General features: G+C 53.7%; 93 protein-coding genes, 1 pseudogene and 2 riboswitches (1 of these 96 running past the window's edge). Of the genes and pseudogenes, 74 read left to right on the top strand and 20 right to left on the bottom strand.

Annotation, left to right across the window (positions count from 1 at the left end):
- The 3 genes from ACFPPD_RS05370 to ACFPPD_RS05360 all read left to right on the top strand — a co-directional run.
- A protein-coding gene (locus ACFPPD_RS05370; RefSeq protein ID WP_209746535.1) for a hypothetical protein crosses the window boundary here: on the top strand, positions 1–3,224 show its 3' portion. It extends 703 nt beyond the left edge of the window; only the last 3,224 of its 3,927 coding nucleotides appear in the window; its start codon lies beyond the left edge, outside the window; it ends in the stop codon at positions 3,222–3,224.
- Positions 3,225–3,417: 193 nt separating this feature from the next.
- Positions 3,418–3,738 carry a MazG nucleotide pyrophosphohydrolase domain-containing protein gene (locus ACFPPD_RS05365; protein ID WP_209746533.1) on the top strand — a complete coding sequence of 107 codons (321 nt, stop codon included), beginning with the start codon at positions 3,418–3,420 and terminating at the stop codon, positions 3,736–3,738.
- A 12-nt stretch (positions 3,739–3,750) separates the two neighbouring features.
- On the top strand, positions 3,751–4,329 hold the full coding sequence (locus ACFPPD_RS05360) for an LOG family protein (RefSeq protein WP_209746531.1): 579 nt from the start codon (positions 3,751–3,753) through the stop codon (positions 4,327–4,329).
- A 91-nt stretch (positions 4,330–4,420) separates the two neighbouring features.
- Here ACFPPD_RS05360 and ACFPPD_RS05355 read toward each other — a convergent pair whose 3' ends face one another.
- Both ACFPPD_RS05355 and ACFPPD_RS05350 read right to left on the bottom strand, forming a co-directional pair.
- A complete protein-coding gene (locus ACFPPD_RS05355) occupies positions 4,421–4,522 on the bottom strand; it encodes a hypothetical protein (RefSeq protein WP_378081487.1) in 102 nt (33 codons plus the stop codon).
- Complete coding sequence (locus tag ACFPPD_RS05350) at positions 4,497–5,006, bottom strand: aldo/keto reductase (RefSeq protein ID WP_209746529.1); 510 nt, start codon at positions 5,004–5,006, stop codon at positions 4,497–4,499. Before ACFPPD_RS05350 ends, ACFPPD_RS05355 begins: the two co-directional genes overlap by 26 nt.
- Positions 5,007–5,190: 184 nt before the next feature.
- Here ACFPPD_RS05350 and ACFPPD_RS05345 point away from each other — a divergent pair, with 184 nt between their 5' ends.
- Positions 5,191–5,994 carry a phosphotransferase family protein gene (locus ACFPPD_RS05345; protein WP_209746527.1) on the top strand — a complete coding sequence of 268 codons (804 nt, stop codon included), beginning with the start codon at positions 5,191–5,193 and terminating at the stop codon, positions 5,992–5,994.
- Positions 5,995–6,138: 144 nt separating this feature from the next.
- Here the strand turns inward: ACFPPD_RS05345 and ACFPPD_RS05340 are convergent, their stop codons facing one another.
- Positions 6,139–7,320, bottom strand: coding sequence for a helix-turn-helix domain-containing protein (locus ACFPPD_RS05340; protein ID WP_209746525.1), 1,182 nt, complete (start codon positions 7,318–7,320; stop codon positions 6,139–6,141).
- Between the two features lie 166 nt (positions 7,321–7,486).
- Here ACFPPD_RS05340 and ACFPPD_RS05335 point away from each other — a divergent pair, with 166 nt between their 5' ends.
- The 5 genes from ACFPPD_RS05335 to ACFPPD_RS05315 are packed head-to-tail and all read left to right on the top strand — an operon-like array spanning position 7,487 to position 12,228.
- The gene (locus ACFPPD_RS05335) at positions 7,487–9,043 is read left to right on the top strand and encodes an FAD-dependent oxidoreductase (protein ID WP_209746523.1); all 1,557 of its coding nucleotides are present in this window, start codon (positions 7,487–7,489) and stop codon (positions 9,041–9,043) included.
- A gap of 26 nt (positions 9,044–9,069) precedes the next feature.
- Positions 9,070–9,405 carry a 4Fe-4S binding protein gene (locus tag ACFPPD_RS05330; RefSeq protein WP_209746521.1) on the top strand — a complete coding sequence of 112 codons (336 nt, stop codon included), beginning with the start codon at positions 9,070–9,072 and terminating at the stop codon, positions 9,403–9,405.
- 44 nt (positions 9,406–9,449) lie between these two features.
- On the top strand, positions 9,450–10,505 hold the full coding sequence (locus tag ACFPPD_RS05325; RefSeq protein ID WP_209746519.1) for an ABC transporter substrate-binding protein: 1,056 nt from the start codon (positions 9,450–9,452) through the stop codon (positions 10,503–10,505).
- A gap of 12 nt (positions 10,506–10,517) precedes the next feature.
- Positions 10,518–11,396 (top strand): ABC transporter ATP-binding protein, encoded by an 879-nt coding sequence (locus ACFPPD_RS05320; RefSeq protein WP_209746517.1) that lies wholly within the window; start codon positions 10,518–10,520, stop codon positions 11,394–11,396.
- Positions 11,389–12,228 carry an ABC transporter permease gene (locus ACFPPD_RS05315; protein WP_209746514.1) on the top strand — a complete coding sequence of 280 codons (840 nt, stop codon included), beginning with the start codon at positions 11,389–11,391 and terminating at the stop codon, positions 12,226–12,228. Before ACFPPD_RS05320 ends, ACFPPD_RS05315 begins: the two co-directional genes overlap by 8 nt.
- 245 nt (positions 12,229–12,473) lie before the next feature.
- Here the strand turns inward: ACFPPD_RS05315 and ACFPPD_RS05310 are convergent, their stop codons facing one another.
- Positions 12,474–12,935 carry an Lrp/AsnC family transcriptional regulator gene (locus ACFPPD_RS05310; protein WP_209746511.1) on the bottom strand — a complete coding sequence of 154 codons (462 nt, stop codon included), beginning with the start codon at positions 12,933–12,935 and terminating at the stop codon, positions 12,474–12,476.
- A gap of 172 nt (positions 12,936–13,107) precedes the next feature.
- On the opposite strand from ACFPPD_RS05310, the gene ACFPPD_RS05305 reads away from it, so the two are divergent.
- The 3 genes from ACFPPD_RS05305 to ACFPPD_RS05295 all read left to right on the top strand — a co-directional run bounded on the left by ACFPPD_RS05305 (position 13,108) and on the right by ACFPPD_RS05295 (position 16,519).
- Complete coding sequence (locus tag ACFPPD_RS05305) at positions 13,108–14,256, top strand: serine hydrolase domain-containing protein (protein WP_209746509.1); 1,149 nt, start codon at positions 13,108–13,110, stop codon at positions 14,254–14,256.
- Between the two features lie 68 nt (positions 14,257–14,324).
- Positions 14,325–15,542 (top strand): MFS transporter, encoded by a 1,218-nt coding sequence (locus tag ACFPPD_RS05300; RefSeq protein ID WP_209746507.1) that lies wholly within the window; start codon positions 14,325–14,327, stop codon positions 15,540–15,542.
- A gap of 191 nt (positions 15,543–15,733) precedes the next feature.
- Positions 15,734–16,519: a GNAT family N-acetyltransferase gene (locus ACFPPD_RS05295; RefSeq protein WP_209746505.1), complete on the top strand. Its 786-nt coding sequence runs from the start codon at positions 15,734–15,736 to the stop codon at positions 16,517–16,519.
- Positions 16,520–16,625: 106 nt separating this feature from the next.
- On the opposite strand, the gene ACFPPD_RS05290 is transcribed toward ACFPPD_RS05295, so the two are convergent.
- Positions 16,626–18,941, bottom strand: a complete 2,316-nt coding sequence (locus tag ACFPPD_RS05290; RefSeq protein WP_209746502.1) for a glycoside hydrolase family 95 protein — start codon at positions 18,939–18,941, stop codon at positions 16,626–16,628.
- Between the two features lie 266 nt (positions 18,942–19,207).
- Here ACFPPD_RS05290 and ACFPPD_RS05285 point away from each other — a divergent pair, with 266 nt between their 5' ends.
- The 11 genes from ACFPPD_RS05285 to ACFPPD_RS05235 all read left to right on the top strand — a co-directional run bounded on the left by ACFPPD_RS05285 (position 19,208) and on the right by ACFPPD_RS05235 (position 31,205).
- Positions 19,208–19,900, top strand: a complete 693-nt coding sequence (locus tag ACFPPD_RS05285; protein ID WP_209746500.1) for a response regulator transcription factor — start codon at positions 19,208–19,210, stop codon at positions 19,898–19,900.
- Positions 19,897–21,216, top strand: a complete 1,320-nt coding sequence (locus ACFPPD_RS05280; RefSeq protein ID WP_209746498.1) for a sensor histidine kinase — start codon at positions 19,897–19,899, stop codon at positions 21,214–21,216. Before ACFPPD_RS05285 ends, ACFPPD_RS05280 begins: the two co-directional genes overlap by 4 nt.
- A 93-nt stretch (positions 21,217–21,309) precedes the next feature.
- Positions 21,310–23,571 (top strand): MMPL family transporter, encoded by a 2,262-nt coding sequence (locus tag ACFPPD_RS05275; RefSeq protein WP_209746496.1) that lies wholly within the window; start codon positions 21,310–21,312, stop codon positions 23,569–23,571.
- 320 nt (positions 23,572–23,891) lie between these two features.
- On the top strand, positions 23,892–25,223 hold the full coding sequence (locus ACFPPD_RS05270; RefSeq protein ID WP_209746494.1) for a UDP-glucose dehydrogenase family protein: 1,332 nt from the start codon (positions 23,892–23,894) through the stop codon (positions 25,221–25,223).
- 10 nt (positions 25,224–25,233) lie between these two features.
- Positions 25,234–26,295, top strand: coding sequence for a GDP-mannose 4,6-dehydratase (locus ACFPPD_RS05265; RefSeq protein WP_209746491.1), 1,062 nt, complete (start codon positions 25,234–25,236; stop codon positions 26,293–26,295).
- A complete protein-coding gene (locus ACFPPD_RS05260; RefSeq protein ID WP_209746489.1) occupies positions 26,261–26,998 on the top strand; it encodes a glycosyltransferase family 2 protein in 738 nt (245 codons plus the stop codon). The genes ACFPPD_RS05265 and ACFPPD_RS05260 overlap by 35 nt, the downstream gene beginning before the upstream one ends.
- On the top strand, positions 26,982–27,302 hold the full coding sequence (locus ACFPPD_RS05255) for a lipid-A-disaccharide synthase N-terminal domain-containing protein (protein WP_209746487.1): 321 nt from the start codon (positions 26,982–26,984) through the stop codon (positions 27,300–27,302). Before ACFPPD_RS05260 ends, ACFPPD_RS05255 begins: the two co-directional genes overlap by 17 nt.
- A gap of 87 nt (positions 27,303–27,389) precedes the next feature.
- A complete protein-coding gene (locus tag ACFPPD_RS05250; RefSeq protein WP_209746486.1) occupies positions 27,390–27,752 on the top strand; it encodes a DUF1304 domain-containing protein in 363 nt (120 codons plus the stop codon).
- Between the two features lie 91 nt (positions 27,753–27,843).
- Positions 27,844–28,668, top strand: coding sequence for a DUF6492 family protein (locus ACFPPD_RS05245; RefSeq protein ID WP_209746484.1), 825 nt, complete (start codon positions 27,844–27,846; stop codon positions 28,666–28,668).
- A gap of 329 nt (positions 28,669–28,997) precedes the next feature.
- Positions 28,998–29,783, top strand: coding sequence for a glycosyltransferase (locus ACFPPD_RS05240; protein ID WP_378081422.1), 786 nt, complete (start codon positions 28,998–29,000; stop codon positions 29,781–29,783).
- Between the two features lie 36 nt (positions 29,784–29,819).
- Positions 29,820–31,205: a sugar phosphate nucleotidyltransferase gene (locus ACFPPD_RS05235; RefSeq protein WP_209746480.1), complete on the top strand. Its 1,386-nt coding sequence runs from the start codon at positions 29,820–29,822 to the stop codon at positions 31,203–31,205.
- A 62-nt stretch (positions 31,206–31,267) separates the two neighbouring features.
- Here ACFPPD_RS05235 and tatC read toward each other — a convergent pair whose 3' ends face one another.
- The 3 genes from tatC to ACFPPD_RS05220 are packed head-to-tail and all read right to left on the bottom strand — an operon-like array spanning position 31,268 to position 33,941.
- On the bottom strand, positions 31,268–31,996 hold the full coding sequence (gene tatC, locus ACFPPD_RS05230; RefSeq protein ID WP_209746478.1) for a twin-arginine translocase subunit TatC: 729 nt from the start codon (positions 31,994–31,996) through the stop codon (positions 31,268–31,270).
- A 6-nt stretch (positions 31,997–32,002) separates the two neighbouring features.
- Positions 32,003–32,239: a twin-arginine translocase TatA/TatE family subunit gene (gene tatA / locus ACFPPD_RS05225; protein WP_209746476.1), complete on the bottom strand. Its 237-nt coding sequence runs from the start codon at positions 32,237–32,239 to the stop codon at positions 32,003–32,005.
- 28 nt (positions 32,240–32,267) lie between these two features.
- Entirely contained in the window at positions 32,268–33,941 is a 1,674-nt protein-coding gene (locus ACFPPD_RS05220; protein ID WP_209746474.1) for a PhoX family protein, read from the bottom strand.
- Between the two features lie 417 nt (positions 33,942–34,358).
- Here ACFPPD_RS05220 and ACFPPD_RS05215 point away from each other — a divergent pair, with 417 nt between their 5' ends.
- From ACFPPD_RS05215 to ACFPPD_RS05195, 5 genes are read left to right on the top strand one after another with little or no spacing between them, the layout of a single operon-like run.
- On the top strand, positions 34,359–35,039 hold the full coding sequence (locus ACFPPD_RS05215; protein ID WP_209746472.1) for a Crp/Fnr family transcriptional regulator: 681 nt from the start codon (positions 34,359–34,361) through the stop codon (positions 35,037–35,039).
- Positions 35,040–35,068: 29 nt separating this feature from the next.
- Positions 35,069–35,908, top strand: coding sequence for an ABC transporter ATP-binding protein (locus ACFPPD_RS05210; RefSeq protein ID WP_209746470.1), 840 nt, complete (start codon positions 35,069–35,071; stop codon positions 35,906–35,908).
- Positions 35,841–36,605, top strand: a complete 765-nt coding sequence (locus tag ACFPPD_RS05205; RefSeq protein WP_378081415.1) for an ABC transporter permease — start codon at positions 35,841–35,843, stop codon at positions 36,603–36,605. Before ACFPPD_RS05210 ends, ACFPPD_RS05205 begins: the two co-directional genes overlap by 68 nt.
- 27 nt (positions 36,606–36,632) lie before the next feature.
- Positions 36,633–37,673 (top strand): ABC transporter substrate-binding protein, encoded by a 1,041-nt coding sequence (locus ACFPPD_RS05200; RefSeq protein WP_209746468.1) that lies wholly within the window; start codon positions 36,633–36,635, stop codon positions 37,671–37,673.
- Positions 37,674–37,698: 25 nt separating this feature from the next.
- The gene (locus ACFPPD_RS05195; protein WP_209746467.1) at positions 37,699–38,619 is read left to right on the top strand and encodes an MBL fold metallo-hydrolase; all 921 of its coding nucleotides are present in this window, start codon (positions 37,699–37,701) and stop codon (positions 38,617–38,619) included.
- Positions 38,620–38,907: 288 nt separating this feature from the next.
- Here ACFPPD_RS05195 and ACFPPD_RS05190 read toward each other — a convergent pair whose 3' ends face one another.
- Entirely contained in the window at positions 38,908–39,024 is a 117-nt protein-coding gene (locus ACFPPD_RS05190; protein ID WP_209746465.1) for a LysR family transcriptional regulator, read from the bottom strand.
- Positions 39,025–39,028: 4 nt separating this feature from the next.
- Entirely contained in the window at positions 39,029–39,451 is a 423-nt protein-coding gene (locus tag ACFPPD_RS05185; protein WP_209746463.1) for an Lrp/AsnC family transcriptional regulator, read from the bottom strand.
- A 142-nt stretch (positions 39,452–39,593) separates the two neighbouring features.
- On the opposite strand from ACFPPD_RS05185, the gene ACFPPD_RS05180 reads away from it, so the two are divergent.
- The 7 genes and pseudogenes from ACFPPD_RS05180 to ACFPPD_RS05135 all read left to right on the top strand — a co-directional run bounded on the left by ACFPPD_RS05180 (position 39,594) and on the right by ACFPPD_RS05135 (position 45,391).
- Positions 39,594–40,160: a cysteine hydrolase family protein gene (locus ACFPPD_RS05180; RefSeq protein WP_209746461.1), complete on the top strand. Its 567-nt coding sequence runs from the start codon at positions 39,594–39,596 to the stop codon at positions 40,158–40,160.
- Positions 40,161–40,258: 98 nt separating this feature from the next.
- The gene (locus ACFPPD_RS05175) at positions 40,259–40,414 is read left to right on the top strand and encodes a hypothetical protein (RefSeq protein WP_209746459.1); all 156 of its coding nucleotides are present in this window, start codon (positions 40,259–40,261) and stop codon (positions 40,412–40,414) included.
- A pseudogene (locus ACFPPD_RS26950) lies at positions 40,405–41,550 on the top strand (ATP-binding domain-containing protein); the annotation flags it as partial. The gene ACFPPD_RS05175 and the pseudogene ACFPPD_RS26950, both read left to right, overlap by 10 nt.
- A gap of 151 nt (positions 41,551–41,701) precedes the next feature.
- Positions 41,702–42,043, top strand: coding sequence for a zinc ribbon domain-containing protein YjdM (locus ACFPPD_RS05150; protein WP_209746457.1), 342 nt, complete (start codon positions 41,702–41,704; stop codon positions 42,041–42,043).
- Positions 42,044–42,047: 4 nt separating this feature from the next.
- Positions 42,048–42,785, top strand: a complete 738-nt coding sequence (locus tag ACFPPD_RS05145) for a spermidine synthase (protein WP_209746455.1) — start codon at positions 42,048–42,050, stop codon at positions 42,783–42,785.
- 44 nt (positions 42,786–42,829) lie between these two features.
- Entirely contained in the window at positions 42,830–44,380 is a 1,551-nt protein-coding gene (locus ACFPPD_RS05140) for a tetratricopeptide repeat protein (protein ID WP_209746453.1), read from the top strand.
- Between the two features lie 69 nt (positions 44,381–44,449).
- Positions 44,450–45,391, top strand: a complete 942-nt coding sequence (locus ACFPPD_RS05135; RefSeq protein ID WP_209746451.1) for a LysR family transcriptional regulator — start codon at positions 44,450–44,452, stop codon at positions 45,389–45,391.
- Between the two features lie 222 nt (positions 45,392–45,613).
- Here ACFPPD_RS05135 and metE read toward each other — a convergent pair whose 3' ends face one another.
- Together metE and ACFPPD_RS05125 are read right to left on the bottom strand one after the other, a co-directional pair.
- Entirely contained in the window at positions 45,614–47,884 is a 2,271-nt protein-coding gene (gene metE, locus ACFPPD_RS05130) for a 5-methyltetrahydropteroyltriglutamate--homocysteine S-methyltransferase (RefSeq protein WP_209746449.1), read from the bottom strand.
- Positions 47,885–48,602: 718 nt separating this feature from the next.
- Entirely contained in the window at positions 48,603–49,109 is a 507-nt protein-coding gene (locus ACFPPD_RS05125; protein ID WP_209746447.1) for an SRPBCC domain-containing protein, read from the bottom strand.
- 263 nt (positions 49,110–49,372) lie between these two features.
- Between ACFPPD_RS05125 and ACFPPD_RS05120 the strand changes: the two genes are divergently transcribed.
- Complete coding sequence (locus tag ACFPPD_RS05120) at positions 49,373–50,230, top strand: class II fructose-bisphosphate aldolase (RefSeq protein ID WP_209746445.1); 858 nt, start codon at positions 49,373–49,375, stop codon at positions 50,228–50,230.
- A gap of 79 nt (positions 50,231–50,309) precedes the next feature.
- Here the strand turns inward: ACFPPD_RS05120 and ACFPPD_RS05115 are convergent, their stop codons facing one another.
- Together ACFPPD_RS05115 and ACFPPD_RS05110 are read right to left on the bottom strand one after the other, a co-directional pair.
- On the bottom strand, positions 50,310–52,541 hold the full coding sequence (locus ACFPPD_RS05115) for a M56 family metallopeptidase (protein WP_209746443.1): 2,232 nt from the start codon (positions 52,539–52,541) through the stop codon (positions 50,310–50,312).
- Positions 52,538–52,915 carry a BlaI/MecI/CopY family transcriptional regulator gene (locus ACFPPD_RS05110; protein ID WP_209746441.1) on the bottom strand — a complete coding sequence of 126 codons (378 nt, stop codon included), beginning with the start codon at positions 52,913–52,915 and terminating at the stop codon, positions 52,538–52,540. Before ACFPPD_RS05110 ends, ACFPPD_RS05115 begins: the two co-directional genes overlap by 4 nt.
- Before the next feature lie 247 nt (positions 52,916–53,162).
- Here ACFPPD_RS05110 and ACFPPD_RS05105 point away from each other — a divergent pair, with 247 nt between their 5' ends.
- On the top strand, positions 53,163–53,672 hold the full coding sequence (locus ACFPPD_RS05105; RefSeq protein ID WP_209746439.1) for an SRPBCC domain-containing protein: 510 nt from the start codon (positions 53,163–53,165) through the stop codon (positions 53,670–53,672).
- 100 nt (positions 53,673–53,772) lie between these two features.
- Here the strand turns inward: ACFPPD_RS05105 and bglX are convergent, their stop codons facing one another.
- Positions 53,773–55,905: a beta-glucosidase BglX gene (gene bglX / locus ACFPPD_RS05100; RefSeq protein ID WP_378081484.1), complete on the bottom strand. Its 2,133-nt coding sequence runs from the start codon at positions 55,903–55,905 to the stop codon at positions 53,773–53,775.
- A gap of 305 nt (positions 55,906–56,210) precedes the next feature.
- Here bglX and ACFPPD_RS05095 point away from each other — a divergent pair, with 305 nt between their 5' ends.
- Both ACFPPD_RS05095 and ACFPPD_RS05090 read left to right on the top strand, forming a co-directional pair.
- Positions 56,211–57,191 carry a LacI family DNA-binding transcriptional regulator gene (locus ACFPPD_RS05095; protein ID WP_209746435.1) on the top strand — a complete coding sequence of 327 codons (981 nt, stop codon included), beginning with the start codon at positions 56,211–56,213 and terminating at the stop codon, positions 57,189–57,191.
- 18 nt (positions 57,192–57,209) lie between these two features.
- A complete protein-coding gene (locus ACFPPD_RS05090) occupies positions 57,210–60,002 on the top strand; it encodes a glycoside hydrolase family 3 C-terminal domain-containing protein (RefSeq protein WP_209746433.1) in 2,793 nt (930 codons plus the stop codon).
- 471 nt (positions 60,003–60,473) lie between these two features.
- Here ACFPPD_RS05090 and ACFPPD_RS05085 read toward each other — a convergent pair whose 3' ends face one another.
- Positions 60,474–61,457: a GNAT family N-acetyltransferase gene (locus ACFPPD_RS05085; protein ID WP_209746431.1), complete on the bottom strand. Its 984-nt coding sequence runs from the start codon at positions 61,455–61,457 to the stop codon at positions 60,474–60,476.
- A gap of 310 nt (positions 61,458–61,767) precedes the next feature.
- On the opposite strand from ACFPPD_RS05085, the gene ACFPPD_RS05080 reads away from it, so the two are divergent.
- From ACFPPD_RS05080 to ACFPPD_RS04985, 20 genes are all read left to right on the top strand, one after another.
- Complete coding sequence (locus ACFPPD_RS05080; protein ID WP_209746429.1) at positions 61,768–62,418, top strand: response regulator; 651 nt, start codon at positions 61,768–61,770, stop codon at positions 62,416–62,418.
- 288 nt (positions 62,419–62,706) lie between these two features.
- Complete coding sequence (locus tag ACFPPD_RS05075) at positions 62,707–62,964, top strand: acyl carrier protein (protein ID WP_209746427.1); 258 nt, start codon at positions 62,707–62,709, stop codon at positions 62,962–62,964.
- 12 nt (positions 62,965–62,976) lie between these two features.
- Positions 62,977–63,987 carry an ABC transporter ATP-binding protein gene (locus ACFPPD_RS05070; RefSeq protein WP_209746425.1) on the top strand — a complete coding sequence of 337 codons (1,011 nt, stop codon included), beginning with the start codon at positions 62,977–62,979 and terminating at the stop codon, positions 63,985–63,987.
- A complete protein-coding gene (locus tag ACFPPD_RS05065; RefSeq protein ID WP_209746423.1) occupies positions 63,959–64,750 on the top strand; it encodes an ABC transporter permease in 792 nt (263 codons plus the stop codon). Before ACFPPD_RS05070 ends, ACFPPD_RS05065 begins: the two co-directional genes overlap by 29 nt.
- Before the next feature lie 2 nt (positions 64,751–64,752).
- A complete protein-coding gene (locus tag ACFPPD_RS05060; protein WP_209746421.1) occupies positions 64,753–65,580 on the top strand; it encodes an ABC transporter permease in 828 nt (275 codons plus the stop codon).
- Positions 65,581–65,610: 30 nt separating this feature from the next.
- Positions 65,611–67,215 (top strand): bifunctional metallophosphatase/5'-nucleotidase, encoded by a 1,605-nt coding sequence (locus ACFPPD_RS05055; RefSeq protein WP_209746419.1) that lies wholly within the window; start codon positions 65,611–65,613, stop codon positions 67,213–67,215.
- A gap of 33 nt (positions 67,216–67,248) precedes the next feature.
- The gene (locus ACFPPD_RS05050; RefSeq protein ID WP_209746417.1) at positions 67,249–67,506 is read left to right on the top strand and encodes an acyl carrier protein; all 258 of its coding nucleotides are present in this window, start codon (positions 67,249–67,251) and stop codon (positions 67,504–67,506) included.
- The gene (locus tag ACFPPD_RS05045; protein WP_209746415.1) at positions 67,503–68,687 is read left to right on the top strand and encodes a BtrH N-terminal domain-containing protein; all 1,185 of its coding nucleotides are present in this window, start codon (positions 67,503–67,505) and stop codon (positions 68,685–68,687) included. Before ACFPPD_RS05050 ends, ACFPPD_RS05045 begins: the two co-directional genes overlap by 4 nt.
- 11 nt (positions 68,688–68,698) lie before the next feature.
- Entirely contained in the window at positions 68,699–70,231 is a 1,533-nt protein-coding gene (locus tag ACFPPD_RS05040) for a class I adenylate-forming enzyme family protein (protein ID WP_209746413.1), read from the top strand.
- A complete protein-coding gene (locus ACFPPD_RS05035) occupies positions 70,228–71,373 on the top strand; it encodes a nucleotidyltransferase domain-containing protein (RefSeq protein ID WP_209746410.1) in 1,146 nt (381 codons plus the stop codon). Before ACFPPD_RS05040 ends, ACFPPD_RS05035 begins: the two co-directional genes overlap by 4 nt.
- Before the next feature lie 70 nt (positions 71,374–71,443).
- On the top strand, positions 71,444–72,565 hold the full coding sequence (locus ACFPPD_RS05030) for a UDP-glucuronosyltransferase (RefSeq protein WP_209746408.1): 1,122 nt from the start codon (positions 71,444–71,446) through the stop codon (positions 72,563–72,565).
- Between the two features lie 1,072 nt (positions 72,566–73,637).
- Positions 73,638–74,354: a dTMP kinase gene (locus ACFPPD_RS05025; protein WP_209746406.1), complete on the top strand. Its 717-nt coding sequence runs from the start codon at positions 73,638–73,640 to the stop codon at positions 74,352–74,354.
- A gap of 5 nt (positions 74,355–74,359) precedes the next feature.
- The gene (locus ACFPPD_RS05020) at positions 74,360–75,163 is read left to right on the top strand and encodes a sulfotransferase (RefSeq protein WP_209746404.1); all 804 of its coding nucleotides are present in this window, start codon (positions 74,360–74,362) and stop codon (positions 75,161–75,163) included.
- Positions 75,135–75,764, top strand: coding sequence for an adenylyl-sulfate kinase (gene cysC / locus ACFPPD_RS05015; protein WP_209746402.1), 630 nt, complete (start codon positions 75,135–75,137; stop codon positions 75,762–75,764). The genes ACFPPD_RS05020 and cysC overlap by 29 nt, the downstream gene beginning before the upstream one ends.
- Positions 75,755–78,451, top strand: a complete 2,697-nt coding sequence (locus tag ACFPPD_RS05010; protein WP_209746400.1) for a hypothetical protein — start codon at positions 75,755–75,757, stop codon at positions 78,449–78,451. Before cysC ends, ACFPPD_RS05010 begins: the two co-directional genes overlap by 10 nt.
- Positions 78,451–79,734 (top strand): type III PLP-dependent enzyme, encoded by a 1,284-nt coding sequence (locus tag ACFPPD_RS05005; RefSeq protein ID WP_209746398.1) that lies wholly within the window; start codon positions 78,451–78,453, stop codon positions 79,732–79,734. Before ACFPPD_RS05010 ends, ACFPPD_RS05005 begins: the two co-directional genes overlap by 1 nt.
- 49 nt (positions 79,735–79,783) lie before the next feature.
- A complete protein-coding gene (locus tag ACFPPD_RS05000; protein WP_378081387.1) occupies positions 79,784–81,109 on the top strand; it encodes a preATP grasp domain-containing protein in 1,326 nt (441 codons plus the stop codon).
- A 256-nt stretch (positions 81,110–81,365) separates the two neighbouring features.
- Positions 81,366–82,502 (top strand): hypothetical protein, encoded by a 1,137-nt coding sequence (locus ACFPPD_RS04995; RefSeq protein WP_209746393.1) that lies wholly within the window; start codon positions 81,366–81,368, stop codon positions 82,500–82,502.
- 232 nt (positions 82,503–82,734) lie between these two features.
- Positions 82,735–82,821: riboswitch (cyclic di-GMP riboswitch) on the top strand.
- Between the two features lie 88 nt (positions 82,822–82,909).
- The gene (locus tag ACFPPD_RS04990) at positions 82,910–88,312 is read left to right on the top strand and encodes an OmpL47-type beta-barrel domain-containing protein (protein ID WP_209746391.1); all 5,403 of its coding nucleotides are present in this window, start codon (positions 82,910–82,912) and stop codon (positions 88,310–88,312) included.
- Between the two features lie 116 nt (positions 88,313–88,428).
- A complete protein-coding gene (locus ACFPPD_RS04985) occupies positions 88,429–89,268 on the top strand; it encodes a sugar phosphate isomerase/epimerase family protein (RefSeq protein ID WP_378081385.1) in 840 nt (279 codons plus the stop codon).
- Positions 89,269–89,409: 141 nt separating this feature from the next.
- Here the strand turns inward: ACFPPD_RS04985 and ACFPPD_RS04980 are convergent, their stop codons facing one another.
- A complete protein-coding gene (locus tag ACFPPD_RS04980) occupies positions 89,410–90,879 on the bottom strand; it encodes a S8 family peptidase (protein ID WP_209746389.1) in 1,470 nt (489 codons plus the stop codon).
- A 495-nt stretch (positions 90,880–91,374) separates the two neighbouring features.
- Here ACFPPD_RS04980 and ACFPPD_RS04975 point away from each other — a divergent pair, with 495 nt between their 5' ends.
- Positions 91,375–92,304: an alpha/beta hydrolase gene (locus ACFPPD_RS04975; RefSeq protein ID WP_209746387.1), complete on the top strand. Its 930-nt coding sequence runs from the start codon at positions 91,375–91,377 to the stop codon at positions 92,302–92,304.
- Positions 92,305–92,360: 56 nt separating this feature from the next.
- Here ACFPPD_RS04975 and ACFPPD_RS04970 read toward each other — a convergent pair whose 3' ends face one another.
- A complete protein-coding gene (locus tag ACFPPD_RS04970) occupies positions 92,361–92,480 on the bottom strand; it encodes a GMC oxidoreductase (RefSeq protein WP_378081383.1) in 120 nt (39 codons plus the stop codon).
- 218 nt (positions 92,481–92,698) lie between these two features.
- Positions 92,699–92,786: riboswitch (cyclic di-GMP riboswitch) on the top strand.
- Between the two features lie 148 nt (positions 92,787–92,934).
- Here ACFPPD_RS04970 and ACFPPD_RS04965 point away from each other — a divergent pair.
- The 6 genes from ACFPPD_RS04965 to ACFPPD_RS04940 all read left to right on the top strand — a co-directional run bounded on the left by ACFPPD_RS04965 (position 92,935) and on the right by ACFPPD_RS04940 (position 106,830).
- A complete protein-coding gene (locus tag ACFPPD_RS04965) occupies positions 92,935–101,454 on the top strand; it encodes an RHS repeat-associated core domain-containing protein (protein WP_209746385.1) in 8,520 nt (2,839 codons plus the stop codon).
- 9 nt (positions 101,455–101,463) lie between these two features.
- Positions 101,464–101,886, top strand: coding sequence for a hypothetical protein (locus tag ACFPPD_RS04960; protein WP_209746383.1), 423 nt, complete (start codon positions 101,464–101,466; stop codon positions 101,884–101,886).
- Between the two features lie 672 nt (positions 101,887–102,558).
- Positions 102,559–103,614, top strand: coding sequence for a hypothetical protein (locus ACFPPD_RS04955; protein WP_209746381.1), 1,056 nt, complete (start codon positions 102,559–102,561; stop codon positions 103,612–103,614).
- A gap of 1 nt (position 103,615) precedes the next feature.
- Positions 103,616–103,849: a hypothetical protein gene (locus tag ACFPPD_RS04950; protein WP_209746379.1), complete on the top strand. Its 234-nt coding sequence runs from the start codon at positions 103,616–103,618 to the stop codon at positions 103,847–103,849.
- Between the two features lie 315 nt (positions 103,850–104,164).
- Entirely contained in the window at positions 104,165–106,477 is a 2,313-nt protein-coding gene (locus ACFPPD_RS04945; RefSeq protein ID WP_209746377.1) for an EAL domain-containing protein, read from the top strand.
- A 98-nt stretch (positions 106,478–106,575) separates the two neighbouring features.
- Positions 106,576–106,830 carry a hypothetical protein gene (locus ACFPPD_RS04940; protein ID WP_209746375.1) on the top strand — a complete coding sequence of 85 codons (255 nt, stop codon included), beginning with the start codon at positions 106,576–106,578 and terminating at the stop codon, positions 106,828–106,830.
- 476 nt (positions 106,831–107,306) lie between these two features.
- Here the strand turns inward: ACFPPD_RS04940 and ACFPPD_RS04935 are convergent, their stop codons facing one another.
- Together ACFPPD_RS04935 and ACFPPD_RS04930 are read right to left on the bottom strand one after the other, a co-directional pair.
- Positions 107,307–107,765 carry an MFS transporter gene (locus tag ACFPPD_RS04935; protein WP_378081379.1) on the bottom strand — a complete coding sequence of 153 codons (459 nt, stop codon included), beginning with the start codon at positions 107,763–107,765 and terminating at the stop codon, positions 107,307–107,309.
- On the bottom strand, positions 107,762–107,995 hold the full coding sequence (locus tag ACFPPD_RS04930; RefSeq protein ID WP_378081377.1) for an MFS transporter: 234 nt from the start codon (positions 107,993–107,995) through the stop codon (positions 107,762–107,764). The genes ACFPPD_RS04935 and ACFPPD_RS04930 overlap by 4 nt, the downstream gene beginning before the upstream one ends.
- Positions 107,996–108,105: 110 nt before the next feature.
- On the opposite strand from ACFPPD_RS04930, the gene ACFPPD_RS04925 reads away from it, so the two are divergent.
- The 8 genes from ACFPPD_RS04925 (at position 108,106) to ACFPPD_RS04890 (ending at position 115,187) form a co-directional block, all read left to right on the top strand.
- A complete protein-coding gene (locus ACFPPD_RS04925; protein ID WP_209746373.1) occupies positions 108,106–109,050 on the top strand; it encodes a helix-turn-helix transcriptional regulator in 945 nt (314 codons plus the stop codon).
- A 70-nt stretch (positions 109,051–109,120) separates the two neighbouring features.
- On the top strand, positions 109,121–110,614 hold the full coding sequence (locus ACFPPD_RS04920; protein ID WP_209746371.1) for a protein adenylyltransferase SelO: 1,494 nt from the start codon (positions 109,121–109,123) through the stop codon (positions 110,612–110,614).
- A 62-nt stretch (positions 110,615–110,676) separates the two neighbouring features.
- Positions 110,677–111,426, top strand: a complete 750-nt coding sequence (locus tag ACFPPD_RS04915) for a GTP cyclohydrolase II (protein ID WP_209746369.1) — start codon at positions 110,677–110,679, stop codon at positions 111,424–111,426.
- A complete protein-coding gene (locus tag ACFPPD_RS04910; protein WP_209746367.1) occupies positions 111,419–112,492 on the top strand; it encodes an LLM class flavin-dependent oxidoreductase in 1,074 nt (357 codons plus the stop codon). Before ACFPPD_RS04915 ends, ACFPPD_RS04910 begins: the two co-directional genes overlap by 8 nt.
- A gap of 138 nt (positions 112,493–112,630) precedes the next feature.
- Positions 112,631–113,215 carry a TMEM175 family protein gene (locus tag ACFPPD_RS04905; RefSeq protein ID WP_209746365.1) on the top strand — a complete coding sequence of 195 codons (585 nt, stop codon included), beginning with the start codon at positions 112,631–112,633 and terminating at the stop codon, positions 113,213–113,215.
- 50 nt (positions 113,216–113,265) lie between these two features.
- Complete coding sequence (locus ACFPPD_RS04900) at positions 113,266–113,622, top strand: nucleotide excision repair endonuclease (RefSeq protein ID WP_209746363.1); 357 nt, start codon at positions 113,266–113,268, stop codon at positions 113,620–113,622.
- A 20-nt stretch (positions 113,623–113,642) separates the two neighbouring features.
- Positions 113,643–114,659 carry a glutathione S-transferase family protein gene (locus ACFPPD_RS04895; RefSeq protein WP_378081374.1) on the top strand — a complete coding sequence of 339 codons (1,017 nt, stop codon included), beginning with the start codon at positions 113,643–113,645 and terminating at the stop codon, positions 114,657–114,659.
- 18 nt (positions 114,660–114,677) lie between these two features.
- Complete coding sequence (locus ACFPPD_RS04890; RefSeq protein ID WP_209746361.1) at positions 114,678–115,187, top strand: GNAT family N-acetyltransferase; 510 nt, start codon at positions 114,678–114,680, stop codon at positions 115,185–115,187.
- Positions 115,188–115,343: the final 156 nt, after the last annotated feature.

The raw sequence follows: 115,343 nt of genomic DNA, 5'->3' as shown, positions 1-115,343 counted from the left end.
AGGTGACCAGCCCGGACGGCGCGCAAACCTATTACAGCCATCCGAGCCTGGCGTCGCTTCAAGTGAAGAAAACCGATCCGGCGGCATCCGCCGCCTACGTTACCCGTGCCGTAGCTAGCGCATCGAGCGTAAAAGCCGGCGAAACCGCCGCACTAACCGCGCGAATTACGGCCGACAAAGACGTGTCCGTACTGATCGACGTCGTCGTTAAAGATCCGTACACGAACGCTCCGATCGCGCAAGCGGTGTTCGATCGTCAAACGCTGACCTCCGGCGTCCCGCTAGAGCTTCCCGTGGCTTGGAACGTTCCCGCGAATACCGCCACCGGACGTTATCCGATCGAAATCGGCATTTTCGGAAACAATTGGGAAGGTCCTTACCATTGGAACGCCAGCGCCGGGTCCGTGCAAGTGACGGACGGCTCGTTGCCGCAAATCCAGTTCGTCTCCCAGGCAACCGTCGCCCAGCAGACGATGAAAGCGGGAGCTAGTCAAACCATCACGGTCACGGCCGCAAGCAACGCGGCGACTACCGCTTTCGTCAACGTGAAAGTCGTGAACGCCCAAGGCCAAGCCGTCTTTAGCCGGGACTTCCCGGGCGAGTCGTTCCCGGCGCAGCAGCAGAAGAGCCTGATCGCGGATTGGGCGATTCCTAGCGATGCGGCAGAGGGAGCGTATACGGTCGAAACGACCATTTATAACGCCGACCGATCTCAAATTCTCTTCAGCAATGCTTCCGCCGCGCAGTTCGCCGTGGAAGCCGGCTCTTCGGATCCGGATCAGCCGGACAACGGCGCCATCGCGAATTGGACGACCGGCGCAACGGTAGCGGCATCTGCGGAAGCCGGCTATCCGGTCACCGTTACGGCTAATGTCGTTAGCGACAATTACGCGAAAGCGCTGGTGGACGTTGAGATTTACAACGCGCAAGGCCAAGTCTATCAGTATTTCCTGGACGATCAATATTTCAAGCCGAACGTTCCGAAACAGATTCCGGTGACTTGGAACATCCCGACCTCCCAGCAGCGCGGTCCTTATACGGTGAAGGTCGGGGTTTTCCAAGCGGGTTGGAAAACGGAATGGGGCCATCATCATTGGAACGATAGCGCCGCAACCTTCGAAGTCGACTGGGGAGTCATTCCGGACATTACGCATGCGAGTACCGTAGCCTTCGATTCGATCGAACCGGGCCGGAAACAGACGATCCATACGCAATTGACGAGCAGCGAGACGCTTCCGGCCGCGGTCAAGCTGGAGCTGCTGGATTCGGCGGGCAACGTAGTCGCGGGACAAGAGTTCGCGGATTCGTCGTTCGTCATAGGCGTAACGAACGATTATACGCTGGAATGGACGCCGTCGTCCGAAGCCGTAAACGGCGAGTACAATCTTCGGGTTTCCGTCGCCAAATCGGACGGGGTGCGCGTGTTCTACAGCAATCCGGAAGCCGCGCGATTCGAGCTGACGGGCGGCATCGATCTGGCTTACGCGCTTTCCGCGACGACGGCCCAGAACGAGATCAGCGCGGGACAGACGCTGCGGGTCAATGCCCGCGTAGGCAGCACGGCTCCGTCCGTCGTGTCGATGAAGGTCGACTTTATCGACGTGCTGACCGGCAAGTCGGTCCATAGCGAAACGCTGCGGAACCAGCCCGTGTCCGTAGGCCAAGAAGCGGCGCTGAATATCGATTGGAAGCTGCCGAAATGGATCCGGATGAACGAAGCGAAGGTACGTTCCGGCGAGGAACCGATGATCCAATACGTATTGGACGGCGATTACAAAGTCGACATCGAGCTTTATAACGCCGACATGACCTATAAGATCCTGAACCGGGAAGGCGCGGCTTCCTTTAAGGTCGTATCCCCGGTCGAAGCGGCCGCTCCGCAGCCGGCGGTACCGCCGACGCTGCCGAATACGTTGAAGCTCGGCGTATTCGCGACGAACAACGACGATTACGGTCTGACCGGCTGGATGCCGGAAACGGGACTGCCGTGGGATCTCGCTTACCGCTACCTGAACGGAGGCGTCAACAACAAGGAAGGCTGGACGGCGTGGGATCAGTACAACGTCGGCGACTGGCAAGGCGCTTATGCTTACAGCTACGCGAAAAACGCGACCGATCGCGGCTACACGCCGGTATTGACGTTCTATGAAATGCTGCAAAGCATTTCCGCCGACTGCCTGAACTGCGATAGCGACGAAGCGAAAGACGATATCATCACCTTGAACGACGAATACACGATGCGCTCTTATTTCGAAGAATTCAAGCTGCTCATGCAACTGATCGGCACGGGCAACTACAACGGCAAAGCGGGCATCGGCAAAACGGCGATCGTCCACGTCGATCCCGATCTGGCCGGTTACGCGCAGCAAGCGGTATTGGACAACAACCGCTGCTATGGACAATGCACGGACCAAGGCAACAACCCGGCATTCCTGAAAGCTGCGGTATCCAGCACCCGGATGCCCGAGCTCGCCGATCTGCCCGATACGTTCCAGGGCTACAACTGGGCGCTGCTCCGTCTGCGCGACTTGTACGCGCCGAACGTCATTCTGGCTCCCCACGTCAACAGCTGGGGCACGATGATCGACGTCGGCCGGGACACGAACCCGGATTTGGATGTTGCGGCGTTCGGCAAGCTGGCGGGCGAATTCGCTAATCAGAGCGGCGTGCAGACCGTTCCCGCGGGCATCAAGCCGTACGATTTCATCTTTAACGACATCGACGACGACGATGCGGGCGGACCGAGGGGCTACTGGCTGGACCGCACCAACCTGACGCTGCCGAACTTCCATCGTTGGGAGCAGTTCGTGAAAGCCGCATCCGAAACGACCCGCAAAAAAGTGATGCTGTGGCAAATACCGGTCGGCAACCAGGTGTACCGCGCGATGGACAATACGCCGGGCCACTACCAAGACAATAAGGCGGAGTACTTCTTCGGGCATTTGCAGGAGCTGATCGATATCGGCGTTGTCGGCCTTATGTTCGGTCATGGTCAGCCCGGCTCGACCTCGCATTACAACCGGATGGACGACAACGGCAAAGACGGCGAAGCATCGGAAGACTACTACAATCCCGAGCCGCAGACGTTCTCCTCCGGCTGGGGAGACGGCAGCGTCCATACGAATGACCGGATTGCCGATTCTACCGACGACGACGGCGGATATCTGCGCATGCAAGCCACGGAGTACTATAAGCATCCGATCCCGGTTTCGAATCAGTATTAGTAGACGACAAGAGGCGGTCTCCAAAGGTCTATCAGACCTTGGAGACTGCCCTTTTAATAATCAGTGGCTAATTTGTCTCACCCGTTCGTCCAGCGGGAGAAGTCAGTTAAAGCGTAGAGTGGGAATTCGTATTGAAAAAGGAATGCTATAATAGTAACAACTCTTTAGAAATAGCTAATGGGAGGAAACTTTTATGAAAGAGTCGGAAAATCAAGTTTGGATACAAAATTTTTATGATCAGCGTGGATGGTCCAACTACGGTCCTTTTGAAAGAATTGGATTCCTAATGGAGGAAGTTGGGGAAACGGCAAGAGCAATCAGGGCAATTGAAATCGGAAGAGATCGACCAGATGAACATATCAAATCCAAAGAAAAATTAAAAATGGAATTAATCGAGGAGTTAGGGGATGTCTTGGGGAATGTATTTATCTTGGCAAGCATGTATAATATTGCAATTGACGAAATTTTAGAAGTACATAAAAATAAGCTTAACAAGAGATACATCAAAGAATAGAGAGGAACTTTTATGAAGAGGGTATGTGTATTTGCTGGATCAAACGTTGGATTAAGTTCTGAATATGAACAAAAAGCGATACAATTAGGAGAATTAATTGCTTCAAAAGATTTTGAGTTAGTTTATGGCGGTTCAAAAATAGGTCTTATGGGACGAGTTGCTGATGCGGTATTAACTGCCGGAGGCAAAGTCACTGGCGTAATGCCCCGAAACCTTTTCAAAGGCGAAATGGTCCATTCCGGTTTAACGGAATTACATGAAGTTGGAAATATGCATGAAAGAAAAGCCTTAATGTCGGAACTAGCCGATTCTTATATTGCATTGCCAGGCGGGTTAGGAACATTTGAAGAATTGTTTGAGGTAATCAGTTGGTCGCAATTGGGCATTCATAAAAAACCAGTCGGAGTCTTAAATGTATTAAGCTTCTATCAACCCATCGCCGAAATGCTTAAACAAGCAGTTAAATCGGGGTTCATGCAAGAAACAAACTTGGGGTTGGTCATTTTCGAAGAAGAACCAGAACTTCTAATTAATAAAATCATCAATTATATACCACCAAAACAGGTCAATAAGTGGAATGAACTCACATAGAGATAAAAGTCGCCAATGTGGCGACTTTTATTGCTTTACCATAATTATAAGGCGAACCGTATTACACCATGGCCCGAGCTTGCCGGGATCCTTACGCGATCGCATTCGGACGGTCGAACTCCGCTTGCGTGAGCGTAATGTCCGAAGCCCCGGCACAGTTGACGATGTTAGCGCTGCGGCTTGCACCCGGAATTGGTATGATGACCGGGGAAAGCTGAAGCAGCCACGCAAGCGCGATCTGCTGCGCCGAAGTCGGCAAGAGCGCCTATAGAATCGGCAAACGTCACCTTCGGATCGGGATGGTGAAACTGGTACAAGTCGATCGATTCTGTGCCAAGCGCGCGCAAGCTGGCCTCGCAAGCTTCCTTTAGACGCTCGGGACGCCCGTCGAATGCCCAGCCGCCGTCAGGCCGAAGAAGACCGCCTTTTGTCGTAACGATTACATCAGGATGATCCTTGAGGGCCTTGGCGATAACGCGTTCATTGTGGCCCATCTCGGATGTATTCAAACAATAGGAATCCGCTGTATCGAACAAGGTGATGCCTGCTTCCAGCGCATGATGAATCGTGGCAATCCCGTCTGCTTCCGAGGGCCGGCCCGTAATCGAAAGCGGCATGCATCCCATGCCGGTCTCGCTGACAAGCAATCCGGTTTTACCGATTTCCCTTTTTCTCATCCCTATTATTCCTCCTTAGTGGCGGCCACAACAGATATTGGTTACAATAGTTATACTACTATAATTTGGAAATGCGAACAATTCGTAGTTGGCGTATTTTCTCGCTAACATGCCTCGTTCTTGGAACAGTGGGTTGTCCTCGACAGCCTTGCTCGAACGTTTGGGTTAATAAGGAGGGGCGACATTGGAAAAAGGTGCATTGATAGGAAAAGGTATGAGTGCTGAAGTCTTTGAATGGGGGAATCATCAAGTTTTAAAGCTTTATTACGATTGGTACCAGCCCGATTGGGTTCGTTATGAAGCCGAAATCGGTATGGCAATTAAAGAAGCGGGGGTACCTGCTCCAAGTGTTTACGAGATGTTGGAAGAGGGAGGCCGGAGAGGTCTTCTCTACGAAAGAATCCCAGGGTCGTCCATGTTTACCATGATGCAAGCTTCCCCTTCTAGCATTTTAAAGTATGCAAAAGAAATGGCACGACTTCATCTTAGCATTCATCAATGTTCCACGGCAAAGCTCCCACGCCAAAAAGATAGGTTGGAACAAGCGATTCATGAGGCCAAAGATATATTGGAAGAGAAAAAAGAGATCATTTGTAATTTCCTTCGAACATTACCGGAAGGTAATTGGATATGCCATGGCGATTTTCATCCCGACAATATTTTAATGACGAAAAACAAATCAATTGCGATTGATTGGACTAACGCAAACATTGGGGATCCGCTGTGCGATGTGGCGAGAACTTCCTTAATGTTTCTTTCCCCTTTTAATCCCCCGGGAACACCTTTAGTCATGACTATTCCAATTCGTATAGCTAAAAGAATATTAAACAGAGTCTACTTGAAAGAATACTGTAGGCTAGCAAATATCAGATTCGAAAGCATCAATTCCTGGATGTTGCCTGTAGCGGCTGCTAGGTTACGAGAGAAAATCCCCGGAGAACAAAAGTGGCTTTTAAACCTTATAGATAATCGGCTAAAACAGATTTAGATACGTCGGATTAAAAACGACCTATCGCAACAAATACAGCTAACGCGAAGAAGACGATGTTCACGCCGATTTCTCGATATTCCTTACGTTTAACATGGAGTAATGCGCCGAGGCGCCTTTTGATTTCGCCCTAAAGGCGATTATTTAATAAATGGATTCCTTAATCCAGTCGCCGTCTAATAAAGAACTTCGCATCATCGGAAGATTTAGCTGTTCCACGGCAACGTGCAGAAAGCTATCGTTAATGTAGTGATGATCGTTATTATTCGCTATCGGATAAGGAACAGGATAGTAATGCATTCCGATATTCTTTAATGTCTGCAAGTCGCGGTCATAGATAGCGGCATCCCATCGAATGATAGAGAGTACATGAAAAACAACTTCCAGCGGGAAGTCGGTTACGGATGCTATTAGTTTCGCAACGAATAAAGGGTTGGTTCGGATTAATTGATGAGCTTTCAGGTGAGCCCTCAAATAGGCATTCACGACCTCATTATTATGATTTGCCCAATGATCCTCGGCAACGATCCCCGAAAGATAATCATCGTCTGCCCCTTCGATCGGAACAATTTTCCCTGTTTGATTATATTTGACGAGAGTCGGAAAAGGCTCGCACATGACGCCCGCGTCAATCTGCCGATAATGGATATCCATCATGGTTTCATTTAAGCCTTGGTCTAATAGTTTAATCCCGTCGATTTCAGCGCCTAATGATTTATATAAGCGATACCATGTACTTGAATGTTTGAGCGTTGCGATTGAATAAGAAGAAAGATTCGAAAGGTCATGGATCGAAGAATGATTGGAGACGACCAGCGAAATCCCGTTGTTTTTCTTGCTCTTCCCATCAAAAGCAAGTAACTTGGCTCTGAAATTCGGAAGAAACATATTTATTTTATATAAGTTTGTTAAAGGATAATCTCCAATGGATGCGATTTGTATTCTTCCCGCGATCATTTCCTCTATTAGCTTGGGGCCGTTTGAGGCTTCATACCAATGAACGGGGACTGGAGAAGGGGAGTTCGACAGTTCGGATTCCAGCCACTTTAATTCTTTGATGATCAGGGAACTCCATAAATGGGCATTGAATTTCTGATAACCGATCGTGACCGATTGCGGTTGATTGGCTTTTTGATTTTCATTGCGAGAGGTATGAGAATGGGCTTGTACCCAGAAAGCCAGCCGATCTCCGTCGATAAAAACGTCTTTGCCGATTTTGATAAAGGGAAGTCCCTTCTCCTTGCGCCAACGGTTAAGGGTAGTACGGCTAATTTGCAGCAGATCGGCGGCTTCATGCAAGGTGAGCAAATTTAACGGCTTCTTCAAGCAAACACCCCCAAATAAAGGAAATCAAAACCATTGGCGATCATTGGATGATCATTGCGGTTTATGATATTGATCTTATTCATTCCTTCATGTTACGTTGTTATAAATCATACTAATCCAATCAGAATAAATGGTCAACGAAAAGTGGAAGGACGGATATCATCTTATGGGAAATGAAGCGATCGTAATGGAGTCGGATGTGCTTGTCGTGGGCGGGGGGCCCGCGGGAACATGGGCTGCCTACACGGCGGCTTCATTGGGAGCGAAGGTCGTCCTGGCAGACAAAGGTTACTGCGGAAGCAGCGGGGCAACTGCCCCCTCGGGCACGACGCTGTGGGCGATCCATTCGGACCCGCAACAAAGAGAGGCGGCATTCGACAAAGGTCTAAGAAAGGGAAACGGCCTGGCGAGCAGAAGTTGGCTGGAAAAGCTCAATTTCTACAATGATGCCGGCACGAAAAAGTTGGTCGAGTTTGGTTATCCGTTCCCGACCGACGACAACGGGGTTCCCATTCGCAGAAGCTTGCAAGGGCCGGAGTATATGCGCCTGATGAGGAAGATGGTAGCCAAGTCGGGAGTGAAGATACTGGATCATAGTCCCGCATTAAAGCTGCTGACCGAAGGCGATAGAGTTAGCGGCGCGATCGGGGTGAATTCGAAGTCGGGGGAAGATTGGACCGTGCATGCCGGGGCCGTCATTATAGCTACAGGCGGGTGCGCGTTTCTAAGCAAGGCGCTGGGCTGCAACGTCCTTACGGGGGACGGCAATCTGATGGCTGCCGAAGCGGGCGCGGAGCTATCGGGAATGGAATTTTCGAATGAGTATGGACTAGGGGCCAGTTTCTCTTCCGTTACGAAGAACTACTTATTCCACTGGGCCAGATACTATCGGAAGGACGGTTCCGAGATCGAGAATGCGAATAAGAGAGTTTTGGCAGCCGAGTTAATGAATCAGCCTGTATTTGCTCGTCTTGAGAAAGGAGCCGATCAAATCAAATCGGCCATGCGACAGACGCAACCTAATTTTTTCGTACCGTTCGATAGACTGGGATTGGACCCTTTCGTGGATAAGTTCCCCATTACTTTGCGCCTGGAAGCGACGGTAAGAGGAACCGGCGGGATTAATCTCATCGATGAGACGTGCGCGACGTCCGTGCCCGGGCTCTATGCGGCAGGGGATGCGGCTACGAGGGAGTTGGTAACGGGCGGAACGACCGGTGGCGGCAGAATAAACGCATCATGGGCGATTAGCTCGGGCTGCATGTCTGGAGAAGCGGCCGCCCAATATGCATTATCGCATGGGACAGCGGGAAGGAAAACGACCGGAACGTTAAAGCGCGAACGTTACGCCTCCAATGGGACGGACAGAAGCTTCGATACGAACGAGATCATCGGCCTTGTGCAAAATGAGGTCATGCCCTATAACAAAAATCTGTTCAGGACGGGGAAGGGTCTCGTCCAATCTTTAAACCTGCTAGACGCGCTATGGAAACATACCGGAAATGGACTGGTTAAGCATCATGACGTGAAACACGTCATTCGAGCCAGAGAAACGGCCGCCATGATCGCGACCGCCCGATGGATGTATGCAAGCGCGTTGGAGCGGAAAGAGTCGCGGGGCATGCACGTCCGGGACGATTATCCCGATGAGAATCCTGGCATGCGATATCGATTATTGGCTAAAGGAGTAGATGAGATCCGGTTTAGACCGCAGTTTCACTAAAATGGAGAAAGTTGGGCAGCGTCCATATGATTCAGATTATTAGCAAAGAGCGTTGCGTGGGGTGTGATCTGTGCATCAAAGTGTGTCCGACGGACGTGTTCGATAAAGAGGGTGACTATCCGGTCATCGCCAGACAGTCCGATTGTCAGACTTGTTATATGTGCGAGCTATACTGTCCGGCGAACGCCATGTATGTCTCCCCTTTGCCGGAGGAGAATCAAGTCTTACAAGAGGATACGCTTATCGAGAGCGGATTGATCGGAAGTTATCGCGAAACGATCGGTTGGGGTAAGGGACGTAAGTCGGCCGCTTCGCTTGATCGATTTCATTTTCTAAACGAACTCAAAACGAACGACGCCTAATTCATGAACAAAGGTTACAAAAACAATACATGGAGGGTTATTCAATGAAAAACGCATTTCAAAAATCGGCAGTGCTCGCTTCTGTTCTCATCCTAGCTTCTTCTATCCTGCTAACGGCATGCGGGAAAAATGAACCGTCAGCCGCAGCCGCAAGCGCATCGAACGACGGTAAGCCAGAAGTGACGGAACTTCGTTATCAAGGCGGCGCCGGATCCGTTACTTTCCCCGAATTGGCAGAAGATTTGGGATACTTCGGGCCGTTGAAATTGAAGTATATCGGCAATACGATCAGCGGTCCTCAAGATATTCAAGCGACGGTTACGGGAGATCTCGATTTTGGCGCAGCATTTAACGGCGCGATCATCAAATTGATTGCCGCTCATGCGCCCATTAAAGCGGTCGTAGCAAAATCTGGCGTCGACGAGAATACATGGGGCGGATACTTTGTATTGGACGGTAGTCCAATCAAGAGCGCTCGCGATCTCATCGGCAAAAAAATAGCGGTCAATACGCTCGGCGGACACAGCGAGTTTATGATCAAGGAATATTTGCGCAGAGGGGGATTGACCGAGGATGAGATTGGCAAAGTGACGCTCGTCGTCATTCCGCCGGTGTCTTCGGAACAGGCGCTGCGTGCCGGGCAGGTTGACGTAGCTACTTTGAATGGCGTTTTGCGGGATAAAGCGCTAGAGCGCGGAGGCATTTATCCGTTGTTCAGGGATATCGATCTGTTCGGCAAATTCAGCGGCGACAGCTATGTCTTTACGGAGAAGTTCATCAAAGAAAACCCGAATACGGTGCGTATATTCGTTGAGGGAACCGCCAAAGCCATCGAATGGGAGCGTGTAACGCCCCGGGATGAAGTGATCGCCCGTTTCGAGAAAATCATTAACATTCGCGGAAGAAAAGAAGACGCCTCCGCCGTGAAGTATTGGAAAAGTACGGGAATCGCCGGCAAAGGCGGGTTAATTGCCGAGTCTGAATTCCAAACGTGGATCGATTGGCTGGTCAAAGACGGGACGTTAAAAGAAGGCGATTACCAAGCGAAGGACCTATATACCAATGAATTCAATCCGTATGTGAATGAAACAAGCAAATAAGGAGGGGGAGGAATGACCGCGAAAATCAGCATCCAGAATGTGCACAAATCGTTTCGGATTAACAGAAATTTAAATCACCTTAACGAAGCCTCGAAGCCGATGTCGGCATTGCAGGATATCAATCTGGACGTAAACCCCGGCGAGTTCATGGTGATCGTCGGGCCGAGCGGGTGCGGCAAATCGACGTTGCTTGATTTGTTGGCTGGTCTGACGAAGCCTGACAGCGGCCAGATTTTATTGGACGGCAAGCCGATTAAGGGGCCGAACCTCGACCGCGGTATCGTGTTCCAGCAATATGCGCTTTTTCCTTGGAAAACAACGCTCGCGAACGTGGAGTTCGGCCTGGAGGCCAAAGGCGTAGGCCGCAAAGAGCGAAGGCAGATTGCGAAGGAGTTCATCGAACTGGTCGGTTTAACCGGATTTGAGCACCGATATCCGCATGAACTATCCGGAGGCATGAGACAGCGCGTAGCGATTGCCAGAAGTCTGGCTTACGACCCCGAAGTGCTGCTGATGGATGAACCGTTTGCCGCGCTGGATGCACAGACGCGCGAGACGCTGCAGAGCGAGTTATTGCGTATTTGGGAAGCCACGAAAAAAACGATTATTTTCATTACGCATGGCATCGACGAAGCCGTTTATCTCGGGCAGCGTGTGGCCGTAATGACCTCTCGACCGGGACGAATCAAGCAGGTCGTAGAGATTCCTTTTGAATCGCGAAGTACGGAGGAAGATCTGCGGTCAGAGCCGGAATTCGCCAGACTGCGTCATGAAATCTGGGGTTTGCTGAAGGATGAAGTCAGCAGAGCGCAGAAGCAGGAAAAGAGCAAGAGCTTGGACGGGGTTCCAGTCGGAAGATCTTCCTTAAAAGGGGTGACGGTCGATGGCTAACGGAAGCTTAAGTGAAACCGCGCTTATTCTTCGCGAGAAAAAAAGCTTCGATCTCGCAGGCTGGACACTAGCGAAAGCTCGTAAGTTATTCAAAAATACGATCGTGATTATTGCCGCTCTTGCGCTTTGGGAAGTTGCCCCGCGATTAGGGCTCGTAGACAGGGTCTTTTTTCCCCCGTTCTCCGAAGTCGCGAAGGCCTGGTGGCAGTTGCTGCTTTCCGGCGACTTGGCGGAGCACACCATTGCCAGCGTAACGCGCTCCCTTAGCGGATTTTTCCTTGCTATCCTGATCGGCGTTCCGCTGGGGCTTGCGATCGGTTGGTGGAAGCCCGTGTCGGAGTATCTGAATCCGTTATTCGAGACCCTGCGGAATACGGCCGCGCTTGCCCTGCTTCCTGTCTTTATCCTGTTGCTGGGTCTTGGCGAGACGTCGAAGATTGTCATCGTGCTGTATGCAAGCACCTTCCCGCTATTGCTTAACACGATCAGCGGCGTAAGGAACGTAGATCCGCTCTTGATTAAATCCGCGCGTTCGATGGGGTTAACTTCATTCCGGCTATTTCGCAAAGTGATCTTGCCCGCATCGATTCCAACGATTTTTGTCGGCATTCGGCTGGCCGGGGCCAATTCGCTCGTCGTGCTGGTGGCCGCAGAGATGGTCGGCGCGAAATCCGGGCTCGGTTTCTTGATTCAGTACACTCAGTATAACTTTCTCATTGCGGATATGTTCGCCGGCATTATCTCTATCTCGGCGCTGGGACTAATTTTTAATTACTCGTTAGTTTACTTGGAGAGACGCTTGACGCGTTGGAAGCCGACCTCCGGCGAGTAGGGGCTATGGTTTGGCCAACTATGCTTAATTCCCTTATTATTCGCCTTTAGAGTGTTATGCTGAACCGTATCATAAGTGAGGAGAAAAATTACGCTTAAGCTACCTACTGGGCGCGGAATGTTGCCCGGGAGGGCTATCTTGTTTCCCCTTTGTGCAGACGGTGATCTGATAAGGCCAAGTTAAATAATCTTTGCTGCCAGGAATCCGGATTGTTGCCGGATTCCTTTTTGTGTTGGCAAGCGAGATTATTCTGACTCGGCAAGTACGCTTGTCGCTACAAGCGAAGGTATTAGTAATTTATGTTCGATTGGCGATGACATCACGATGAGGATCGTGTAAGTTCCATATTTATCGCATTGGTTTCCGAACTCTTCGAGAGAGCGTGTGGAGTCGGTCGTTACTTTCAATAAGTAGTTGTGTTCTCCGCTTATGCGGTAGCATTCGACAACATCAGGAGATGAACGGCAAAAATCAAGGAATGCATGACAATCCCTTGTACGAAACAGGATGTAGGCCGCTGCGTGTTTCCCGATTTTTTCAGGGGAAATCATAGTGCGGTACTCCTCGATGATTCCTTTTTCCTCCAAGCGTCTTACTCTCTCCGTTACTGCGGGTTGCGATAAACCGACACACTTGCCTAATTCCGTCATTGAAATTCTTGCCTGACTTTGAAGATAGTATAGGATTTGCTTATCAGTATGGTCCATCGAAATCGGCTCCTTTAAATTTAAGGATTTCCTTATCAACTAACTCGTTTTTCTTTGTTCTAGGATAGATATAACTTGAATGCTTGATGTAAATCACCCAACTTAATTATTATAATAAACTTACAATAGTAAAGTAATCAAGGCTTTAACTGTTGAGAAAGGATGAAGAAAATTGAGTAAGAATTTGGATAATAGCATAGATAAAGTCATCGAGCGTACTCTTGCCGATAATCGGCTGGCTGGCGCTATTGTTAAGGTGGCGGTAGACGGAGTGCTGGTTTATAACCGTGTTGCCGGTTTTTCTGACCGTGAGAGGAACAAGCCGATGCAAGAAAATGCCTTGTTTAGGCTTGCCTCCGTATCGAAGCCAATCGTATCAACGGCTGCCTTGGTACTCGTATCGCAAGGTCGGCTCCAACTGGACGACCGCATTGATCGATGGCTTCCATACTTTCAGCCGCGTTTGCCAAATGGCGAAATAGCGGAGCTCACGATTCGACATTTAATGACCCACACGGCGGGGCTAACTTACCGTTTCTTTCAGGAAGAGAATGGTCCCTATCACCGTGCAGGGGTATCGGATGGGATGGACCAGGCCGGTATTACATTAGAAGAGAACCTGTGCCGTATTGCCTCAGTTCCGCTCCTTTACACGCCAGGCACCCAATGGAAATATTCGATCGCGACAGATGTGCTCGGCGCCGTAATCGCCAAGGTTACTGAAATGCCGCTTCAAGAAGCCATTCATTCATTGGTACTAAAACCGATTGGCATGAATGACACGGGGTTTACTGCCGTTGACCCGGAGCGGCTGACTACAGCCTATGCGAATGATGTTCCAATGCCGAGGCCTATGCATGATCCCGACAGTCTGGCATTCTTGGAAGGCACGGCGGGCTTCAGGCTTGCCCCCGGCCGGGCCCTTGACGAATCGGCTTTTCCTTCCGGTGGAGCCGGCATGGTCGGGAGCGCCGGCGACTTTTTGCGGCTATTGGAAACATTGCGTAAGGGAGGATCGCCCCTGCTGCCGGAGAGTCTGGTTCGCGAGATGACGACCAACCAGATCGGCGATCTGCCGATGGCTTATTGGCCGGGCAGAGGATTCGGTCTGGGATTTACGCTGCTTAAGGATCCTGTCGCCGCAGGCACGCCGGAATCACCGGGCACCTGGCGTATGGGCGGCACCTATGGCCATTCGTGGTTCGTTGATCCTGAGCGGGAGCTCAGCGTTGTGGCGTTTACCAATACCGCGCTGGAAGGCATGTCGGGCCAGTTTACCGTTGATCTCTGCAAAGCTGTATATGACGGAATCAAGCCATAAGGTACGAGCATAAGAGCCTAGTACGGTATGATCCGGACCAGGCTCTTTTATACAAGGGAGTGGAGAGGTTGGTTCAATCCAGTTCTGGTAAAAAGACCATTAACCCTATATTTTTCATTGCACTGGGTTTATTTGGCGTATACACCATTGAATTTGGCGTTGTCGGGATACTGCCAGCAATAATTGAACGCTACAGCATCAGTACATCTCAGGCCGGGATGCTCGTTGGCGCGTTTGCGATTGTCATCGCGTTGTTTGGTCCCTTTATGGTATTGCTATTTTCCAAACTTAACCGCAAAAATGTGTTGATGACATGTTTGTTCATTTTTTCCGGGAGCAGTTTATTGTCAGCTTACGCTCCGAATTTTTATGTTTTGCTGGCGCTTCGCATGATACCGGCTTTGTTCCATCCCGTCTATTTTTCTTTGGCTTTTGTCACGGCTATTTCACTGTATGCTAAGGAAAAAGCGACGCAAGCTTCCGCCAAAGCATTTGTCGGGACCAGCATGGGCATGGTGCTTGGAATTCCGATAACAACCTATATCCAGCATCAATTCTCATTCGAGGCCGCTTTTCTATTCTGTACCCTTGTCAACATCGCTGCTGGTATCGGGATCGCCATCATGCTTCCGAAAACGCCGAAAGCGGAGAAAGTAACTTATGGGAAGCAGCTCGGTATATTGCGTAAAATCCCCATTTGGATCAATATTGGCGCTGCAACTTTTATATTTGCGGCAATGTTTTCAGTCTATAGTTATTCTGCCGAATATTTGAAACAAGTGATGGGTATGAGCGGAGAGACCGTCAGTATCATGCTTGTCGTATTCGGTGTCGGGGGGGTGGCTGGCAACTTGCTCGCGGGGAGACTGATTGGAATCAATATGGCGAGAACGACTGTGTTCCAACCGATCGTATTAGCGCTCTCTTACTTTTTGCTTTACTTAGGAGAAACGTCGTCTATAGTACCTATTATTTTGATCATGGTCTTGTGGGGATCGGTTCATACCAGCGGACTCATTATAACGCAGATATGGTTAACATCCGAGGCTCCGGAAGCACCTGAATTTGCTACTGGACTGTATATTTCTTTCATCAATCTTGGCGTGTTCATCGGTTCGGCAGCAGGCGGGATGTTTATTGATTTTTTAGGCGTGAAAGGGACCATATGGAGCGGCTTGCTGTTTATTGTGTTGGCCCTTGCTTGTATTGTAATAAAAATATTTTTCTTTAACTCAAAAGGTATAAAGGAAAAAGGGGTATCCAAACGAGAACGGCGGGAGGGTTAAAGCCCCAGCCGCCTTGGCGGTGGGTGCTAGAAGCAGAAACACTCCTGCGCTTAGCGCGCGATTGTACAAAGATGGGACTCCGAAGCGGGTCTCATCTTTTTTATGCGCCCAGCAGCAATTTTTGATCGCGAAGTGGATATGCTAAAATCTGGACATGAATGAAATTCAACTCTTGCAAGGAGGTTGAAGGGATGATAGTAAAAGAATGCACGATCGCTGAGATACAACATCTAGTCGAGGAATATCTTCAAGGGTTATCTTCGCCTTTCGATTCCTTTTTAGAGGATCATATTCTTTCGTCGACTTTTTACTTGATTCAAAACGATTCGTTAGATGTCGGCTATTTTGCGATACATAACAACGAACTGCTTACTCAGTTTTATATCCGCCGCTCCTATCAAATGCACGCTCAGAAATTGTTCCTTCAGGCGCTTGAACGTCATACGGTCAATTTTCTTTTCGTTCCGACCTGCGATGAATTATTAATTAGCTTAGCCATGGATCAAGACTTTGCAATAAAAAAACAAGCTTACTTTTTTCAGGATAGCCAAGCGAACGCTTCGACGACGGGGTTAAGGGATGGCGAAATATTTCACCTTGCGACGACAGACGATCTTCAAGAGATACGACAAGTATGCGAGGACTTTCTCGACGACTATGATCGGTGGATTGCAAGAAGGGAGTTATTCGTCTATTACAGAGACAAGGTCTTGCTTGGGATTGGAGTGGTCGGAAAGTCCAAAATGTTCGATGGGCTAGCCAGTATAGGAATGTTCACTAATAACGCTTATAGAAATCAAGGGGTAGGGAAAACCGTAATCGTACAGTTACGAGAATGGTGCCATCGTCACGGCATCATACCTATAAGCGGCTGCTGGTACTATAACGAAGCCTCTAAGAGAACGTTGGAAAGCGGAGGCATGGTTACGAAAACAAGGCTTCTGAATATCGAGGTCACCATGCGAAAAACAGAATAATACCTTGCCAGCTAACGAGAAGAAGACGATGTTCACGCCAACCGATGGGCTGCTCGCAAAAAATCCGAGCATGATCCGCTCGGATTGATTTCTTAGTTGTCCGTTATTATACCTTCCAATGATTTGCCTCAACGCGAATGGGCAAACCTGGTTCAGAAAACGCCAGTTCAATCGTTTTCCCTTGATAGGATACTGCGCAGCTTCCCTGACGAACAGCGCGGATCGTTCCGCTTAGCAGTCGTCCGTCTCTCCATTCGATATCGACCTCGAATCCCCCCCGCGCCTTCAAACCGCGAACTCGCCCGTGGGGCCACGCGCCTGGCAGCGCCGGAAGCAGATGAATCTCTCCCGAGTGGCTTTGCAGCAGCATTTCCGCGATGCCTGCCGTCCCGCCGAAATTCCCGTCGATCTGAAAAGGAGGATGGTCGCAGAACAAGTTCGGCAGCGTCGATGAGCGAAGCAACTCCATCAAGTTGTCATGGGCGAGTTCCGCCTCCTCCAACCTCGCCCACATGTTCAGTATCCACGCCCGGCTCCAACCGGTGTGTCCGCCTCCATGCTTCAGCCTTCGCTCCAGCGTCGTTCTGGCTGCGACGGCGAGTTCCGGCGTCGTCTTCATCGCGATCTGGGTGCCGGGGTGCAGCGCGAACAAATGCGAGATATGCCGGTGGCCCGGTTCCAGCTCCTCGTAGTCGATGCTCCATTCCTGGATCTGGCCATATTTTCCGATGGCGGGTTGCGGAACCCGCTCCAGCGCTTTGCGTAGCGTCTCTGCGAATTCGAGATCCTCCTGCAGGATTTCACTGCTCTTGATGCAATGACCGAAGAGTTCCCGAATGATCTGGCTGTCCATGGAAGGACCATAACACAGAGCTCCCGACTCCCCGTTCGGAAGGACGTACCGGTTCTCGGGCGACGAGGAAGGGCAGGTCACCAGTTGATCTTGCGGATCTTCTACCAAGAAATCGAGAAGGAAGAGAGCCGCATCTTTCATCGTTCCGTACGCTTGCCGGAGAAACTCGACGTCTCTTCCATACTCGTAGTGATCCCACAGATGCAAGCATAGCCAGGCGGCCCCCATTGTCCAGAAGGTAGATGTGATGCAAACATCCTGAGGAGCCGTATCCGCCCAAATATCGGAATTGTGATGGGCCACGAACCCCCGGCAGCCGTACATGACCTCGGCCGTTTCCCTTCCCCGAACGCGAAGTCTCTCGATAAAATCGAACAGCGGACCGTGGCATTCGGACAGATTGCAGCTTTCCGCAGGCCAATAGTTCATCTGCGTATTGATGTTGATCGTATATTTGCTATCCCAGATCGGCAGCATATCCTTGTTCCAGATCCCTTGAAGGTTTGCCGGCAATGATCCTGGGCGGCTGGAGGAGATAAGCAAATACCGGCCGAACTGGAAATACAGACCGACAAGATCAGGGTCTTCAGATCCGGCCCGGATTCTCTCTAGGCGCAGATCCGTCGGAAGCTCCGATAAAGAATGGACGGCATCGTTGCCTTGCAAAGACAACTCCACTCGGCCGATCAAGGAGCGGTAGTCGCTGATGTGATCCGCCCGCAACTGCTCGTAAGATTTGGCCGCGGCGCGATCCAACCTTCGGACGCACTCGGCTTCCATATCCTCCTTCGATACCCGGAAATCCGTGCAAGCCGCGACCAGGATGGTCGCGGCATCCGCTTGTTCCACGCGTAGCTGCCGTCCGGTATCTACAAGCCGGCCACCCTCGACCACCATCCGAATGGCGCAACAGAAGCGAATCCCTCCCTCGCCGCCGCTTCGGCCGCGAATGATCATGTCCCCCTGCGCATTCGTCCCGATCCGGTCCAGGTATGCATGAAATCCGACCGGGTGCTTCAGGATATCCGACCACGGGGTCGGCTCCAATACCGATCCCCTGCCGAATAACATCGAGAAGGATAGGCTGCCCTGCAGGCTCGATGTCAGACGAACCGCCATGACTTGGTCAGGGTAGCTAGAGAAGAACTCACGAAGGTATGTAGCCCGATCGGCGGAATAGGTGACGCGAACGATGCCTTGCTCGAGATCCAATTCTCTCCGGTAAGCTTCGACGTTCGCATCGGACAAGCCGCTATCCAAGTATAAATCGCCCACAGGCTCATAATGTCGCTGTCCGTCCGGCACGCCGATTAGAACTCTCGCCGCCAGGCCCTCCGCCTCTCGGATCCGGCCCGCGAAAACAAGCTCCCGAATTTCATTCAAATGTTCAAGCGCGTCGGGATTGTTCCGGTCCATCGGCCCGCCATACCATAGACTGTCTTCGTTGAGTTGGATCCGCTCTATGTCGACTTTCCCGAATACCATGCCGCCCAGCGTTCCGTTGCCGATCGGAATCGCTTCTTCCCAGCGATCAGCTGGCCTGTCAAACCATATTTTCGATTTGTTCAATGCGTAACCCCCTGCCGCAAATCGTTTGATTGATTATCTCTATTGTAGTGCCCAAAATATAAGGGAATAATCGCGTATATCTGCATCTTTATACCTGATTTTGATATTACCGTTCATAGATCCATTCAAAATGAAAATCCGCTCTACGTCGACTTTCCCGAAAGCCATGCCGCCCGACAGTCAAGTGCTGTTTATATGCAGTTTACATTCAAAGGATATCTTGTTTCAATGAATGCATAATAGAAAAGGCGAACGGAGGAATACGCATGTCCAGGCTCATGATCGTCGATGACGATGCTTTTATTCGAGAATTGATCGCTGTTCATTTACGAAGAGAAGGTTTTCATATACTTGAAGCTGAAAATGGCCAGCAGGCTTTGCGGATTTTCGAAGAACAAACGATCGATTTGGTGATACTGGACATCATGATGCCCGAGATGGGCGGATACGAGTTATGCCGTCGTTTGCGCGCGGACCGCGATATCCCCATCTTGATGGTGACGGCCAAAAGCGAGTCTGCGGATAAAATGAAAGGATTTCAATTGGGGACCGACGATTATTTGGTCAAGCCGTTTGATCCGATGGAGATGGTGATGCGCGTTAAAGCGCTCTTAAAGCGGTACCGGATCTCCGCGTCGCAGTCGATCCAGATCGGAAACGTTCAACTGGATCGGAACAGGCTTGAGGTGAAAGTACGAGGCGCAGCCGATGAGGAACGGATTTCACTGCCTTTGAAAGAATTTGAACTCCTGTTCAAGCTGGCAAGCTATCCCGGACAAATCTTCACTCGGGAGCAGTTGATCGAACAAATATGGGGAGTCGATTATCAAGGCGTGGACCGTACGGTCGACGTTCATATCAATAGACTGCGCGAGCGATTCACGGAAATAACGAACGATTTCCGGATTGTTACGATCCGCGGTTTAGGTTATCGGCTGGAGGTTGGCGACGGAAGATGAAAACGATCTATTTCCGGGTTGTCATTACTTTTCTAGGGATTATCATGATCAGCATCATTTTTACTTATATTGTGTTAAGGCTGCTATTCACCAACTATTTTATCTTCAAAATTCAAGCGGATTCATTAAACGCGAGCAGGCAGATCGTTAACTATTTGACTCAGAATCAAATCCAGGATATCCATGGTTACATCGAAAGCGTGGCTGCCGTATCGAAATACAAGCTGAGTTTGTATCATGGCGATCTGACGAGCCTGAATCCGATCCCCTCCATTCAGCAAGACGATGTAAACAAAGTACTGCATGGAAGCATTTATAAACACGCCGATGTTGTCGGACTTCCATTAAAGATTCATGGAGAGACTTACGCGCTTTTCACGGAATTCAACATGGACAATTACCTTCAACGATACGATCAAGTCGCTTTGACGGCTTTTGTCGTCTGTTTGATCATAGGGAGCTTGCTTATCGTTGTCGCATCGCGCTATCTGGTCAGACCGATTAAGATGTTGACGAAGGCTACGAAAAAAATCGCGGCAGGCGATTACCGTGCTCAAGTTCAGGTCAAACAAAAAGACGAGCTCGGCATCCTTGCGGGCAGCTTCAATCGGATGGTGAGGGAACTGAGGCAAATCGAACAGATGAGGCAAGAGTTCGTATCGAACGTGTCCCATGAAATCCAGTCTCCGATCACTTCCATCCGCGGATTTTCAACCACTTTGCTGCAAGAGGATATCCCCGCTGACGACCGCAAACGGTATTTGTCGATCATTGCCGCCGAGAGCGAGCGCTTGTCCCGTTTAAGCGAAGATTTATTGAAGCTGGCTTCGCTGGAGTCGGAGCATCATCCTTTCACGCCTGAGTCTTTCCGTCTTGACGAACAGCTTAGACGCACGGTGATCGCGGCAGAGCCGTTATGGTCTCAGAAAAATCTGGACATTGATTTAGAACTTCAGGAAGTATTCGTGAATGCGGATGAGGATCAACTTGCGCAAGTATGGACGAATTTGTTAACGAATGCGATCAAATTTACCCCTCCAGGCGGGCGCATCTCCATCGAACTGACGAAGCGGGATAAGGAGTCGACCGTTCGAATGACCGATAATGGCATTGGCATTGCCGAAGAGGATGTCCATCGTATTTTCCGCAGGTTCTATAAATCCGATAAAGCAAGGAATCGTTCTCAAGGGGGAAGCGGTCTCGGACTTGCGATCGTACAGAAAATCGTGTCTTTGCACCAAGGCCGGATCGATGTGCACAGCCAATTCAACCATGGCACGATGATAACCGTTACTTTACCCGACCACGAGCGCTGATGCGTATCGTGGTTTTTTGTTCTTGTTTATATTCAGTTTATAAAAGGGGGCTAGGATGTGCTTATTCGATAAACAAAGGAGAGAAACATTACTGTGTCAACATTTCTGTACAAAGTGGGCAAATCGGCCTATAACAAACCCTGGTATTTCATTGTTAGTTGGATCGCCATCCTTGGAATTGTCCTGGCCCTATTTGGTGCGAACGGTATGCATGTAAGTTCCGAGATGAAGATCAAGGGCACGGAAGCACAAAAAGTATTAGACCAATTGGTGCAAGAGCTCCCGCAGGCCACGGGCGGAGAAGCCCGCGTCGTGTTCACGGCACCTAAAGGCGAACGGCTGGATACGCCGGAACGTTCGGCGTTAATCAATAAGGCCATTCATGACGTATACAACCTGGACTACGTGGTGAATCCTGCCGAATTGGCCGGGGAAACCGGCGCATCGGAAACGGCGGCAGCGGCCGAAACGCTTATGCCCGACGTAACGCTCTCCTCCGACGGGAACGTGGGGCTCTATCAAATTCACTTCACTGTTCAGGATGAATCGATACCCAAATCGATCAAGGACTCCGTGGTGAATGCTGTCACGTCAGCCCAGCAGAATGATTCCGGCATTACGGCTTTGCCTGGCGATACGCTTATATCCGAAAGTTCAACCACTCTTACGGAAGCCATCGGACTTGTTGTCGCCGCCATCGTCCTATTAGTGACGCTCGGCTCGGTTGTTGCCGCCGGCCTGCCTCTCTTGACAGCAATCCTCGGGGTCGGCATTAGCTTGCTTGGCGCTTTCGCATTCTCGAAATTCATTCCTATGAACGGCTCCACCCCCGCCTTGGCACTCATGGTCGGTCTGGCTGTCGGAATCGATTACTCCTTATTCATCGTGAATCGTCAGCGCCGAATGATTCTTGAGCAAGGACTTAGCGCTCGCGAAGCTGCGAGCAGAGCGGTTGGCACAGCCGGCAGCGCCGTATTTTTCGCAGGCTTAACGGTCATTTGCGCTTTGTGCGGCTTGCTCGTGATTGGAATCGAGTTCTTATCCACGATGGCTCTTGTCGCCGCAGCGAGCGTCTTGGTCAACGTACTTATTGCCCTAACTCTGCTGCCGGCACTGCTTGGCTTAGTAGGCGAACGCATTTGCTCTAAGAAAGCACGGATGAAAAACAGTAACCATGCGAACAAAGCCCGCCATGGGGTTGCGAATCGTTGGGTTAAGGGGACGGTAAAGTACCGTTGGCTTATCATAATCGGTACGATCGCGGTACTAGGCGCAACGGCGATTCCGGTTGTCAAAATGAATCTGGGGATGCCCTCTAGCGCCACGGCCAACTTGGATACGGAGGCCAGGCAGAGCTACGACGCCATCTCAAGCGGTTTCGGCGAAGGGTTCAACGGTCCGCTGCTCCTTGTTGCCGAGCCCAAAGATTCCTCGAACAAAGTCACTTCTGAAATGTTGAACAATCTAGTCGTTGATCTCCAGAAGCACGAGAATGTTTCGCTGGCGACGCCAGTACTCATTAATAAAACGGAGGACTTGGCGATAATAAGCCTCATTCCCAAAACGGGGCCTACGGACAAAGAGACCAAAAACCTCGTACAGGATCTGCGCGATTCCGATTCGAGCATGGCGAAGACTTACGATATGACGATCGGCGTAACCGGGTTTACGGCAATCAACATCGATATGTCGTCTAAGCTGGCGCAGGTGTTTCCTCTCTACGTCGGGATCATCGTCATCCTCTCGCTAATCATCCTGCTTCTGGTGTTTCGGTCGATTATGGTCCCGATTAAAGCCACCATCGGTTTCCTTCTCAGCATCCTTGCCACGTTCGGTATCTCTACGGCGGTGTTCCAATGGGGATGGCTGCATTCTCTCTTAGGCTTTGATACCGGCGGTCCGATGCTCAGCTTTATGCCCATCATGGTCACCGGTATTCTTTACGGACTTGCTATGGATTATCAGGTCTTCCTTGTCAGTTCCATGCGCGAGGCCTATGTTCATGGGCATCGGGGAAGGGATAGCGTCGTTCACGGGTACGGGCAGTCCAGCCGCGTTGTCGTAGCGGCAGCCGTGATTATGGTGTCCGTCTTCGCCGGCTTCGCTCTAAGCCCGGATATCAATATCAAACAGATCGGTTTCACGCTAGCCATAGGCATTCTTATCGACGCTTTTATCATCCGTATGGCGCTCGTCCCTGCCGTCATGGCGGTCTTCGGCGATAAAGCTTGGCACCTGCCGAAATGGTTAGATCGCATCCTGCCGAACCTGGATGTCGAGGGCGACAAGCTATTATCCGAACTGAAAGCCAAGGAAAACGGCGACGATATGCAAAAAGCGCTTCAGGTATCCTGAGTTAAAGCCGCGAAGAAAAATAACGCCAGAGAAATACCTGCGCTCAACACGGGTATTCTCTGGCCCTTTTAATGGAATAAATGGACCATCCAATCGCCATCATGATTAGCGGCGATGTTGTTGACACTGCCTCCCGTGTTGTAGATTATTTTCCGCATAAACGACAAATTCTGTTAATCTGCAAACTAATAAACATTTATAATAAAGCTGTTGTTTGTGAAATGTAAGAAAGATGAATATAATATTTTACATTGAGTATACTATACGACATAGTGTTTATTATAGAATTTCCGGATAAATCCGAGTAGGAGCAATCTTCTATGAAAATCAGCGTAATTGGAACGGGTTATGTTGGATTGATTCAAGGAACGGTGCTCGCAGACTTCGGACACGAGGTCCTCTGTATGGATACGGACAACGACAAGATCAAAGATTTGCAAGCCGGAAGCATCCCCTTTTACGAGCCTGGGGTTCAATCGCTGCTGCATAAAAACATATCCGCGAACAAAATATCGTTTACATCCGACATCAAACAAGCCACGGAGCATGGGGATATCCTTTTCATTGCGGTTGGAACGCCATCGGAAGAGGACGGAAGCGCGGATGTGCAACAAGTGCTGAAAGCGGCAAGCGAAATCGGAAGCTTGATGAACGGAAATAAAGTCATCGTGATCAAGTCGACGGTTCCGATAGGGACAGGAAGACGAGTTGCCGATCTGATCAGATCGAAGCTTACGGAAAGACGGGTCGAATTCCATATCGATTTCGTATCGAATCCGGAATTTCTACGAGAAGGAAACGCGCTCCAAGATATGCTCCGGCCAACCCGAGTCATTATTGGAACGGACAATCGCGATATTGTCCCTCTAATGAACAAGTTATATTCTTTTTATGAATCTTCCGAAGTTCCATTCGTTATTACCGATATCGAAACCGCGGAGATGATCAAATACGCTTCCAATGCTTTTCTGGCGGTTAAAATTTCCTTCATTAACGAAATCGCTCTGATAGCCGAAAAGGCCGGGGCGAACGTATTGGAAATCGCGGCGGCCATGGGGATGGACGAGAGGATTTCTCCGCATTTTTTGCAGGCGGGACCGGGTTACGGAGGAAGCTGTTTCCCGAAAGATACGAAGGCTTTTGCCTATACGGCCAGAAGTATGGGAGAGATGACCTACGTGATCCAGGCCGCCATCGATGCGAACGAGAAACAGAAACTCAGAATGGTAGACAAGATTACCGCTGCATTATCGTCCGACGGCAATCTTCACGGCAAAACAATTGCGGTGCTGGGGCTTTCTTTCAAGCCTGAAACCGACGACATCAGAGAGGCTCCAAGCATCGATATTATTTCCAACCTCATTCGCAAAGGCGCCATCATTCGGGCATACTGCCCGGGGGCAATGACGCAGGCCCAAAGAAGATTAAAAGAAGTAACGTCCAGCGTGACGTACGCGAAAGACGAAATCGATTGCGCTGCCGGTGCGGATGCTCTCGTCATCATGACCGAATGGAAGCAGTTCTTGCACATGGATCTGGAACAAATCCGGTACCGCATGAGCGGCAACGTTTTGCTCGATCTGCGTAATATACTCGTTCGCCGTCCGGAAGTCCGCAGGTTGTTCGACTATCGGCCGATCGGTCTGAAATGAGGGGTATTGAATGTCTACCTACCTGATAACCGGTGGAGCGGGATTTATTGGATCGCATGTATGCGAAGCTCTTTACCGAGAAGGTCACCGCATCATAAACGTGGATCAATTCTCTGATTTGTACGACTATCGGTTGAAAATAATGAATATACTAGAATCGATAGGATCGAAGGCTTCTTTCGACTTTACCGTGAAGTCGAAGGATCTAGAGCGGTTGTCGGAAAGAGTGAACGGAAGCCGTTACCGGTTGGTCATCGCGGATATTCGGAATGCGGACTCATTAAGCGCTCTATTCCAAGAGGAGAAGATCGATGCGGTCGTTCATTTGGCCGCCTTGCCGGGAGTAAGGGCGTCCATTGATCAGCCTCAGTTGTTCGAAGCCGTCAACGTACAAGGCACCCTAAACATACTGGAGGCGATGAGGGGGTTCGGAGTACGCAAGTGGGTATGCGCTTCTTCCTCGTCCGTATACGGGAACAATCGCAAGGTACCGTTCGCCGAAGAAGATGCCGTCGATCGCCCCATATCGGTCTATGCGGCCAACAAGAAGAGCTGCGAGCTCCTAGGATACACCTATCGTCATCTGTACGGAATCGATACCCTGATGCTGCGTTTCTTCACGGTGTACGGGGAACGCCAGCGACCGGATCTGGCCATACGAAAATTCGCGACTCGAATCGATCATGGCTTGGAGCTGCCCTTCTTCGGAGACGGGTGTACCCGAAGAGATTACACCTACATCGGGGATATCGTGAACGGAATTCGACAGTCCATTCGTTATGTAGAAGAGCATGCGGACGTATACGAGATCGTGAATCTGGGCGGCAATCGAACGGTATCGCTGAGCGAATTGGTGGAGCTGCTGGAGAATGAACTAGGCAAGCCGGCGATCTTGAACCGTCTACCCTTGCAGCCTGGAGATGTTCACAGTACTTGGGCAGATCTGACCAAGGCGCAAGCTTTGCTGGGGTATGAGCCCCAAACTTCGATTGAAGAAGGAATTCGTAAATTTATCGCTTGGTATAGGAGTGACGAACATGGTCGAACTGTCGGTCGTCGTACCTTTATATAACGAGAAGGACAACTTGCATCGGCTTTATCAAGCCGTTACGGATGCGGTGCAAGGCCGTATCGAGAGCTATGAGATCGTGGGCGTGAACGACGGGAGTACCGATGGCAGCGCCGAATGGCTGGATCGGATGGCCGAGGCGGATAGCCGTCTCAGGGTCATCCACTTTGAGCGGAATTGCGGTCAGACCGCGGCTATCTATGCAGGAATCAAGCAGGCTTCAGGCCGGTATATTGCGCTAATCGATGGAGACTTGCAGACCGATCCCAATGACATTTTCACGCTCATGCCGTACATGAAAGACTATGATTTCGCGAACGGGATGAGGGTTAGGCGCCAGGATACGCTTGTGAAGAGAGTATCTTCAAGAATCGGCAACGGAGTGAGAAACAAGATTACCGGAGACAAGATCAACGATACCGGTTGTCCGATGAAGCTGTTCAAACGGGAAGTGGCCTCCAGCTATTTTCTATACGAAGGCTTCCACCGATTCCTTCCTACGCTTGCGCGAATGAATGGTTATCGAGTGATCGAGGTACCCGTATCCCATCGGGAGCGGGAATTCGGCGTATCCAAGTACGGGGTCTGGAACCGGGCGCTCGTCGGACTCATGGATGCGATCGTAATCGGATGGCTGAGGAAGCGAACCATCCGATATCGAATCAAGGGAGAAGAGCGGGTGGACGTCCATGCTGCAAAACATTAGCACCAAAGAAGCGATGTGGATCCTATTTGGCTTAATCGGCCAACTCATGTTCACGGGAAGATTCGTCATTCAATGGATCGCAAGCGAACGGGCGAAGATGAGCGTCGTAACCAAGTCCTTCTGGCTATTTAGCATACTGGGCAGCAGTGTTCTGTCGGTCTATGCGATCTATCGCAAAGATCCCGTCTTCATCCTCGGGCAAGTTCCGGGCATCTTCATCTACATCCGCAATTTGGTCATTATGCGCAATAACGAACGCAGTCGGAGAGCAGCCTCGGCGGCAAGCAACACCCGGGATATGTAATCCGCGCGGAAACATTTGACAAATAAACGAGACGGCGTATAATCAGTCCAAGCCATTTATAATTAAAGGGATTGGGGAAAAATGGAAATGACGATTATAAGCGCCATACTAGTCGCGCTTGTCGCGATAGAGCACGTCTACATCTTAATACTGGAGATGTTCCTGTGGACCACGCCTAGAGCGAGGAAAGCATTCGGCACCTCTAAGCCGTTCGCGGAAGACACGAAATCGCTCGCTGCCAATCAAGGGCTTTATAACGGTTTTTTGGCGGCAGGTCTGTTCTGGGGGCTGATTTATCCCGAAGCCGCGATCGGACACCAGATTCAAATCTTCTTTCTGGGGTGCGTTCTCGTTGCCGCCGTCTATGGCGGCTTGACGGCGAAGAGATCGATCCTGTTCGTGCAAGGACTCCCTGCATTCGTAGCTCTGGCGTTCGTGTCGATATCGTAAACAACAGGCAGCACTTATAGAGTGCTGCCTGTTCCTTTTGCTCGATGTAAGCATATCATGATCTCATTACTGGCTAAGTGGAGATGAAGATATGTCCGTCCTCGGCAAGAGTCGACTAAGCAGCAACGCTAAAATAGATGTCTTGATCCCTGCAATCGAGAAGGATTTAGAGACACTGCCCTATGTGATTGATGCCGTCAAAAAACAGGTGAAGCATCCTATTGGCAATATTCTAATCGTAGCTCCGATGCGGAAAAAAATAAGGGAACTGTGCACGCGAAAAGGCTGCAAATTTGTCGACGAAAATACGGTTCTTCCCCTCACTAAGAAAAACATTCGCTATCGCTCTAAGAAATGGGAACGATCAGGATGGCTATTCCAGCAATTATTGAAAATGAGCGGCGATACTTTAAGTAAATCGGATTATTTTTTGGTTATTGACGCAGACACCGTATTAATCCGCCCGCATGTTTTTAGAACAGGTCGTAAGACGTTGTTTTATTGCAGAAAATGGAGCCAGCCCGAGTATTTTAAGACTTATCGCAAGCTTCTGGGAAAAAGGGCTACCGCACCCTCATCCTTCGTTACTCACTATATGCTGTTCGAGAAATCGAAGCTGCGGCAGTTGAAAAAAGCTATTGCATCGAAACATCATATGAGCTGGCATTCGGCGATATTAAGAAAGATGGACAAATCGAAGCCATTTGCTTTTTCCGAATTTGAAACCTACGGAAACTTCCTCTACTCTGGAAATCCCGGCGGGCTAGTTCTCAAGAGCGCGTTGAATAAGAGTTTAAATACGAGAATTGCGCAAATCACCCCAGAACGAATCAAGACGCTATCGCAAAAATATCGATCGATCTCGTTTCACAAGCGTAAAGGCTATGCAAGAAAAGCCGATGCGGTGAGCCGGTGACTCCTTATCAAGTCGTATGGAAAGGACCGGTTAACAGAGCATCCGGTCTTGGAATCGCGAGCAGAGAGTATGTTCGGGCGTTAAAACGGCAAGGGGTAAATACCGTAGTTGGAACCGCGAGGAAGCAGGCACCTCGACATTCAAAAAGACGCAGGGTCTTAATCTATCATTACCCGCCCAATACCCTTAACGTAAAGAAGGAAAGAAAGCATTTCAACGCAATTATCATCAATACCGTCTGGGAAACTACCCGGATCCCTCATCGATGGCGGTCTCCTATCAATCGAGCCGATGCCGTGTGCGTTCCCTCGTATCAGAACAAGCAGGCCATGCGAAACAGCGGAGTGAAGGTTCCTATATTCATTGTTCCTCATGGAGTGAATACCCGAACGTTTACCCCGAAGAATAAGAAGCTGCCCGTAAAAAACGCAAATGGGAAATTTATCTTTGTTTCTGTATTCGGCTTTCAGCACCGCAAAAATCCCGAAGCTTTATTAAAGGCTTATTGGGAAGAGTTTTCCTCCGCGGATAAGGTGCTTTTGATCATCAAAACGAACGGATACGCTCCTAAAGAAAGCGAAAAATGGATCCGAAGCCAAATACAAACCTACAAAAAGAGACTTGGAATTCACAAGAAAACGGCACCGGTTATCATGATGGCCCGACGTCTAAATCCCAAGAAACTGAGAGGGATTTATACGCGCGGTCATGCCTTTGTTCTTCCTACTAGGGGGGAAGGTATCGGATTGCCGTTTTTAGAATCATTGGCCAGCGGTATTCCCGTAATAGCGACCGGCTGGGGCGGACACATGGACTTCTTAACAAGTAAAAATTCATTCTTTATTAACTATAAATTAAGATCTCCCGTCATTGGAATGAATCGTAAATCATCCATTTCACGTCAATTTCGCTATTTGTTTGCGGAAAAAGATCAGCGTTGGGCGGAACCGGATATCCGCAGCTTAAAAAGACAGATGAGAACAGCTTACGAAAACCCTCATCTATGCAAGAAAAAAGGGCGACAAGGCAGACTTGATGCGCGTAACCTGTCTTGGGACCGTGCGGGTAGATCATTGAAAAAAGCGGTAGAAAAAGCGATCCGGATTAAAAAATAAGAATCGACGCTCTAACGTTCGAGGGGAGGAATGTTCTTGCGGATTGTTCTATTGAGCGGCGGTTCCGGAAAAAGACTTTGGCCGTTATCCAATGAGATTCGATCCAAAATATTTCTAAAGCTCCTACCGTCGGAAGATGGCGGCAAGGAATCCATGATTCAGAGGGTATGCAGACAATTGGATGAAGCAGGATTGCTTCCATCCACCTCTATCGTTGCACATAAAAGCCAAGTTGAAATGATACAAAATCATGTGGGCGACAAAATCCCTATTATCGCTGAACCTCATAAAAGGGGAACCTTCACGGCTGTTGCTTTAGCCGCAAGCTATTTACATTCCAAGCTGCCGGCGACTCCGGATGAAACGGTATGCGTTATTCCGGTTGATCTATTCGTCGAGTCGGAATTTTTCGATTTGCTTCGCAAATTTCCTGAGGTCCTTGCTCAATCGGGTTCGGATTTGGCCCTTCTCGGAACGACTCCCAAGCATCCCTCCAGCCAATATGGTTATATCGTGCCGCAACTGGCAGTCGAGACTGATTACTTATCGAAGGATTATTTTTCCGTAACTCAATTCGTCGAGAAGCCTATTGAAGAGTATGCACTCCGTCTGATCAATGAATATGCGATGTGGAACTGTGGCGTGTTCGCTTTCTCGTTATCTTTTATGCTCTCTAGTTTAAAAAGCAAAGGTCTTCCCATTGTATATAAAGAGTTACTTGACCGCTATGAGCATCTTTCCGAAGCTAGCTTTGATGTAGAGGTCGTGGAGAAAACACGCCATTCGGTTGTCATTCCTTACGACAAAGTTTGGCAGGATCTAGGCGACTGGGGCGTGCTTCCGGATCATTTTGGAAGCAGCGTTATCGGTCTAGGACAGATATCAAGCGATTCCATTCATACGCATCTGGTCAATGAGCTTGCGTATCCGATTCACGTTATCGGCGTTTCGAATATTATCGTAGCCGCAAGCACCGATGGTATACTTGTTGCAAATAAAGACAAATCCAATCAAATTAAAAAGCTGCTCAACTACCGTCAAAAGCCCATGTATGGGGAAAAAAGATGGGGAACCTATCGAATATTAGACCATTCGATGACGGATATAGGAACGGAAACCTTAACGAAGAAAGTTCAATTGTTGCCCGGGAAAAATACAAGCTATCATCTGCATCAGAAGAGGAAAGAAACCTGGACGATCATTTCCGGTACCGGAGAGTTCATATTGGAAGCCGTGAACGATCAGATTCAGACCGGAGACGTTCTACAAATTCCCGCTGGCGCCAAGCATGCCATCAAGGCGATTACGCCGCTTGAATATATTGAAATCCAGATAGGGACCGAACTGGTTGATGAAGACATCATTCGTATAGCCATGACCTGGGAGGAAATGATCCAATATTGCAAGAATAAGGATCTATAGAAGAATTGCGAAAGCCTCGCAGGCCGAATGAACGATTCGGCTAGCGAGGCTTCTTCGCGACATTATTGACCGATCGCGATCAATCGTTTGCGGTACGCCCATTTGGACAAGGTGACGCTGATTTCGTAGAGCAGGAATAGCGGGATAGTGACCAGTATATCCGACACGATGTCGGGCGGCGTAATCATGACGGCAGTTACAGTCAGGAGGAAGTACGAAAGCTTCCGTCCTTTGGCGAGCCGCGCCGGGGTTAGAATGCCGAGCCGGGTCAGGAACATGACGATGACCGGCATTTCGAACAACAAGCCGAAAGGCACCGTCATGCTGAGCATGAACGAGAAATACTTATCCGCAGTGTACACCGTTTCGAAATCGGTGGACATTTTTTCTAAGAATTGCAACACCATCGGATAGATGATCATGTAACCGAAGCCAATCCCGAGCGCGAATTGTATCGCAAGCCAGGGGATATACGAAAGCGTCGCTTTCTGCTCCCGCGGCCGAAGCGCCGGTTTGACGAATTGCCACACCTGAAACCCCGCGACGGGAAGCGTGACGGCGATCGCCACGACTCCGGCCAGCTTCAGATATACCCAGATAATATCCGACGGCGCCAGAATCGCCAGCTTCTGATCGAGGTCTCTTACAAGCCAGCGATAAATCTCTTTGACGTAGATAAATGCGCCGATGATCGATACGAGAAAAGCGACGAGCGTAAAAAGCAGACGGCGGCGCATTTCGCCTAAGTGATCGACAAAACGACTCTCTTCGACGGATGGAACGCTTGCCATGCCGCCTTAACCCTTTTTCGATTCGACAGCGGCCAGGCGGGGGGCGGCTTCCGAAACGGCTTCTTTCGGTTCGTCTTTGTCCCCTTTGTCTCCGTTCATCATCTCGCGAGTGGCGCTCTTGAATTCGCTAAGCGTGCGTCCGAAGGCGCGTCCCAGCTCGGGAAGCTTGGATGGCCCGAAAATAATGAGCGCGATAATCAGAATGAGAATTAATCCGCCGACACCGATATTTCCGAATGGCATGACAGCATCTCCTTATAAGTAGAATGGTTTAACCTAGCTTGAAGCCGGTGATGGCGACGACGCCGCAGCGAGGAATTTTGTCTCCCTTGCGATGCGGCCATAGGCTTGTCGGGTTGTTCAAGTCCGTCGTGTTCTCTCCCGGGTGCTGAATGGACAGGAACAGGGTTCTCTCGTCCGGGGCGAAGAACGGGCCGGTCATTTCGCACTCCCGAGGACCGGAAGCGAATTGCATCGCCGTCCCTTTGTTCGGGCCCGACGTCGGAATGACGAACAAGCCGTTGTTCTTGAACGTCGTATAGATGCCTTGGTTCAGGCTGCTGGAGGAAATGTCCGTCACGACCCACAGGCTGCCGTTCGAGTCGAATGCCAGGTTGTCCGGCGAGCTAAAGCCGGATTGACGACCGCCTGCCGCGAATATCTCGAAATCGAACGCCTTGGAGCCAAGGTCGTTGTCCTTTTCGAAAATGCGAGTAATATGCCCGTGGATATTGCCGTGAAGGTCGTTGTTCGTATGGCAGATGAACACGGTGTTGTCGAACGGAGACACTTCAATGTCCTCCGGACGATCCGTAGGCGTTCCGCCGAGGATTAATGCCGCTTCATGGCAATTCGTAACGACGTCGCCTTGGGACTTGAATCTCGCTTTCAATTCCTCGACGGTGCCTTTCAAGCCCGTCGGCGTCTTGAAGCCTTCCTTGCCGATGGCTTTCGTAACGGCGTCGATCGTGATCGCTACCCATTCGCCTTTTTTGAGGTTAGCGACGTACAGCGTACCGTCCGCGAGCAGGCTGGAATTTGCCCGGCCCTTGGCAGCATCGAACTTGCCATTGCTGACGAACTTGTATACGCAGGCGTCTTTCTTATCGTCGCCCATATAGACGACGATTCGGCCGTCTTTGGCCAATCCCATGGCAGTATTCTCATGACTGAAGCGGCCGAGGGCGGTATGCTTGCGGAGGAACGAGCCGTCGAACGGATCGATTTCGATAACCCAGCCGTAATGCGTAAGGGGGAGGTTGGCGGCGGTTGCGGTTTCCGTGAAGTTCTCCTCGCACGATAGGACCGTGTTCCATAGCGTGACGCCTCCGGAGCAGTTAGCGAAAGTGCCTTGTACGGACGATACGCCTCCTACCGCGGAGCTTCCTTTGGCTGGACCGGTTAGTTCAAATGTCGTAAAGCCGTTAATGCGTCGGGCGTATTTGGAGGTTTTGTCCAGCTTCCATACGCCGTCCTTGTCTTGAAATACTTCGGTGACCGACATCCCTTGGTAGTACAACTCATTCTTCAATTGTTGCGCCGACATTTTGCCGTCTTTGATCTCGCCGTGCAGGAATTGATGCGTGTATTCGTGGTTCGTGGCGAGCAGTCCCCGGGAGTTAGAGCCGTCGATCGGGAAAAAGGCGTTATAGTCGCTGCCCGTACCGAACTTGTCTCCGGCCGTGTTAATCACATCGTCGAAGTTAGCGATAACGTCGTACTTATAACCTTTGGGAAGAAGCAGTTGATCCTCATTGGATGGCTCGATCGGCTCGAAATATCCGCTAACGCGATTCGTCTTGAAGCCGAACAGGTGATCAGCCGTTTTGGAAGCGGCCGAGGCTTTACCTTCAAGCAAGCCGAGTCCTGCCGAAGCCGTGGCAAGCGCAGCGGCGCCGGTACCGAGATAAGACAGGAACGTTCGACGATCGATTTTCTTTTCCATGGAATGGATACACTCTCCCATTAAAATTTGCCTATCTCAGACAAGCATAGGGCTCGAGTGTAAAGGGAAGATGAAGGAATCTCCATCCTATTGTAAAATCCTTCTTTCCGGCAGCTCCGGGGAACGTCCGCGTCCTCGCAGGTCAAGGTCTTGGTGGATGAAATGGAAGAGTAGCGGGAGGGCCGAGTCGTCTAGACAACGGATTAGGATGTATCAAAGGTTGTCTCTAAGGTCTTTCCGACCGCCGGGACAACCTTTTTTTGCGTTCCGTACGACCGACTCCTCCAAATAACCCGCCTACGACGACGATTTTGTCGGCTTACCGACTGTTTTTGCTTTCGAACATGAACTATAATCGTAAATACCTATAGGCTAACTATGAATTAAATCGAGGGGATAGAGAGGGGCTTAACGGGCATGGACCAAGAAGGACTGACCTCCTATTCGAAAAGAACCGCAACGGATAATGGCGAAGCCGAGCAGCTCCCGTTAGCAAGGCTATTCGAGGAATACGGGACTTCTCGCGGCATGAAGAAGAACGCCTTTATTTTCAGAGGGGAAGAGGAGAGCCGGGAAATCTATTTCGTCCGGGACGGACTGGTCAAGATCTCGCAATTCGCGCAGGAAGGCCAGAGCATCACCATGTTCCTTCGTCACAAGGGCGAGATCTTCGGCGCGGCCGAAGTGCTGACGGGACAGAAACGGCAGCGGTATGCGCGTTGCATAGCGGATAGCGTGATCCTCTCGATTCCTGCCTCGCAATTTAAGAATCTGCTCAAGAGCCATCCGGACGCCCTGTTCGCGCTGACGGTATCCAACGCCCGCCGGCTGCTGCAGACGCAACGGTACGTGGAGACGCTTATTTCGAGACCGGTTGCCTGGAGACTGGCGCAATTGTTGATCCAGTTGGGTACCCCCATGGGCAAGGAAACGGTCGTCACGCTGCCGTTCAGCCATGAGGAGATCTCTTACGTGATCGGCTGCAGCAGACAGACGGTTACGGAGACGTTGGGACGGTGGCGAGACGAAGGAAGCATTCGCTACGAGAAGAAGACGGTCGTCATCCTCGATACCGATGCATTCCAGCAACGCTTGTAACGATACGGACAACCATGGGGGGACGGAAAATGATCCGGGTAGAAGCAGTCGGCAAGACGTTCATGCAGCGGGACGGGGCGGGCTACACCGCGCTGGAGGACATCGATTTCGAGATCGGCAAGGGCGAATTCGTCTCGATTCTCGGCCCATCCGGCTGCGGGAAGTCCACGCTGCTGAATGTGGTGGCGGGGCTGGAGCGGGCGGATAGCGGCCGCGTCGAAGCGAACGGCAAGGAAGTCGCGCAACCGGGGCCCGACCGGATCGTCGTGTTCCAGGACCATGCGTTGTATCCATGGCTTACGGTGCTGGAGAACGTCGCTTTCGGGCTCAAGCAGAAGGGGATCAAGAAGAAGGAGCGCCGCGAACGGGCCATGGAGCAGATTCGGGCCGTCCATCTGGGCAAGTTCGCGGACCGTTATCCCCATGAGTTGTCGGGCGGGATGAAGCAGCGGGTGGCGATCGCGAGGGCGCTCGTCATGGATCCGGAGATTCTGCTCATGGATGAGCCGTTCGCCGCGCTGGACGAACAGACGAGGCTTCTGTTGCACAAGGAATTGGAACAGATCTGGCTGAACACGCGGAAGACGATTCTGTTCATCACCCATAACATCCGGGAAGCCGTCACGCTGTCCGACAGGGTGCTCGTCATGTCTACCCGGCCGGGCCGGATTAAGAAGGAGTTCCGCGTACGGGCCACTCGACCGAGAGAGCCCGGCGATTCCGTTCTGCACCATATCGAGAGTCAGATCATGGACACGTTGGCCGCCGAACTCGAGAAGGTGGCGAAGGAGGAATACGGCAATGACTACACGCTGGAGAAAAGCCCTCTTTCTCATTCTGCTGCTAGTAATCTGGGAGACGGCATATAGGACGATGCATTGGGGCTGGCGATTCCCGTCGGCGCTGCAGACGATGCAGACGTTCTACGACGGGATCGCGAACGGGCAACTGCTTGACGCGACGATGGGTAGCCTGAGGCGGATCCTCATCGCCTTCTCCCTCTCGTGCGTCATCGGCATGACGCTGGGCGTTCTGTTCGCCCGGAGCCGGCTGCTGGACGAAACGTTCGGATTCGTCGTCGTCGCGCTGCAGACGGTGCCCAGCATCGCATGGCTTCCGTTCGCCATCATCTGGTTCGGGCTGAACGACATGTCCGTCATCTTCATTACGACGATCGGAGCGACGTGGACGATGACGATCGCGAGCCGAAGCGGGATTCGGAACATCCCGCCTATCTATTTGAAGTCGGCTCAGATGTTCGGTACGGGACGAGGCTTCCGGCTCTTCTATCAGGTGATGGTTCCCGCCGCCATCCCGCAGCTCATTACGGGGATGCGGATGGCGTGGGCTTTCGCTTGGCGGGCTCTCGTATCCGGGGAGCTCATCGCGCGCGGCATCGGCCTCGGGCAGTTGCTCGAGGAGGGCAGAAGCCTCGGCGACACCTCCGTCATGCTCTGCATCGTGCTCGTGATCGCGATACTCGGAACGATCTCCGACCATCTCGTCTTCAAGCGCATCGAGAATCGGATCTGGACCCAGTACGGGCTGAATGCGGCCAAAACCTAAGTTTGCAATAGAAAAGGAGAATGATCCATGTTCAAAAAATCGGCTTTTATTATCCTTAGCATTGTCCTGATTCTAATTACGCTGTCCGGCTGCGGCTCGTCGAAAGACAACGCGGGCAGTAAGTCGGCCGACCCGGTAACGGTGAAGATCGGCTTGCTCAAGAACGTAACCCATGCTCCCGCATTCGTGGCGATCCAGAAGGGCTACCTTCAGACGCGTCTCGGGGACAATGCGAAGATCGAGGTTCAGGGCTTCAACAACGGCGCGGACTTCTCGACTGCGCTGGCAACCGGCCAGATCGATATCGGCTACGTCGGACCGAGTCCGGTCATCAACCAATACGTAAGGAGCAAGAACATCAAGATTCTTTCCGGTGCCAATAACGGCGGCGCCGTTCTGGTGGCGAGGAAGGGCTCCGGCGTGACGAGCGTCAAGGACTTGGCGGGCAAACTGGTCGCGATTCCGACCAAAGGAAGCACGAACGAGATTTCGCTCCGCCTTTTGCTGCGAGATCAGGGTCTTCAGGTAACGACGGACAAGAGCGGGACGCAATTGATCGCCATGGCTCCCGCGGATACGCTGACGGCCATGAAGCAAGGGCAGGTAGACGCAACGCTGCTGCCCGAGCCGTGGGGGACGCAGATCGCGAACGAAGGCATCGGCGATATCGTGGTGGATTGGGATCGGATTCCGCCGAACAAAGGCAATTATCCGCTCACGATTATCGTATCCGGCGACGGCTTCCTGAAGGACCATCGGGATCTGGCCAAATCCGTTCTACTCGCCAACGAGGACGCAATCAAGTTCATCCATGACAACCCGGATGAGACCTATTCGCTCGTTAGCGACGAATTGAAGGAACTGACCGGCAAGGGCTTGGACGCCGAGCTGATCGAAGCCGCCCTGTCGCACTTAAGCTTGACGACGGACATCGACCGGGACGCGTTGAAGACGATGGCTCAGGTAGCGGTCGATGCCGGTTACGTCAAAGGCGTCGGAGAGGCCGGCTTGGATCTGACGGGTCTGTACGATCTGTCGTTGCTGAAGGAGACGCTGGAGGGTAAATAAATCAAGGACGAGAGGGGCGAAGACGATGTATATCCAACCACAAGAGAATTTGCGGCCCGACTTTCACCCCGCCCTGACCGTTGTGCTGCTCGGAACGGGTTCGCCCCGCGCCTTCTCCGGACGGGCGAAGCCGGGAGTCGCGGTGTTGGCGGGAGACAAGGCGTTCCTCGTCGATTGCGGAGGCGCTACGGTGGACCAGCTGATCAAGGCGGGCATCATGCCCCAGCGGATCTCCGACGTGCTGTTCACCCATCACCATTACGATCATAACGGCGGATTCTTCGACGTGTTCATCACGAGCTGGAGAACGCACGTTACCGCGGATCGCGTCTTCGAAGGCCGTTCGGTGCCTATGCAAGTGTACGGTCCCGAGACGACGAAGGCGATTATCGGGAAAATGCGGGAGTCCTTCGAGTTCGACGTCAAGCTTCGAATCAGCTATAACCTGTCGGACGAGGCGGGCTCGCGAATCGAGTATACGGAGCGCAACGAGGGCGTCGTCTACGACAAGGACGGCATCCGGATCACCGCCTTCGAGGTGGACCATCGCCCCGTCTATCCGGCCGTCGCCTACAAATTCGAGTACAACGGCAAGACGGCCGTCATCTCGGGCGATACGATTCCGGTGCCCAACATGGAGAAGCATGCGGCCGGCGCGGACCTGCTCGTTCACGAAGCGTACAACAAGCCGTGGCTCGATTCCTTGATCGCGCGGTTTCCCGAGCACGAGAAGGCGCTGGCGAACCCCGCGAAGTATCATACGACGACGCTGGAGGCGGCGGCCATCGCGAGCCGGGCGGGCGTCAAACATCTCGCGCTGACGCATCACATTCCCGCGCCGGCGGCGGAAGAGCGCGCGGAGCGGGCGTATATCGAGGGGATGGCGGACATCTACGCCGGCCCGATCACGGTCGGTCGGGATCTCATAGTGTTCGAGTTGAAATAGGACGATCGCATATTCACCATCAAAACAAAACATAAATTAAAGGCTGAGTTCCACTCTGTTGTGGCTTAATGACAGACAAATGAACTGTAAAACATGCAGTTATTTCGGCTAAAAATCAGATATCTGGTGAAATAGATGTAATACATACATTAATTTCACCAGATTCATCCTGCATCAGTTGAAATCCGCAAAATGAAGTGCACCTTTTGCATATAATTCATGCAAAGGCCTCACCACGTATCTTTTTTCATGCACATTTTACAGTTAAATATTCCAACTACGTTGTTTCTAAGCAACTTTCACGCTGAACTCAGCCAAATTAAAAGTCTTCTCCAAGCTTCGCAATTGTTTGCTGAGCGCCGAATGCGAGAGGTGGAGGTTCTCGCTTGCTTTGGAAATGCTCATCGTTCTAGCCGAAGCTCCTGTGCGCCACCGGGGAAGAAAGCTGAATATGGGTGGAGGACTTGCCGTAGGGCATCGCGGCGTCTATGAATTGTTCCAGCGTTCGTACCGAATCGGTGACGAGCTTAACCAGATAGCTGTATTGACCCGCGAGCCGGTGGCATTCCATTACCTCCGGATGCTCCTTGCAGAACTCCGCGAACGCATGGCAGCGTTCCGTTTCGAACAGAATAAAAGCCGTCACGCTTTTATTCAAGGCTTCCGCGGACAGGTTGGCCCGGTAGGCTTCGATGACTCCGCGTTCCTCCAGCTTTTTGACCCGTTCCGCCGTCGCCGGAGCCGTTAAGCCGATGCGCTGGCCCAGCTCCGTCATCGAGATGCGGGCGTTTTCCTGAAGCTCTTTCAGAATCCCTCGATCCACTTGGTCCATTCGCGTCTCCTTTATTTCTAAGGCGGAATCCCCTATTTTCCTTGAATTCCGAACCCGATTCGCCTAAATGCTTTCGCTTGTTTATGTCTTTCCTCTTCTCGATTCTTTAAAATAATGTCATCAACGAGCGGAGGTTGCAAGCATGAACAACATTTTACCCCGGACGCCCTTGCTTCTTATCGATGTTCAGAACGCGTTCGACGACCCCGAATGGGGAGAGCGGAATAACAAGGATGCCGAAGAAAAAATAAAAATGCTGCTAAGCGCATGGAGAGAATCGGGGAGACCCGCGTTATTCGTTCAGCATGCCTCCCGGGCGGTAGATTCGCTCTTCCATCCCGCGAAGCCGACGTTCCCGTTCAAATCCGGCATCGAGCCGATCGCCGGAGAACGCGTCTTCCGCAAATACGTGAACAGTTCGTTCATAGGTACCGATCTCGAAGATGCTCTTAGGCAATCAGAATGCGAGCAGATCGTCATCGCGGGGCTGACGACGAATCATTGCGTGGAGACGACGACCCGCATGGCCGGCAACCTCGGATTTAACCCGATCCTCGCGGAGGATGCCTGCGCGACGTTCGGACGCCGCGGTCCCGACGGGACGTATTACTCCGCCGAGCGAATCCACGAGATGACGTTGGTGAACTTGCACGAGGAATTCGCCCGAATCCGGACGACCGCCGAGGTGCTCGCGATGTTGCGGGAATAGCCGAACAAATAAAGAACCCGGCCGAGATGGCCGGATTCTTCGTATAACGTAAAAAATCCTTTGCGCGCAAAGGATCATCGTGGTAGGAGCGTGTTCGGATGCTGAACGAGAAGGATTGGCAGCAAGAACGGGAGCGGCTAGAACTGGTGACGGACAAATTGCGATCGGCGATCGCCGAGCTGGAGCCGGAGGTAGCCGGGCTGCGCGACCAGGTGGCGGACATTCGCAAGCGGTTCTGGGAGGCACGAGCCTGACGATCGGCGACGAATTGCTTCAACAGGTTCTCGGCAAGGGCGCGGATACGCAAATGAAGAGCATCGTCGCGACCATTCAAAGAGAGCAGAACGCCATCATCCGCGACGACAAGAGCCGAATGCTTATCGTGCAAGGGGCCGCCGGCAGCGGGAAGACGTCCGCGGCGCTGCAACGGGTGGCCTACTTGCTGTATAAACACCGCGACAGGCTCAAGGCGGACCAGATCGTTCTTTTTTCGCCGAACGCGATGTTGGATCCGCGTTCCGGCTCGAAACTCCTTTCGAGCAGATCGAATACGTGCTGACGGCAACGTCGTCCCCGGAGTATGAAGCCCGGGCGAGCGGGATTCAATATAAGGCGTCCGAAGCGTACTTGCGAGCGCTACAGAGCTATGCGCTTTGGTTGGGGAGGAAGGGCATGCGATTCCGAAGCATTTGCTTTCGGGACCGCGAGCTCATTACGGCGGAGCAAATGGAATCGCGGTTTTACGGCTACGACGAATCCATCCGCCTGACTAATCGCGTCGCGTTGTTGCGGGAGTAGCTTCTGAGAGAGTTGGCTTCGCTGGAGCGTCTGGAGCGGGAAGAGCCCTGGGTTCGGGAGGAGCTCGATTACCTCGACAACGGGCAATACGCGGAAGCCTACGGCGCGCTGCGCAAGAAGTACGGGCAAGAGGAAGTGGTCCTTCATTTTAACGAACAGTACGCGGAATATTTCGGCGATTCTTCCGGGAATCCGGAGGAAGAGGATCCCTTTGACTTTGCCGTGCCTCGCGCAGCTCAAGGCCGAAGGCTTCGACTCCGTCGCCGTCGTTACGAAGACGGAAGCCGAAAGCCGAGAGGCTTATGAGGCATTGTCGACGCGCGGTTGCGGGGATTCGAGGCTCGTCACCAAGGAGACGCTCACCTTCGAGAAAGGGACGGCGGTGATTCCGGCTTATCTCGCCAAAGGCGTCGAATTCGACGCGGTGCTCATCTACGATGCTTCTTCGCAAACGTATAACCGCGAAAGCGAGCGGAAGCTCTTCTATACCGCGTGCACGCGCGCGATGCATCGGCTTCTGCTTTACTCGACGGGAGAGTGGTCGCCATTCGTTCGGGCGTTGGATACGTCTTTGTACGAGGCTGAATCATAAGGCGCTGTTGGCATATCAGGCCGGAGACGTCGACGTGGACGTTCCAGGCCGGAACGGCTCTTTTTCGCAGACTAGCTTTTCGCCGGCAAACCCGTTAAGCTGAGCCTTATGACAGACAATCCGAAACCCTAACCGAATGGAGAAATGAACGTTGACGACTTTGCCTAACTGCCCCGAATGCAATTCCGAATATACCTACGAGGACAACGGACTCATGATCTGCCCGGAGTGCGCCCACGAGTGGACGCCGTCTTCGGGATCCGACGATAACGAACAGCTCAAGGTCGTGAAAGATGCCAACGGCAACGTATTGAACGACGGCGACTCCGTATCGGTCATCAAAGACCTGAAAGTCAAAGGAACTTCGCTAGTCGTCAAGATCGGCACCAAAGTCAAAAACATTCGCCTGATCGAAGGGGACCATGACATCGATTGCAAAATCGAGGGGTTCGGGGCGATGAAATTAAAGTCCGAATTCGTAAAAAAGATTTAGCTTCATGCGGCTCTTGATCAAGGAAACGACGCCGTACAACGAGATTAGCGTATACGAAACGACCGAATTGTACGGGAAAAAGGGAAGCTACCGGATATTAAGGTTCGCGGACGAGGCGGTTCAAGGCGCGATGGACTTGGAGGATCCGGGACGGGTCGTCCTGGAATACCAGCGAGCCGTCATTCATCTGCTGCGGACGAACGCCCCGTCCTTCGCGAATGTTTTTTCGGTCGGGCACGGGATCGGGACGATCGCCGCGCATGACCCGGACAAGCGGTTCGTCGTCGCGGAAATCGACGGGAAGCTGGAAGAGTTCAGCCGGCGGTATTTCGGATACGGCTTGGACAACGTACGTATCGGAGACGGGCGGGAGCTTCTGGAGCGGGAGGAGCCGGATACTTACGACGCGATCGTCGTGGACGCCTTTACCCATGAGGGAACGCCGTCGCATTTCACGACGCTGGAGTTCTTCGCCATGGCGAAGACGAAGCTGATCTCTCGCGGAACCGTCATCCTGAACCTCTTCGGCAAACGGAACAACGACAGGCTAACGGATGCCATTCATTCGACGCTCGGCGAAGCGTTCGAGTATACGAAAGTCTTTTTCCGGCCTGGGAACGAAGCCGACAACGAGGGGAACCTGATGATCGCGGGCAGCGATAAGAGGATCGACTACAAGGAACGGCAGATGCCCGGATTCCGGGAGATCGACATCGGGAAAGGGTATATCATCCGGGATTAGCGTAAATCTAATCGAATAACGTTCAGAGAGCAGGATCAGTCGACATGACGGCGAACGACAAACAACGCTATCGCTTTAGCGAAGCGCCGATCTGGCATATACAGCGGCAATATTACGAAGAAGAAGGGACGAAGGCGTGGAACAACGACCAGGTCCCTCAATACATTACGAGTAATCCGATGATCGCTGCCGCCTATGCGGAGATGATCTTCGGGTTTCTTCAAGATCGGGCGAATCAAGGACACGGCACGGAGCCCGTCTATATCGTCGAGCTTGGCGCGGGAGCGGGACGTCTCGCTTACCACGTGCTGCAAGAGCTGTGCCGGATAAGAGACTACGCGGGGGTATCTCTGCCTTCGTTCCGCTACATCATGACGGATTTGGCGATGAACAACGTGAAGGCTTGGATGGAACACCCTGCGCTGCAAGCTTATATCGCCGAGGGATTGCTGGATTTCGCGCGGTACGATGCCGTTCATGATACGGTTCTGAACCTCGTCGCGTCGGGGACGACCGTCGGCGAAGGAGATTTAAGTCAACCGCTGATCCTCGTCGCGAACTACTTCTTCGATAGCATTCCGCAAGAATTGATCTATATCGGCGATGGTCAAGTGTACGAAGCGGATGTTTTCGTCGAGTATACCGAAGACGGGGATTCCCTGAAGCCGGCGGAATTATTGGATCGAATCTCCTTGCATTACGAGCATCGACGGGCGCCCGGGTACGAGCAAGAAACTTATCCGTACCGCGATGCCATCGACGTCTACCGGGAGCAATTGGAGGATTCGCATATTTTATTTCCCGTGGCCGGATTAACTTGTCTGGAGCGGTTGGATCGGTTCTCCCGGGCGGGATTTCTATTGCTCACGGCGGACAAGGGAGATCACTTGCTCGATAGCTGGAAGTTCGCGGAACCGCCGGAGTTAGTCCTGCATGGCAGTTTTTCGCTAACGGCCAACTACCATGCCATCCGGCATGTATTCGAACAACGAGGCGCCCTGACGTTATTTCCTCCGCAGCATTATAAGAACATCAATGTCGGCTGCATTCTCCATCTGGACGACCCGACGGCGTATGTCCATGCGAGATTGGCTTATCGCCGATGCGTCGAACGATTCGGTCCGGACGAGTTCTTCATCCTGAAGCAATGGGCCGATCGCCATATGGAAGGCATGGACTTGCAACAACTATTAAGCTTCTGGCGTCTGGGCGGATACGATGCGGAATGGTTCATTCATAGCGCGAAGAGGATTTCCGGTCTGCTGCCGGAGGCGGGCGACGAAGAAAAGCGGGATATTCTGAGCGGCATCCAACGGATGTGGTCGTCTTACTACGCCATGGAGCAACGGTACGACTTGGCGCTCGATGCCGGATTGTTGCTGTTCGAGATGGCCATGTACGACGAGGCCAAAGCCTTCTTGGAAATCTCGGTAAGGGAAGAACAAGATGAGGTCGAGTCGATCGTCTACTATTGTCTGGCGATTTGTTGTTTCGAGTCGGAGTCGATCGACGAGGGTCTGGATTACGCGCGGAAGTTATTAGAACTCGAGCCCGATCATGAAGAGGCGTTGGCGCTGTTAAAAGGATTCGAATAACGGGTTAGCGAGGAATTCGAGGGAAAAATCCGATATACTGATAGAAACCCCTTTTAAGGACGGATCCCGATGACCCTTCAACAATTGAAATACATCCTGACCATCGTCAGCTGCGGCTCCATTAGCGAAGCGGCCAAGCAGCTGTTCATTTCCCAGCCGAGCTTGTCGAGCGCGGTGAAAGAATTGGAGCAGGAGATCGGCGTGGATATTTTCTTGCGGTCCTCCAAGGGCATCGTGCTATCGAACGAGGGGGCGGAATTCCTCTCCTACGCCAGGCAGGTCGTCGAACAGTCGGAGCTTCTCGAGCAAAGGTATATGAACAAGAAGCCTTCGAAGAAGCTATGCTCCATCTCGACGCAGCATTACGCGTTTGCCGTTCAGGCGTTCGTCGGTCTATTGAAGGACCTGAACACGAACGAGTACGAGTGTACGCTGCGAGAGACGAGAACCCATGAAATCATCGAGGACGTCCGGAATATGCGCAGCGAGATCGGCATTCTCTATCTTAACGACTTCAACCGGAAGGTTATCGAGAAAATATTGAAAGAAAGCGAGCTGCGGTTCCATCCGCTGTTCATCGCCGAGCCGCATGTCTTCATTAGCTCCGCGCATCCGCTCGCGGCGAAGACGATGCTGGAGATCGAGGACATGGACGATTTTCCGTGTCTGGCCTTCGAGCAGGGCGAATACAACTCTTTCTACTTCTCGGAAGAGATTCTGAGCACGAGATCGCAGAAGAAAAAAATATTGGTCAGCGATCGCGCGACGTTATTTAACCTCCTCATCGGGCTGAACGGTTTCACGATCAGCTCCGGCGTGCTGAACGAGGACTTGAACGGGGAGCAGATCATCTCGGTGCGACTGCGTACGGACGAGAACATGCAGATCGGATACATCACGAACAAGAAAGCCAATCTGAGCCTGCTTGCAGCGGATTACGTTCGCAAGCTGAAGAGCGTCATCTCGGATTTCGGATACCCGATCATAAGCCAAGAGGATGAACTCGGTTGAGTTCATCCTCTTGCGCGTACGGCGGAGTCAATAAATACAAGTTCAAAAAGTCCGCTTCCTGCTTCACTTCGTGATAAGAAAAACTTCTATCGATGCACCCTCTAAGAAGCGCGACCGCGAATAGAGGAAGTTTTTCTAAGTACAGAAAGTTATCATCCTCACCATCAATTATTGTGAATAATAACTTTCTGTAACGTTCAAAAGCGGACTTTTTGAACTACCTTACAGCGTTGCCCTTACTTCCTTCGCCGCTTGCACCAAGTGTCTCAGGCTTGCCCACGTTTCGTTAACGCCCCGCGTCTTCAGTCCGCAGTCGGGATTGACCCATAGCTTGGCGACGTCGATTTTGTCCAGCATGCGGTTCAGTCCTTGCTTGAGTTCATCCACGCTCGGAATGCGCGGGGAGTGAATATCGTAGACGCCAGGACCGACTTCCGTCTGGAATCCGCATTCGTTGATGGCGTCGATGATCGCCAGATCCGACCGGGAAGCTTCGAACGTAATGACGTCGGCATCCATCGCGTCGATATCGCGAATGATATCGCTGAACTGGCTGTAGCACATATGGGTATGGATTTGCGTATCGGCTTGAACGCCGCTATGCACCAACCGGAAAGCGGGGATAGCCCAGCTCAAGTACTCGGCTTGCCAATCGGACTTCCGCAGCGGCAGCTTCTCCCGCAGCGCCGCTTCGTCGATCTGGATGATCTCGATGCGATTCGCTTCCAGATCCAGCACTTCTTCCCGGATCGCCAGCGCGATCTGAAGAGCGCTAGTCTTCAAGCTAATGTCTTCGCGCGGGAAGGACCAGTTGAGGATCGTGACCGGACCGGTGAGCATGCCTTTGACCGGCTTGTCGGTCAAGCTCTTGGCGTAGGCCGAATATTCGACGGTCATCGGCTTGGAACGGCTGATGTCTCCCCATACGATCGGCGGTTTCACGCATCTCGTGCCATAGGACTGTACCCAGGCGTATTCCGTGAAAATAAAGCCGTCCAAGCTCTCGCCGAAGTATTCGACCATATCGTTGCGTTCGTATTCGCCATGGACGAGGACGTCCAAGCCGATCTCTTCTTGAAGCGCGACGCATTCCGCGATTTTGTCGAAGTTGAACTGTTTGTACTGTTCTTCGGATACGGCGCCTTTCTTGAACGAGAAACGGTTCGCCCGGACGTCGGCCGTCTGCGGGAACGATCCGATCGTCGTCGTCGGCAGCGGAGGCAGGTTGAACTTGGCTTTCTGAACGGCTTCCCGCTCGGCGAACGCGGGCAGCCTCGTGAAGTCCGCATCCGTCAGAGCGGAAGTTCTCGCTTGCACGGCTTCGTTGACGGTATAACGAGAGCCGTTAAAGAGGGTCTCATTGTGGATATACGTCTCGGTCGCATACGGATCCGCGTAATCCAACATCGCTTTGAGCTCCGCGAATTCACGAAGCTTCTCCTCCGCGAACGAGAAGTGGCTTTTGTTGTCGGCCGACAGCTTCGATTCGTGCTTCAAGGAATAAGGCACGTGCAGGAGCGAGCAGGAGGAGCCGATGACCAATTGCTTGGCCAGCCCTTGTAATTCTCCAATGAGCGCAAGCGTGTTCTTGTATTTGTTCTTCCAGATGTTCTTCCCGTTCACGACGCCGGCGAACAGTACTTTATCGTCCGCGAACCCGTATTGGCGCACGAGGTCCAGCGACTTCTTGCCTTCGACGAAGTCGATGCCGATGCCGTCGAACGGAAGGCCTTGAAGCTCCCGATAGCCGTCGCGCACGTCTCCGAAGTAAGTCTGGACGAGAACCTTCACGTTTCCTTTGGCGGGTAGAATGCGGGCGTACAGCTTCGAGAACAGCACGAGATCCTCTTTGGACAAATCCGTAACCAACTGGGGTTCGTCCAGTTGGATCCATTCCGCGCCGAGCTCGTTCAATTTTTTCAGCACGTTCACGTAAGCTTCCGCCGCTTCGCTAACGAAGTCTTCGGCTTGCTTGGCGCCCGTATATCTCGCCAGCTTCAACAGCGTAAAAGCACCGATCAATACGGGCTTCGTAACGATATTTTGCTGTTTCGCTTCCAAGAACTCGTCGAACAGCTTCGTTCCCGTGAGCCGGATGCTCGCGGAATCGTCGATTTCGGGCACCATATAGTGGTAGTTCGTATTGAACCATTTTTTCATCGCCAACGCTTTAACGTCGCCTTGCTCGCCTTGATAACCTCTGGCCATGGCGAAATACGTTTCCAGCGGGCTCAGACCGAGCGCTTGATAGCGCTGCGGGACGATATTCAACAAACAAGCCGTATCGAGCAGACCGTCATAGAAGGAAAAATCGTTGGACGGAATATAATCGATGCGATTCTCTTGTTGGATTTTCCAATGGGCGGCTCTCAGCTCGGCACCCGTACGGTGCAGCTCGCTCGCCGTAATCTCGCCTTTGAAGTATTTCTCCGACGCGAATTTCAGTTCTCTTAATGACCCGACTCTCGGGTAGCCGATAATGGAAGTTTTCAAATTCGACAGCTCCTCGTACTGAACTTTGATCTCAGTATAGAGGGGAGAATCGTTATCGGGAAACACATAAATACTATGTCGAGGTATAGTTTTTAGCTATGGTAATGTTGTGCCGGGAGGCGGAAAAAGGCGCAAAAAAACGCCGGCCCGCCGGCGTTTTTTCGTTGGTATATTAGAATTTATAACATTTCGGGGGTTGAAGATCCCCGCTTCTTTTCGTTTTTCGATGCGCGGAGGCGCGAGAGCGGGTGGGGTGGGGCGAGTTAGAGTGTTTGGGAGAGTAACTCGGCGTCCAAACTAGGAGGAGCGAGAGATACGGAGTGAGGCTAATAGCCAAGAGTCCCCTTCACCTCGACTTTTTGGCGGAATGAGGTGCAGTGAAGTTGTGATTTTCGGCGAATAAGATCTCGAGTTTGATCGAAAGGTGAGCGAGGGAGCGTTTCGACAAAAACACCTCCAACGTCAAAGGACGCCTGAGGTGTTATTGTTTGTGTATATTCGCCGCATTTCGGGATTTCGCCGAAGTAGCATCCTCCCAGACCGCTAACTGCATCGTTAGTGGTTTGATTTCAGAGGGGGTGGGATCTGTTGCGATATTTATTGTGCGCAACCGCCGCCGACGAGCCGCAACTGCACGCCTTGCGCACAAAAATTGTGCGGAACCACCGTAGCGATCCGCGGTCGCATGCCTTGCGCACAATAATTGTGCGAAACGGGATCAGGCTTTCGCCAAGTGTTCTTCGAGTTGATCGAACGTGCCGGTGAAGCCTTGCTGCATGGAATCGTGCATCGATTCGTACAGCTTGAGCTCGTCTTCCGTGGCGTTGATCGGGCCTCCGCGAAGCGTGAGGGTCGTCTTGCCGTCCTGCTCGTCGAACGTCAATACGTTCAGGACTTCCAGCGGGAACGTCAGAAGGAACGGCGGTCGAACGATGTTGCCCTCCGGATCCGAGAAGGAATTGACGAAGACGATCTTCTCCGCGGGAACGATTTCCCGGTACACGAACTTGCCCCACATTTCGTTGCCGTCGGGGGCCTTCATGCAGTAATGGAAAGTGCCGCCCGGACGGAAATCCAGCGTGGCGACGCTGATCGCGAGTCCTTTCGGCCCCCACCAATGCTGCAGGTGCTCCGCCTCGGACCATGCTTTGAATACGAGATCCCGAGGGGCGTTGAAGGTACGGGAAATGACGAACTCGCTCGTCGCTGCTTGATGTTCGGACATGAGTATTCATCGCTCCTTGGCTTACGGTTTTGTTGATTAGAATATAACTGTTTTAGAATATTCCTGTCAAGGAATATTAAGCCCATTAGTATCCCCTATATTTTCCTTCTTATGCGCCTGTCTCGAAGTAAGCGCTTGAAAAAGACGGAATGCCGGTTTTCGAGTCTTTTCGCCGGGTCGAAGCGCCGAAATTGTTGACTGAGGACGCCAAATCGGAGATGATAGGCTGTAGGGATTTGAATAGGCGTAGGAGGCTGTTAAAGATGGCATTGGTATCGATGAAGGACATGCTGAACAAAGCACTGAAAGAAGGATACGCGGTAGGCCAGTTCAACATCAACAACTTGGAGTGGACTCAAGCGATCCTCGGCGCCGCCGAAGCGGAGAAATCCCCGGTTATTCTGGGCGTATCCGAAGGCGCTGCGCGTTATATGGGAGGATTCAAAGTCGTTACGGCGATCGTGAATTCCCTGATCGACGAAATGAAAATCTCGGTTCCCGTCGCGATCCATCTGGACCACGGTTCGAGCTTCGACAAATGTAAAGCGGCTATCGATGCCGGATTCTCTTCCGTCATGATCGACGCTTCCCACGACCCTTTCGAAGAGAACGTCAGAATCACCAAAGAAGTCGTCGCTTACGCGCACGAGCGCGGCGTATCGGTCGAAGCCGAGCTCGGTACGGTCGGCGGACAAGAAGACGACGTTATCGCTAACGGCGTTATCTACGCGGACCCTGCGGAGTGCAAACAACTCGTAGACCGCACGGGCATCGATTGCCTCGCTCCGGCTCTCGGTTCCGTTCACGGCCCTTACAAAGGCGAGCCTAACCTGGGCTTCAAAGAAATGGAAGAGATCTGCAAGACGGCCGGCGTTCCATTGGTATTGCACGGCGGGACAGGCATTCCGACGGAACAGATCAAGAAGTCGATCTCCCTTGGAACGGCGAAAATCAACGTCAACACGGAGAACCAAATCGAATTCACGAAAGCCGCTCGCGCAGCCCTGGCCGCCGATGCGGAAGTATACGATCCGCGTAAATTCCTTACGCCGGGCCGCGATGCCATCAAAGCAACGGTCATCGGTAAAATCCGCGAGTTCGGATCTTCCAATAAAGCTTAATAAGCACGCTGCTTCAATAAGAAGCGAAAGAACCTCCTCGACAGGATCACAGGGTCGAGGAGGTTCTTTTTGTTGTCGCCTAGCGGACGGGAGCAAGCGCTAAATCCTTGATGCTCTCTTCCCGGAGGCTCTCTAGACCGAGGAAGGAGGCGGTATAATAAATGCCGTTCTGCTTCCACAAGCCGAAGCTTTGCGTTTGTTTATCTTTGTTATCGGCGCCGAGTCCGTACGGATCGTAGACATGCCGGGTGTCGTCGTAGAAGATCACGTCGACGCCTTGAACGTCGATCGTCTTCACGGCCGTCAGCTTGGTTACGTCGACGAGGGGTGCTTTGCTTTGATAGAACGCGATTTCGTCGTTGAGTTCGAATCCGCGGGTATCGTATCTGGCGCGGTACGAATTCTTGATCGTATCCTCGTCCGGTCTGAACGTATAGCCCGTATTCCGATCTTCGGCCCGAAGCAGGACCGATTCGATCAGCTGCAGGCGGCTGTTCGACAAGGAGAGAGGGAACTTCGTTTTGAAGCCGAGAATGTTCTCCGCTTTCTCCAAGTCCTGCTTCTCGTAGAGTGGGAACGAGTTGCCTTCGCCGTCGTAGCGGACTTGCCGGATTTGTTCCGGGTAGGCAAAGGACCGTACCATTTTCGCCAGATCGCCTTGGGAGACGTTTCTTCTGCGGTAAGGAAGGCCTTCTTTCATCGTATGGTTCTCGCTGTAGTAGTTCAGGGCGTACCAGACGCCCTTGTCATTCCATACGAAGCTGTTGGCAATTTCCGGCTCGTGGGACTCGTAGCTTTGCGTTTGCGTGACCAACGTGCCCTGGATGCCGGCGATCGTAACCTCGTCATGCCGATAGGTATAAGCCTTCGCGGCGCCCCAAGTCCACGGAGCGATATTACCGGTTCCCCATACCAGATCATGGGTCTCCAGCAGATTCCCCTTGGAGGCGACCAGTTCGATGATTTGCTCTTCGAATTGTCCGAAGTTCGATACGAATGTCGCGGACGCGAGGTTGTCGGCCTGCTTGACGTACTTCTCGAGCACTCCGACATTCTCCAACCGATAGCCGGCAGGAAGATAGTCGGGTACCTTGAACCGGAAACCGGCATAATCGTTGGCTCGGTCCAACGTAGAGAACCATTTGGCATAATCGTTCAGTCTTTGGATCTTTAAGGAGTTCGGATGTTCCGGAGGGGCGCTTACGCCGGCGCTATTCGCGGTCTTGGACGCGGAAGGAAGCAAGACGGCGCCTAGAGCGAGCACAAGGATCATCGCGGCTACGGTAAGTTTAGACGAACTTTTTTTGAACTTGGCGATCATCGTGATTCTCCGTTTCATTTCATGGTGGTTTTCGAAAAAGTGAGATAGGTTGACCCGTGGAGAAGCGCTTCGGGCGACTAACCGCGACAGCATCAGGAGCGTCATCCCGTAAGACGAAGCTTCCCGTTCGCCCAGCGCGTCGAGTACGCCCGCGTCGCAAGCGACTTCCCGGTCGGCCTTCATTTTCTTAATGGCCAACCAGACGGCGGGATTGTACCAGTGGAGCCATAACGCCAGCGTCCACAGAGAGTTGAACCATAAATCTTTTCTTCTATAATGGGTCAGCTCATGCAGGAGGATGTGCGTCAGTTGGCGCGAATCCGCGATGCCGACGATATCTTCCGGCAAATAAATACCCGGCTTGATCAGACCGTAGAGACACGGGCTTTGCAATCTGCTTGTCTCATAGAGGGCGATCGGTTGCCGAATGCCCAATTGCTCCTTGCACGCTTCCAGAATGGAAAGCGCTTCTTCGTCGTCGAGCTTGAGGGAAGTTCTCATGGTTGCGTTGAATCTCAGCGCGATGAACAGGTAGAACGAACCTAGAGCAAGAAGGCCTCCAAGCCATGCGAGCGAGGCAATCGATTGCCAGCTCAATTGTGCCAATCGATCCTTCGCGGAGGGAGCCGATTCCGATTGCAGGTCAGGTTGAACTTGAGCGGAGCTAGACGCCGATGCCGGATTCGAAGCTGCAGCGGGAATCGGATGCCCATCGTCGCTAGCAGCCGGTTCGGGGCGGAATTCGAAGTCAGTTTGCCAAGAAAGATCGTCATGCATCGCCTGCGGCACGAGATTAAACAGGCTGACCGGGCTTTGCGGAGCAATAGGAACAAGAAGCTTAATCAAGACGAGCAACCACAAGGCAAGGATGATTCCCGGACTCAGACGCCGAAGGAACAGCTTCCGAATCAAGAGCACTAGCAAGATCATGAAGGTAGAAGCCAAGGATGCGGTCAATGTGATGGAGAAAATCGTCTCGAGAAGTCTCATGATTTCTTCATGCTTTCCAATAGCCGTTGAAGCTGCTCGATATCCGTGTCGGAAAGCTTCTCTTCTTCGAGGAACTTGGCGCACATCATGCCGACGGCTCCGTTATACACCCGATCCAGGAACGATCTGTTTTCGGTTTTTAAATAGTCGTCATGCGACACGAGCGGATAATAGAGATAGTTCCTGCCGGATTTCTCGAATCGGATGGCCTGTTTCTTATGTAGCCTGTTAATGAAGGTCTTGATCGTCTGATCGGACCATTGCATCCGCTGCGTCAGTTCGACGATGATCTCGTTGGCTGAGAGTGGCTCTTTCCGCCAGAGCAATTTCATCACTTCGCTTTCGGCTTCGGTAATGTGCGGAGGTTGGTTCATCGCTTTCACCTTTTCTATCCGATTTGTTTACAGACGTAAACGATGTTTAAAATTTACACGCGTAAACGATAATAGTCAAGCTGAAAAGATCACCAAGAGAAAATGAGCTCGCCAAATAATATTCCTTTACAGGAATATTCTCGTTGTGGTATATTTAATTCATGAAAGCGGCGACTAGCAGCGAGAGGGTATCCGGATCATGATGACGGCGAATCGCCGAACTTTAAACCATTTGGAGGGAACAATAATGACGAACAAAATGTTGACGAAGGTAGAAGGAAACGAGTTAATTCTGGAGCGGGTATTCAACGCGCCGCGCGAGCTGGTGTTCAAAGCGTTCTCCGAAGCCGAGCATCTGAAGCGTTGGTGGGGACCGCGCGGCTGGGAGCTTACGGTATGCAACGTCGACTTCCGTCCGGGCGGCGTATGGCATTACTGCATGAAGTGCATGGATAAGAATCAAGGAGATTTCTACGGCTTCGAATCCTGGGGCAAAGGGGTTTACGGGGAGATCTCGGCGCCGGAGTCGATCGTCTATGTCGACTACTTCTCGGATGCCGAAGGCAACGAACTGGACGTGATGCCTTCCGCTCGGATCGCGATGACGTTCGAGCCGTTCGAAGGCAAGACGAAGCTGGTCAGCAGAGCCGTCTACGAATCCGCCGAAGCACTGAAAAAAGTGATCGAGATGGGGATGGAGCAAGGCATTACCGAAACGTGGGACCGTCTCGAGGAGCATCTGCAAGCCGTTCGGTAACTCGACATCAGCAAGGCCGTCAGGCATAGCGCCTTCAAGCGATGTACGCAAAAGCCCTCCGAGTCTGCCGAGTCAACGGCGGAATCGGAGGGCTTGTTCATTACTTAACCAATCGGAACGGAAGAGCGGCGTTATCCCGGCTGCTTGCGCCGACGAACGCGACGAACGCGCCCGCGTCGCTGCTAAGCGACAGATCGGAATGATAATACCGGAGCCGCTCCTCGGTCAGTTCGAAGACGACTTCGCGGCTCTCTCCGGGCCGCAGCGCGACTTGGCGGAAAGCCTTCAGTTCCTTCACCGGGCGAACGACTTCGCCGGAGACGTCCCTGACGTAGAGCTGGACGGTCTCGACGCCGGCGACGGCTCCCGTATTGGTCACCCGCACCGTGACGGCCAGAGGCTGCCCGGGCGTCATCGTATCCGAAGACAGCGCGGCTTCCGCATATTCGAAGGATGCGTAGCCAAGGCCGTAGCCGAACGGCAATAACGGCTCGTTCGGAATGTCCAAATACTGCGAGACGTAACGCGCTTGCGCGTCCGGCGCGCCTTGGGGGCGTCCGGTGTTGAAGGCGTTGTAATAGACGGGCACTTGTCCGACGCTGTATGGGAACGACATCGTCAGGCGACCGGACGGATTGACGTCGCCGAACAGCAGGTCCGCGACGGCCAGGCCGCCTTCGGAGCCCGGGAACCAGGCTTCGAGTACCGCGTTCGATTCCTCGAATACGCCGTGAAGGTCGAGCGGCCGCCCGTTGAACAGAACGGCGACGATCGGCTTGCCAAGCGCTTGGACGCGTCGGATAAGCTCGAGCTGGGCTTGCGGCAGCCGAATGTCCGCCCGGCAGCCGGCTTCGCCGCTCATGTCGGAGTGCTCGCCGAGCGCGAGGACGACGACGTCGGCTTCTTGCGCCGCCGCTGCCGCTTCCAGCCACCGCTCCTCTTCGAAGGCGTCGATGCCGCAGCCGTCGGCGACGGTCATTCCGGCCGGAGCCGACAGCTTGCCGCGGATCGCTTCGGCCAGGCGGACGACGGCTTCTTGCGAACCGGTCCACGACCAAGGGCCGAGCAGATCGCCGGTGCGGGCGAACGGTCCGATGACCGCGACGCGTTGCGTCGGCTTCAGCGGCAGCACGCCATCGTTCTTCAGGAGCACGCAAGACTTGTGCGCGAGATCGAGCGCGGCTGCGCGATGGGCGTCGCTAAACACGATTTCCTTCTCGCGCTCCGGATCCGCGGCGCGGTACGGATTGTCGAACAAGCCCAGCTTGTCCTTCAATTGCAGGATGCGAAGCACCGCTTCGTCGATAAGCGACTCTTCCGCTTCGCCGCTGCCGACGAGCTCGGACAAGTGATGCGCGTAGCAAGCGGTCATCATCTCGATGTCGACGCCGGCTTTCATCGCTTTCAGCGCCGCTTCCGACTCGTCGGCGGCGATGCCGTGCGCGATCAGTTCCTTCACCGCGCCCCAGTCGGAGATCAGCACGCCGTCGAAGCCCCATTCCTCTCGCAGCAGCTTGCGCATCAGCGGCGCGTTGCCGGTGGCCGGGATGCCGTCGACCGTATTGAAGGACGTCATGACCATCTCGCAGCCTTCGTCGAGCGCCGCCTTGTAGGCGGGCAAGTAGAACTCCCGAAGCTGGCGGGCCGACAGGTCCACGGTATTGTAATCGCGGCCGGCTTCCGCCGCGCCGTAGGCGGCGAAGTGTTTCACGCAAGCGGCGACGCGATCTTGGTCGCCCGTCAGATCGGAGCCCTGGAAGCCGCGGACGAACGCCCGCGCGAACAGCGAATTCAAGTAAGGATCTTCGCCCGTCGATTCCATTACCCGGCCCCAACGGGGGTCGCGTACGAGATCGACCATCGGAGCGTAAGTGACGTGAACGCCGGAGACGGATGCTTCCTTGGCGGCGATCTCCGCGCTGAGCTCGGCGAGCTCCGGATTCCATGAACATCCGATCGCGAGCGGAACGGGGAAGATCGTCTTGAAGCCGTGAACGATATCCGCCATCATCAGCAGGGGAATGCCTAGCCGATTGTTTTCCAGATGCTTACGTTGGACGTTGATCGTCTCTTGCGCGCCGGCCATGCCGAGCACCGATCCGGCGTTATGAACCGTCTGCTCCGTTATGCCGAGCGAGGCCATCGGGCCGGTAATCAAGCCCGCATCCGAGGCGCCCTCGAAGAAGGGGACGGCGAGCTGGATCAATTGGGCGATTTTCTCGTCCAACGTCATTCGTTCGAGATAGTCGCGCAAGGGAAGTTTCTCGCGCGAGGAAGCGGGTAGGCGGGAAGTAGAATCGGACATCGATGGGTACCCTCTTTCTGTTGGTCGCTAGTTGTCGAAACGTTTCTACGATGATTATAATTCCGACTCTCGCGAACGTCAAACGTTCGATCGTAGTTGAAAACATAAGGTGTTTCCTCTATGATAATAAGGATGTTGCTAATAATGCTGCCCTAAAGAGACGGATTTCTTGGAATTTCACGTTGAATTGAAACGTTTCGACGGACAACGAAACGGATAAAGGGGGTCGAGTCGTGGTCAGCATTAAGGATATCGCCAAGAAGGCGGGCGTCTCCATATCGACCGTGTCTTACGCGCTGAACGGCAGCGACCGGATCATGAAGGAAACGGCCGAGCGGATAACGGCTATCGCAGCCGAGATGGGTTACGTCCCGAACGGGGCGGCTCGGAGGCTCAAGAAGCGGGAGTCTATGCTGATCGGCATGTACATAACGGACTATAGCGGTCACTTCTACGGGGATCTGCTTCAAGGCGTCAGAGACGAGCTCAGTCGCAAAGGCTACGATCTCATCGTCTGCAGCGGGCGCCGTTCGCATCGGTTGATTCCGGAGCGAACGTTCGACGGCGCCATTATTCTCGATGCGGCGTTCTCCGACGAGGAACTGATCGTGTACGCGGACCGGGGGCATAAGCTAGTCGTTCTGGACCGGGAACTGAATCACGCCAACGTCAATCAAGTGCTGCTCGACAACAAAGCGGGTGCGACGCTGGCGATGGAATACTTATTGAGCCAAGGGCACGACCGAATATACGTCGTTAGCGGCCCGGAAGGCTCCTATGACGCTCGGCAGCGAATGCGCGCCGTCAGACAGGTCATGGAACGCGCGCCTCGCGCGAGCTTCACGGAAATACCGGGTTCCTTCGATAATGAGTCCGGTTACGAGGCGGGAGCGTTAATCGCGGCAGAGTACGATCGGCCCGCGGCGGTCTTCTGCCTGAACGACGGGATGGCGATCGGATTGTTCGACTATATTCAAACCCGCACCTCTCTCGTCGTCGGCGAGCACATTCATTTGATTGGTTATGATAACATCGAGCCGGCGAGGTATATGCGTCCGAGGCTGGCCACGATCGATTACTCCATGCGGAAATGGGGAGCGCTCGCCGCCGAACAACTGCTCAAGATGATCGGCGGCGAACCCGTCGAGTCCGAGCGCGTTTACGTGAAACTAATCGAGGGGGACTCCGTGAAGAGAGTCCTCGCCGAGGGATAAGTCAGGGGAGGAAACAAGTTGAGTACGCAGAAAGAGAACGTGGGAGTTCCATTGGAAGGCTTCGCAGAGTTCAGCCGTACGGTCGCCGCGGAAGGCGCGGTTCTGCTCAAGAACGACGGACAAGCTCTTCCGCTCCGAAGCGGCGATAACGTGTCGGTTTTCGGAAGAACGCAAGTCAATTACTACCGTAGCGGCACGGGTTCGGGCGGGAGCGTCCATGTCGCATATACGACGAATCTGCTAAGCGGCTTACGCGGCAAGAAGAACGTTGCCGTCAACGAAGAGCTGGCAGCCGTCTACGAGAAGTGGATCGAGAGCCATCCGTTCGATAACGGCGGGGGCGGGTGGGCCGCGGAACCGTGGCATCAGCAGGAAATGCCTCTTACCGACGAACTCATGGCCGCGGCAAGAAGCCGATCGAACAAGGCCGTCGTCGTTATCGGACGCACGGCGGGAGAAGATCAGGATAATGCGGACAAGCATGGCAGCTATCAACTAACGCCGGACGAGAAAGCGATGTTGAAGCAGGTGACGGCACGCTTCGAACAAACCGTCGTCGTGCTGAACGTTTCCAATATCATCGATATGAGCTGGATGGAAGCCGAGGAGCACGTCCATCCGATTCCTTGCGTCATTTACGCTTGGCATGGCGGCATGGAAGGCGGGAACGCGATCGCCGACGTGCTGGCGGGCGACGTAACGCCGAGCGGGAAGTTGACCGATACGATCGCCCGTTCCATCGAAGATTACCCGTCGACTCGCAATTACGGCAACGAGTTCGCGAACTTGTATCAGGAAGACATCTACGTCGGCTATCGCTACTTCGAGACATTCCGCCCGGATCGCGTTCAGTTCGAATTCGGTTTCGGTCTCTCGTATACGTCGTTCCATCTCGAGCCCCAGGAAGCCAGACTGACATCGGTTGAGGGCGAAAATGCCGTCTCTATCGACGTAACGGTAACGAATACGGGAACGGCCTACGCGGGCAAAGAAGTCGTGCAGGTCTACTACGAAGCGCCTCAAGGTAAGCTAGGGCAACCGGATAGAGCGTTGGCGGCATTCGGCAAAACAGGTTTGCTTCAACCCGGCGAATCGCAGCGTCTGACCGTGAGTTTCCCCGTTCGTTCGATGGCTTCTTACGACGACGCCGGCGTGACGGGGCACCGATCCGCCTACGTGCTGGAAGCGGGAACGTACCGGCTCTATGCGGGAACGAGCGTCAAGAACGCGGCGGCGGTCGGCCTGCAAAATCAAATCGGTTACGTCGTTGAAGAGCTTCAAGTCGTAGAGCAGCTCGAAGAGGCGATGGCGCCGACGGCGGACTTCACGAGGATGAAGCCCGGCTCCCGCAAGGAAGACGGTTCGTACGAGCTCGTCTTCGAAGAGGCGCCGAAGCGCGCGATCTCGATGGCGGAGCGGATCGAGAACCGTCTGCCGGCTTCGCTTGCGCAGACCGGCAATCAAGGCCATACGCTGAGAGACGTCCGCGACGGCAAGGTCTCGATGGAAGATTTCATCGCGCAGCTGAGCGACCAGGATCTGGCCGCGATCGTCAGAGGCGAAGGCATGAGCAGTCCGCTCGTGACGCCGGGCACGGCTTCGGCTTTCGGAGGCGTCAGCGACAGCCTGTTCAACTTCGGCATTCCGGTCGGCTGCACGGCGGACGGACCGTCCGGGATCCGGATGGACAGCGGGCAGAAGGCGACTCAGGTGTCCATCGGCACGTTATTGGCGGCGACTTGGGATACGGAGCTGGTCGAACGGCTGTACGTCATGGAAGGCCGGGAATTGGTCCGCAACAACGTGGACACCTTGCTCGGGCCCGGCTTGAATATCCGGCGCAGTCCTCTTAACGGCCGTAATTTCGAGTACTTCTCGGAAGATCCGCTGATCTCCGGCGCGTTCGCCGCGGCATGCACGCGAGGGATCATAAAGGGCGGCTCTAACGCCACGCTGAAGCATTTCGCCTGCAACAATCAGGAGAAGCACCGAAGCAAGGTGGACGCCGTCGTATCCGAACGCGCCCTTCGGGAGATTTACTTGAAAGGCTTCGAGATCGCGGTCAAGGAAGGCGGCGCGAACTCGATCATGACCTCCTATAACCCGATCAATGGTCACTGGGCGGCGTCCAATTACGATTTGAATACGACGATTCTTCGCGGGGAATGGGGCTTCAAGGGCATCGTCATGACGGATTGGTGGGCGGTCATGAACGATGTCGCTCACGGAGGCTCCCCAGATCGCAAATATACGAACTGGATGGTCCGCGCGCAGAACGATCTGTACATGGTCGTCAGCAACTACGGCGCGGAGATCAACGCGTACGACGACAACACGCTGGAATCGCTGGCGAACGGCACCCTGACCCGAGGCGAGCTGCAACGCTCCGCCATGAACATCTGCGGCTTCTTGATGCGCGCTCCGGTCTTTTCGAGGAAACAAGTCATCGAAGAGACGATCGAGACGTTCAAGGCGAGCGTAGCAATACCGGCGGAACAAGCGCAGTCTCTGTCCGACAACGCGCAAGTTAAACCTGCCGTAGCCGGATCGACCTGGATGAAGGCGGATCAAGCCGGAACATACCGGATCATCGTGAACATCATGTCTCCGGAATCCGAACTCGCCCAAAGCGCCTGCAACGTGACGCTGAACGGCCAATTGATGACGACCGTTCAGACGAACGGGACGGAAGGCAAATGGATTCGGCAGAAGCTCGTAAAAGTCGCATTGGAAGAAGGCTATTACGAATTGAAATTGGAGTTTGTCAAACCGGGCTTGCAGATCGACTGGATCGAATTCAAGCAAGCGTGAATACGCGGTAAAACGAAGGCACCCGACAGGGAGGCACCCGAAAGGGTGCCTTTTCAAGTTATCGAGAATGCCTCGGCAGGCTGGCACCTCGATTACGGACTATTGCGAGGGGTACGCTCAAGCGCCTCTCTGCCGACAAACTGCAAAAGTACAGGTTGATCGGTCCCAGATCAGCAAAACGACTCAACAACCTGCAAAAATGCAGTTTGATGAGCCGAAAGGGGCCGTTTCACGCGAGAAGCAGCAAACAACCTGCATATTTGCATTTTGTCCGCGAACAAATGAAGAACATAGCCAAACAACCTGCATTTTTGCATTTTGTCCGCACATCGGAGCGAGTAGGCAAAGCCTGAACGGCAGATCGGAGATACACGATTTCAAGCACCCGTAGATAGCGGTTCGATTAAAGCTCGCGGACCCCGTAAATAGCGGTTCGATTTAATCTCGCGAACCCCGTAGATAGTGGTTCGCCTAAAGCTCCCGAACCATCTTATAGTTCCCCGGTTCCGCGCGGAATCCGATCAGATCGCGGTTGATCCGAAGCATGGGGACATTCATGGAGTCGTTGTGCGTTTTCAAATACGGAGCTCCGCTCGCGAGCGCGGACCGAATGCCGAGCATCTTCAAGGCGAGCGCGATCCGACGGCCTCGGTATTCCGGGAGAACCGCGGTGTACTCGTGATACATCGCGTTCGTCTGCTCGTTGTGCTGCAGCGTGACGACGCCGACGTAGCGGTCTCCGTCTTTGGCGATATGAATCCGCTCGGGGCTTACGCCCGGCAGCCCGATGTTCCATTTTTTCCATTCCTCGAACCACGGAAAATCGCCGGAATAGCCCGGAATATCGGGATGCGTCACGCGGTACAGCTCATGAAGCTTTCTCTCGTTCTCTTCGCCGGGCTCCTCCGACAGCGTGACGAACCGAATGCCTGACCGCTCCGCCTCGCCGATCGAGGCGTTTAGTTTCTCGTCGGCCTCGAACGAACCCAGATCCAGAACGGATTCGAAGGAATGGCGCTCCTTGACGTAGCCGCGGCGCTCCGCGAAAGCGAGCGACCGCTCGTCGGACTCCTTCATGTAGTCGATAAGACGCGAAGCTTTGACTTCCCGCGCCCATTCCAGAACCGTGGCGTATAGCGCCCGGCCTACGCCGTTCCCGCGGACGTCCGGATGAACGACCAGGGTATGGATGATCGCCCCGGCTTCCGTCCATGGCGCCCTCCATGCGATCGCGTAGGCGACGACTTGGCCGTTCCCGTCTTCCGCGACCCACTTCGGACGATCCCAGCCCATGAGCTCGCCCTCTTCGTTATAGTGCAGCTGACCCGGGGGTATTTTCTCTTCGTCGTCCCGCAGCCGCTCGGCCGTCGTCGGCTCCGCCCAGACCAGATTGATCAGCGGCGCGACGGCCGCGAAATCGTCGGGGTGCCGCAATTTGCGAATCGTATATTTCATCGGTTTATCGGCTCCTCCGCCCTATTTTAACATCGTCATTATCGCATAAACCCAAACCCGATTGATGGTAGAGTTTGATTATAATGAAGGTCGCAACGATGACGCGCGTTCGTAAAGTTTGGGAAACCGCTGACCGCTGACACTAAACGACAACTGCCGCTACGGAATAATGCCGAAAGGCACAAGAAGTCGCCCGAAATGTGGTTTATAATAAGAGTGGGCGAAAACGTTTTCCAGTTCATGAAAATTTAGTCATCGGAAGGAGGAGATGCGTAGAGCGCCGACATTCAAAGGATAAAGGAGGGAATTCATGATCCATGTAGTGACAGCGGACAATCGCAGAATCGTATGCGAAGGGATGAAGCTTATTCTAGAGTCGGATTCCGGCATACAGGTCGTCGGAGGCGCCTCTTCCTTGCTGGAAGCTTCCCGGTTATGCGGGCAATTCCGGCCGGATGCCGTTCTGCTCGATGCCGAACTTGCCGTTTGCGGGGATATGGACGGGATTGCCGTTATTCGCGCGGAATCTCAGCAGACGAAAGTCATCGTATTGTCGGACGGAAAGGACGAAGAGCACGTCTTGCGCGCCATTCGGGGCGGAGCCGACGGTTATCTGCTCAAGAGCATCAACGCGCAGGAGCTTGTCATGACCGTCAAAAGCACCGTTCTCGGATTAAGCGTCATTCACCGGGAAGCCTTTATCAGTTTCTCGCGAATGATCGGAACGTCAGGGATCGCGTTATCCGCCTCGCGGACGTCCCTGGAGTCCGCCCTTACGCCAAGGGAGATCGATATCGTCCAGCAGGTGATCGAAGGCAAAGAAAACCGCGAAATCGCGAGAAGCCTCTATATTTCCGAAGGAACGGTCAAGAACGCGATCTCCGCCATTCTCAAGAAGCTGAACCTGAAAACCCGCATCGAGCTCGTGGTCTACGCCATACGCAACCATATCGTCGCATAAGCGCTCAGCCGCCGCGATCCAAGCACAAACGATTTACGCCGACCTTGGCGTAAAACGTTTGTGTCGGAGACGATTCAGTGAAGTATAGCGGACACTTATACGTTCTGAATCGCGCTTCAAAAGGACAAACGGACAACTTTATTGGCCGCTTGTCCTTTTTTTCGTCCGCAAACGGTGCCGCGAGAATAGCCATTTCATGACGGAGGGCATCTGGGTCGGTCATTCGAGTTGTTGTACCGTTAAGTCATCCCCCAATTCTTATCAAATACCGCAAAAGGAGTGAAACGGTTGGAGATTTATGGGGAAATCGCGGATATCGTCGGGATGGTATTTCGCATGGAGCCCGAAAGCTTGGAAAAGATGTCGGGAGACGCTCCGCTCGGCGCGCTCGGCCTGGATTCGCTCAATTGCATGGAAATCGTCGTCCATCTCGAGGAGCGGTTCGATATCGCGTTTCACGACGAAGACCTTCTCCTGGACCGTCTGAACACGATGAACAAGCTGAACGATATCGTACGAAGGAAGCGGGAGCAGTATCAAACTTAGGAGGGCTGCCGAATGAATGGGATTGAAGTCAGCGGACTCGTTAAGGAGTATAAGCTGAACGTTCGCCGCAAAGGCTTGCTCGGGGCGGTCCGGGGGCTGCTCGTGCCCGAACACCAGATCAAGCGCGCGGTCGATTCGATCAGCTTCTCCATCGGCAAGGGAGAAATGGTCGGCTTCATCGGTCCGAACGGAGCGGGGAAATCCACGACGGTGAAGATGCTGACCGGCATACTTGTACCGACTTCAGGCACCGTCACGGTCGGCGGATTGTCGCCATACAAGGACCGCAAGCGCAACGCCGGGCGCATCGGAGTCGTGTTCGGCCAGCGCACCCAGCTGTGGTGGGATTTGCCGGTCATCGATACCTTCGACCTACTGAAGCATGTTTACAAGATTCCGGAGACGGCGTACAGACGCAATATGGATATGTTCGGAGACATGCTCGGCCTCCGCGATTTCATCCAGACTCCGGTCCGGCAGCTCAGCCTCGGCCAGAAGATGAGGGCGGACATCGCCGCCGCGTTGCTGCACGATCCCGAAGTCATCTTCTTCGACGAACCGACGATCGGCCTCGATGTCGTCGCGAAGGAACGAATCCGGCAGTTCATCGTGCAGGTCAACCGGGAAAAAAACACGACGATGCTGTTTACCACCCATGATATGGACGACATCGAGATGACGTGCCGCCGGATGATCATCATCGACCAAGGCGCCAAGCTGTACGACGGAACCGTCGAGGAAATCAAACGCGCGTACGGGCGGGACCGGATTCTGGAGGTGGAGTTCGCCGAGAGAACCGAACTGGCGCCGATGCCAGGAATCGAACTGGTCGAGGAGAAGGACAACCGCAAATGGCTGAAGTTCAGCAAGGACGACATTCCGGTGTCGCAGCTCATCAACCGGCTGTCCCAGCGTTACTCTATCGTCGACTTGACCGTGAAGGAGCCGGAAATCGAGAGCATTATCCGGCAAATTTACCTCGGGGGGATCCGTCTTGAGCCGAGCTTATCTGGCGTTTGCTAAGAAGGCTTTTCAGAACAACGTCGTCTACCGCTCGGAATATTACGCCGGCGTCATCAACGCAATCGTCATGATCTTCGTCAACATCGCGATCTGGAAGGCGATCTACGAGGAAGACGGAGCGCTCGAGGGCGTCCAATTCAAAATGATGGCGACGTACGTGGTGCTCTCCTTTCTGCTGCAGACGCTGTACGTGATGGACGAGTATATCGTGGAAGTGAAGGTGCGGACCGGTTCGATCGCGGCGGATTTGCTGAAGCCCGTTCATTTCCGCCTTTATTTGTTCTCCTTCACCATAGGTACGTTCGCTTTCCGGTTCATCATGCAGTTGCTGCCGGCATTGGTCGTTTCGCTGTTCCTTTTTCAACTGCTTCCGCCGTTTTCGCTGCTCTATTTTTTCTATTTTCTGGCGAGCGCGGCACTTGGGTATCTCGTGCTCTATCATCTGAATTTCCTTGTATGGGTTAGCTCGTTCTGGTTTTACTGGACGTTCAGCCTCGTTACGATCAAGGATACCGCCGTCATGATCCTATCCGGCGCGCTGATCCCGCTATGGTTCATGCCGGAAGGCTGGCAGCGGACGATCGAGCTGACGCCGTTCGCCGCCATCTATTCGACGCCGATTCAGATTTATCTCGGAATGGTGCCGGAGAACGAGATTATGACGAGCATGATTCGGCAGGCGTTATGGGTCGTCGGACTGGCGGCGGCCGGGCACGTCCTGTGGAAAGCGGCAACGCGCAAACTCGTGCTGCAGGGGGGATGAAGGTGGACCGGCATTCGTGGAAGGACCTGCTCGTGCTGTTCTTCAAATATTCGAACATGAATTTGAAGCTGACGCTGGAGTACAAGCTGAACCGCAGCTTGATCACGCTGGCGATCTTCTGCAGGGAAATGGTCGGAGTCGTCGTAATGGGGCTGATCTTGCTTCGGTTCCTGCATATCCGGGGATGGGAGCTGCACGAGATGCTGTTCCTTTATAGCTTTCTGTTTCTATCGTACAGCCTCTTCGTCTTTCTGTTCGCCGGAATCCGCGACTTCGACAACATGGTGCACTCGGGAGAATTCGACAGGCTGCTGATCCGCCCGCTCGGCCTGATGTATCAGATCGTCGCGGCGCGCATCGATTTCTCGGCCACGCTGGGGCACGGCATCGTCGGCGCGCTGCTGTTCGCGAACACCGCGTTCTCCGTCGGCATCGTTTGGACCTGGGGGAACGCCGTCTATTTCGCGTTCGCGCTGATCGGGGGAACGCTGATCCAAGCCGCAATCTTCCTGCTGTCCGCCTGCTTCAGCTTCTGGGCGGTCAAGACGGAGAGCCTGCGGAACCTGATCTTCTTCAACACCCGGAGAATCGCCGGCTATCCGCTGTCGTTCTATCCCGTTTTCATTCAGAAGCTGCTCGTATTCGTCATTCCGTTGTCGTTCGTTAATTATTTCCCGGCCCAGTATTTTCTCCGCAAGGACGACGCGTCCCTGTGGAACGGATACCTGTACCTCACCCCCGTTGTCGGGGCGATTCTGTTCGGGCTCGTATTCCTGTTGTGGAAGCGGGGCGTCCGACAATACTCGAGCACGGGTCATTCCGCTTACTGAGCAACCGGGCAAAGGAGGGACCATCCGATCATGGGCGATCAGGCTCGAACAGCCTCTACCCGTTCTTACCGCAACCTTATCGCGTTTGCCGTCCTGCTGCTCGCGGCGGCTGGATATTTGCTCTACCGATTCGTCGACTTCAACGAAGTCAAGCTGGCGGCAGGTTATTACGACAAGAAAATCACGATCCTCAGCACGGCCGACATTCACGGTCATCTCGTCTACGACGAAGCCAACGGCGGTTATTATACGCTGGACGAAGTCAATGTCGAGATGGGCATGCCGCTGATGAAAGGCATCGTGGACCGCATTCGGGCGAAACATCCGGATGCGCTGCTGCTGGATAGCGGCGACATGTTCCACGGAACGAACGAAGCGAACGTCGACAAGGCGCAGGGCGTGCTGGAGGCGGCGAATCTGATGGGCTTCGACGCGATGGCCGCCGGCAACCACGACTTCGACTTCGGCTTCGAGCGTCTGCTCGAGATCAAGTCCGGATTGAATTTTCCGATCTTGTCGGCCAATACGTACTTTAACGGCGAGCCTGCCTTCCAGGATTACATCATCAAGGAATCCGGCGGGTTGAAGATTGGGATATTCGGCCTTACCGTGCCCGAATCTCTCTCCAATATGAACGTGTTCGATAAGTCGGGGAAGATCGAGTTTCAAGATCCGACGCCTATCGCGGAGAAGATCGTAGCGAAGCTCCGGGAGGAGAAAGCGGATGCGATCGTTCTCGTTTCCCATCTGGGCGACGACCGGGACAAGGAGCTGGTCCTGAAGGTTCCCGGAATCGATCTCGTATTAAGCGGTCATCATCATTGGCTGTACAAGAAGCCCGATCGCGTCGGAGATTCCTATGTGGTCGAAGCCGGTTCCTACAGCACCCACGTCGGCGAAGCGGTACTGTACTTTCGGGACGGCAAGGTGGCGAACATGTCGTGGCAGGTGCACCAGACGAAGAACCGCTCTCTCGAAAATAAAGAGGTGCTCGCCGTCGCCGATAAGTATTACGCCTTGGCCCTGGAGGCCGGCAAGCGGGTCGTCGGGAGCACGGCCGTGGCGCTGGACGGCACCCGAACCCATGTCCGCACCCAAGAGACGAATCTGGCCGACGCGCTTGCCGACGCCATGAGGGAGCAGGGGAAGGCCGACATTGCCCTGCTGAACGGCGGAGCCATCCGCGAAAGCGTTCCGGAAGGCCGGCTCCGGCTGTACGACGTGACGAGGCCGCTACCGTTCGTCAATTCGCTCGTCACCGTGGAGGTCAAGGGCGAGAAGATCTACGAAGCGCTGGAACGCGGCGTTCGCGCCTGGCCGTTCGGCTCCAGCAACGGCGGATTTCTTCAGGTTTCCGGGATCGAATACCGGTTCGACGGCTCCAAGCCGGCAGGTAAACGGATCGTCAGCGTCACCAAGGACGGCCGCCCGCTCGACCGGAACGCCATCTACAAAGTCGCCGTCAACGACTATCTGGTGAACGGCGGCGACAATTTCGAAGAATTCAAGGATGCCAAGCAGCTTGCCAAAGGCGATCTTCTAAGCGCCGTTTTCGCCAAGTATATCGAGAGCAAAGGCGTCATCAAGCCCGTGACGGACGGGCGGATCGAGATCGTTAACGCGCGGTACGAATAAACGATTATAGGGATGCGGAAGGGGTGCCCGACGATGGACAAATCGACCATTGAACAAAAAGTATGCCAGTGGGTGAAGGAGAAAGCGACGGTTCCGTGCGGAGAAATTATGCCGGAAGCGGATTTGCGGGACAACTACGGGATCGACTCCATCGCGCTCGTCGAGCTGCTCGTGGACATCGAATGCGCCTTCGACATCACCTTCGACAGCGCGTCGCTGACGAACGATTACTTCTCAACGGCTAAATCGATTTCGGAGTACGTGTGCCGCAAGCTTGCGGTTTCGGCATGAGCAGGGCGGATCTTGCCGCGGGTAAGGTCCGGCATTCGGCGGAAGGGGTGCCCAGGTATTTCTCTCCGCATGCCGGAGATTGCTTCAACAATGTATACGGGGCGGCGCTCTCGCATCTCGGCCTGAATCCCGACATCGTTCTGGCCGATTATATGAACTTCATGTACGACGAAGGCACGCGCTGCATCGGGATCAATTTTCTGATGCGCTTCTCCGCCTCGAACGAGTTCACCGAGGAAGAATTGAATTCTTCCATGGAATTCGCTTATTTGCCCGCCACCTCCTATTTCGATCGGGACGGAAGCGAATCGGGGGGTTCGCGTCGTTGCAAGGACCGCGTGCATATTCAACTTCTGCTTACCGACGACCCGGAAACGGCGCACCTTCGTTTGAAGGAGCGGATTGACGCCGGCAAGCCGCATATCGTAGCCGTCGACCTGCACGAAATGAGCTATCACCGGGCGTTCGGACGGGAGCACGGCTTGCATGCGGTCGTGGTGACCGGTTACGACGAAGAGACGAAGGTATACGAGCTGTTCGACAAGTACAAGCATTCGAGCAGCGACTTCGACGGGGAGCTGCCGATGGAGGAAGTCCGGCGGGGCAGAAGCGGAATATGCCGCTACGACAATCCGCTTACGGGGCCGTTCGCCAGGGAAGTGCGGAACATGTGGATGGAAGTGGATGCCGATCCCGCATTCCGGATCGAACCGGACAAGCTGAGGAACGTATTCCGCGCGAGCGTCCGGCGAATGAAGGGAGAAGAAATCGTCCTTGGGCAGCCGTGCGGCCTGCGGCGCATCGTCCGTTTCCGCGAATCGGTGACCGAGACTGGAGCGCGAACGCCTTCCGAAGAGGAGGTATACCTCTTCCGCCACGTATACAATCGCAATCTGAAGCTGGTCAGCCGGCAGCGCAAGCGGTTCCTCGTCTTTGCCGAGGCGATAGGCTTCCTGCTTCCGGTCCCTTTGCTCGAAGGGCTGCGCGAACGGTTGGAAGAGTCGGCCATGCGGTGGGATATCTGCGCCAATCTGGCGCTGAAATTCGGCATCTCCCGAAAAGCGGACGCTTTGGAAGAGATGGCCAGGCAGCTGATCTTAATTGAAGGCCTCGAGCGGGAAATCGCGGAGAGACTGGAAGCGGAATTGGAATTAGAAACGGAATCGGAATCGGTACGTTAGGAGGGATATTCATGAACGGAAAGCTTACGCCTTGGACGTTGTTCGAGGATGCCTGCGAACGGTACGGAGACCGCACGCTGCTCGTTTACAACGAGAGGAGCTATACCTACGCGCAAATCCGGGAGCAAGCCGAGGCGTTCGCCCGGCTCGCCGGCGCATTGGATTATCGCATGGCCGGCGTGTATTTGCCTAACTGCGCGGAATTCATTACCTGCATGCTGGGGCTTAGCCGCGAGCGCAAGGCTTTCGTCTCTCTCTCCTATCAGTTCAAAGGGGAGGCGTTGATCGAGCTGCTCGATTACGCCGACATCGAGCTGCTCATCACGGACGCGAAAGGGATCGGCGCAATCGAAGGGCATGCCGGACGGCTAAACGTGCGGTTCGCGCTCGTGCTGGGAAACGACGGCAGCTTCGAAATCCGCGCGTATCCGGGCAAGCCGGTCCGTCCGCTGCCGGGCATCGGCGAGAATACGTTCGGCATCTGCTTCACTTCCGGCTCCACTTCCCGGCCGAAGGGCATCGTGCTGTCGAACGATGCGATCGTCGGCAACGCCCTCGCCGTCGCCGCCCATCTGAATTTCACCTGCGAGGACCGCACGATTGTTCCGAGATCCCTCGCCCAGGCGAGTCCGCTCGCCGGCGACGTCCTGATGGCGATCAGCCGGGGAGGGGGAATCATCCTGCTCAACAACGTTTTTCATCCGGCTATTTTTCTCAAAGCCATTCAGGATTACGAAGCGACCCAATTTTACATCGTACGGACGATGCTGCTGCAGACGCTGGAATATCCGGGATTCGCGAAATACGATCTGAGCTCTCTGAAGCGGGTGCTGATCGGGGGAATGGTCAACTCGCTGAACGTCTATCAAGAGGCGGCGAAGCGGCTTCCGCGCGCGAAGGTGTACAACGCTTACGGAACTTCCGAGGCCGTCGCCCGCGTCACCTTCGGCGAGCATGAGGACGTGACGACGAAAGCATGCGTCATCGGCAAGCCGATTCCGGGCTGCTCCGTCTCCGTTCTCCGGGAGGACGGCACGGAGGCGGAAACCGGGGAGACGGGCGAAATCTACATCCGCAGCGCGTATGCGATGGACGGTTATTACAAGTCGGAAGAGCTCACGGCCGAAGCGCTGACGCCATGGGGCATCCGGGTGAAGGATGCCGGCTACCGGGACGGGGACGGATTGTTCTACGTGCTCAGCCGAACCGACGACATGATCACGCAGGGAGGCAGCCGCGCGTATCCCGTCGATATCGAAGAGGTGCTGCTCAAGCACCCGGCCGTGCAGGAAACGGTCGTTCTCGGCGTGGAGGACGACAAGCTCGGGCAGCGGATCGTCGCGTTCGCGACCGCCAGGCCCGGCTTCGTCTTGGAAGCGCGGGAGCTCTACAAGTGGTGCGTGTCGTCGCTGGAGGACCGCAAGGTGCCCAAGGAGATCCATGTGGTGGACGCCATTCCCCGCAACGTGATCGGGAAGATCAACAAGAACGAGGTCAAAGAATTATACCGGAATTTATTATCCAAAGAGGAGGCGGCGGGATGAACAGGGAGCAATTGTCGCCGGAGCGGCAGCTGGTACTGCTTACGGCCGTGGAAGTGGAAGAGCCGCAAAGGGAGAAGCTGGAGAGCCTGCTCGGAGAACGCCTCGAATGGGGAGAAGTCGTCTACCAGATGATCACGCACCGTTCCCTGAACATGTTCGGCTACAATCTCAAAAAATACGGGCTGTTCGATAAGCTGGAGCAGGAGCTGAAGCGCCTGATCAACACGCAATGGGCGGTGTTCCGGGAACGCAACGGCCACTATTCCCGCAGGCTGGTCGAAGTGCTGGAAGCGTTGGAGCGGGAGAACCTCGTGCTGGCCGTGCTGAAGGGCAATTTGTTGGCCCATCTGGTCTACCCGACGATCGAGACGAGGGTGTTCAACGACCTGGATTTCCTCATGCAGCTCGGAGACGTGAACAAGGTGACCGAGACGCTCGAGGCGATGGGGTACGTGCAGGGCCATTTCGACGAGAGTACGCTGGAGATCACGCCGGCGACCCGCAAAGCGAAGCTCGTCCAGCAGATGACGACGCACGAAATCCAAGAATTTCTGCTGCGCTCGGACAATCCGTTCGCGCCGCTGGTGGAAATCGACGTCAACCACGATATTCTGTGGCGCGGCAATTGCCCGTACAAGGTGCCGACCGAGGAGCTCATCTCGAGGGCGGTGCCGGTCGAAATCGGCGGCGTCAAGGGTTACCGGCTCGATCATGCCGACAACATCATTCAGCTAAGCTGCCATTTGTTCAAGGAAGCGACACTGATGGTCTGGATCACAAGCCTGAAGGATCTGAAAATCTACAAATTCGCCGATCTGCATATGTATATCCGCAAATTCGCGGACGAGATCGATTGGCAGACGCTGCTCGAACGCATCCGGAAGTACGGGCTGGAGAAGATCGTATATTACAACTTCCATTACATCGCGATGATGTTCGGCGAAAGCGTGCCCGCGGATATCGCGGAACAGTTGAAGCCGGACGACCTGGTCTACCTCGATCAATACGCCATCGAGAACGAAACGCCGTCCACGTGGGAATTCGACTTCTTTACGCGGCTGTTCGACGTGAACCGGATTCTGAGCATCGACGAAAGCCAAGCCGCGGGCTTCCGCCGCTTCGTGCAGGCCAAATTCGGTTGATGCTTACGCAAAGCTGCTCCGGCGTCAAAGGACGCCGAAGGCGTTTTTGCTTAGAAGGAGGGATTCGCCTATGGCTGCGGACACCGTAACGGTGCTGATCTCGGGTTTCGGGCTCGGGCTGTACGTGCCCGGGCTATTGATCGCCGAGCGCCTGAAGCGTCTCGGCGTCGCCGCGGAGACGTGCGTGTTCGAGACGTTAATCGCCGATAAACAGGAGCAGGTGCTGAAGAGCAGGCAAGCTTGCCACCGGAGCTTCCAAGTGGCGCAGTTCTCGGCGCGGGTGCCGATGGATCTCTCGAAAAGCATGGACGAACGGGCGGTCGGGCAGTTGCTTGAACGTTGGGAGGAAGAAGGGCGAAGCGAGTTTATCGCGCTCTCGGGACATTGGCTTCACGTGCTGGACCGGTACCGGGAGCGAGTGTTTCCCCGGGCCGTGCATGCGGAAATCGTCTACGTCGACTGCGGCCTGCCGCCTTCCTGGACGAGCGTCAAGCATTACGATCCGAGTTATGCGGACAGGTACCGGGAGATCTGGATATACGACGCCGGGGTTAAAAGATTGAATCATCCCATCGTCGTGGCGGACGCCTCTCCGCCGTCATGGGACGAGCGGGAACGGAGGCTGATCGTTCACGGCGGAGGCTGGGGCATGGGGACGTACCGGACGAAAATTCCGGAGTTGCGCGAGCTCGGATTCTCCCTCGATATCGTCGCTTACGAGTTGGACGAAGGAACCGGCGGAGGTGAGGAAGACCGGTTCTACATGGTAGATCCGGCATGGACGCCTTGGCGGCGGAACGCGGATGGCGCGCTTATGTTCCCTCCTCTCGGCGAGATCCGGGACGGAAGGGCGGACCGTTTCGCCGACCGCGGCGATCGTCATGCGCTGTTCGACGTGACCTCGCGGACGATGGCGATCGTAGGCAAGCCGGGAGCGGGCACGTTAATCGACTCGCTCGCATCCGCCACGCCGCTCGTCATGCTGGAGCCGTTCGGCGAGCACGAGAAAGCCAACGCGGGGCTATGGCAATCGCTCGGCTTCGGCATTCCTTACGAGGAATGGAGGGCGGGCGGGTTTTCCGCCGAGGTTCTGGAGAGTCTTCACGATCGTTTATCGGCGGCCGGGCGAACTTCCGGAACCGACTATGCCGCCCATTACGCGAAGCGGCGCCGAACCGCGGATCCGACGTAAATCGATTACGGGATCAGACTCGTCTGATCCCTGCGCAAAGCTTCTTCAGCGTCCGGAGGACGCCGAAGGCGTATTTGCTTGTAGATTCAGAAAGTATAAATTTCCGACAGCTAAATACTCATCTGATGGCCAACCGCCAACCGTCAACCGCCAACCGCCAACCGCCAACCGCCAACCGCCAACCGCCAACCGCCAATTGTACCAAGTACAATTAATTTTATTAAAGCTCCGGCTTTTGTCGAATTAGTTGCACAATGAGCATTGATTTCACCCCATTCTCATGGAAATCGAGGTGAAGTTGAAAAACATCGCAAAGCTACTTCACCGTCCAAGGATGCCAAAGGCGTGTTTGCTTGTTGGGATCGGTGCGGTTAGCGAGTTGGGGTTACGAGATGGCTATGCGAGTAGAGCGGAAGCGTTGTGCGCGCAGGTCCTAACGTACTTCATCGACCTGCAAAAGTACAGTTTGTTTCCGATAATCGGCTGCATCGTGCGGATCAAACTGCATGGGGTGCAGTTTGATTCCAAGAAAATCGCGAAAACGAGCAAATTTCGATATTTAACCTGTAGTAGGTGCAGGTTGTTGGGCGAAAAAGAGAAAATGGTGAAAACAAACTGTAGTCCATGCAGGTTGGCGCGACGGGGAGGGAGTAAGGAAGGGCGCGGGAGGGAAGTTCGGGAGCGAGAGCGTCTGGGGTGTGGAACTGCGAAAGCCTCCAGAGGACGTCAAAGGCGTGTTTGTTCACGATTCAGAATGTATAAGTTTCACGCTTATCCATTTCTGAATCGTCTTCGCAAAGCTTCTTCAGCGCCCAGAGGACGCCGAAGGCGTTTTTGCTTGGTTGAGAGAGACAGTTAAAGAACGCTCTTCGGTCAGGAGGTATTCCGTCCGAAAATGTCCGACTCGACGCGGAGACCGCAATATAACTGCGAACGAGCAACTGAAAACGCGGGGCGATAAGACGGAAATGCCAGTATATCATCGCGATGATGAGCGAGGAGTGAGGCCAAGGATAGAACAATCCCGCTACGCAGCATTATTTAACCGGGGGGGAGAGAGGGGGTGTTGGCCATGGAACCGCAACCGGACCGCGTTCATCGCGGCAAAGGCGTTCTGATCGTCTTCGAGGGCATCAGCGGCTCCGGCAAAAGCGAAGGCATCGGGAGGCTCCGTTCCGAGCTGAAGGCGCGCGGATTCGCGGCTTCGGTGGTGGAGTGGAATTCCCGGGGTTTCCTGAGAGAGCTCGCGGAGCGGCTGAAAAGCAGGAATTGGCTCGGACCCGCAGCCTACAGCCTGCTGCAATGGTTCGGTTTTTTCCTCGATTACGCCTTTGTCATCGTTCCTCGCCTTCGAAGGAACGAAATCGTGATCGCCGACCGCTACGTCTATACCGGCTGCACGCGAGACATCGTGAACGGGGCCGGCCGTATTTCGGGCTGGCTGTGGCTGCGCCTCGCCAGGGCTCCCGATCTTCTCTTTTTCTTCGATCAGCCGCCTTTCGTCTGCTGGGAACGCATTCAGCGGCGAGGGAAGGCGCTTTTTTACCCGAACCGGTCCATCCGCAGGAATTCCGAATCGCGGAACCCGGAGCTCGTCTATCTGACGAAGCTCAGGGAGGAATACGGTGAGTTGCTCAAGCGTCCCGGGACCGTCAAACGAACGCGAACCGTTATCGTAACGGACGCGCAGACGCAGGTCGCCTCATGCGTGGAAGCGTATTTGCTCGAGAAATGGGGGAAGGCGGCAGTGTATCGTTACGGACCTGAAAACAGGACAAGAGGAGGATAATAACGATGGACATCGTCATTTCCGCGGCCGCGCACCGTTCCGGGTCCACGCTGCTACAGCGGATCGTGAACAGCCGGAAAGAAAATTTGATCTGGGGAGAGCACCGGGGGGTTCTGACGGATTTTCTCGATATTTACAAAAAGGTTCGCCATTACTCGATGGACTTCCGCCGGGAGCGGCAAGCTTATTTCGAGAGCGAGGAGAACCCGAACACGTGGATCGCGACGATGACGCCGGAGCACGATTACGTCGAGCGGGCGATGGTCGAATCGGTACGCGCTTTTCTGGACTCCCTTTACGCGCAATTTCGCGACACGCACGACAGAATCGGATTCAAGGAAGTTCGTTACGGAGAGCTAGAGCTTAAGCTGCTGCGCAAATGTTATCCTCAGGCCGCCTTCCTGCTGCTCGTGCGCCATCCGGTCGCGACCTGGAGAAGCCTCGTCAATTGCCGCGGCTGGTATAAGGAGGATGCGGCCGAGACGGCCGACCGATGGAGCCGGAACGCATCCGGTTACTTATCCTTTGCGGAGAAAGATTCGCTCTCGCATCTGATCCGTTACGAGGATTTGGTGGCAGGGGACCCGGCCACGCTCCGGACGGTGGCGGAGACGGCGGGGCTGTCCGAAGACCGGATTCGGGACGTTCTGGGGAGCAGGATCGGAAGCACGGCGAGGACGGGAGACCGGATTGCCGAGGAGGACCTTGCCGCGCTGCTGGAACGCTGCCGGGAACCGATGCGAAGGTTGGGCTACGACGCTAACGGGGAGGTTGACGGACATGGATTCTTTGCAAGCCGTTTCGCATAATTCCAAGGTTAACCGGGAGGATCGGTTACGGCTGAACCGGCATCGCAGCTTCGTTCTATGGTTTACGGGGCTGTCCGGAGCGGGCAAATCCACGCTGGCTTACGAGATGGAGAGCGAGCTGCATCGCAGGGGTATCCGTTGCTTCGTGCTGGACGGAGACGACTTGCGCCACGGCTTGAACGGCAACCTGGGCTTCGGCCGCGAGGACCGGCGGGAAAATATCCGGCGGGCGGGAGAAGTGGCCAAGCTGTTCGTGGAAGCGGGTACGGTCGTGCTCGCTTCGTTCATTTCGCCTTACCGGGAAGACCGGCAGCGGGCGAAGGAACTGTTCGACCCGGACGAGTTCATGGAAATCCATGTCCGGTGTCCGCTCGAGGAGTGCGCCCGCCGCGATCCGAAGGGGTTGTACAGGAAAGCGGCGGAAGGCCGGATGCCCGGTTTCACCGGAATCGATTCGGAATACGAGATTCCGCTTGCGCCCGATCTCGTCGTGGAGACGAATCGGCTTTCCGTCTCCCAGTCGGTTCGGTTGGTCGTCCAAGCGGCGGAAAGCCGGAGACTGCTCGCGAGCGAGGAAAGGGGCGGCTTCGCGTGGGATTGAACGCGTACTTGGAGGAGATCGTCTCGACCGCCCATTATCCGGTGACGTTCGCGGCGGACGAACCGCGCTCGCTGTGCCGCTGGCTCGTTCGCGCCGCCCGGAAACCGGCTTCGGCGGCGGGGGGGACGGAGCCGTGGCTGGAAACGGACGGGAGAACGCTGCTCATGTTCGAGACCGCGGTCATGCCCGCGGAGGAACAGGAGCTCGGCTGGCGGTACTGCCGCTCGGACATTGCGGAGTCGTTCTATGAGCCGGTCAAGCCCGGAGGGATGTTCGCGCCCGAACGGGACAAGCTCATCTATAGCGTATGCGGGGTTTACGCCGTCCGCGAGACGGAAGCCGTTCTCGACGTCATCGCGTATTTTCCCGCGCCGCTGCGCGTCTGGCTGAACGGCGTTCCGCTGGTCGCGGGAACGGATTCGTTCGTCGTCAAAGACACCTTCGTCCGGATAAGGTTCCGCGAAGGACTGAATATCCTTCTGGTGGAAATGCAGAGCATGCCGGCGATACCGCTGTCGGCGCAGGAATTCCTGATCAAGCTTCAGCCGCTCGACCGGTTGCTGGACGCCGCGGGCAACCGTTCGCCCGAATACGAATATTTCGATCTTGAGCTTCTCGAGGATTTGCGCGCTTCGCTCAGCCTTTATCCGGAGAAGGCGGACGTTCTGCCGGGAGATGAGCTCCGGGTCGTCGTCCTTCCCCAGTATGTACGCAGAGGAGGCGACCAGCCGGTCGAAATCCGGCTGGAAGACGCGGAGGCGGAGGACGGCGCGCCTCCTCTGGCGGTCATCCGCTCCGCGACGTCGTCGGTGGCGGCGCTCTCCGTCCCTGCCGGGCTGCCGCCCGGCGTGTTGCGTCTTCGGGCCGAGGGCTTGCGGGACGGGGCGGCCGCCAAGCCGGTTTATTTGTTTTGCGGGAGCTTCGCGGAGGAGCGGAAGGCGATGCTGAAGCAGGCGGAGACGCGCGCGGATATCGGGCGGGACGTCGTCGTTTCCGCGCGGGAGATGACTTCCCTCGGAGAGGCTTTCGCCGCGCTGAACCAATACGTTCAGCCTTCCGTCCGGAATACGGTGCTGAAGCTGACGGCGAAGCTCCGGCGCGCCCTTGCGGAAGCGGAGAAGGGCGGCGAAAGGGCGCATGCGCGCTCGTTCGCGGACATCTACGACGATGAATACATCGTCTACCGGCCGAAACCGACGAACGACGGTTACCTGTCGTACGGGGTGCTGCTTCCGGAGCGTTACGACCCGCTCCGCCGGTATCCGCTCGTTTTTTATTTTCACGACAGCATCGCAAGGAGCTTTCCGACCGATTTGCCCTGGGTGCGGCGTTACCGGACGGATGAGGCGATCATCGTCCAATTGACGGGCATCGCGCGGTTGAATTATGTCAACGATATCCAGGTGTCGCGACTGATCGGCGAGATCGCGAACGAGTTGAACGCCGATCCCGACCGGATCTACGGCATCGGATTTTGCACGGGAGCGCCCAAGACGTACCGGATGGCGATGCTGGCGCCGGACCGGTTCGCCGCCATCGCGGCGATCGCCGGCGATGCGCGCCTGCGGGTGAACGGACCGGAATACGAATGGCTGGACAACCTGCACAATACCGAAGTCTATGGACTGTGCCTGTACGAAAGCTGGTTTTTCAACGCCGCCCGCAATCTGAATTTTCTCCGCCGGATGAACCGGAAGCGCATCGCCTTGTACGGCGGCTTCATGCACAACGAATTCAACTCGTGGCACAATTCGCGGACGCTGCTGCACCGTCTGATCGGGACCGTACGGGAGCGGTTTCCGAAGGAGGTGCGGCTCCAATCGGTGGAACCGGGCTTCGTCAAGAACGCCTGGGTGCGTATCGGCCGCATTGCCCGGTTGGGCGAGCCCGCCCGGGTGTACGTCTCCATCGCGGCCGGCCGGAGTCTCGAAGCGGCGTGCGACAACGTCGACCGCTTCGAGCTATTGCTCGCGAGGAAAGAAATGGGGCTCGATGCGGAGGTTGTCTTATCCGTGAACGGTTTCTCCCATCGGATCTCGCCGGCAGCTTATTCCCGCGTCGCAGTCGAATTAAGCGGAGGCGTGCCTGCGGCATCCATGGAGACGCTGACTCCGGACGAGTTCGAGGCGGCTTATTCGGCCTCCGGCATCGAGGAGAGCCAGATGGGCATCCGGAAAGTCTATTTGGCGCCATGCACGGTCGTCAAACCGGCGGACGGAGGCCCTTTCGCGGCCAAGCTCGCTTATCTGCTACAGAATCCGATGAAAGACCGTTACATTCCTTACCGGTACGAAAGCTGCCGGGAAGAGACGTTCGAGCCGGAAACCGCGGAAGTGAGCCGCATCTGGGTCATCGACGCCCGGCGCCAAAGCGGCAAGCAGCGGAAGCTGTTGTACGGGCTTGGCCTTTCGGCCAACGCTTCGGGAATCGCGTGGCGGGGGAAGAAATACGAAGGGGACGCGTTCGCCGCGGTGCTCGGGACCGATCCTTGGCGACCGGACCGTCTCGCGCTGGCGCTTGTATACAACTCGGAAGCCTGCGAGGGAGAGATGCTGCGGCTGTTGAACGCGTTCGAGACGGATCCGTTGTTCGCGCATGATGCGATTTTCTATTGCACGGGCGGCGGGTATGACACCATTCGCGGCGGCGAACATGGAGCCATTTCGCTTGGAGGGAGGATGAGCTGATGAAAGAAGAGGAAATTCGGGGGCTGGCCTCCCGTTACGGAACTCCCCTGTATTCGTACGACGGGGAGATCATCCATAGGCAGTACCGGCTACTGCGCGGCTGCTTGCCGGAAGCGTTCGATATCTTCTATTCGGTCAAATGCAATCCGCTTGCCGGGGTGTGCGGTCTGTTCCGGCAGTGGGGCGCGCGCATCGAGGTCGCTTCGCTCGGCGAGCTCCATATCGCCTTGAGCGCGGGTTTCCGGCCCCGGGACATCGTCTTCACGAGCCCGGGCAAGACGCGAGCCGAGCTTGAGGCCGCACTGGATCACGGCATCTACAGCATCAATGTCGAATCGGTCGCGGAAGCCGCGCTGGCCGGCGAGCTGGCGCTTGCTCGCGGAGAGACGGCGAGAATAGCGGTCAGAATTCACCCGAATTCCGGCATGCAGGGCGCGGGATTAAAGATGGCCGGCGTGCCGACCCCGTTCGGCATCGACCAGACCGGCATCGACGAAGCGATTGCGGCTATTTCCGCCATGCCCGGCGTAGCGTTGATCGGCCTGCACGTCTTTACGGGCTCGCAAATTCTCGATGCCGACGTCATCGTCCGCGGCATGAGGGATACGATCAACCTGGCGTTGGAGCTATCCGAAAGGCACGGCTTCGGCCTTCAATTTCTCGATTTGGGGGGCGGCTTCGGCGTTCCTTATTTCGCCGGCGAAACGGCGCTCGATACGGACCGGCTGCGGGAAGGCATCTTGGAGCTATGGGAGGAATACGGCGCAAGGCTGGCGGGAACCCGGATCGGCGTGGAAAGCGGGCGCTTCCTCATGGCGGAATCGGGCGTTTTCTTGACGAAAGCGCTGTATGTGAAAGAGTGCAAGGGCGCCAAATTCGTCGTCTGCGACGGAGGCTCCAACCATCATGCCGCATCCGCCTTTCTCGGACGATACGTACGCAACAATTTTCCGATGCACGTGCTGGGCAAAGAAGGCGGGCCAGCGGTGGAAACGAATGTCGTGGGCTGTCTCTGTACGCCTACGGACGTGATCGGCCAGAGGGTCGGGCTCTCGGCGGACGTAGAGCCGGAAGATATCGTCGTCGTGTCGAAATCGGGCGCTTACGGACTGACCCACAGCCCGACGATGTTCCTCAGCCATGCGCTTCCGGCGGAGGTGCTCGTATGGGAAGGGGAGGCACATCTTCTGAGAGAGAGGGGGAAAACGGAGGACGCGATGCGCGGGCAGCGGATGCCGGCGGCGAATCCGGCCTTCCGCGACGATTATGCGCGCACCGTTTAATTTGATCGCTCGCCTGACGGAGGAACGGGAACGTGGGGTCATCGTCTGGATGCTCAATATCGGAGCGGAGAAGTTCTGGCATCCGGCTCCGGCCGGGGTCACGGACCGGGCGGAGGACCGGGTCGTCGGGCGGGCGGAAGAGATGAACCTGCTGCTGTGCCGCAAGCAGGATGTTCTTGTGCTTCGGGAGAGGCCGGACCCTTATTATTTGAGCAGACTTGAAAGCTGGGGCTTCGATATTCCCCGGATTCTCGTCCCTTCCGGCGCAGATCCGCGGACGCCGATCGCCGAGCTAGCGCTGCGGGACACGGAATTGCTTGGAGCGCTAAGCGAATTGGCGGAAGCGGAGGAGGATGTCATATTCGTCCCTTACGCGGTTACTCCCCTCGAAGAAGAGATCGCGAACCGCTGCGGTCTGCGGATGGAGTCCGCTTCCTCCGCCGTTCACGCTTTGATCAACGATAAAATTTTCAACCGGAGAATGGCCGAAGAGCTTGGGTATCCCGTATGCGAAGGCCGCGTATGCGGGACTGCCGAAGAAGTGCGCGAGACGTTCCGGGAGCTCCTGCCGAAATATTCCAAGGTGATCGTCAAGGAACCGTACGGCGCTTCGGGCAAGGGGCTCTATATTGTAGAGGACGAGAGCAAGCTGTCGCCCGTTCTCGCCAGGCTGACCCGCTCGGCCAAGGCGCGGCCCGAATCGGCGCGCTGGTTAGTGGAAGGGTGGCATGACAAGCAGGCGGACATCAATTACCAGATCTACATCGCGCCGGACGGCCTGGTCGACGTCTTCTCGATCAAGCGGCAGCTGCTGAGGGAAACGGTCTATATCGGCTCGCAAATGCCGGCCGATCTCGGAGAAGAAATGCTGCGTCGATACCGCGAGTACGGGGAGGATATCGGCCGGTATTTGCACGGCATCGGCTATACGGGCGTGGCGGGGGTGGACTCCATCGTGACGGCCGACGGGACGATCATCCCGATCGTCGAGATCAACGGCCGGTTTACCTTGTCCACTTATGTCTCGTTTCTCGAGAGGGTGCTCGGGGAGGATACTCGCGTGTTCTCCCGGTATTTTCGATTCGCGTCCGGGGAACGGCTGGATTATGAAGAGCTATGCGCCGTCTTAGACCGCGAGGGATTGCTTTATCGTCCCGAGAACAGGGAAGGGGTTCTCGTTTACACGTCCGGAACGCTTCCCTTGGCGAAGGAAGAGAGCGACGGCATGTACGCCGGAAGAATATTCGCCTTGATTGCCGGGCGCGATTGGGAACTCGTCGAACGGCTCGGCATGAGACTGGAGCAGGTTCTGCGGGAGCTGCCCCGGCGTGCGCAGGCGGGACGGGAGCCGTCAAGCCGCACTATCGCGCCATAAAAACGGCTTTCTATCGAACCAGAATCAGGGCACCCTCGTTTAAGGGGTGCCCTGATTCGTGTTTACATGTATAGCTTTACCGTCTCTGTCCCATTCCCGTAATCCCCGGTTGTTCTCTGGCGAAGAAGTTTATATGACAGCAGTCACGTGACCGGAACCGGAGGAAAAGTGACTGCCAGATGCGGCCGCGATTGATACGATGGGATAAAGAAAATTCGCGCAGGCGATTTTCGAACGACGAAAAGGCGGAATGAACATGACAATTTGGAGCAAGCGAATTCTTGCCCTGATGATCGCAATATTTTTCCTCGCCGGCGCGCAGTTCGCGACGGCGGCCGAAGGCGGAGGGGGCGATGCAGAAGAGATCGAGCCCGTCAATCTGGGCGAGCTGGCGGACGGCGCAAAGGTTTACCCGTCGCTGAAGGATTTACTCATCGATTCTCTACAACTTTACGAGGAGGACGCGGAGGCGATTGTCCCGGAATCCTTCTACGAGGTGGATCTCGGCAACAACCCGCAAGGCTACGAGAGGCAGTTCATGGCCTTCGTCTACAATTACGAGTGGATCGAACTCGTGCTGATCGCATCGAACAAGGACGCGTCGGATGTCCGGTTGCTGGACCGGGCGGCAAGCAGCGACGAAGGGTATATGTTCCTTAACATGGCCAAGCTTGAATTCACGACGACGGGCAACTTGGTTCAAATTTGGACCGAAGCCCCCTACAGCGCGTTTCGGTCCCTCGTCGAACTGGAATGGGCGGGCGACCGGTTCTACGTCATCTCCCATGAATACGACGATCCTTCCGAGCGATATTTCGAAGAGAAAGAGCGCCTATTGAAGCTGAAGGACATCCAGAAGCTGGTGGAGCAATACGAGACGGAAATAGCCTATTACCCGAGCGCGTATGAACAAAATTATACGCTTGCCGCGCCCGCGCTGAAGCTGGCCCAACAGAAGGCGAATCAAATTCAGAAGGTCGATTTCAAAAAAGCGGTGGAATACCTGGATTACGGGTTGTCCCAGTACGCGGACGCATTCGGAACCTGGGGCTACGTGGACGGTACGTTAACGAAGGCGGACATCGTCGGCGCGGAAGACAGCCTCTATCTCGAAGCTCGTCTCGGTCTGGGCGTTTACGTCGGCATGCTTAACGATTACGGCTATTACCTCTCGTTGGCCGGTCGCAACAAGGAAGCCGTGCCGGTTCTGGCTAACGTGATCAAGCTCGTTCCCGGCCGTACGGTGGCCTATCTCAATATCGCCGATGCGGAATGGACGCTGGGACAGAAGAACGCCGCCAAGGCCCACTACAAGACCTACTTGAAGCTGCTCGGCGGCAAGGCCAAGTCGACCGCTCCCGCGCGGGTTCAACAGCGGATCAACGCCAAATAAGGGGTACGGCCGGGAATTGTCCGGGACCTTTCCGGGATAGCCGCACCTTCGCAACATCAAAACAACCTCCAGATCCGCCGAAAAAGCGGAAATGGAGGTTGTTTGGCATACGTTGAAAAGTTATATTCGGCGGGCACGCTTAGTCCGCTTTGCCTAACCTGGTACAAATGGCCTATTCACATAACGGGATACGACAATTTATTATGAATTTAGATTCAAAGTCGCAACAACCAAGTGAAAAAGGCAAATCATGAGAAATCATGAGACGCAAAGCCAAGGGCCTGACCCGCTTCCGAGCGGAAGGCAGCCGGTTGCCACAAGGAATCATAGCGATTCTACTATGAACCTTGGCGAGGTTTATTTTTTTTGCTCAAAATCCCATTCGCAAGAAGAAAGGCAGGGTTCTCATGGAAAAACGCATATCCAAAAAGCTTTCTTTCCTGGTTTCGCTTCTCCTATTGGTGCAGGTTCTACTCCCGGCCGGGAACAGCTTCGCGGCAGAGACGGACAACACGATGCTGCCTCCAAGCAATCTCAGCTATCAAGCATTGACGCCTACCGACGTTAAGTTGACATGGAGCGCGGTTTTTGGTGCAACCGGCTATAAAGTTTATGAGATTACCGACGGTCAGCTGATCGCCCGCGGCACGTCAAGCACGACCTCTTTCACGATCAATAGTCTGCCGGAAGGACAGTATACTTACGTGGTATCGACCTTAGGTCCGAATGGAGAGTCGGGACCATGCGCCCCGATTACGGTCAATATCGCTTATCCGGACATGGCCGCGCCGACGTTGTCGTATACGGTCAAAAACGGCAATGACATCGTCTTGAGCTGGACGGCCTCCCCGTATGCCCAAAGCTACAATCTATACCAAGTTCAACCCGATGGCCAGACGACGCTTGTGAAAACGCAAACGGCGCTTACCTATACAGTCTCCAATGCGCCGACGGGAGCTTATCGGTATGCGGTTACCGCAAAGAACGCCAACTTCGGGGAATCCCCGCTTTCCGCTCCCGTTGAAGTCGACTTGATTATTCCGACAATGACGGCGCCCGGTAACGCCACGGTTATCATTTCGAACGTTACCGACGTCAGCTTGAAATGGAATGCGGTCAGCTACGCTACGAATTATAGAGTCTATCAAGTAGTCGATGGGCAAAAAACGCTAAAGAGCACGGTAACCGGAACAACCGTCATTTATACCAATCAACCAGCCGGCGAATACGCCTATGAGATCTATTCTTACAGCGACCGTTTCGGCGAATCGCCGGAAGGCGCCCCTGTCACGTTCACTCTGGGCACTGTGACGATGGCGCCACCTGCCAGTCTCGTCTACAAGCTGCAAAATATCAACGATGTCGTTCTGACCTGGACGACCGCCGCGAACGCGAACAGCTATAAAATCTATCAAGTCATCGACGGTCAGAAGATATTAAAGAGCACGGTAACCGGCACGACCGTGACCTACGCCAACCAACCGGCCGGAGACTATACCTATGAAGTGAATGCTTACAGCGACCGTTTCGGCGAATCGCCGGAAGGCACTCCGGTCACGTTCACGATCGAGGCCACGGTCATGGCTGCGCCGGCCAACTTCGCTTATAAGCTGCAAAACATCAACGACGTCGTTTTGACCTGGGGGACTGTCCCGAACGCAAACAGCTATAAAATCTATCAAGTCGTCGACGGTCAAAAAGTATTGAAAAGCACGGTAACTACCGCAACCGTGACCTACGTCAACCAGCCGGCCGGCGACTATACCTACGAGGTGCATTCTTTCAGCAGCCGTTTCGGCGAATCTCCGGAAGGCGCCCAAGTTACGTTCGCGTTAGGTGCGGTGACCATGGCCCCTCCTCCCGATCTTGCGTACAAGCTGCAAAACATCAACGACATCGTCCTAACCTGGGGGGCGTCAGCTAACGCGAACAGCTACAAAATCTATCAAGTCATCGACGGTCAAAAAGCGTTGAAAAGCACGGTAACCGGAACTACAGTGACTTACGTCAACCAGCCGGCCGGCGAATACGCCTATGAGGTGCATTCCTATAGCAGCCGTTTCGGGGAATCTCCGGAAGGCAGCGAAGTAAAATTGACGATAGAGGCCACTATTATGGCCGCACCGGAAAATGCCCAATATCGGTTGACGAACGGCAATGATATCGTTCTGAATTGGGCAGCGACTGCGAACGCGACGAGCTATAAGGTCTATTTGATCGCTAACGGACAAAAGTCGTTGAAAAGCACGGTGACCGGCACGACCGTCACTTACGCCAATCAGCCGCAAGGCGATTACGCGTATGAAATCCATTCCTTCTCCACTCGTTTCGGCGAATCGCCGGAAGGCAGCCAAGTTTCCTTCCCTCTGGTTTACCCGACGATGGAGCCGCCGGCCAATCTGGTCCAAACGATTAAAAACGCGACGGACTTTTCCCTGACCTGGGATGCCTCCGCTTATGCGACAAGTTATAAAGTTTACCAGATCGTTAATGGTCAGAAGGTTCTTAAAAGCACGGTAACCGGCCTAACCGTCACGTACACGGGTATGTCGCCGGGCGAATACACGTATGAAGTCCATTCCGTATCTACCCGATTCGGAGAGTCGCCGCAAGGGACTCTACTGACGATGACGCTTAATGGGCAGACGATGCAGGCTCCGGCCAATCCGACATACAGCATCGCAAACGGCAATGACATCCTCTTAAAGTGGACAGCCGTGCCTTACGCTACGAGCTATAAAATCTATCTACTCGTCGACGGTCAAAAAGTGTTGAAAAGCACGGTAACCGGCACGGCCGCGACGTATACGAATCAACCGGAAGGCCAATATCAATATGAGATTCACTCCGTTTCATCTATATTGGGCGAATCGCCGGAAGGCGCGGAAATCACGTTTGCGCTTGATTTTCCGATAGTGGCCGCACCGGGTAGCTTTGCATACAAAATTCTGAACGGAAACGATATCGTGCTGACTTGGACGGCCGTCGCTTATGCAAATTCTTATAAAGTGTATGAAGTGGTTGACGGTCAGAAGGTGCTGAAGAACTCGGTTACGACGCTGACCTCGACGCAAACGAACGTAAAGGCCGGCGAGCACACTTATATCGTGCATGCCATAAGCAACCGCTTCGGGGAATCGCCGGAAGGCAGCCCGTTGACCTTAACGCTTGTCAATACGGTCATGCAGGCGCCGGGCAATTTCACGAAAAGCATTGCAAACGGCAATGACCTGATCTTGAAATGGAATGCCGTGACCTATGCAACGGCATACAAGCTATATCAACTTGTTGACGGACAGGAAAAGTTGGTGAAATCTCAGACCGGGACGACGGTCACAATCACCAATCATCCTGCCGGCGAATTCACCTATGTGGTGCGTTCTTACAGCGATCGTTTCGGCGAATCCGCGGGAAGCGAGCTTGCGTTTACTCTGGTATTCCCGGTCATGCAGGCGCCGGGCGGCTTTACGAAGACGATTTCGAACGGCAATGACATTACCTTGAAGTGGAATGCCGTCACCTATGCTTCGGGCTATAACCTGTATAAGGTGGTCGATGGCACGGAAGTGCTGCAGAAGACGCAGACCGGAACGACCCTAACGTTCACCAATATGCCTGAAGGCGATTACAGCTATGCGGTGCGATCCTACAGCAGCCGTTTCGGCGAATCGCCTGAAGGCGGCGAGCTCCAATTCACGCTGGACTGGCCGATCATGCAGGCGCCGGGCAATTTAACGAAAACCGTTGCGAACGGGAACGATATTACGTTGAAATGGAACGCCGCAACATTCGCGACGGCTTATCGGGTATACCAATTGGTAGACGGGCAGAAGGTGTTGAAAAGCACGGTAACCGGCACGACCGCCACGTACGTCAACATGCCGGCCGGAGACTACAGTTACGTGATTCATTCGTACAGCAGCCGGTTCGGCGAATCTCCGATCGGAGCCGTCTCCGACTTTGAATTAGTGTGGCCTGTCGTTCAGCCTCCCGTCGTGGCAGGGACCGTATTCAACGCCAACAATATGACGCTAACTTGGTCATCGGCTGCTTGGGCGAACGAATATCGCGTATATAAGCTGACGGGCGGAAATAGACAGTTAATTTACAAAGGTGCGGCTCTGAGCTACAAAGCGTACAACCTGTCGGAGGATACGCATTCATTCGAAGTAACCGCGTATAACAATCGTTTTGGCGAGTCCGCGCCTTCGAATCGCGTGACCGAGAAGATCGTGTTCCCGATTATGGAGCCTCCGGTTGCCTCTATCAAGTTGTTAAGCGATACAAGCGCCCGGATTTCCTGGAATTTCATCACCTATGCCAACGGCTATAATGTTTACGAAATAGTCGACGGCCAGCCGGTATCGCTGACGGAGAACTTAAATAACTTGTCTTTCACGGTTTCGGATCTGTCCTATAAAGATCATGAGTACTATGTCGCTTCTTACAGCAACTCGTTCGGCGAATCGGACAAGTCCAATATCGTTGTCGCCAAGCTGATCGTCGATACGGAAGCGCCGGTGACGACCGCGGAATTCCCCGGCGGATGGACAAATGAAAGCCAAACGGTCGCTTTGTCGGCAACGGATAACGAGACGGGAGTCGCGGGCACGTTCTATTCCTTGAACGAAGGCGAATATATTGCGGGTACTTCCGTTAAAGTCGATCAAGCTGGCGTGACCAAGGTCTCGTTCTACTCGGTGGATAAAGTCGGCAATAAGGAAGCGGCTCATACAATCGAAGTGAAAATCGATAAGACCGCGCCGGTGACGGATTCGAATGCTCTTGAAGGTTGGAATCCGAAAGAGGCGGCAGTGAATTTGACGGCTACGGATTCGGAAAGCGGCGTAGCGAAGACGTATTATTCGGTCGACGGTTCCGAGTTCCGGGAAGGTACCTCGTTCACGGTGAGCGGCGACGGCATCCATCAAATCCGGTATTACTCGATCGATCAGGCGGGCAACAAAGAAGCCGAGCATACGGTCGAAGCGAAAGTCGACGGAACGGCGCCCGTGACCGTGTCTAACGTTCCATCGACGTGGACTAAAGAAGATGTGGCCGTCGCATTAACCGCAACGGACGCGGAAAGCGGCGCAGCGAAAACATTTTACGCGATCGACGGTTCCGAGTACCGGGAAGGCAGCTCGTTCACGGTGAGCAATGAAGGCATTCATCCTATTGCTTTCTACTCGGTGGATAAGGCCGGCAACATCGAAACGGCAAGTACGGCCGACGTCAAAATCGATAAGTCCGCACCGGTCGTTACGATGGATCTGAACGAAGAGGTGAAAGCAGGAACGGCGCTGAAATTGTCTTATTCGGCGACCGATAAGCTTTCGGGAGTGGCCGATGAGAAAATGACAGTCATGGGGCCGGATTCGATGACGGAAACGGCGGTAACGAACGGCAGCGAGTTGATCGTGAATAAGCCGGGAATCTATACCGTCACGGTAACCGTAACAGATGCCGTGGGCTTGACTACCACGCTGAAAAAACAGTTCGCGGTTTTCCTTCAGGCTACGATTACGGTAACTCCTACCGTCATCAAAGGCAATAAAGGAGTGTTCACCGTTCGCGTAGACTTGCCGGACGGATACAACAGCCAAGGCTTCGATCTGAATAGCGTAACGCTTAACGGCGTGAAGGCCCTCAATAGCAATAATGGCTATTACAATCAGGCGAAGCTCGGTCAATTCAAGTTCGAACGCTCCGATTTTAATTGGACGGGTTCCGAGGTTACCCTCCACTTCCGCGGCTATGTCAACGGCATTCTGGTAGTCGGAGAAAAAACCGTCAAAATCCAAAGTTAATAAATAAAGAAAAGATCCCTTCGAGCAACCTCGGAGGGATTTTGTTTCCCGTTTGTAAATGCCAACCGTCCATCCTATATAATGTAGAATGAGATGCCAGAGGAAAGCGGGAGAGGATGGAAGCTATGTCGGCGGGAATATTGGCGCACTTGCTCGGAAGGCAACCTTATAAGGAACTGGCGGCGAAGACGGCCGCCTTCGGATTCCCCTATGTTCAGTTGGCGCTGTCCAAAGCGATTTCCGATGCCGACTGTGCGCTTGGGAAGCTAAGCCCCGGATTGGCGCAGGAGGTGGGGGGCGCCTTCGAGAAACATGGCGTCCGGATTGCGGTGCTCGGCTGCTACGCGAGCCTGACAGAGCTTGATGACGAAACGTACCGGCACAACGTAGACCGCTTCAAGGAGCATTTGCGTTGCGCGCGGCATTTCGGGGCGCCGATCGTGGGGACGGAGGTCGGCGGCGCGACCGATCCGGACCGGCGTTCCAAACATGCGGAACGGTTGGACAGGGCGCTGGAGGAATTGGTCGAAGAGGCGGAGCGATGGGGCGTTACGATCGGGCTGGAAGCGGCCCAGCGGCATCTGATCGATTCGTCGGAGACGCTGGCCGAGACGTTGGAACGTTTCCCGTCTTCGTGCGTCGGCGTCGTCCTGGACCCGTGCAATTTGATGAACGGCCCGCGGTTCGAAGAGCAGGAGCGCACGATCCGGGAAGCATTCCGCATGCTCGGCCCGCGAATCGTCAGCGCGCACGCGAAGGACTTGCGCCGCGAAGCGGACGGGACTTTGACGGAGACGGCGGCCGGCTCGGGGGAGCTGAACTACCCGCTATTCTTCGAGCTGCTGGAGAAGTATAAGCCGCATGGCTATGTGACGCTGGAAGCGGTCGGCGAATCGCAAATGGCGGAGGCGGCTCGTTTCGTTAGGGAAGGACGGGTCGCGGCAAGAAACCGGTAGGAATGATCGCTTAAAGATACATCAAAGGGCATCCAATCGGATGCCCTTTAATGCGCTTAGTCAAGTTCGAATCGTTAGATTCGATTACCCAAGAATCCCCCGCCTCAGCGGCTAAACGCAGGTGGCGGGACAATTGCACGATTACTTCAATGCAGCGTAAGCATTCGCTTCTCCGGAGCCAAACAGCTGATCATGGCCTTTTTTGCCGTAGTCCAGCGCCGTCTTACGAATAAGGGCGGCAACCTGCGATGGACTATATTCCGGATGGGCGGCTTTAATGACGCCGGCGACTCCGGCGACTTTTGGAGAGGCCATTGAGGTGCCGTGCATGAGCGCGTATCCGATCAGGTTGGAGGTGAAGTAAGGAGCGAGATAGGTCGGATAGGTGCTCAATGTTCGGAAATGAAAATCCCGTGTGCCGAGATCGCGGGTAGCATCGTATACGGGCCCGTTGTCTCCGCCTGGCGCCGCCACGTCGATGGCGCTGGATCCGTAGTTGGAATAGAAAGCGATTTGGTCGGTCGTCCATTGAATGGAAGAAGAGACATTGATAACACCGGATATTTGTCCGGGCACTTCTTTGGAAGCCCCCTTAAACTCGAAGCCGAGCGGCCCGTATTCCTGGTTTAAGTAATCCGTGATGTCCGTCGGATTATTGAGGTTCAGCGACTCGTTGCCCGAGGCGGCGACGACAGTGACATTGTGATTGACCGCATAGCTGACGGCCCTCTTCCAGAGCAATATGTCGGCGACGTCTTTATACGGACCCGTCCCAAGGAACATATATGGAGAAATGGCATCAAATCCGCCGATCGACATGTTGATGACGTCCACGCGATCGTTAGCCGCCTGAAGGATCGCTGCAACGATCCAGGAGGTAGGAGCGCTACCGCTTTCCGGAAAAACACGGTAAGCTCGGATTCCCAAATTGGGCCCAACGCCTTTGACTTTCCCGTTAGCGGCAATGGAGCCCGCCACATGGGTGCCGTGGCCTCCCCTGTCGAGAACGTCCAAGGGGTCGCCCGTTTCCGTCGAGTCTACGCCCGCCGGCACGAAGTTCATCCCGCCTAGGAAATTCGCCTTGAGATCGGGGTGATTCGCATCGATGCCGGAGTCGATTACCCCGACTACCGCTTTGTGGTTAACGGTGCCATCGCCGTTTACGGATCCGCCGCTCTCCAGGGAGTATGAATCGCCGTTGCGGGTTAGACGCTGCATATCCCACTGGTAGCTCCAATAGTTATCGGCGTCTTGCGGGATGTCCGTTACGGGTTGTCCGTCGGCTGCGGCGGGATCCGTCAGTCCGTCGATTAAGCTGTGCGGCAATTCTACGTTGGCGGCTTGAATACCTGCGATACTTTGCACATTCGTCAGGAAGGCCGGCGATGCGGATTCGACCTCGACGCCGCCGATCTCCGGCAGAGCCCTTAACACCGTACCGCCGGCTTGGGCGATCAGATCTGCATAGTTGGAAGGCAGGTCTTTCTGAAAGGCGATCAAATAGCGGGTACTTGGGGCGGTATCCGAACTTTTCGAATAACCGGACGCTCCAAATAGGGTGGTGGAGAAGATGCAGGACATAACGACGGCGACAGCGAGTTTCTTCTTCATAGACATCCTCCTCTATCTATACTTGGAATACAGCGTATTTCAGTTAATATTCCTTCCAATGTCCGCATAACCCTTTGATGGATTAACACTACTTTTGTCGAACCTCCGTAAACTAGTAAGTTTTAGACTCCGCGGAAGAAATTCGAAGGGGGGATCGGAACGGTGATAGAATCGAGGCTCAAGCTGAAGAACCCGCACCACGAGAAGGAGACCGCTGAACTGTCGTTAAGCGTGAAACCATCTAACGTATAAGCTCGCCGCGATCAAGAAACATGACAATGCCCACATGGCACTTGCGAACCCGCGACGAAAGCTGCTTAAAGACTTTTTCATTTTCACCTGTCCTTCCCATGAAACTCAAGTATAACAGGGAAGATGTCGAATTGTGTTAACGCGGCATTTAGTGGAATCATTGCAGAATAATAAATATACTTGTAAGAGAATTAAGCCAAAACAATCTATGACTTGGATGAAAACCGGGAGGTTATGCAAGACATGAAAAATGGTCTCGCTTCAACGGTTATTGCGACATTCAGCCTGCTTATTCTCATTGGCTGTTCGGACGACGCGCGGCCGGCCGCGATCTCATCGGTTTCCCCCGTGCCAGACCCGCCTTCCTCCTCATCTTCGGCTATCGTCAACTCGCGGATCGATTCGGTCAGCTTTCATAGCACGGCGCTAAATCGCGATATGAGCTTGTCCGTCTATCTTCCTCCGGCATACAGTCCCGACGCGCGATACCCGGTGATCTACTTGTTATATGGTTACGGCGGCACGCATGATTCTTGGTTTACTTATCTCCATATAGACGATGTCGCGAATCGGCTCCTTCAAGAAGACCGAATAAACCCCGTCATTATCGTCTCTCCGGATTACGGGAATAGCTTCGGCGTGAATACGAAGCCCGGAGAGGGCGAAGATCCGGGAGGCGTGAGTATCGGCCCCTACGAGGACTATCTGATTCAAGACGTTATCTCTTACGTGGACAGTCATTATAGTACGCAAGCATCCCGATCCGGCAGGTATATCGGCGGCGCATCCATGGGAGGGTACGCGTCCCTTTATCTCGGATTTACCTATCCCGACCTCTTCGGTAAAATCGGCGCGCATAGCGCCGCGCTATGGAATTATACATCGACCGACCTATTTACGGATCAGCGGGATTGGCTCTATGCGAACGAGGCGTTGCGGAGCGCAAGGGATCCGTTTAAGCTGGCCGCATCGGGCAAGCTGGCAGACGTGGACATTTATTTGGATGCCGGAGAAGGGGATGCGTTAGCGGAAAAAGATTACAAACTGTACGAGGTGCTTCGGACGATGAACGTCGATGCGCAGTGGGTTCCCGGCCCCGGCGGGCATGATGCCGCTTACTGGAGCGGGCAACTGGAGCATTACCTGCTCTTCTATGCGGGCAAGACCCCATAATAGTCACGGTTTCTTCTTGATAAAATCCGCGGTGCGCAGCGTGAGAGCTATCGTCGTTAAAGCGGATTGGATGCTCCCGTGAGAGGGAGGACGCTATTATCGGCCACGAACAAACCGCTTACGCCGAACACTTCGCCATAGGGATTGGTCGCCCCGTCTCTGCTGTCAATGCTCATTCGGCAAGTTCGTCTCGCCAAGCAGAGCTAAGGCCCCATAGACGCAGACGGCCGTAGGGAGCCACCATGCCAACCCATGTTTAGTATTGAGTCAATAGGAGTACAGATTTATACCCTAAATCCCTACTTTATAGCACATCCAAATTACTATAAAAATGTTGATTTTAGTAGATTGGTTCCATATAATATGGATAATTCTTCTTTTTTCATCATAATTATCGTGATAAAGGCAAAATCCTCGAAAGAGGATGACGCAAAGCCATGGGTCTAAAGCTCTAATCGAGCTATGATTGCCAGGCTGCCAAGGGTGATTTTTTTAACTAAACCTTTATGCAGCTTACGCAATCCTCGCGGTTTTGCGTTAGGCTGTTTTTTGTACGCTTTTTTATTGATCTCCGCATTACAGCACAAATTGCTTTTCTTTCGAAAAGCAATAACCGTAGGAGGGTAAGTTATGAAGAAGCGTATATTAGTCTGTTTTATGACATTTTTTGTAATTTTCAGTTCCGTGCAAACGTCCGTATTCGCTAGGGGTGGAAGCAGCGCGGCCCCGGGTTATGTTGACCCTCTGGAGATTTTGAAACAGCTCCCCGGACAAGCAGAAGGCTATCGTCCACAGCTGCCTAATCCTTTGCAAAACGCGGTCCCTTCCCTGCCCTCGGGACTGAACCCTGGACAGCCTGCGGCCCCGGTAGCGGGCTCATCAGGCGGAGCCTCAACCCAACCGGCCGCCGGTCCTGAGTCCGAAGATCCGATGAACCACCCGGTGGACTTGGCCACCGGTCAATTGAAGCTGCAATCCACCGACATTCATCTGCCGGGCATCGGGTTCGGATTCGATTTGGAGCGGACTTATGACAGCTCGGGCAGCGAACCGGGCGCATTCGGGATCGGGTGGGACTTTAACTGGAATTCGCTCCTTCGTATGTACGCCGATTATGCCTTGGGCGAATTCCGCTGGGACGAAACGGTAAACAGCTATTCGTTCATTAAAGACGATTCCGAAGGATATATTTTGGAATACGACGGGGACGACAAGGTCAACTATGAGCTGCATAAGGGCCATTATGAGCCTGTCGACGGAGAACAATTGGAGCGAATCAGCGAGCATGAATACGTCGTCACCAAAAGCAGCGGGGCGAAAATTACATACTACGGTTATTTTGCGCCGTGGCGCAGTTCACAGGATGCAAAAGCCGGAAAAATGGTCAAGCTTCAGGACCGTTACGGAAATACGATATCTTTCGCCTATAACGATAGCGGCAAGCTGACCGGCATTACGGATACGGCAAACCGCCTGATTCAATTCCAGTGGGAGAACGGCGTCATTACGCAAATCATCGATCCGATGAACAAAACGTTCACGTTCGCTTACGACGATTCCGGACGCCTCACGACAGCTGTGTCACCGGAAGGGAGAACGATCAGCTACGGCTATGATGACAAGAACCGCCTGTCCACGCTTACAAACGGCGAAGGTGCGGTCAAGACTTTCCGGTATAACGCTCAGAACAAAGTCGAGTCTATTCTGGACGGCAGCGGCTCGATCCAGCTTGCTTTTGCCTACGGCGAAGACAAGACTATTCTGACAGATGCGCTGAACAACGAATGGGCATATGGCATCGCAGATGGCAAAGTTGCGAGCATCATCAATCCTTTGGGCGAAACAGTTGCTTATCAATACAACGAGAAAGGACTGATCACGAAAATAGAGTCGATCCGCGGGACTGAAACGACCGAATATAACGCGGACGGCAATGAGAAGAAAAAAACGGAAGTTAGCGGTGCCGTGACCATGTACGAATATGACGATCGATGGAAACTCCCGAAGCGGATCAAGCACCCGGACGGTACGGAGACGGCTTTCGTATACGACGATAACGGCAATATCGTGGAGAGGAAAACTCCCGATGGCGTCACCGGGCATTTTGGCTACGACGATAAAGGGCAGCTCGTTTCGATGGCCAATGAATCGGGCAGCTCGATCGGCTTTACTTACGATACGCAAGGCAACATTATCCGGAAGACCGACCCGCTCGAAAATGCGACAGCATTCGAGTATGACAATAACGGGCGATTGTTGAAAGAAACCTCTCCGGGCGGATATAAAGCGGAAATGACCTATGATGATGACGGGAAGGCGATCCGCCGTGTCGTCGGCGATGGCGCCGCAACGGAGTATCAATATGACCGGAACGGATTGCTCGTCTCGGAGAAAAATCCCCTTGGCGTCGTTACGATCTATGAGAGAACCAAGGAAGGGAATTTGGTAAACATTAAGGATGGGCTTCAGAGAACGAATTCTTACCGTTATGACCGGATGGGGCGGCTATCCAAAACGATTGATCCGCTAGGTCGGGAGACGGAACTAACACGCGATGCACTAGGCAGAGTGACTAAGGAGGCCGATCCGCTCGGTAGAACAACCGTGTACGCATACGGTCCGTTCGGCGTGAAAACCGTCGAGTCGGACAGCGTTAAGCTGGAGTACGTATACGATGCTGCCGGCCAACTCTCCAAAGTCAAAGACGAACAAGGCCGCACGACAACGCTCCTTTATGACAATAGGGGCAGATTGCTGAAGGTGGAAGATCCTCTGGGACGTATCCGGCAGTATACCTATGACGGGGCGGGCAGAGTATTGACCGAACAGCGTCCGGACGGAAACCTCATCGAGAACGAATATAATAGCCTGGGACTGCTCAAGAAAACAACGTATCCTGACGGAACCGCCGTTCAGTATGCATATGACAAGGCGAATCGGTTAATTAAAACGGTGAACCGTGACGAAAGTATTTCCCAAGTCAACTATAATGTTGATGGACAAATGTCAAAAATCATAAATGCGCTCGGTCAAGCGATCACGTACGTTTACGACGGGGCTAATCAGGTGCAGCAGGTCATCGATCCGGCAGGCAATGTATTGCAGCTGGCCTATAACAAATCGGGCTTGTTAACATCGGTCACCGATCCGCTTGGCGGAATCATTACTTATGAATACGATGCTGGAGGTCAACTCACCAAAGCGACGAATGCGTTAGGGCAGACGACGCAATATGAATACGATTTTCTCGGGAGAATTGTCCGTACCGTCAATCCCAGTGGAAGAGATACGAAGTGGGCCTATGATGACGAAACGAACCAAACGGTCATTACCGATGCGGCGGGCGGAACGTACACCTATGAGTTCGATCTGCGCAATCAAATCAAGCAAGTAACCGACCCGCTTGAACACGTCAGCACGATGGCATATAACGAGCTGGGGCTGCCGACTATAACCACGGACGCGATCGGCAATCAAACCTCGTATACATACGATGCCGTCGGCAGATTGCTGGAAACGATCGATCCGGAAGGTGCCAAAACCTCTTACGCCTATAATGAGATGGATCAAATCACTAAAGAAACCAATGCCCTCAATCAAACGACGGAAATCACCTACGATGTCATGGGGAACGTAAAAACGGTAACCGATTTCCGAGATCGCAAGAGCGAGTATTTCTACGATGCAATGGATCGCAGAACGGCATTCGTCGACGCTCTGGGTTCTAGGTGGTCATGGGAATATGATGCTTTGGGACAAACCGTGAAGACGACTAACGCGCTTAGTCATAAGAAGGAAATGACATATAATGCACTCGGTCAAATGACCGAAGTCAAAGAAGCTAACGGAGCAGTCACGAAGCTGGAATATGATGCGATGGGGCATTTGGTTAAACAGATCGATGCACTGGGACGCATGACCGGTTTCCAATATGATGCGAACGGTCAAGTCAAACAGATTACGGACGCTTTAGGCCATGTCACCTCTTACGGTTACAGCAAGTCCGGCGAGCTGATCCAATATGCGAATGAGACGGGGCACGAAACAACGTGGGTTTATAACGCACTCGGTTTGCCGACCAAGATAACGGATGCGCTCGGTCATGAAGAAACGTACGAGTACGATAAGGCGGGAGGGCTAATCCGCAGTGTTGACCCGCAAGGAGCTGCGACCGTGTACCGTAACGATGCGCTAGGTCGAACCGAGTCCGTAACGGATGCGCTTCAGCAAACGACCGCATTCCGTTATGACGGAGCGGGACGTACCTTGCAAATCACCGACGCTTTGGGCGGGTCCAAGCAATATACGTATGATGTCCTGGGGCGTTTGACTTCCGAAACGGATCGGCGCGGCATGCGGTCGGAGATCGTCTATGACGATAAACAGGGAATCCGGAAAATGACCGATGCGAGCGGAGCGGCGACAACCGTACAGATGGATGCCCTTGAGCGAATCGTGAAATCCACCGATCCGCTTGGACATGCTACGGAGTGGGTCTACAACGCGCTTGGAGACCCGATTCAACAAATCGAAGCCGACGGGAGTCTAACGTCGTGGGAATATAACGCCAATCAGCAAGTTGTCCGGATGATTGATCCGAAGGGCGGCGTAACGAAGCTGGAATATGATTTGGCCGGGAATTCGATTAAAGAGACGAACGCTCTGAATGCAGAAACGACCTATGAATACGATGCGCTTGATCGACTTGCCCAAGCGACATTGCCGAATGGCGGAACGATACGGAACACCTACAGCGTTGATGGATATTTAACCCAGCGTACCGATGCGGAAGGCGGCGTATGGAAGTGGGAATACGATCCCCTGGGACGAATCGTTTCGGAAATAAACCCGCTCGGCCATGTGAAATTATCGGAATATAACGCCAATGGTCTTACAACCAAAGTTCAGGATGAAATCGGGGCGGAAACGCGATTTGCGTACGATGCGCTGGGCAGGTTGACTCAGCAACAGGATGCTTTGGGATCGATCTGGAGCTATGAATACGATGCTTTGGGACAGCCTGTCAGAACCGTCGATCCTCACGGTTCGACGTACGTCTATGAATACGATAGCGAAGGCAACGTTATCGCAACGGAAGATCCGCTCAAGCACAAGACCGAGTATACTTATGACCAAGTCGGCCGCATGACCGAAATGAAAGACCCGGCGGGTTATTCCGCCCGCTGGGGATACAATGCCTCCGGCTTGCTGACTACCGTAACGGATGCGCTGGGAGCCGTTACGACATTCGATTATGACGATGTAAACCGGCTCATAAAACAGACGACTCCGAACGGGTCTGTGGAGCAACGGGAATATGACGCCAACGGCAATCTCGCATCGCTTGTCGATCCGTTGGGACATCAAACGCAATACGGTTACGATGCGCTGAATCAATTGGTTTCCGTAACAGACGCGTTAAACGGCAAGACAACCTATACGTATGACAGAATGGGAAAGCTTGCCAAATTGACGGATGCGGGCGGGAATAGCCGCAGTTGGACGTATAATCTGAATGGACAGCCGCTTAAAGAAATCAATGCGCTTGGTAAAGAAACGCGGTACAGCTATGATGCGGCCGGGCAACTGACGGAAAGGCTCGATGCGAAGCAGCAATCTGCCCGTTATTCCTATACACCGCGCGGACAACTGTCTGCTGTGGAGTCCATAGATGATAAAGTCGAATATGCTTTCGATGTGTTGGGCCGAGTGTCCCAAGTAACTAATCGGGCATCCAATGAGCATTTCTCGTATGACAAGCTCGGTCGCCTCGCTTCTCAAACCAACACGTCGCTGGGTAAGTCGATCAAATACGATTACGATGCCAACGGCAACCTTACACAGCTAACCAACAGCGAAGATCGGGTTACCCGTTACGAATATGACGTTCGTGACCAGATGATCGGCATGACTGACCCGGACGGAAACCGAAGCGCCTTTAATTACAATGCGCTGGGCATGGAGACGAAACGCGAGTTAGCCAACGGAAACCAAATTAACAGCACGTATGATAAAGACGGGCAGCTTGTTAAAGTGGACAACCGCAACGCTTCCGAATCGATCATTTCGTCCTATGCATATGAGTACGATGCGGGCGGCAACCGTATTTCCGAGACGGAAGCCGACGGCACCCGGATCGATTACCGCTACGATGTATTAAACCGCTTGACGGATGTAATGTATGGCAAGACCGAAACCGCTTCGAGCCAGCCCTATGCCACAGTAGCTACCTTGAATAATGATTATTTATACTCTCCTTCTACCCAAATTGCCGCAGCGGATAAAGAAAATGATAATGGCAATGGCGGGAATAGTGGAGGCAATGGCGGTGGGAACGCCGGAGGAAACGATAGTGGCGGGGGCAGCGGAGGTGCTTCAGGAGGTAACTCAGGAGATAACTCCGGAGGAAACGGCAATGGCGGCGGTTCCAATAATGGTAACGGCAATGGTAGCGGCAATGATAGCAATGGCAATGGCAACGGCAACGGCAACGGCAACGGCAATGGCAATGGCAATGGCAATAGCAATGGCAATGGTAATAACGGGAACGGCAAAGAAAATGGACAAGGGAAAGACAAAGACAAAGAGAATGGGAATAAGAAGAGCAGCGATCTCTCATGCCTTCCGGGAGTTGTCGAATCAATTACGGTTGAAGACGAGGGCGCGCCGGATGCTGCCCAAGACATCCCGCTTCCAAGCACTATGGAATTGCAGCCTGGTTATTTAATGGATCGTTATACTCATGCTTCGTATTCGTATGATCCGGTCGGCAACCGGTTGTCCATGACAATTGACGGGACAGAGATCCAGTACAGCTACAATACGTTAAACCAATTGCTGCAAGCAGGAGATACAGCTTACGAGTACGACGATAACGGCAACCAAATTGCTCAGTCCGGTCTCGATGGACGGATCGAGTACGCCTACGACAGCGCGAACCGGCTCACGGATGTCATATTTGAGGACGGCAGCTACGCCAAATATGCGTATGACGGTTTGGGCAGAAAAGTATCGCGTGAAGAGCTGACCTTACATCAATGGACGCCGGAAGGACCGAAAACGGACGAAGTAGGCAATGGTAACGGCAATGGTAATGGTAATGGTAATGACAAAGAACAAGGCAAGTCCGACCATGCAAATAACGGAAATGCTTATGGTAAGGAGGATTGCAAAGGCAACAACGGAAATGGCAATGGAAACAGCAACGGCAATGGTAACGGCAATGGCAACGGCAATGGTAACGGCAATGGCACGCCGAATGAGAATGCGCTGCTAAACGGTGAAGGCAACAAATACGGTTTGTACAAGAAGCTATACGGCGATCCCACCTCCGGCGATCCCGAAGGTTCGTCGGTAAAACCGGATTTGGAGCAGACCGCCTACTTGTACATGGGCTTATCCAATGTCATCCATAAGGAATACAGCGACAAAGGCTCCCCGTACGCCGAGTATTACATGGGGCCTGGCAGCGAGGTCGTGTCCCGCAAGATGTTTGGACTGCACGGGCTGACCAATCCGAGCAAGGAGCCGGACCTGGATACAAACGGCGGCCTGATGTATTATTTGTCTAACGGCAGGCATACGGTAAGCGAACTGACCGACCGCCACGGCAGCGTTATCGAGAGCTACCGATACGACGCTTTCGGCGGCATCTTCAGCGGTATTACCGCGCCGTACAATACCGCAGGTTATACCGGTCAGCATTATGACGACAAGACAGGCCTGATGGACTACGATGCACGTTGGTATGACTCGACAGCAGCACGTTTCCTAACCGAGGATACATGGCCGGGGAACGCTATGCAGCCGTGGACGCTGAACCGATACGCCTACGTCGGCAACAATCCAATCAATATGTGGGATCCGACGGGACACAGACCAGAAAATTATTACTTGGAATACGACTCGAACACTTCGTACAGATATGATTCTTTTACTTATGAATATAAAAAGACAAAGTACAGCTCGGCAAGTTCAACTGAGCAATATATCCATCAAAATTTGACCTTGCGTTTCTGGAGTCAAACCGAATATGAGCACTATGAGCAAACCCATTTCTGGTTTTCGGCAAGCTTTTCTTATGATGAAGAAACGGAAGAACGAGAACTCACCAGCTTTAGTTTCGACACGGACATAAGCGAATATGTAGAATCCCATAATTTGTCCTGGACCGAGTCGATAACCGGAGAAAGTAGGTACTCTGCCTCACAAGAAGCAATCAAAAGATATGGATCAACACCGGTGAGAGTAGCCCCTAATACTGCGCTCGAAACCAAAGGGACAAGTACGCTGAATGGCCTTCCCATTCTTAGTTTTAATGTTCCAAATGGAATTAACATCAGCAAGCAGAAGTATGATTCTAAAAAGCAGCAGATCGTTGAAACTGCGGTTAAAGAGCTGACGAATAATTATCTGAAACAAGCTGAGGCGTATTACAACGACAGGAAAGAGAACGATCCATTCTTTACCCCCTATTACAACAATGTTACGATTTATTTGGAAGCTCTTGATTATTTGGTTGAGAACAAGGCGTTAAAAGAGGATTCTCCGGAATATAAGTTCCAAAAAGCCGGAATATTATTTAATTCATACACCCAAGCCAATCTAGCGGCAGACAATTACCTATATACAATGGAACATGTGAATCCAGTAGCATTAGGATTCCTTCGGGGGATCAAAATACCGAATGTTTTTTCCCGATTAACTGGAAAGAATCCTCAAAGTTCGGGGAATGCAGGTACTGTTGGCGCTCAGAGAAGTGCTGGTCTTGCATTACCGGGCAGTAATGGAGCATTTAAAAATGGTACAGAGTTACCAGGAGATGCGGTTATAGTACGTGGTGGTGTAGCAAAACCAGGAGACTTAATAGCTAATCAAAAATTAGATACAAAGAATAATACATTATCGGCAAATGGAGGGATGGGCGTATCAAATGAAACTTTAGCGGCAGGCTTGAAAAACAATCAAATTTCAGTCGTTTCTGTCGGAAAGCTTAATGATGCTGGTTACAAAGTTGTTGCCACACCAACTGCTAATAATCCGTATCATGTAAGCATTTATACTCCAGGCGGCGCAAAGCTTACAGACGCCGAAGCTGCCCGTCTTTCGAGCCAATTCACACAGGTTCCGAACCCAACTTTGAATAGATAGGAGAACACTATGAGCATTGTAAAGATATCTATTGATACTAACTTTCATTATTATGGGTCGACCAGACCTACTATTTCGCCATTTGTTATTGCCCAATTTAATCTCCATGCAGGCGACGTAGTAATTGGGTTTCAAGACGATCAGGAATGGGAAGGAATCATTGGTTTTGATCCAACTTACCCAGAAGAGATGGAATGGTACTTGGATTTAAATTGTAGTAAGGAATATTCTGTATCAAAAGAAAGGGAGGAAGGAAGGGACGAGGGAAGGAGGGCAGCGTATCCAATTGGCGAAATTAGCGGTGAGGTTGCAGTAGTAACAGAGATGCTTTCTGATGGGATGGAAATAGAAAAAGTAATAAAGTATACTAGGCTATCACGAACAAGATTGGAAAACATTCAAAGAAGACTCTCAGAATCTAACGAGGAATAAATCCCCAAACCTTGACTGGCTCTATGCCTTCAAGGTTTCTTTTTACGCAGAGTTCATGACAGATCACAGGTTTGCTCGTTGATTCCCCCCCTATATGAAGTGACTTGCAGCCATTCCAGCCGCTTGACAGGGATATGAGAGCGGGAACCTCGCCCGTGAAACGGCTTCCAGTCTCTATGCTGTCAACGTAGCTGACGCAGCCATAATAGGTACGTTCGACTTACTCATTGGCGACGATCTGAAAGCTCTGCTTAGCCCAGATTGATCTAATGGAGAGCGTGCCCTATCGGTAGCCTTTTTGACGCCATGGGGCAAACTGTTCAAGCTTACAAAAACTTCGGGGGTCTACGTCGGCAACAATCCAATCAATATGTGGGATCCGACGGGACATGTGCCGGATTGGGTGCGGAGTCAAAGTAATCATTCAGAAAGAAGAATCGAACCTGCCGGTGAACTGTTTAATCTTGTATTTAACGATACATGGTCATTTAACAGCTATCATTCCGAATATACGGATGCTCATTTGGTTGGAAGTTTACGCGAAACCCGCAGAATCGTAGAGACTTGGGAACAGACCCAAAATGAAGAATGGAATTATATCACAGTTGGGATTATCTTCTAATATTTGCCAGACAAACGGGTTCGGAATCCGTTACTTACAGCGAGAGCACTTTGTATACATGGACAAATGAAGTTACAGCGGAACAGGTAGCGGGACAGAACAGAACAGAGCTGCAAAAGTATGGCGCTCCTCCGGAACATGCGGTTGCTTTATTTAAACAAGGATCCATTAATGGGAAGAAAATTGAAGCGGAAGTTCTTATCGGGTCAGATCAATTTTATGGTTTAAATTCAATACAACAAGCACTATTAAAAAATACAGTAGATGAATTTATCACTGGAGAATTAAGCGAAGAATTAAGTGAAGAATTAAGCGAAACAAAGCCGATACTGGTAGCATCCTTGGCTAATGATGTTTACGCTGGCGCTATTGATTCTGCGAAGCTTACAAAACATTTTACAAAAGGGGTCTGGAGCGGAATCAAGGGCAGTGTTCTTGATACTTGGGAATTAATCCGACATCCGTATAAAACAGCCGAAACCATTCGGGCAATGGCGACTTTGATAGTAGCTTATGAAGTCACCGGCGATTCGAACTATCTATTACCCATTGCAATTCCGCTTGGTGAAGCTATCTTAGATGAAATCGATCGTTGGAACCAGGGCGATCGCTATGACAGAGCGAAGCAAATAGGCGAATATGTCGGAGGTGGTTTGGTAGCTGTAGTCGGAACAAAAGGAATAGGTTTAGTATTGAAAGAATTAAAACTTACGAAAAAGTTAATAAACAATGAAGCAGATTTAGATGATGTTAACAAAATTCTTGAAGCGACCGATTCTGAGGAGTTAAGGCAACAAGTCAAAGACGTCTTTGTTGAGAGCTTGGGTGATGCTTTCAATGTTGCAAAGAACGGAGGAAAGCATTCAGGTTTTTATAATCAATATGTTAATAAAACAGATGCCGAGATTCGCAAAGGTATACAGTCAATTGAAAAGCAAATAGCAGAGCATCAAGACAAAATCCGAAATCCTGAGGCTCACATACCTAATTTTAATAATTTAGATCCGAGACAACAGGAAGCATTAATTAACAAAAAATGGCCTTCTGACATTCAGAGACAAACTGAACAAAGAGAAATTCTCGAAGGTATTCTAAGGAGTAGATAACATGGATGAACAGTTAAGAGATTTCCTAAGTGATTTAATTACACATATTCAGGAGAAGTATAATGAAACATTAATTGGTACTAAGAACGAAAATGCCGAGGACAAATCTTTTAGGTTGGGTTCTAATTTTGCTTTTTATGATGTGTTGGACCTAATTGAGTCTCAATTATCGACGCAAGGGTTTGATTCTAGTTCCCTTGGAAAAATCTCACCAGTCTTAGGTGAAAAAATTTAAGATGTTGTCTGACTCTGAGGGAAAAAAGATCAATTCCTTCAGAGTCTTTTTCATTGATTGTTATCATATTGCTTAGGAATGTATGGTACTTCTTGAGGCCTGCTTTTTTTAATGGTTGAGCATCCTCGCCGAGCGTCTGCAAGCGATTCAATAATCTCATGATCCGCAAAGCCACCGGGTTTAAAACCGGCGGCTTTATTTCGTTTCGCACGGTTCCGCGATTTTCCGCTAATCCTATCGTCTTATGTCGGGTGCTGAGAGATTATGCTAATATTAGGACTACCAAAGTTTACAAGGGGAAGGGGGCAAGAGAGAATGGGGTCGCTTTCGTCAAAGAAATTCGTTTTCACCATGATGCTTGTCTATTTTGCCGTGGCGTACGGGCTGGATTATTGGTTTTCTAACGTCCGCCATGCCGTTCTCGTCTTGCAGCTTTTTCCGCCGGCGGCGGCAAGCTACTATTTGCTTCAAGCGGGTCGAAAGCATCGAGACGGCGTTAGAACGTTCTGGTATATGATGGCCGCCGGATGCGCGAGCTATTTCGCTGCCCAACTGATATGGGTCTATTACGATTGGATTTTCGGCATAACGCCGATGATCAGTATCGCGGATCTATTTTGGGATCTGCAAAATTTTCTGTACATTGCCGCGTTTGGCTATATTCATTTTAAGGAAAAGAGAGTGTTTCAAGGCATCCGCTTCGGCTTCGACATCCTGATCCTCATGCTTGCGGTCACTACGGTAAGTTGGCAATTCGGCGTACGGCCTTATTTGGAATCGTTGTTCAGCAACCATTCCTCGCTTGCGACGTTAACGGCGTTATTTTATCCGATTTCGGATCTGTTTCTCGTCGTTTCTTTATTCGCCGTACATATGGCTTATAGGCCGTTGTTCCATAAAGCGGCGTTATCCTATATGACGATCGGATTTATCGTGTTTATCGCGTATGATTCGTTCTACTTTTACTTGACCGCGTCCAATTCGTACGAACCGGGAGGATGGATGGATTCGCTCTGCGATATCGCGCTGTTCTTGCTGGCCTTTGCCGGGATATCCTCCGTCGGAATTCCCCAAGAGCAAGCGAAATCCCGTTCCGGATCTGGAAACGCAGGGAAGGTGTTCGTGCGGGTTGTTCTGCCTTACGTCGGTTTGCTCGTGCTGCTTGTCTTCATGATAGATCGCATTGCCGTGGTCGACGGCATCGTGATCGGAAGCGCGGTCATGATCGTTCTCATCTTAATACGGCAAGTTACCGTTTTGCTGGAAAACGACTCACTGCTCGGCAAACTTCGGAAAGCGCTTGCGCAAGCGCGATATTTGGCCAATCACGACGCGTTGTCGGAGCTGCCCAACCGAAGATATTTCGAGAAAATGCTGATGGAAGCGATAGAGGAAGCGGCTCGCGTCGGGGAACGAATTGCCGTGTTGTTTATGGACTTGGATCGCTTTAAGTATATGAACGACAGCTTCGGACATTTGAAAGGCGATTTAGTCATCCGCCATGTCGCGGAACGGTTGAAGCAGGTCATGAACGAGGATCGGATCGTGGCCAGATTGGCCGGGGACGAATTTACGGTGCTCGTGCGCCATGTCGGTTCGCGGCAGGAGCTTGCGGGGCTGGCGCAATCGATCCTTGCCGCGGTGGCTACTCCCTATGTGCTCGATCATGTGGAACTGCAAACGACGGCAAGCGTAGGCGTCGCCGTGTTTCCGGAAGACGGCGCGGAAGTCGCGAAGTTGATGAAGCGGGCCGATGCCGCCATGTACAAAGCGAAGGAACGGGGCGGGAACAAATACGAGTTTTACCAATCCGCGCTCGACGGGATTCATCGAAACAAAATCAAGTTGGAACGATCGCTGCGCAAGGCGCTCGAGCGGGAAGAGTTCGTCTTGTACTATCAACCGCAAGTGAGCGCGGCCGATGGTACCGCAGGCGGTGCTGAAGCGCTCATTCGTTGGGTTCATGACGGTCGATTCGTTTCTCCCGGCGACTTTATCCCCGTTGCGGAAGAGACGGGACTGATCGTTCCGATCGGCGATTGGGTCATGCGGACCGCATGCCGCCAAGCGAAGCTGTGGCAGGACGCCGGGATGCCGCAAATGAAAATGGGCATCAACGTGTCTCCGGTGCAGCTGCAGCAAGACGATTTCGTCGAGACCGTGACGCGCATATTGAGCGAAACCGGCTTTCAACCGCATCTGCTCGTACTGGAAATTACCGAAGGGATAGCGATTCGGGACATCCAAGATACGGTGGACAAGCTGGTCGCTTTGAAAGCGATGGGCATTCGCATCTCGATGGACGACTTCGGCACAGGGTATTCGTCGCTGGGCTTCCTGCAAACGTTCAAGGTCGACGAATTAAAAATAGCGCAAACGTTCATCTCGCATATTGCGGAAAAAGACGACCACGCGCAAATCGTCAAAGCGATCGTTGCGATGGCGCATAGCCTCGAACTGGACGTCATCGCCGAAGGAGTGGAAACGAGGGAGCAGTTTGCCATAATGCGGGAGCTTCAATGCGATTGGATTCAAGGCTATTATTTCTGCAAGCCGATGCCGTCCGAGGAATTCGAGCGTTACTTGGACGAGCGCGGACGGAAGCATTTACAATCGACTCGGCTTTAACTCCGAACGAACGATGGGCGAAAGTTTACAAAATCGGGATACGCCGTTAACACGAGTTCGTTATGCTAAGAAAAAACGCAAGGGAGCAGCCTTCGACGATGTTAACGATCTCCAAACGCGAACCCGTAAAGTGGCCCGAATTCCGTATGTCGGACAGCGAATCGATGCAGAACAAGCTGCAGTACCGAATCCGCACCGGAAATATGAACGATAGCGAATTGAACCGCCTCCAGACGCAGTGCACGGAAGAGCTCCATCGGCTTCGTACCGAGCTCGATATGCTATTGCGGGAGCTGCGCCAGAACCTAGATCCGAACGAAGACCGTAATCATAGAGAACGCATCGCTGCCTAGTAGGGCAAGGATGCGTTTTTGTTTTTCTATGAACGATGACATTGTATGATTTTCATCCTTTCGGGAATCTTGACCGTAGCAAAAAACGCGATAGCCGAATGAGCAGCCGGGCACGGACGGCAAAGCGTTCGACGAAGTGATCGCGTTCGCGAAAGCGATAGGCATGGTCAAGGCACAGGTGACGGGAGAAGGCTTCTACAAGTATCCGAATCCGGCTTTCGCGAACCCGGATTTCTTGAAAAGTTAACGCGTGCTTATCGAACCAAAGCGTGCTCCCGAAGCGGGAAACGCTTAATTGGGTTGTCAAGACAAGCTTTTGACTTGCGCTCGGGGAGGTGCTCCCAAGATACATGGGAAACATTCGGCGAATGAATACGTTAGGCGTATCGGGAACGATTGCTCCATGGAATAAAAAGGTAACCGAATAGGCGCCAAGCCAAGTGCCGATCGTTATCTAAAGTCCGGGTGGGGCTCCATTATCGGAAATCGAGTCCCTGTCCCGCGCGAGCCGCCCTGCTCCCGAGAACGCCGCTAGCCAAGAACGTCAAGAGCGAGAGAGCGAGGCAGACGCCCGAGAAGATGCCGATCGAGGCATAGCCGCCGAGTTGTACGTAGAGCATGCCGGCCACCCAAGCGCCGAGCGTGTTCGCGCCGTTCATCGTCGCATTGGCTAAGCTGGAGATCGTTCCCCGGATCGAAGCGTTCAGCGAAGTGAGCACCCCCATGATAAGCGGGAAAATTATCCCGAGCGACGTGCAGATGACGAAATAGACGATCGTAGCTGCCGGCAGGCTCGCCAAGCGGGGCATGACCGCGTACAGCAGCAGCGGTATCCCCATCCCCGCCGCGATCGCATTAGCGGTTCCCAGCTTTCTGGCCGCGTAAGCGCTGATCGTGCTGCCGAGCAAATTGCCGAGCCCTAGGAAGATCATCACGGTACCGATCTGTCCGATCGGAAGCTTCGGCGATTCCAGCCGTCGGACAGCGGTCCGGCGATCAAGGCGAAGACGGCGGATCCGAGCGTATAGGCGCCGAGCATCCATCCGGCAATCGAGGTCGATACGCCGAATTGCGCTTGCAGCGTAGGGAGTAGCGGCGAGATCAGGAACGTATCGGTTCCGATCATGAACATGATAAGAAAGAACAGAACGGTATATTTGCGCACGGTCGATCACTCCTAAGGGGGTAGTGTTGCTTGCGATTTCTATCGTAAGCTATAATAGTGACACTATTTGTCATAAACTTGAGATTTCTTTTAACGAGGGGGCGCTAAGGATGCCCAAGTCCAGAAGACTTATGGAACTGATGATGACCGTCAATCGGAAGCGGCGGTTCAAAGTGAAGGAGCTTGCGGACGAATTCGGCGTTTCCGCTCGAACGATTCTTCGGGATTTGCAGGAGCTGAGCGAGCTGGGCGTTCCGCTTTACTCGGAAGTCGGGCCGAACGGAGGGTATCAGGTCGTCAAGGAGAGGGTCCTCCCTCCGATCGCGTTCACGGAGGAGGAGGCCGTAGCGATGTTCTTCGCGGTGCACGCGTTGCGACATTACTCCTCGTTGCCGTTCGAAGCGGAATCGGTCTCGGCGCTGCGAAAGTTCTATTTACATATGCCCGGGGACGTCCGGGACCGGATCGACCGGATGAAGGACCGAGTTGACTTCGTGACGCCGACGAGACGCGGGGATGCGCCCGGTCTTGCCCTTCTTCTCGATGCGGCCGTTCATCGGAAGCTCGTGGTTATCGCATACGAATCGAAGGAAGAAGGAGCCGGCACCCGCCTCATTCAGCCGGCATGCATCTACGCGAACAACGGCTTCTGGTATTGCACGGCCTATTGCTTCCTGCGGGAGGGCTTTCGGGTGTTCCGGTGCGACAGGATCCGGGAGGCGAAGATCGACCCGTCGGGCGCGGAGCCGCGCGAGCTGGGCGACGTCCGCTTAAGCCGGCGGGAGGCGGCGGAGCCGAGGGAGCCGGTTCGCCTTCGGGCGGAGCTGACACGGGCCGGCGTTCAACGCTGCGAATCCGAGTTGTGGCTGGCTCCCATGCTGGAAGTGCGGGAAGACGGCGGTGGCGCGATCGACCGCGACGTCTCTCGCGGGGACATTCCGTTCTTCGCGGACTTTTTCATCGGCTTGGGGAACGAAGCTTCGCTGGAGGAGCCGGCGGAATTGAAGGAAACGATTCGGAGGAAACTGATCGAGATGCTCGCCCGTTACGGCTGAGCGAAATAGACGAAACAGCGGTATAATATAAAACAAATCAACAACATTAAGGGAAGAAGAAGGGGATCGGATGAACGATAACCATGATCGGTCGGCGGCCGGATGGCGCTTCGACAACAGCTATGCCCGTCTTCCGGAAGTTTTCTATACGAAGCAAGCGCCGGCTCCCGTAAGCTCGCCGAGATTGGTCGTTCTCAACGAGCCGTTGGCGATCTCTTTGGGCTTGAACGCCGAAACGCTCCGAAGCGAGGAAGGCGTCGAGACTTTCGCGGGCAACCGGATTCCGGAAGGCGCAGACCCTCTGGCCCAGGCTTACGCGGGGCATCAATTCGGACATTTTAACCGATTGGGAGACGGAAGAGCTCTTCTTCTCGGCGAGCAGTTGACGCCTTCGGACGAGAGGTTCGATATCCACTTGAAGGGTTCTGGAGCAACGCCATACTCCCGGCGGGGAGACGGACGGGCGGCCCTGGGGCCGATGCTGCGCGAATACATCATCAGCGAAGCGATGTACGGGCTCGGTATTCCGACGACGCGAAGCTTGGCGGTGGCGGAGACCGGCGAGCCGATCTACCGCGAGACCGAGCTGCCCGGGGCGATTCTGACCCGCGTGGCCGCCAGCCATATTCGCGTCGGTACGTTCCAATACGCGGCGCAGTGGGGAACGAACGACGAGCTCAAGGCATTAGCGGATTACACGTTACAGCGGCATTATCCGGAAGCCCTCGCGGACGCGGAGACGAGCGGAGACAATCGTTATTTGGTTTTGCTTCGGGAAATCATCGCGCGGCAAGCTTCGCTGATCGCGAAGTGGCAGCTCGTCGGCTTCATTCACGGGGTCATGAACACCGACAACATGGCCCTGAGCGGCGAGACGATCGACTATGGACCGTGCGCGTTCATGAATGCATACGATCCGGCGACGGTATTCAGCTCCATCGATTCGAACGGTCGGTACGCCTACGGCAACCAGCCTAATATCGGCGCATGGAATCTCGCGCGGTTCGCGGAGGCGCTATTGCCGTTGCTGCATGAAGACGAGGCGAAGGCCATCGAACGGGCGCAAGAGGAGCTTGCGACCTTCGCCGCGTTATTTAACCGTCATTGGCTCGTCGGCATGAGAGCGAAGCTCGGACTGCTCGGCGAAGAGCCGGAGGATGCGTCCCTGATCGAGAACCTCCTCGGCCTAATGAAGCAATATCAGGCGGACTACGCAAATACGTTCCTCGCGCTCACGTACGACACGGCGGTCGAGCAGGAAGCGGTACTGTTCGGGACGCCCGAATTCGTCCGATGGCAACAATCGTGGCAGGAGCGATTAAGCAGGCAACCGCAATCGAAAGCCGAGTCGGTGCAGGTTATGCGCGCCAGCAATCCCGCGGTCATTCCGAGGAATCACCAGGTCGAGGCCGCTCTCGAGGCAGCCGCAGGCGGGGACCTCGGCGTCATGGAACGCCTGCTGGGCGTCTTGGCCCATCCGTACGAGCATACGACCGAGCAGGCCGAATACGCCGCGCCTCCGGGGCAATCCTCGCGTCCGTACCGCACGTTCTGCGGGACTTGAGCTTCGCCTCGCTTGGAGCGATGGAACATCACATACAAATACGAACATGAAGGAGTCGTCCCATGCCGGAACTTCAAGAGAAAGTCGTCGCCATATTGGAAAAGAAAATCAAGCTGATCAAGAGCGGGGAAGACGCCCTCTACTTAGTAGGACCGATTCAGCTGCCCGTGAATTTGGACGGGGAAACGGTCATGTTTCAATGGTATTGCTGGCTGCAGTGCAAAGAAGTCACGGAAAATTTCGAACGGATCATCGAGAAGCTGTCTTCCGTCAACTTGGCCGAAATGCAGCAATCGAGCGTACTAGTCTACGGAGACTTCTCGGGCAGCGAAGAAGCGCTAATCCGCATGCACTCCATATGCCATACGGGGGATATATTCGGAAGCAAACGTTGCGATTGCGGGTTCCAGCTGGAGCAATCGCTTAAGATGATCGCGCAGCACGGAGCGGGGGCCTTGTTCTATCTGGCTAACCACGAAGGAAGAGGCATCGGGTTGTTCAGCAAAGCGATGGCTTACGTCCTGCAAGAGAACGGATTCGATACCGTCGAAGCGAATCTGGGCTTGGGTTTCGTCGACGATTCCCGCAACTATGCCGACGCCATAGAAGTATTGAGGTCGCTGCGTTCCAAGACGGTCAAGCTCATTACGAACAATCCGAAGAAGCTGGACGCGTTGAAGAACGCGGGAATGGACGTATCGGGAAGAACGCCTCTCTGGGGCAGCGTCTCCGAGTATAACGAGAAATATTTGCAGACGAAGATCGATCGTTCCGGCCATCTGGCCGCGGTCGGCGGATGCCCGAATGACTGAGAGGAACGCGGGCGCTAACGGCGGCGGAATCGAGATCGGACTTTATACGCTCGGGGATATCGGTACGGATCCTCATTCCGGTCAAACCGTCAGCGCCGAAGAACGGGTGAAGGACATTATTCGAGCGGCCGCGCTTGCCGACGAGGCCGGCCTGGATATTTTCGGCGTCGGCGAGCACCATCGGCTTGATTACGCCGTATCCGCCCCGCCCGTCGTATTAGCCGCCATCGCGCAGGCCACGAAGCGAATCAAGCTGACGAGCGCGACGACCGTGTTAAGCACCGTCGACCCGGTTCGGTTATTCGAGGATTTCGCGACGCTGGACCTGATATCCGATGGACGCGCGGAGATCATCGCCGGCCGGGGAGCGTTCTTGGAGTCTTTTCCGTTATTCGGCTACGAAACCGATGATTACGATTCCCTGTTCGCGGAAAATATGGAGCTGTTCTTGAAGCTTAACGAAACGGAGAGAATTTCTTGGAGCGGCAAGTTCCGTCCGCCCTTGGAAGAAGCCGAAATCTCGCCGCGCCCTGTTCAAGAGCGGTTGCCGATGTGGCTAGGCGTCGGCGGCTCTCCGGAGAGCGCCATCCGCGCGGGCCGGATGGGCATCGGCATGGCGATCGCGATTCTGGGCGGCGATCCGGGGCGATTCAAGCCGTTCGTCGATCTGTACCACCGGACCGGCATCGAGGCGGGACACGCGCGGGAAGAGCTGAAAGTCAGCATTACGGGTCACGGCTATCTCGCCCGGACGACGCAACAAGCGCTGGACGAATTTTTCCCTTACTATTCGAATTACTGGTCTTACGTAAACAGTCAAAGAGGGATCTCCCGCAGCTTGGCGAGAACGGACTTCGAACGAATGACGGGTCCGGATTCGGCGCTGTTCGTCGGCAGTCCGCAACAGATCGCGGAGAAAATCCTTCATCAGCACGAGATGTTCGGACACCGACGCTTTATTGCCCAGATCGATATCGGCGGCATTCCGTTCGACAAAGTCGCCCAAGGCATCGAGCTCTTGGCTTCCGAAGTCGCTCCGATCGTACGGAAAGCGACGAGTAAATAAGACGCAGGCTGTCGGGGGAACTCGGCAGCCTGTTTTTCATGAGGATTCGGGATAAGACCGGAAGAAGGGAATGTTTGGCCTTTATCGAAAATAACAAATAGGAACTAAGGACATTCATCGCGCAAAGGGGCGAAAAGCTTGAAAGTCAATCGCATGGAAGCGTTCAGCGACGGCGTGCTGGCCATCATCATCACCATCATGGTGCTCGAATTCAAGGTGCCGGAAGGTCACGATTGGCATCCGTTGACCGATTTGATTCCGAAGATTCTCAGTTACGCGGTCAGCTTCGCGTACGTCGGGATCTATTGGAACAACCATCATCACTTGCTGCACACGGTACATACGTTAAGCGGCAAGCTCATGTGGCTCAATTTGCTGCTGCTGTTCTGGCTGTCGCTCGTACCTTTCTCCACGGCGTGGATGGGAGAAAGCGACTTCGCCGCCACGCCGACGGCGCTGTACGGCATCGTGCTGCTGTGCGCGGCGATCTCGTACACCCTGCTGCAACGGGCGATTATGAAGCAGCACGCTTCGGATTCGGCGATCGTGCTCGCGATGGGCGCCGATATGAAGGGCAAGATCTCTCCGTTATTTTATATCTTGGCTATCGCGACGGCGTACCTGAACGCTTGGGTGTCCTGCTTCTTCTACGTCTTGGTCGCCGTCATCTGGTTCGTGCCGGACAAGCGGATCGAGCGGGCGTTAAAGATCAGCTCAATGTGATAAAATGAAGGAGCAACCCAACCCCTCCATAGAAAGTAGACGATCCATTCATGATCAACATTACGATTCCCGCTCGGGACGTTACGATTACGAAGAAGGCCGACCCGAAAGAAAGCAACATCTACGGCTTTACGGAGTTCCATCTGATCACGAGAGAACTCGGCGGCATCTTCATGTTCTACAACGACCGCGACGAGCTGTTGTTCGTGGGCAAGGCCAGAAAGCTAAGACCGCGCATCAAGAAACATTTCGAAGATTCCGTCTCGCCGATGAAGCCGCACAGGGACGAAGTCGCCAAGATCGAAGTGTGCGTCGTCGAAGATCCGGTTCACCGCGAAATCTACGAGACGTATATCCTGAACGAATTGCAAGCAAAGTACAACGTGGAGAAAGTGTTGTACAAGTGACCTAACAGGATGAGAGGCGGATGACCATGACCGAACCGACGGTAAGCCGACCGAACGCGGAGATCAATAAGGACGGCGCGTTCGCCCGGCAGAAGAACGGCTTTACGACGCCCTTCGGAGACGGGCCGGGCGAGCTTCCCGCGGAAGCGGGGAAGTACCGGTTGATCTGGTGCGCCGCTTGTCCGTGGGCTCATCGCGCCGTCATCGCGCGCCGTGTGCTCGGGCTGGAGAACGCGATCGGCCTGGGCACGGTGAGCCCGATGCGGCCGAGATTGCCCCATGTGGATTGGGAATTCTCGCTCGATCCGGACGGCGTCGATCCCGTCCTGGGCGTTCGCTATCTGAGCGAGGTCTATCGCAACGCGGATCCGGACTATTCGGGAAGGCCGACCGTGCCCGCTATGGTGGATATCGCAACCGGGCAAGTCGCGAACAACGACTATTTCAAGCTGACCAACTATTTCGAGACCGTATGGGCTCCGCATCATCGGGAGAACGCGCCCGACTTATATCCGGAGTCTCTACGGGGAGACATCGACGCCTTGAACGAGTTGATCTTCCACGAAGTGAACAACGGCGTCTACAAGTGCGGCTTCGCCCATTCCCAGGCTGCTTACGAGCAGGCGTACGAGACGTTGTTCGCGAGATTGGACGAGCTCGAGACGAGGTTGTCCACCCGGCGGTTCCTGCACGGCGACTTTATCACCGATTCCGACGTCCGGCTGTATACGACGCTCGTTCGGTTCGATGCCGCATATTATTCGGCATTCCGGACGAACCGCAATCTCATTCGGGAGTTCACCCATCTGTGGGGTTACGTTCGGGACTTGTACCAGACGCCGGGGTTCGGGGACACGACCGACTTCGATGCGATCAAGAGACATTATTTCCTTTCCATCACTATCTCTCCGGATCGGCCGGAAGTCGCGATATTGCCGAAGGGTCCGGATCTGTCGGGGTGGGATTCTGCGCACTTCCGCCGGGAATTGAGTCGGCAAGACGGCAAGTTTCATATTCCCGCGGACGGGAAGCGCTAGAGCAGGAGGCGACACGGAATGAATATCCGAGATGCAAGAGAAGAGGAACTCGCGACGATCAGGGAGCAACGGGTCGAAGCTTACGGCCAGTACGCGTCGCGGATTCCGGCCGGACATTGGAAGGCGCTGGAGGGCTCGCTGTCTTCGCAAGCGGACCGGCAACCCGGCGTGGAGCTTCTCGTGGCCGAGTCGGAGTCGGACGGCCGGATCGCGGGCAGCGTCGTGCTGTTCCCGCCGAAGTCGAATGCCTACGAAGGACACGTCGAAGCGGTCGACCATCCGGAAATCCGCATGCTCGCCGTCGACGCGGCGTATCGGGGAGAAGGCGTGGCGACGGCGTTAATCGCGGCCTGCATCGAGCGTTCCCGAGCCAAGGGCTACCGTGCGATCGGCTTGCACACGGGCGAGTTCATGGAGCCCGCCTTGCGCCTCTACGAGAAAATCGGGTTCGAGCGCCAGCCCGAGCACGACTTTCAACCCGCCGACGACGGCATCGTCGTGAAGGCTTTTCGGTTATCGATCGGATGACGGCAAGCGAATAGAACGAGTCGCAAGAAAGCCGAACGCATGCGCGTTCGGCTTTTTTAACGATTGCGCGCCTAGCCAAGTTAGGCACAACTAGCCGGTGAAAGTCCGGTCGAGGTAAGAGCCAAGTCGCCTCGTAGCTGACGGGCAGCTGGTGGA

This window comes from Cohnella suwonensis (assembly GCF_042655365.1).
GTDB classification, from domain to species: Bacteria; Bacillota; Bacilli; order Paenibacillales; family Paenibacillaceae; genus Cohnella; species Cohnella suwonensis.
The sequence above is the reverse complement of the archived record's forward strand: the minus strand, read 5'-3'. Positions and strand labels throughout refer to the sequence as shown.

What these genes read in the sequence shown, in the direction of transcription:
- ACFPPD_RS05365 (WP_209746533.1), top strand. Translation starts at nt 3,418, where the DNA reads ATGAAAGAGTCGGAAAATCAAGTTTGGATACAAAATTTTTATGATCAG.
- ACFPPD_RS05360 (WP_209746531.1), top strand. Translation starts at nt 3,751, where the DNA reads ATGAAGAGGGTATGTGTATTTGCTGGATCAAACGTTGGATTAAGTTCT.
- ACFPPD_RS05350 (WP_209746529.1), bottom strand. Translation starts at nt 5,006, where the DNA reads ATGAGAAAAAGGGAAATCGGTAAAACCGGATTGCTTGTCAGCGAGACC.
- ACFPPD_RS05335 (WP_209746523.1), top strand. Translation starts at nt 7,487, where the DNA reads ATGGGAAATGAAGCGATCGTAATGGAGTCGGATGTGCTTGTCGTGGGC.
- ACFPPD_RS05330 (WP_209746521.1), top strand. Translation starts at nt 9,070, where the DNA reads ATGATTCAGATTATTAGCAAAGAGCGTTGCGTGGGGTGTGATCTGTGC.
- ACFPPD_RS05325 (WP_209746519.1), top strand. Translation starts at nt 9,450, where the DNA reads ATGAAAAACGCATTTCAAAAATCGGCAGTGCTCGCTTCTGTTCTCATC.
- ACFPPD_RS05320 (WP_209746517.1), top strand. Translation starts at nt 10,518, where the DNA reads ATGACCGCGAAAATCAGCATCCAGAATGTGCACAAATCGTTTCGGATT.
- ACFPPD_RS05315 (WP_209746514.1), top strand. Translation starts at nt 11,389, where the DNA reads ATGGCTAACGGAAGCTTAAGTGAAACCGCGCTTATTCTTCGCGAGAAA.
- ACFPPD_RS05310 (WP_209746511.1), bottom strand. Translation starts at nt 12,935, where the DNA reads ATGGACCATACTGATAAGCAAATCCTATACTATCTTCAAAGTCAGGCA.
- ACFPPD_RS05295 (WP_209746505.1), top strand. Translation starts at nt 15,734, where the DNA reads ATGATAGTAAAAGAATGCACGATCGCTGAGATACAACATCTAGTCGAG.
- ACFPPD_RS05285 (WP_209746500.1), top strand. Translation starts at nt 19,208, where the DNA reads ATGTCCAGGCTCATGATCGTCGATGACGATGCTTTTATTCGAGAATTG.
- ACFPPD_RS05280 (WP_209746498.1), top strand. Translation starts at nt 19,897, where the DNA reads ATGAAAACGATCTATTTCCGGGTTGTCATTACTTTTCTAGGGATTATC.
- ACFPPD_RS05270 (WP_209746494.1), top strand. Translation starts at nt 23,892, where the DNA reads ATGAAAATCAGCGTAATTGGAACGGGTTATGTTGGATTGATTCAAGGA.
- ACFPPD_RS05265 (WP_209746491.1), top strand. Translation starts at nt 25,234, where the DNA reads ATGTCTACCTACCTGATAACCGGTGGAGCGGGATTTATTGGATCGCAT.
- ACFPPD_RS05260 (WP_209746489.1), top strand. Translation starts at nt 26,261, where the DNA reads ATGGTCGAACTGTCGGTCGTCGTACCTTTATATAACGAGAAGGACAAC.
- ACFPPD_RS05255 (WP_209746487.1), top strand. Translation starts at nt 26,982, where the DNA reads ATGCTGCAAAACATTAGCACCAAAGAAGCGATGTGGATCCTATTTGGC.
- ACFPPD_RS05250 (WP_209746486.1), top strand. Translation starts at nt 27,390, where the DNA reads ATGACGATTATAAGCGCCATACTAGTCGCGCTTGTCGCGATAGAGCAC.
- ACFPPD_RS05245 (WP_209746484.1), top strand. Translation starts at nt 27,844, where the DNA reads ATGTCCGTCCTCGGCAAGAGTCGACTAAGCAGCAACGCTAAAATAGAT.
- ACFPPD_RS05240 (WP_378081422.1), top strand. Translation starts at nt 28,998, where the DNA reads ATGCGAAACAGCGGAGTGAAGGTTCCTATATTCATTGTTCCTCATGGA.
- tatC (WP_209746478.1), bottom strand. Translation starts at nt 31,996, where the DNA reads ATGGCAAGCGTTCCATCCGTCGAAGAGAGTCGTTTTGTCGATCACTTA.
- tatA (WP_209746476.1), bottom strand. Translation starts at nt 32,239, where the DNA reads ATGCCATTCGGAAATATCGGTGTCGGCGGATTAATTCTCATTCTGATT.
- ACFPPD_RS05220 (WP_209746474.1), bottom strand. Translation starts at nt 33,941, where the DNA reads ATGGAAAAGAAAATCGATCGTCGAACGTTCCTGTCTTATCTCGGTACC.
- ACFPPD_RS05215 (WP_209746472.1), top strand. Translation starts at nt 34,359, where the DNA reads ATGGACCAAGAAGGACTGACCTCCTATTCGAAAAGAACCGCAACGGAT.
- ACFPPD_RS05210 (WP_209746470.1), top strand. Translation starts at nt 35,069, where the DNA reads ATGATCCGGGTAGAAGCAGTCGGCAAGACGTTCATGCAGCGGGACGGG.
- ACFPPD_RS05205 (WP_378081415.1), top strand. Translation starts at nt 35,841, where the DNA reads ATGACTACACGCTGGAGAAAAGCCCTCTTTCTCATTCTGCTGCTAGTA.
- ACFPPD_RS05200 (WP_209746468.1), top strand. Translation starts at nt 36,633, where the DNA reads ATGTTCAAAAAATCGGCTTTTATTATCCTTAGCATTGTCCTGATTCTA.
- ACFPPD_RS05195 (WP_209746467.1), top strand. Translation starts at nt 37,699, where the DNA reads ATGTATATCCAACCACAAGAGAATTTGCGGCCCGACTTTCACCCCGCC.
- ACFPPD_RS05190 (WP_209746465.1), bottom strand. Translation starts at nt 39,024, where the DNA reads ATGAGCATTTCCAAAGCAAGCGAGAACCTCCACCTCTCGCATTCGGCG.
- ACFPPD_RS05185 (WP_209746463.1), bottom strand. Translation starts at nt 39,451, where the DNA reads ATGGACCAAGTGGATCGAGGGATTCTGAAAGAGCTTCAGGAAAACGCC.
- ACFPPD_RS05180 (WP_209746461.1), top strand. Translation starts at nt 39,594, where the DNA reads ATGAACAACATTTTACCCCGGACGCCCTTGCTTCTTATCGATGTTCAG.
- ACFPPD_RS05175 (WP_209746459.1), top strand. Translation starts at nt 40,259, where the DNA reads ATGCTGAACGAGAAGGATTGGCAGCAAGAACGGGAGCGGCTAGAACTG.
- ACFPPD_RS05145 (WP_209746455.1), top strand. Translation starts at nt 42,048, where the DNA reads ATGCGGCTCTTGATCAAGGAAACGACGCCGTACAACGAGATTAGCGTA.
- ACFPPD_RS05140 (WP_209746453.1), top strand. Translation starts at nt 42,830, where the DNA reads ATGACGGCGAACGACAAACAACGCTATCGCTTTAGCGAAGCGCCGATC.
- ACFPPD_RS05135 (WP_209746451.1), top strand. Translation starts at nt 44,450, where the DNA reads ATGACCCTTCAACAATTGAAATACATCCTGACCATCGTCAGCTGCGGC.
- ACFPPD_RS05125 (WP_209746447.1), bottom strand. Translation starts at nt 49,109, where the DNA reads ATGTCCGAACATCAAGCAGCGACGAGCGAGTTCGTCATTTCCCGTACC.
- ACFPPD_RS05120 (WP_209746445.1), top strand. Translation starts at nt 49,373, where the DNA reads ATGGCATTGGTATCGATGAAGGACATGCTGAACAAAGCACTGAAAGAA.
- ACFPPD_RS05115 (WP_209746443.1), bottom strand. Translation starts at nt 52,541, where the DNA reads ATGAGACTTCTCGAGACGATTTTCTCCATCACATTGACCGCATCCTTG.
- ACFPPD_RS05110 (WP_209746441.1), bottom strand. Translation starts at nt 52,915, where the DNA reads ATGAACCAACCTCCGCACATTACCGAAGCCGAAAGCGAAGTGATGAAA.
- ACFPPD_RS05105 (WP_209746439.1), top strand. Translation starts at nt 53,163, where the DNA reads ATGACGAACAAAATGTTGACGAAGGTAGAAGGAAACGAGTTAATTCTG.
- bglX (WP_378081484.1), bottom strand. Translation starts at nt 55,905, where the DNA reads ATGACGTTGGACGAGAAAATCGCCCAATTGATCCAGCTCGCCGTCCCC.
- ACFPPD_RS05085 (WP_209746431.1), bottom strand. Translation starts at nt 61,457, where the DNA reads ATGAAATATACGATTCGCAAATTGCGGCACCCCGACGATTTCGCGGCC.
- ACFPPD_RS05080 (WP_209746429.1), top strand. Translation starts at nt 61,768, where the DNA reads ATGATCCATGTAGTGACAGCGGACAATCGCAGAATCGTATGCGAAGGG.
- ACFPPD_RS05070 (WP_209746425.1), top strand. Translation starts at nt 62,977, where the DNA reads ATGAATGGGATTGAAGTCAGCGGACTCGTTAAGGAGTATAAGCTGAAC.
- ACFPPD_RS05055 (WP_209746419.1), top strand. Translation starts at nt 65,611, where the DNA reads ATGGGCGATCAGGCTCGAACAGCCTCTACCCGTTCTTACCGCAACCTT.
- ACFPPD_RS05050 (WP_209746417.1), top strand. Translation starts at nt 67,249, where the DNA reads ATGGACAAATCGACCATTGAACAAAAAGTATGCCAGTGGGTGAAGGAG.
- ACFPPD_RS05045 (WP_209746415.1), top strand. Translation starts at nt 67,503, where the DNA reads ATGAGCAGGGCGGATCTTGCCGCGGGTAAGGTCCGGCATTCGGCGGAA.
- ACFPPD_RS05040 (WP_209746413.1), top strand. Translation starts at nt 68,699, where the DNA reads ATGAACGGAAAGCTTACGCCTTGGACGTTGTTCGAGGATGCCTGCGAA.
- ACFPPD_RS05035 (WP_209746410.1), top strand. Translation starts at nt 70,228, where the DNA reads ATGAACAGGGAGCAATTGTCGCCGGAGCGGCAGCTGGTACTGCTTACG.
- ACFPPD_RS05030 (WP_209746408.1), top strand. Translation starts at nt 71,444, where the DNA reads ATGGCTGCGGACACCGTAACGGTGCTGATCTCGGGTTTCGGGCTCGGG.
- ACFPPD_RS05025 (WP_209746406.1), top strand. Translation starts at nt 73,638, where the DNA reads ATGGAACCGCAACCGGACCGCGTTCATCGCGGCAAAGGCGTTCTGATC.
- ACFPPD_RS05020 (WP_209746404.1), top strand. Translation starts at nt 74,360, where the DNA reads ATGGACATCGTCATTTCCGCGGCCGCGCACCGTTCCGGGTCCACGCTG.
- cysC (WP_209746402.1), top strand. Translation starts at nt 75,135, where the DNA reads ATGGATTCTTTGCAAGCCGTTTCGCATAATTCCAAGGTTAACCGGGAG.
- ACFPPD_RS05005 (WP_209746398.1), top strand. Translation starts at nt 78,451, where the DNA reads ATGAAAGAAGAGGAAATTCGGGGGCTGGCCTCCCGTTACGGAACTCCC.
- ACFPPD_RS05000 (WP_378081387.1), top strand. Translation starts at nt 79,784, where the DNA reads ATGCTCAATATCGGAGCGGAGAAGTTCTGGCATCCGGCTCCGGCCGGG.
- ACFPPD_RS04995 (WP_209746393.1), top strand. Translation starts at nt 81,366, where the DNA reads ATGACAATTTGGAGCAAGCGAATTCTTGCCCTGATGATCGCAATATTT.
- ACFPPD_RS04990 (WP_209746391.1), top strand. Translation starts at nt 82,910, where the DNA reads ATGGAAAAACGCATATCCAAAAAGCTTTCTTTCCTGGTTTCGCTTCTC.
- ACFPPD_RS04985 (WP_378081385.1), top strand. Translation starts at nt 88,429, where the DNA reads ATGGAAGCTATGTCGGCGGGAATATTGGCGCACTTGCTCGGAAGGCAA.
- ACFPPD_RS04980 (WP_209746389.1), bottom strand. Translation starts at nt 90,879, where the DNA reads ATGAAGAAGAAACTCGCTGTCGCCGTCGTTATGTCCTGCATCTTCTCC.
- ACFPPD_RS04975 (WP_209746387.1), top strand. Translation starts at nt 91,375, where the DNA reads ATGAAAAATGGTCTCGCTTCAACGGTTATTGCGACATTCAGCCTGCTT.
- ACFPPD_RS04970 (WP_378081383.1), bottom strand. Translation starts at nt 92,480, where the DNA reads ATGAGCATTGACAGCAGAGACGGGGCGACCAATCCCTATGGCGAAGTG.
- ACFPPD_RS04965 (WP_209746385.1), top strand. Translation starts at nt 92,935, where the DNA reads ATGAAGAAGCGTATATTAGTCTGTTTTATGACATTTTTTGTAATTTTC.
- ACFPPD_RS04960 (WP_209746383.1), top strand. Translation starts at nt 101,464, where the DNA reads ATGAGCATTGTAAAGATATCTATTGATACTAACTTTCATTATTATGGG.
- ACFPPD_RS04950 (WP_209746379.1), top strand. Translation starts at nt 103,616, where the DNA reads ATGGATGAACAGTTAAGAGATTTCCTAAGTGATTTAATTACACATATT.
- ACFPPD_RS04945 (WP_209746377.1), top strand. Translation starts at nt 104,165, where the DNA reads ATGGGGTCGCTTTCGTCAAAGAAATTCGTTTTCACCATGATGCTTGTC.
- ACFPPD_RS04940 (WP_209746375.1), top strand. Translation starts at nt 106,576, where the DNA reads ATGTTAACGATCTCCAAACGCGAACCCGTAAAGTGGCCCGAATTCCGT.
- ACFPPD_RS04925 (WP_209746373.1), top strand. Translation starts at nt 108,106, where the DNA reads ATGCCCAAGTCCAGAAGACTTATGGAACTGATGATGACCGTCAATCGG.
- ACFPPD_RS04920 (WP_209746371.1), top strand. Translation starts at nt 109,121, where the DNA reads ATGAACGATAACCATGATCGGTCGGCGGCCGGATGGCGCTTCGACAAC.
- ACFPPD_RS04915 (WP_209746369.1), top strand. Translation starts at nt 110,677, where the DNA reads ATGCCGGAACTTCAAGAGAAAGTCGTCGCCATATTGGAAAAGAAAATC.
- ACFPPD_RS04910 (WP_209746367.1), top strand. Translation starts at nt 111,419, where the DNA reads ATGACTGAGAGGAACGCGGGCGCTAACGGCGGCGGAATCGAGATCGGA.
- ACFPPD_RS04900 (WP_209746363.1), top strand. Translation starts at nt 113,266, where the DNA reads ATGATCAACATTACGATTCCCGCTCGGGACGTTACGATTACGAAGAAG.
- ACFPPD_RS04895 (WP_378081374.1), top strand. Translation starts at nt 113,643, where the DNA reads ATGACCATGACCGAACCGACGGTAAGCCGACCGAACGCGGAGATCAAT.
- ACFPPD_RS04890 (WP_209746361.1), top strand. Translation starts at nt 114,678, where the DNA reads ATGAATATCCGAGATGCAAGAGAAGAGGAACTCGCGACGATCAGGGAG.